We start from the raw sequence: 114914 nt of genomic DNA, 5'->3' as shown, positions 1-114914 counted from the left end.
GAAGTACGGCATCCGCGGCGCCAACGCCTACTTCGCCGGCACCGCCGACTCCGGCGCGATGGCGATCGGCCGGGGCATGCGCACCGTACGCCGCGGCGAGGCCGACCTCGTGCTCGCGGGCGGCTACGACGACGCCACCGGCTGGTGGGCGATGTCCAAGATGGACGGCCTGGGCGTCCTGAGCACCCGCACCGACCTGGGCGCCGAGGCCTTCAGGCCCTTCGACCGCGACCGCTCCGGCTCGGTCTTCGGCGAGGGCGCCGCCCTCCTGGTCCTGGAGGAACGCGAACACGCCCTGGCCCGCGGCGCCCGCTGCTACGCCGAGATCACCGGCTTCGGCGCCGGCAACGACTGCGTCCGCCCGCCCAGCCCCCAGCCCCGCGCCCGCGGCCTGGCCCGTGCCATCGGCCGCGCCCTCACCGATGCCGCACGGCCCTTCCCCGACGGCAGCTACATCGCCGCGCACGGCTGCGCCACCCTGCAGGGCGACGCCAGCGAGACCGTCGCCCTGCACGACGCCCTCGGCACGGCCGCCAAGTCCGCCCAGATCAGCAGCGTCAAACCGCAGACCGGACACCTCGTCGGCGGCGCCGGCGCACTGAACGCGGCCGTCGCCGCCCTCGCCCTGGACAGCGGCACCGTGCCCGCCACCCTCAACCTGCACCACCCCGCCGCCGAGTGCGACCTCGACTACGTCCCCCTCACCCCCCGCCACACCCGGCCCGACAGCGCCCTGGCCCTGGCCCGCGGCCTGGAGGGCCAGGCCGTCGCCCTCGCCCTGGGACGGACCTCATGACCGGCATACCCGCAACACCCGCCCTATCCGAAAGGAGTGCGGCCATGACCGACGTCCACGACCGCGCCGTACGGCCGGACACCGCGGCCCGGCCCCGGACCGTGGTGGTCTGCGGTGTCGGCGCCGTGACCGCCCAGGGCGAGGGCGCCGCCGCGCTGTGGGAGGGCATCCGGGCCGGGCATTCGGCCATCGGCCCGGTCACCGGCATGCCGATGGACGGCTACGGCACGGCCATCGGCGGCGAAGTGCCCCCCCTGCCCCGGCCCGCCTACGACTACCTGGCCGCCTTCGGCGGCAGCGAGCGGGAACCGGCCGCCGACTTCGCGCTGACCGCCGCCGCCGAAGCCCTCCATCAGGCGGGCCTCGCGGGCCTGCCCGCCGAACGCTGGGGGGTGGCGTTCGGCTCCTGCAACGGCGGCCTGCGCAGCGCCGAGAAACTCGCCCGCCGCAGCCGCGAGGGCACCACCCTGCCCGATGACGCCCTGCACTACCTGCTGGTCCCGCCGCAGGCCATCGCCGAGGCACTCAGCGCCGCCTTCGCCCTCAAGGGGCCCGCCCTGTCCGTCAACACCGCCTGCGCCTCGGGCGCGCACGCCATCGCGCACGCCGCCGAGGCGATCGCCGCGGGCCGCGCGGACGCGATGCTCGCCGGCGGCAGCGACGCCTTCACCGAGACCGCGTTCGCCGGCTTCACCAGCCTCCAGTCACTGTCCGCCAAACCCGCCGCCCCCTACTCCAAGGACCGCGACGGGCTGTCCCTGGGCGAGGGCGCGGGCATGCTGGTGCTGGCCGAGGAGTCGGTGGCCCGCGCCGCGGGCGCCCCCGTCCTGGCGGAGGTCCTCGGCTACGGCCTGTCCGCCGACGGCTACCACGCCACCGCCCCGCACCCCGAGGGCGAGGGCGCCGCCCGCGCCATCCGCGGCGCCCTGAAGGCCGCCGGCATCACCCCGGGGGACGTCGGCTACATCAACGGCCACGGCACCGGCACCCCCAAGAACGACTCCGCCGAGTCCAACGCGGTGCGCGCCGCGTTCGGCGAGGCCGCCCAGAAGACCGCCCTGAGCAGCTCCAAGTCGATGATCGGCCACCTGCTGGGCGCGGCCGGCGCGGTCGAGGCCATCGTCACCGTCAAGGCCCTGGTCGAACAGATCGCCCCGCCGACCGCCAACTTCACCGGCACCGACCCCAAGTGCGGCCTGGACGCGGTCCCCGACACCGGCCGCGAACTGGCCATGAACGCCGCCCTGTCCAACAACTTCGCCTTCGCCGGCGCGAATGCCTGCGTCGCCTTCGGCTGGCCCTCGGGACGGCGCTTCACCGTCCCCGCCCCGCCCGCCGCCGAGAAGGTCGTCATCACCGGGGGCGCCGCCCTGACCCCCGCCGGCGACGGCCTGAAGGCGCTGTGGGAGGCCTGGCGGCAGGGGCGGCGGCTGGGCACCGACGAGGACGGCCTGCGCGTGGCCCGCGCCGTCTTCGACCCCGCCGCCCACATCGGCGCCCGCGACCGGCGCCGCATGGACCGCCTCTCCCAGCTCGCCGTCGCCGCCTGCCGCGCCGCCCTCGCCCACGCCGGGCTGAAGGCCGACGAGCACACCGGGGTCGTCCTGGGCACCGGACTGGGCCCGATGCGCAGCATCGAGGACTTCCTGCTGCCGGTGCTGGGCGGCTGCCCCGCCCACGGCAGCCCCGCCGTCTTCCCCAACACCGTCTTCAACGCCGCCGCCGGCCAGGTCGCCATGCACGTCGGCGCCAAGGGCCCCACCTCCACCGTCACCACCGGACACGCCGCCGGCGCCTCCGCCCTGACCGTCGCCCACGACCTGCTGCTGCAGCACCGCGCCGAGGCGGTGCTGTGCCCGGCGGTCGAGGACCTCTCCCCGGGCGTGCTGGCCGCCTACCGCCAACTGCCGCTGTTCGGCGACGCCGGCTACACCCTGGCCGAGGCCGGCATCGCCCTCGTCCTGGAACGCGAATCCAGCGCCCGCGCCCGCGGCGCCCGCATCCTGGCCGAGTTCGCCGGCCATGGCGCCGCCGGCGACGCGGCCGGCATCGGCCGCTGGAATGCCCAGGGCGAGGGCGTCGAGCGCGCCATGCGCGCCGCCCTCACCCACGCCGGCCTCACCCCCGGCGAGCTGACCGGCATCTGGGCCAACGCCGCCGGCCTCACCCGCGCCGATGCCCCCGAGGCCCTTGCCACCGGCCGGCTGGCCGCCGAGGCCCGCTGCCCGGTGCACACCCCCAAACAGACCCTGGGCGAACCGGTCGGCGCGGGCGCCCAAATGGCCGCCCTCCTCGCCCTCACCGCCTGGACCACCCCGGAAAGCGGGGCGGCGGCGGGGCCGGTGCTCATCAACAGCTCCTCGCTCGGCGGCACCCACATCAGCCTCGTCCTGCGTCCCGCAACGGAGAACTGACCATGCCCCACACCACCGCCCCGCCCGCCGGACCCCCCGCACGCCATGTCTCGGTCCTGGCCACCGGCGCCCACCTGCCGGGCGAGGCCCTCGACAACGACACCCTGGCCCGCTTCTGCGGCCCGCTGCCCGCCGACGTCCTGGACGGCATCCAGGTCCAGCGCCGGCACTGGATGGTCGACCCGGCCACCGGCGCCCACACCACCAGCACCTCGCAGATGGCCACCGCCGCCGCCCGCCAGGCCCTGGAGCGGGCCGGCGTGGAGGCGGGCGAGATCGACCTGATCGTCCTGTCCACCGCCAGCCCCGACTACCTCCTGCCCGTCGCCGCCACCTACGTCCAGCAGCAGCTCGGCCTGGAGAACTGCGCGGTCATCGAGGTCCGCGCCGGCTGCGTGGGCGCCGTCCAGGCCCACGACATCGCCCGCCGCCTGCTCGCCGACGGCACCTACACCACCGCCCTGGTCATCGGCGCCGAGGCCGTCTCCCCGCTGCTGGCCCCCGTCTTTTTGGGCCGCGACCCCGAACGCGTACGGATGCGCGACCGGCTGACCGTCTACACCTTCGGCGACGGCGCCGGCGCCCTGGTGCTGCGCGCCGGCGAGGAGGGCTCCGCCCACGGCCGCCCGCGCCCCGTCTTCGCCACCCGCTCCCTGGGCGGCGCCCGCAAACCCGGCATGCTCATCGTCGGCGGCGGCACCGACGCCCCCCTCGCCGAACAGCAGCGCCGCCCCCGCCTGATGGACATCCGCCTCGACATCCCCGGCACCGCCCAGTTCGGCCCCCGCGTCTTCGTCGAGGGCATCCACGACCTGCTCACCCGCTCCCGCCTGGCCCTGGCCGACCTCGACGCGTGCGTGCTGCCCGAGGGCAACGCCGAGTACTTCGCGAGCGAGTACGCCGCCGCCGGGCTCTCGCCCGCCGACCAGGCCACCCTGAGCAAGACCATCGTGGAGAACCTCACCGACGTCGGCGCCACCGGCTCCGCCGCCGTCCCCCTCGCCCTCGACGCCGGCTGGCGCGAGGGCCGCATCCGCCCCGGCGACACGGTCCTGCTGCTGGCCATCGAGGCCAGCCGCTACCTGTACGCGGGCCTCACCCTCACCTGGGACGCCCCCTTCCCCGGCCACTGACCGCCCCGCGCCCCCCGCCCGGCCACTGACCGCCCCGGGCACCCGCCCGCCGCCCCTGTGACCCTGCGCCCCCGCACCCGCGGGGACGCCGACACCGAAGGACGAGAGGACGAGAGAACGTGTCGATACACGAGACGGAGCGCACCGCCCGCAGCGTGGAGGAACGCAACAAGCAGACCATCCGCCGGGTCTTCGACGCCTTCGTCAACCAGGGCGACTTCTCCGTCGTCGACGAGATCTACAGCCCCCACATGATCGACCACCAGCCGCTGCCCGGCGCCCCCGAAGGCCTCGAAGGCGTCCGCTACACCATCGCCGGCCTGCGCGAGGGCTTCCCCGACCTGCACGTGACCATCGAGGACATGAGCGCCCACGGCGACCACGTCGTCATCCACAACACCTGGCGCGGCACCCACCTCGGCGACTTCCTCGGCGCGCCGCCCACCGGACAGGCCATCGAGTTCACCGGCGTCGTGGTGTGGCGGCTGCTGGCCGACGGCCTGATCGCCGAACGCTGGGGCATCGGCGTGGAGTCCAACATGCTGGCCGTCCTCGGCCTGCGCCGGCTCGCCCCCGCCGCCCGCAACGGCGCCCGCACCGCGGCCCGCCGCACCGTCACGAGCGCCGGCGCCCTGCTGCCGCTGCCGCCCGGCGCCGCCGGCGCCTGGCACGCCCTCCAGACCGAGCTCGCCGGAGCGCGGCTGCGCGCCTACGAGGCCTCCCGGCGCCGCGCGGGCATCCTCCAGGAGTCCTTCGCCCTCCAGATGCTGGGCGGCCAGGACGTGCTGGTCCACCGGATCGAGGCCCGCGACCCGCAGGGCGCCGCCCGCCGCCTCGCGGCCTCCGCCGACCCCTTCGACGCCTGGCTGCGCCAGGAAGCGGCCGCGGTGCTGGGCACCGACCCGTGGACCCACCTGGCCGCCAGCGCCGCCCCGGCGGGCCACACCTGGATCTCCGTCACCAGCGAACTGACCACCGCCGGCTGACCACCGACTGATCACCGTCCGAGCACCGGGGGACCGCCGTCCGAGCACCGGGGGACCGCCGTCCGAGCACCGGGGGACCGGCACCCCACCACTTCTCTAGCAAAGACACCGACACTGTCACTGCTAGACGGCCACTGCTGGACAGCCACCGCTAGACGACAACCGCCCCGTGCACGGCTCAGGAAGGAACCGATGATGCGGCAACGAAAACTCGGCAGCCAGGGGCTGGAGGTCTCCGAGCAGGGACTCGGCTGCATGGGCATGACCTTCGCCTACGGGCCCGCCGACGACCAGGAAGCCCTGCGCACCGCGCACCGCGCCCTGGAACTGGGCGTGAACCTCCTGGACACCGCGGACTTCTACGGCCCGCACAGCAACGAGGAGTTCGTCGCCCGCGTCATCGCCGGCCGCCGCGACAGCATCACCGTCTCCTCCAAGGTCGGCAACGAGGTCACCGCCGACGGCACCATCACCGGCCGCCTCAACGGCCGCCCCGACTACATCCGCACCTCCATCGACGCCACCCTGCGCCGGCTGGGCACCGACCGCCTCGACCTGTACTACCTGCACCGCGTCGACCCCGCCGTCCCCGTCGAGGAATCCACCGGCGCACTCGCCGACCTCGTCACCGCCGGCAAGGTCCGCCACCTCGGCATCTGCGAGGCGTCCGCCGCCACCATCCGCCGCGCCCACGCCGTGCACCCGCTCACCGCCGTACAGACCGAGTACTCCCTGTCCACCCGCGACGTCGAGGCCAACGGCGTCCTTGCGGCCGTCCGCGAGCTGGGCATCGGCTTCGTCGGCTACAGCCCGCTGGGCCGCGGCCTGCTCACCGGAGCCATCCGCAGCCTCGACGCCCTCGCCGCACACGACTTCCGCCGTGTCGTGCCCCGCTTCCAGCAGGGCAACCTCGAGACGAACCTGCACGTCGTGGAGCGGCTGCAGGCGCTGGCCGCCGCCAAGAACATCACCGCCGGACAGCTCGCGCTGGCCTGGGTGCTCGCCCAGGGCGACGACGTCGTCGCCATCCCCGGCACCAAACGCGTCACCTACCTGGAGGAGAACCTCGCCGCCTGTGCCGTCGAGCTGAGCGCGGCCGACCTCGCCGCCCTCGACGAGATCGCCCCCCACGGCTCCACGGCGGGCGACCGCTACCCCGTCGGTGCCATGGCCACCCTCGACGGCTGACCCCCGACCCCGGCCCGCGGGCCTTCGAAGGCGAAGTGAGTGCGATAACCATGGCGAACATCACGATCATCGGCGGCGGACTGGCCGGCCTGACCGCGGCGATCTCCGCCGCCGAACAGGGCGCCCGCGTCACCGTCCACGAGGCCCACTCCCACACCGGCGGCCGCGCCCGCTCGGCCGCCGGCCCCTACGTCACCAACGACGGGCCGCACACCTTCTTCGACAACGGCGACGCCTGGCACTGGCTGCTGCAGCGCGGACTGGCCGGCCGCTACGTGCGGCTGTCCTTCCACGAGTGGACCCGGATGCGCTTCCGCCACCAGGGCCGGCTGCGGATGACCCTGCCGTCCGGCTACATGAAGATGACCTGGCGCCACCGCGGCATCGAGGTCCCCGTCGACCGCTCCTTCCAGGACTGGGCCAGCGAACGCTTCGCCCAGCAGACCGTGAACGAGGCCCTCGGCTTCCTCGGCCCGATCCTCTTCGACGGCGACCCCGGACGGCTGTCGGCGGCCTTCGTGTGGGAGCGGCTGCTGCGCGTGGGCACCCCCCGCTTCCCGCTGCCCAGCCGCTACTTCATCGGCGGCTGGGGCGCGCTGATCGCCCGCATGGAACGCGTCGCCCGCGCCCGCGGCGTGGTCATCGAGACCGGCTCACGGCTGAGCGAACTGCCCGCCGGCGGACCGGTGATCGTGGCGACCTCGCTGGCCTCCGCGCGCAGCCTGCTCGGCGACCCCGGCCTCGAGTGGCCCAGCGGCACCGCCGCCCTGCTGGACATGGCCGTCACCCACTCCAAGAAGGACGGCAACGTCTCCTTCGACATGGACGAGGGCGGCTTCACCTCCCAGTACTCCGACCACGACCCCTCCCTCGCCCCGCAGGGCCAGGCCCTGTTCCAGGGACAGATGCCGCTGCGGCCCGGCGAGTCGAAGGCCGACGCCCTGGCCCGGCTGGAGAAACTCTTCGACCTGACCACCCCCGGCTGGCGCACCCGCCTGCTGTGGCGCCGCGAAGGCGTCTCCCGCGGCCGCACCGGCGCCCTGGACCTGCCCGGCCTCAGCTGGCGGGACCGGCCCGCCGTCGACCGCGGGGACGGCGTGTTCCTGGCCGGCGACAGCGTCGCCGCCCCCGGCATCCTCGCCGAGACCTCCATCAACAGCGCCCTGCGGGCCGCCCGGCTCGCCGTCAACGCCCGCCCGGCGGCACACCGCTCCGCGGCGCTCGGGCGTTGAGCCCCCCTTCGCGTCCCACCCCACCCTGTCCCTGTTAGGGAGCGCAGCACACATGAGAATCACCCTGTCCGAGCGCGGCACCCCGGACTGGCAGACCGCCGCGGACCTGGCCCGGCTGGTGTTCGCCAAGCAGTACCAGGCGAGCATCTCGCCCGACCCGGACGGCTTCCTCGCCTTCTTCGAGACCGCCGCCGACGGCCAGGAGGAAGTCCTCGCCTGCGCGGGCCTGTCCTTCCCCGAGGAAGAGAGCATCCTGCTCGAGCGCTACCTCGACGCCCCCGTCGAAGACGTCATCACCCGGGCCGTGGGCGCCCCCGTCAAACGCTCCCAGGTCCTGCAGATCGGCTCCATCGCCTCGGTACGGCCCGCCGCCGGCGCCGAGATCATCAAGGCGATCCCGCTGATCATGGCCTGCCTGGGCCGCCCGTACGCGGTGATGACCATGACCGGCCGGCTCGCCGCCCTCATGCAGCGCCTGGGCTGCGTCTTCCACCCCCTCGCCGACGCCAGCGCGGAACGCCTGCCCGAAGGCGAACGGGCCGCCTGGGGCTCCTACTACGACACCCGGCCCGTCGTCGGCTACGCCGAGGCCGCCGAGCAGTCCACCCTGCTGCTGGCCGCCATCGGCCGCTACTGCTTCACCTCGGTCGACATGCGGCTGCTGAGCAACCGCCCGCAGCAGGGGGTGCTCACCCGTGCCGCCTGACACCCCCACCCGTCTTTCTCTTGCCCAGGGGCTCCTGGAGCGGGCCGGCAGCGACGCCGTCATGGTCCGCGTGCTGGCCGCCGACGGCTCGGCGCCCGCCGCCTGGAGCTACCGCGACCTGACCGGCGCCGCCCTCGCCCTGGCCGCCAGGCTTCAGGAACAGGCCCAGGCGCTGGGCCGGCCGGCCCGGGTGGGACTGCTCGCGGAGAACTCGCCCGAATGGGTCGTGGCCGACCTGGCCGCCCTGTTCGCCGGCGCCGTCGAGATCCCCGTCCCGACCGCCTTCACCGCCCAGCAGGCCGCCTCCCTCCTGCACAGCGCCGACCTGTGCCTCACCGACGCCGCGGGCGAAGCCGCCCTGGCCCGCTGGCACGCCGACACCCCCCAGCCCGTCCTGCCCGACGGCTGCCCCGCCCTGGCCCTCGACCTGCCCGCCCTGGCCCGTGCACCCCGCCCCGCCGCGCCCCCGCAGATCCCCGCACACGACCAGATCGTCAAGGTCATCCACACCTCCGGCACCACCTCCGCCCCCAAAGGCGTCCAGATCCGCCGGCACGGCCTGGACGAACTCCTCACCTCACTGCGCGCCCGCACCCGCCCGGAGATCTTCGAGCGCTATCTGTCCATCGTTCCGCTCAGCCTCCTCATCGAGCAGGTCGCCGGCCTCTACATGCCCTTCCTGGCAGGCGGTTCGGTGTCCTTCCTGCCGCCGGGCACCGCCCTGGTCGGCACCGCCGCCGACGCCGCCCCCCGCATGCTCACCCTGCTGCGGCAGGCCCGCCCCACCGCCCTGGTCGTGCCGCCCACCGTCGCCGGCCTCTTCCTTACCCTGTGCGACCAGCAGCCCGCCGAGAGCGTCGCCGAGCGCCACCGGCGGATCTTCGGACACGACGGGCCGGTCTTCATCGCCTGCGGCGGCGCCCCCGTCCCCCCGGAGATCCTCCAGCGCCTCGACGCCCACGGGCTGACCGTCCACGAGGGCTACGGGCTGAGCGAGAACTCCTCCGTGGTGTCCTGGAACTTCCCCGGCGCCGTCCGCTTCGGCACCGTCGGCCGCCCCCTGGACCACGTGCACGCCGAACTCGCCGAGGACGGCGAACTCCTCATCCGCAGCACCTCCCTGTTCGCCGGCTACACCCGCGAGGACCCCTCCAGCGTCGTCGTCGACGACCAGGGCCGCCTGCACACCGGCGACCTCGCCGAGATCGACGCCGACGGCTATCTGCGGATCACCGGACGCAAGAAGAGCCTCGTCATCACCGCGGGCGGCCGCAACGTGGCCCCCGAATGGGTCGAGGCCCGCTACCGCGAACTCGGCTTCGTCCGCGAGGCCGCCGTCGTCGCCGACGGCCTCGACCAGGTCCACGGCCTGTTCGTCATCGACGCCGGCCTCGACCCCGCCACGGCCCGCCGCGAGATCACCGACTTCGGCCGGCACAAACTCTCCGGCATCGAACGCGCCGCCGTCGTCCACCTCATGTCCGAGGACGACCCCGCCTACGCCACCTGCTTCACCGTCACCGGACGCCCCCGCCGCGACGTCGTGCGCGCGCACGTCCTCGACCAGCCCCCACCCCCACCCCCGCCGCGGCCCCTGAGACCAAGGAGAAAGCATGAGCACGGCTGTGAAGACCACCCCCTACGGCACCGGCAGCGGCCTGCTGGTCGAACCCGCAGGCCCCGGCGGCCTCGACGGCATCGACCCCAAGGAACTGCGCGACCTGCTCTCCCAGGCCGGCTTCCTGCTGCTGCGCGGCTTCGGCGCGGACATGGACGCCTTCACCGCCCTGGTGCAGCACACCTCCACCTCCACCACCCTCGACCCCGCCCGCGACTTCTACTCCGAGGTCGCCCAGAAGGTCGACGCCGGCTTCGACGAGGTGGGCCTGCACACCGAGAACGGCAACAGCCCCTTCCGCTCCCACCTCGCCTGGTTCTTCTGCGAGAAGGCCGCCTCCTCCGGCTCCCAGACCACCGTCTGCGACGGCTACCGCGTCTGGGACGCCCTCAGCCCCCAGGCCCGCACCGCGTTCGCGGCCCAGGACATCGTCTACAGCCGCTACGTCGCCGAGCCGCAGTGGCGGGCGATGGCCCACCACCTGCTGGGCCGCACCAAGCCCGCCCACGAGATCGGCGTCGAAGAACTCCTCGCGCTGGCCAGCCAGTTGCCGGGCACCGAGATCGTGCCGCAGGACGACGGCGGGGTGCGCTACTCCTTCACCACCCCCGCGGCCGGCACCACCGTGTTCGGGCCGCGCCCCTCCTTCGCCAACAGCATCCTGGGCCCCTCCTTCAACTACGAGAAGCCCACCATCACCTTCGCCGACGGCACCGCCCTGTCCCCGCAGCTGCTGGCCGAGGTCGAAGAGGTGACCGCCCGCCTCACCGAGAACCTGGACTGGCAGGACGGCGACGCCGCCGTCATCGACAACACCCGCGTCATGCACGGCCGGCGCGCCATCACCGACCCCCACCGCACCATCTACAACGCCCTCAGCTACATCGAGGCACCCGCCGCCTGACCGGGCCGCCCCCCTTGCCCCCCGGCGCAAGAAGCAGCAGCAGGAGGAGGGGCAAGAGGGGGGCGGGAGGCAGATCCATCCGAGAGGGAGCCATGACCACCGACCACACCGCCGCCCCCCGCGCGACGGACACCACACCCGCCGGCGCCGCAGCGGATCCCCGCCGCTGGCGCCTGCTCGTCTTCGTCGCCCTCGCCCAGTTCATGGTGCTCCTCGACACCACCGTGGTGAACCTCGCCCTGCCCGCCATCCAGACCGACCTCAAGGCCGGCGCCACCGCCGTCGAATGGGTGCTGACCGCCTACATCCTGTGCTTCGGCGGCCTCATGCTGCTCGGCGGCCGCACCGCCGACCGCTGGGGCAGGCGGCGCACCTTCCTGCTCGGCGCCCTGCTGTTCACCGCCGCCTCCCTGCTGTGCGGACTCGCCCAGGGCGCCGGCCTGCTGATCGCCGCCCGCGCCCTGCAGGGCTGCGGCGCCGCCTTCCTCTCACCGGCCGCGATGTCCCTGGTCACCACCACCTTCCCCAAGGGCCGCGAACGCACCACCGCGCTCGCCGTGTGGGCCGCACTGGCCGGCCTCGGCGGCACCCTCGGCGTCATCGCCGGCGGCCTGATCACCGACAGCCTCAGCTGGCGCTGGATCTTCTACATCAACCTGCCCTTCGGGATCGTCGCCGTCGCCGGCGTCCTGCTGCTGTCCCGGGGCCGCCCCGAGACCCGTATCCGCGGCTCGCGCCCCGACATCGCCGGCGCCGTCACCGTCACCGCGGGCCTGGCCGCCCTCGTCTACGCCATCGTCAACATCCAGGACCACGGCGCCGCCTCCACGCCCTACGTGCTGGCCCCGGCCGCCGCCTCCCTCGCCCTGCTGGCCGCGTTCGTCCTGGTCGAACGCCGCACCCCCGACCCGCTGATGCCGCTGCACCTGTTCGCCACCCGCTCCCTGGCCACCGCCGGCCTGGGCCGCGTCCTGACCAGCGGCGTGCAGGCGTCCGTGCTCTTCCTGTGCAGCTACTACCTGCAGCGCACCCTGGGCTACTCCACCCTCAGGTCCGGATTCGCGTTCCTGCCGCTGGGCGTCGTCGCCATCCTCGTCACCGCCCCCGCCACCCGCATCATGCACAAGGCCGGCCCCCGCCCCGTCTACCTCGCCGGCGCCGCCGGCTCCGTCCTCGGCCTGATCCTGCTCACCCAGGTCCCGCAGAACGGCACCTACCTGCTGCACCTGCTGCCCGCCCTGCTCATCCTCGGCGCGTCCATGCAGTGCTGCGGCATCCCCGTCAACGTGCACGGCGTCTCCGACATCCCCGCCCGCCAGCAGGGCATCGCCTCCGGCGTCCTGGTCGCCGCCTTCCAGGTCGGCGCCTCCCTCGGCGTGGCCACCGTCGCCACCAGCGCCCTGACCCGCACCACCCACGAACTCACCCACCACACCACCCCCGCCCTGGCCTGGCTGGACGGCCTCCACCTCGGCTTCTGGATCGCCACCGGCATCGGCGTCCTCAACCTGCTCACCGCCTACTTCGGACTGCCCCGCCACCAGCGCGCCCCCGCCCCGGCCGGCCCCCGCACCGCCTGACCACCCCCCAACCCCCCAACCCACACGGAGAGGCCCATGGCACGCCCCGGAGACACCCTCCACCTCGGCAAGGACAAGCTCACCTTCCTGACCACCGCCGCCGAAACCGACGGCGCCTTCGTCGAAGTCGAAGTCGAATACGCCCCCGCCGTCATCAAACCGCCCCAGCACTACCACCCCCGCCAGACCGAACACATGCGCCTCCAAAGCGGCCGCCTGAGCCTCCAGCTCGACGGCGTCCTGCACGAGTACGAACAAGGCGCCGACTTCTACATCCCGCCGGGCGCCGTCCACTCCATGTGGAACCCCGGCCCCGAACCCACCCGCGTCATCTGGCGCACCACCCCCGCCTACCGGACCGAAACCGTCTTCGAGACCCTCTGGGGCCTGACCAACGAAGGCCGGCTGCGCCCCGATGGCACCCCCCGCCTGCAGATGCCGCTGCTCGCCCTCGCCTTCCGCGACGAGTACCGCGTCGTCACCGGCCGCCCCTACCCCCTCGACACGGCCCTGTGCCTGCTGCTCTCCCCGCTCTCCCTGGCCTGCGGCTACCGCCCCACCTACCGCCCGCCCCAGAACACCGCGACCCTCCAGCCCACCGCCTGAACACAACGCCGCAGGCCCGGAGTTCGAGCCAGACACCAGGGCGCAGCGAGCCGTGCGCCCTAGCGTCGGCCCCAACCGACAGTCGGCCGATGCGTGGAGGAATGGTCATGGCCACCGAAGCACACGAATTCACCCTGCCCGGCGCGGATCTCCCGCAGCCCGACGCCGAACTGCGCAAGAAGCGCGAGGCGGTCGTCCTGCAGCACACGGTCGCCGAGATCGCCTGGGACATCGACGGCGTGCTGGCCACCTTCCCGCGCGGCGGTGTCTACCGCATCCAGGCCTTCGAAGAGGGCCCGCTGATCGGCGAAGAAGCCATCAAGAAGGGCTACTTCGCCGACCTCAAGGCCGCCTTCCCCGGCCTCGAGCACGAACTGCACCACGTGCACCACACACCCACCGCCGTGATCCTCGAGGCACAGGCCCGCGGCAGGCAGCAGGCCGACTGGCGCGGCATCCCCAACCGCGGCAAGTCCATCGACGCCCCCGTCGCCGTCTTCTTCCACTTCGACGGCGACGTCCTCATCGACGAGACCCTCTACTTCGACATCGCCACCTTCCAGCGCCAGCTCGCCTGACCCTCCCCCTTTTCACGGGCGCGGGCGCGGGCACGGCGGGGCCCGGATACCGGTGCGGCCGGTACCCGGGCCCCGCCATGCCCGCGCCCGGGTGCCGAGCGGGGCTCGAGGAGGACTTGAGCAGGCGTCCGTAGCGTCGACGGCGCCCTACCGGCCCGCGCGCGGGCGCGGGCACCAGGGCGCCGCGGGCCGGACCGGTCACGGCGATGAGCATCTCGCACGACCCGCCTCCAGAAAGGATGCTCGGATGAGCACCGTCAACCCCCCATCCCCGGGCGGTGACACCAGGAGGGTGGTCTTCTGGGCCATCCTCACCACCAGCCTCGCCTCGTTCATGGCGGGACTGGACAACCTCGTCATCATCACGGCGCTGCCCACCATCCGGGAGAAACTCGGCGGCAGCCTCACCGACCTGGAATGGACGGTCAACGCCTACACCCTGTCCTTCGCGGTCCTGATGATGTTCGGCGCCGCCCTCGGCGACCGTTTCGGCCGCCGCAAGGTCTTCAGCCTGGGCCTGCTGCTGTTCACCGCCGCCTCCGCGGCCGCCGCCCTCGCCCCCGGCATCAACGAACTCGTCGCCGCCCGCGCCGTCCAGGGCGTCGGCGCGGCCATCATCATGCCGCTGTCGGTGACCCTGCTGACCGCCGCCGTGCCCGCCGAGAAACGCGGCGCGGCCCTGGGCATCTGGGGCGCCGTCAACGGACTGTCCATCGCGGCCGGCCCGTTGGTGGGCGGCGCCATCGTCGAGCACCTGTCCTGGCAGTGGATCTTCTGGCTGAACGTGCCGATCGGCCTGGCGCTTGCCCCGCTGTCCTTCCGCAAGCTCGCCGAGAGCCGCATCGCCCACTCCCGCCTGGACGCCGTCGGCACCGCCCTGGCCAGCCTGGGCCTGTTCGGCATCGTGCTGGGCCTCATCAAGGGCCACGGAGACGGCTGGACATCCCCCCAGGTCCTGGGCGCACTGATCGGCGGCACCGCCGTGATGGCCCTGTTCGTGGTGTGGGAGAACCGCACCGAACACCCGATGGTGCCGATGCGGATGTTCCGCAACCGCGCCTTCACCGCGATCAACCTGGCCGGCGCCCTCATGTCGGTCGGCATGTTCGGCGCGATCTTCCTGATGACCCAGTTCCTGCAGAACATCCAGGGCTACACCGCCATGCAGGCCGGCGTACGGCTGCTGGCCTGGACCGCCATGCCGATGGTGGTCGCCCCCATCGGCGGCATGGTCTCCGACCGCATCGGCGGCAAACCCGTGGTCACCCTCGGCCTCGCCATGATGACCGCCGGCATGGTCTATTGGGCGTTCGTCCTCAAGCCGGACGTCTCCTACGCCGCCCAGCTGCCCTCCCTGATGATCTGCGGCGCCGGCATGGCCCTGTTCTACGCCCCGCTGATGAACCTCACCATGGGCTCGGTCGCCGAACACGAACAGGGCATCGCCTCCGGCGTCACCGCCGCCACCCGCGAGGTCGGCGCCGCCCTCGGCGTGGCCCTGCTCGCCTCCATCTTCAGTGCCAACGGCGGCTACGCCTCACCGCGCAACTTCGTCGACGGCCTGGTGCCCGCGATGTGGGTGGGCGCCGCCGCGGTGGCCCTCGCCACCTTCGCCATGCTGGGGGCGCCCTCCCGCCGGCGGGCCGCCGTGAGCGCCCCCGTCGCGCAGGCCGCCCCCGCGCAGGAGAGCGCACCGGCCCCCCTGCACTGACCTGGCGCCGGGCCGGCGCCACCCCACGGGTGGCGCCGGCCCGGCGCTATCCCGTGAACCGGCGCGCCAACGCCCCGACGAACCGAGGACGCGTGACTACTCCCCCTCGTGAACGAGGGGGCTTCTCATCAAGCTGGTTGGGCTTGACGACGGGCCAGCCCGGCCCGCAGTACGTTGGAAGCCCCTACGACGTCGGCGTGTGCGGTGTGGCCGCAGGCCTGGCAGTGGAACTTTTCCTGGGTAGGCCGGTTCTCCTTGGCGACGTGCCCGCAGTCGGGGCAGGTGCGGGAGGTGTTGCGGGGATCCACGGCGATCACTTCCCGTCCGGCACCTTCCGCCTTGGCGGCCAGGATCGCGAGGAACACCCCCCACCCGGCGTCGGCGATGCTTCGGTTGAGTCCGGCCTTCGCCGCGGCTCCGTTCGGGGCGTAGGTTCCGTCCCCGTTCGGGCGCGGCTCGGGGGCCTTGCTCATGTTGCGGATCTTGAGGTCTTCGTGCGCGATCAGATCGTTGTCGCGGACGAGACCGAGCGCGGTCTTGTGTGCGTGGTCGAGGCGTTGGCGGCGCACCTTGCGGTGCAGGGTGGCGACGCGTTCCACGGCCTTGCGTCGTCGCTTCGACCCGCGCTTGCTGCGGGCGAGGGCCTGTTGCGCTGCCTCCAGCTTTTTCGCGGCGTTGCGGCTGTGGCGCGGGTTGTCGACGTGCCGGCCGTCGGAGGTGGTCAGAAACGAGGCGATCCCCAGATCGATACCGACCACGGCTCCGGTCGCGGGGAGCGGTTCGGGCGGTGCCTGGTCGGCCGTGAGGATCACGTACCAGCGGCGCCCTTCACGCTTGACGGAAACGGTCTTGACCTTCCCGGCCACCGGCCGGTGCTGCTTGACCTTGACGTGCCCGACGCCCTGGAAGCGGACACGGGTCTGCGGATCGTGCGGCGTGGAGTCCCACCGGCAGCCGTCCCCGTCCTTGGGGAAGTCCACCGTGTCGAACCGGCGCACACCCCGGAACCTGGGGTAGCCGGGAGCCTCACCGGACTTGATGCGGCGGAAGAACGCGGTGAACGCCTTGTCCAGGCGGCGCAACGTCGTCTGCTGCGAGGAGAAAGACCACCGGCCCTGACGCTCCGGATCGAACGCCCGAATGTCCTTGAGCTGTCCGGACTGCTGGCCGTAGCGCACGGTCGTCCTCGACGCGTGCCGGTACGCGGACCGCCTCTCTTCAAGCGCCCCGTTGTAGAGGGAGCAGTGATCCCGCAGCATCTCGCCCAACGCCTGGGTCTGACGCATGGTCGGATACAGAAGGAACTTGTACGCGCGGATCAATGGAGTCACCCCCTCCAACTCGTGTGATCAACGTAGTGCACGCCACTGACAACGGCGGTCCGCCTAGCGGCGAATCGCCGCCCCTTGCCCCGCTCCGCGGGAGCTTCGTTTCACCCCCCGGCTGAAGCCGGGGGTACCCACGAAGGAGACAGGATGGCCATTGAGGAGATGAAGGTCCGCGACGCCTTCCGGATCACACCGTCGCAACTGCCGGACAACCGGGGCCTGTTCTTCGAGGCCTGGCGGCTGGGCGGCCTGACCGCGGCCGGCGGCCAGCCGTTCACCGTCCGGCAGGTCAACTTCTCCGTCTCCCGGCGCAACACACTGCGCGGCATCCACGGCACCACGCTGCCGCCGGGCCAGGCGAAGCTGGTGACCTGCGTGCGCGGCGCCGCCCTGGACGTGGTCGTCGACCTGCGCGTCGGCTCCCCGACGTTCGGCATGTTCGACACCACCCTGCAGGAAGCTCGCTCCGGCATCGGCGTCTACCTCGCCGACGGCCTCGGCCACGCCTTCCTCGCCCTGAGCGACGACACCTGCATGAACTACCTGTGCTCCGAGGAGTACGTGCCCGGCACCATGGTCGACATCCAGGCCCTCGACCCCGACATCGGCATCCCCTGGAACACCACCGGACAACTCATCCGCTCCGACAAGGACACCCACGCCCCCAGCCTCTCCGAGGCCGCCGCCCGCGGCCTGCTGCCCACCTACGAACAGGCCCTCGCCTCCTACCAGCCCGCGGCCCCCGCCGGCCCCCGCCCGTAACCTGACGGGTGACGCCGGCTGCGGGAGGTGCGGTGATCGAGTGTGTCCGGGCGGTACTGCTCACGCCCGCCGGCCGGCTGCTGCTGATCCGCCGCACCTGGCCGGGCGCCACGCCCTACCGGGTGTTTCCCGGCGGGCACGTCGAACCGGACGATCAGGGCCTGCGCGCGGCCCTGGTCCGTGAGATACGCGAAGAGACCGGCGCCGAGCCGCAGATCACGGGCCTGCTGCACGTACTGGCCGACGCACACCAGCGGCAGTATTTCTACCTGGCCCGCATCGGGTCCTGGTCCGAGGCGGACCGCACCGGTCCGGAGTTCGCCGACCCGGACCGCGGCGAGTACCGGCTCGAGGAAGTCCCGCTGAGCGTCCGGGCGCTCGACGCCCTCAGCCTGGAGCCGGAGGAGATCGCCGCACTGCTGCGCGCCGCGGTGACGGCCGGGACCGATCTGGCCGCCCTGGCGGATCCGGCACGGTGAATCCGGCGGCCGGCACCAGGAACCCCGCCGCCAGGAGCCTGGCCGCCGACGGCCGCCGGGGGTGAACCGGCCTGCCCTGTCCGCAGGTTGGAGCGAGCCCGGCGCAGGACTTCACGTGCTTTCTCTCGAGGCCTGGCGGATCTTTACTCACCCCGGAACCGGGGGGCGCGGAGAATCAGGTTGATCAGCATCCGGCCAGTCGATCAGGCGCGGACCCCGCACGCTGTGGCGGAGGCCATCGTTCCGCGGGCGGGAGGCGAGGGGGGCGTCAACTCCTGCCCGCCCGGGGAGTGCGGCCGTGCACGGGCACCCGCCACTTCTGTTGAAAGTGCGAACCGGTTTGCTCCGGTCGCCGATCTGGGGGCACCGACCTAACCTCGGTTGAGGCCGACAGTGACCAATGGGGCAGTTGTTCAAGATGGGAGAACATCGTGAATGACACATTCCGCAGCCACTGGGGGCGCACCTTCGCCGTAGGAACCCTGACAGCGGCCCTGCTGTCCGGGGGAGCAGCGGGCGGTATCGCGATAGCGGCCACCGGATCCCAGCATCCGGCCGCACCCGCGGCGACACCTTCGACATCGGCGCCGGAGACGTCGAAGACGACGACCACCGCGCCGTCGCCGACGACGACCGCCAAGCCGTCGCCCACGACGACCACCAAGCATTCGCCGAAACCGTCGCCGTCGAAGACGCACAAGTACACGCCGAAGCCGAAGCCGACTCCGTCGAAGACGCACAAGTACACGCCGAAGCCGAAGCCGACTCCGTCGAAGACGCACAAGTACACGCCGAAGCCGAAACCGTCGCCGACGAAGACGCACAAGTACACGCCGAAGCCGAAACCGTCGCCGACGAAGACCCACAAGTACACGCCGAAGCCGACGAAGACGGCGCACCCGACCATGACCGCCAAGCCGACCAAGACCTCCTAGCCCTGACCGCCGGGGCACGTGACACGCCCGCGCCCCTGAGGCGCGGGCGTGTCCGTCGGAGACTTCGCCCTCCCCTCCTCGCACAACCATCCGGCGTCCGGTACGTCTGATGCGGTATGAGGGCGTGGTGGGCGGACAGGAAGCGGCGGTATGCGGCCGTGGTGTGTGCAGTGGTACTGGCGGCGGCCGGGGCAGGCGCCGTCGCCCTGAAAACCCGTCACCCGGCGCAGGCGCCCGGGGCCGTGCTGACGTTCCGGTCCGTGCTGAACACGTTCTACCTGCCGCGCTACACCGCGCCCGGCCATGCCCCCTGGGCCCCCGAATACCGGATCCGCCTGGCCGCGGCCGCGGCCCCGTCCGGCGGGAGCCAGGGGTCCGCCAGGCAGGTCGAGGCGGATTTCGACCTGTCCGTCTTCAAGGGGAAGGCCGACATCTGGGGGGAGAACAAGGGCTACGGCTGCGCCCGGTCGGGCTTTCGCGTGACCTGCGCGCTGCCGGACATCAAGTACGGGGAGGGAGCTGATTTCCTTCCCTTCCAGGTGAAGCCGAAGCCCGGTACGGCCTTGGGCCCGGCCGGGTCCATCGTGGTGACCGTGCACAGCGCCGACGCGCCCACCATCCGGCACACCACCCGCGTGATGGTCGGCTCGCCGTATCTGACCACCCGGAACAGGAAACTGACGGGGGTGCGCCCCGGGGGCGAGGTGCGGCTGACACCCGCCTTCGGCAACCGGGGGGACACCGGTGTCGACGGCGGCATCACCGTCATGGTGGCGGCGGACGGCAGCACCCTGGTGCCCCGGTACGGCAACTGCCGCTACAACAAGGCGGCAGCGGCCACCGAGGCACAGTGCGACTTTCCCGGCCCGCTGCCCGCGGGGACGGCGTACGAGACGGACCATCCGGTCATCGCCGTGACCGGCCAGGACACGAGGAGCGGCAGCCTGCACTACAGCGTGTGGCCCACCGCCGATCTCGACGGTCCGTCACAACTTCCCGGGCGGGCTGTGCGCGGCACCGGTGAAGTGCTGCGGCTTCGCCCGGTGAACGGCGGCGCGTTCACCGGGAGCGAGTCGTACAGGAGCCGGGGAGCCGCCGGGGCACTGGACTTCGAGACCACGCGGGTCGACGACGTGGAGGCCGTCGGTTTCTCCATCCGGGGCAGGGTGGGCGAGGAGGTCCGGACCGAGGTGCCGTATCCGAGGGGCTACCGGGGCGACACGATGTGGGTGACGCTCCCCGACGGCGTCAGCCTCGTCACCCGGCCACCGCAAGACCTGCAGAGCGAGGACTCCTACTGCCGAAAGGGCTCGGCGAAGGGCGGTCCCGTCGCCTGCGGGCCGGGGGCCGAGCCCTACGCCGTCGTCCTGCTGGTGCGTATCGACAAGCGCGTCGAAGGGGCCCGCGGCAGCGTCACGGTCCCGCCCGGTCCCGCCGCCGACCCGGACCAGGACAACAACACAGCCCCGGTGACCGTGGAGTACGTCCCGTGACCGTCCCGTGCCGCAACGGGCGCCCGGTCAGCCGAACTGGCCGGGCTGGTAGTCGCCGGCGGGCTGCCGGACGAGGACGTTCACGCGGTTGTAGGCGTTGATGAGGGCGATGAGGGAGACCAGCGCGGCGAGCTGGTCCTCGTCGTAGTGCTTGGCGGCGTTCGCCCAGGCCTCGTCCGTGACCCCGCCGGCCGCGTCGGCGATGCGGGTGCCCTGCTCGGTCAGCTCCAGGGCGGCGCGCTCGGCGTCGGTGAAGACCGTGGCCTCCCGCCAGGCCGCGACCAGGTGGAGGCGTACCGCGGTCTCCCCGGCGTGCGCGGCGTCCTTGGTGTGCATGTCGGTGCAGAAACCGCAGCCGTTGATCTGGCTGGCGCGGATCTTCACCAGTTCCTCCGTCGCGGCCGGCAGCGCCGAGTCCGAGACCGCCTTGCCTGCCGAGTTGATGTGCCTGAGGACCTTGCCTGCGACCGGGTTGCCGAAGAGGTTCAAGCGGGCGTCCATGGTGAGCTCCTGTGCCGTTGCCGATGGTTACACCTTCCTGACGGATCAGCCCGGCAGGATGTGACAGCACCGGAAAAAAAGCGCGTCATCTCCACGCCCGGTCGCGCCCCCGGGAGCGCGCTCACCGGCTCACAGCGCGGCCTTGTGCTTCAGGGGCTCCCACCAGGCGCGGTGGTCGCGGTACCAGGCGAAGGTCTCGGCCAGGCCCTGGGCGAAGTCCTTGCGGGGGCGGTAGCCGAGCTCGCGGGAGATCTTCGTGCAGTCCACCGAGTAGCGCAGGTCGTGGCCGAGCCGGTCGGGCACGTGCTCGACGCTGTCCCAGGTCGCCCCGGCGAGGTCGAGCAGCAGGGTGGTCAGTTCCTTGTTGCTCAGCTCGGTGCCGCCGCCGATGTTGTACACCTCGCCCGGCCGGCCGCCGGTGCGCACCAGTTCCAGGCCCTGCACGTGGTCGTCGATGTGCAGCCAGTCCCGGACGTTGAGCCCCTGCCCGTACAGCGGGACGCGGTGTCCGTCGAGGAGGTTGGTGACGAACAGGGGGATGACCTTCTCGGGGAAGTGGTGGTGGCCGTAGTTGTTGGAGCAGCGGGTCACCCGGACGTCTAGGCCGTGGGTGCGGTGGTAGGAGAGGGCGACGAGGTCGGAGGAGGCCTTGGAGGCGGCATAGGGGGAGTTGGGGCGCAGCGGGTCGCTCTCGGGCCAGGAGCCCTCGGCCAGAGAGCCGTAGACCTCGTCGGTGGAGACGTGCAGGAAGCGGGCCGGGCCGCCGGGCCGGCGCAGCGCGGCGTCCAGCAGGGTCTGGGTGCCCAGCACGTTGGTGGTGATGAACTCGGCGGCGCCGAGGATGGAACGGTCGACGTGGGACTCCGCGGCGAAGTGCACGATCTGCTCGTGGCCGGCGACGAGACCGGCCACGAGGCGGGTGTCGCAGATGTCGCCGTGGACGAAGCGGAAGCCGGGGTGGGAGCGGACCGGGTCGAGGTTGGCGGGGTTGCCGGCGTAGGTGAGTTTGTCCAGGACGGTGATTTCGACGCCGCCGGGGCCTGCCGGGCCGAGCAGGGTGCGTACGTAGTGCGAGCCGATGAACCCCGCTCCGCCGGTGACGAGGATGCGTGTGGTGGTCATCTGATCCCTCCGTGGATACTCCGCTCTTCAGGGCGGAGAGGAAACGGACTCCTGCGGAGCCGGGCGAGGAGCGACGTGAACGCGGCAAAGAACCTTCTGGCTGCCGGGCCGGCAGTGTCCGGGTGCGGAGCTGGTGCAGGACCTCAACGGAGAACTCCGGGCGGGCAGTCGGCGGCGAAGCACGAACCCTCACGGCGTGAGCCGTTGGGATCCCCCTCGTTCACGAGGGGGAGAGGTCAAGATGAGATCTGCACCTTGCTGTGGTCGCCGAGGATGAGCCGGTGGGCGGCGGGGACCCGGGGTGCGGGGGTCACCTCCACATTGCGTCCGATGATCGAGGCCTCCACGCGGCGGGCGCCGCGCACCGAGGAGCCGTCCAGGACGATGGAGAACTCGATCTCGCTGTCGGTGATGCGGCAGTCGTGGGAGATGGAGGTGAACGGGCCGACGTAGGAGCCGGCGATCACGCTGCCGGTGCCGATGACGGCCGGCCCCACGATGCGCGAGCCGCTCACCCGGGCGCCCTCGTCGATCTGCACCCGCCCGATGATCTCACTGGTGTCGTCGACGTCGCCCTCGATGCGCGGCTCGGTCTGCTCCAGGACGGAGCGGTTGACCTCCAGCATGTCGCCGACGTTCCCGGTGTCCTTCCAGTAGCCGGAGATCGTCGTGGAGCGCACGTCGCACCGCTGGTCGATGAGCCACTGCAGGGCGTGGGTGATCTCCAGTTCGCCGCGCCAGGAGGGCGTGATGGCGCGGACGGCCTCGTGCACGGCCGGGGTGAACAGGTAGACGCCGACCAGCGCGAGGTCGCTCTTGGGGGCCTCGGGCTTCTCCTCCAGTCCTATGACCCGTCCGTCCGCGCCGAATTCGGCGACCCCGAACTGGCGCGGGTCGGGGACCTGGGTGAGCAGGATCTGGGCGGCGGGCCGCTGCGCGCGGAAGGCGTCGACGAGGGAGGAGATGCCGCCCACGATGAAGTTGTCGCCCAGGTACATGACGAAGTCGTCGTCGGCGAGGAAGTCCCGGGCGATGAGGACGGCGTGGGCCAGGCCCAGCGGCGCGTCCTGGGGGATGTAGGTGACGGTGAGGCCGAACTTGGAGCCGTCGCCGACGGCTTGCATGATCTCGTCGGCGGTGTCCCCGACGACGATCCCGACCTCGGTGATGCCCGCGTCCGCGATCGCTTCCAGGCCGTAGAAGAGCACCGGCTTGTTGGCCACGGGCACCAGCTGCTTGGCGGATGTGTGGGTAAGGGGGCGCAGGCGGGTTCCGGCCCCGCCGGAGAGTACGAGAGCCTTCATGAAGGTCAGGCTAGGAGCGGGCACTTGAGCCGGGATGGGGGATGAGCCGCGCCCACAGGCCCCCTCCAGGGCGGCTCGAGAGGCGGTGGGGATCCTCGGGTGACACGGCGGGGCGGGCGGCTGCGCCTGCCCGCTTCGGTGACGCGAGCCCAGGAAGGCTTGAGGCGTGACTACTCCCCCTCGTGATCGAGGGGGCTTCTCGTCAAGCTGGTTGGGCTTGACGACGGGCCAGCCCGGCCCGCAGTACGTTGGAAGCCCCTACGACGTCGGCGTGTGCGGTGTGGCCGCAGGCCTGGCAGTGGAACTTTTCCTGGGTAGGCCGGTTCTCCTTGGCGACGTGCCCGCAGTCGGGGCAGGTGCGGGAGGTGTTGCGGGGATCCACGGCGATCACTTCCCGTCCGGCACCTTCCGCCTTGGCGGCCAGGATCGCGAGGAACACCCCCCACCCGGCGTCGGCGATGCTTCGGTTGAGTCCGGCCTTCGCCGCGGCTCCGTTCGGGGCGTAGGTTCCGTCCCCGTTCGGGCGCGGCTCGGGGGCCTTGCTCATGTTGCGGATCTTGAGGTCTTCGTGCGCGATCAGATCGTTGTCGCGGACGAGACCGAGCGCGGTCTTGTGTGCGTGGTCGAGGCGTTGGCGGCGCACCTTGCGGTGCAGGGTGGCGACGCGTTCCACGGCCTTGCGTCGTCGCTTCGACCCGCGCTTGCTGCGGGCGAGGGCCTGTTGCGCTGCCTCCAGCTTTTTCGCGGCGTTGCGGCTGTGGCGCGGGTTGTCGACGTGCCGGCCGTCGGAGGTGGTCAGAAACGAGGCGATCCCCAGATCGATACCGACCACGGCTCCGGTCGCGGGGAGCGGTTCGGGCGGTGCCTGGTCGGCCGTGAGGATCACGTACCAGCGGCGCCCTTCACGCTTGACGGAAACGGTCTTGACCTTCCCGGCCACCGGCCGGTGCTGCTTGACCTTGACGTGCCCGACGCCCTGGAAGCGGACACGGGTCTGCGGATCGTGCGGCGTGGAGTCCCACCGGCAGCCGTCCCCGTCCTTGGGGAAGTCCACCGTGTCGAACCGGCGCACACCCCGGAACCTGGGGTAGCCGGGAGCCTCACCGGACTTGATGCGGCGGAAGAACGCGGTGAACGCCTTGTCCAGGCGGCGCAACGTCGTCTGCTGCGAGGAGAAAGACCACCGGCCCTGACGCTCCGGATCGAACGCCCGAATGTCCTTGAGCTGTCCGGACTGCTGGCCGTAGCGCACGGTCGTCCTCGACGCGTGCCGGTACGCGGACCGCCTCTCTTCAAGCGCCCCGTTGTAGAGGGAGCAGTGATCCCGCAGCATCTCGCCCAACGCCTGGGTCTGACGCATGGTCGGATACAGAAGGAACTTGTACGCGCGGATCAATGGAGTCACCCCCTCCAACTCGTGTGATCAACGTAGTGCACGCCACTGACAACGGCGGTCCGCCTAGCGGCGAATCGCCGCCCCTTGCCCCGCTCCGCGGGAGCTTCGTTTCACCCCCCGGCTGAAGCCGGGGGTACCCACGAAGGAGACAGGATGGCAGACAACCACCGTGAACTCGTCCAGCGCTTCGTCGACATGATCAACGCTCATGACGTGAGCACCATGAGCGAGCACACCGCACCCGGGCACATCGACCACAACCCGGTCGTGGAGGACGGCATCGAGGCGAACACGGCGTTCTGGGAGCAGATCTTCGCCGCGTTCCCCGATGTCAAGGTCGTCACCCACGACCTGGTCGTGGAGGGGGACCGCATCGCCGGGCGTTTCGAGTACTCGGGCACCCACCAGGGCACGTTCTTCGGCGTCGAGGCCACCGGGCGGCCGCTGAACTTCCAGTCGATCGACTTCTGGCGGGTCGAGGACGGGCTGCTGGCCGAGCACTGGGACCAGCTGGACATGGCGGGGCTGTTCCGCCAGCTCGGCGTCGACATCCACGCCGGCCAGGACGGCCGGTAGCCGTCCTCGGGCGCGGGCGGGCGGCCCGGCGCGCACCGTGTGCGCGCCGGGCCGCCCGTGCGTGTGCCCGTCCGTGAGCTGGTACGGGCCGGGGCGTGCGTGTGTTGTCTATACGGGGCCGGGGCGGGCCGCGGCCTGTTCGACGGCGTCGGTGAGCCGGGCGTGGGCGAGGAGGGCCTCGGTGTGCGGGGTGAAGTCCTCGCGGTCCAGGACGGCCCGGGCGAAGACGCCGGCGATGTTGGTGAAGTGGGCGTCCGGGGCGAGGCGGATCTCGCGGACGGCGCCGCCGCGCTCGACGTGCAGGACGGGGACGTGCTCGTCGGGGGTGCTGAAGGCGCGTTCCAGGCGCAGCCGTCCCTGGCTGCCCCACAGGTCGTAGCCGCTGCGGTAGGCGTGTTCGACGCCGTAGGCGAGCTGGGCGGTGGCCCCGCCGGCGGCGGTCAGCAGGGCGCCGCCGGCGGGCGCCGGCCCGTGTGCGGTGGCGGGGCTCACGTGGGCGCCGGCTACCCGCAGGTGCGGGCCGAGGAAGAGCTGGGCGGCGCGCAGCGGGTAGGCGGCGACCTCGGGCAGGGTGCTGGCCCGCCGCGGGGTGCCGTCGGCGTCGCGGCGCAGCGGGATGCCGAACTCGGAGCCGAACAGGCGCAGTTCGCCGATCAGCCCGTCGTCGAGCAGCTGCTGGATGCGGGCGTGCTGGGAGTGGTGGAGGAACATGAAGCTCTCCATCAGCAGCAGGCTGCGCTCGCGGGCGAGGGACACCGCCTTGTCCGCGTCCGTGAGGCGGGCGGCGAACGGCTTCTCGCACAGCACGTGCTTGCCGGCCTGAAGCGCCCGCAGGGTCCACTCCACGTGCAGTTCGGGCGGCAGCGGCAGGTAGACGGCGTCCACGTCGTCGCGCTCCAGCAGCCCGGCGTAGCCGGCCACCGGGGTGCCGCCGAACCGGCCGGTGAACGCCCGCGCTTTTGCGAGGCTGCGGCTGGCGATCGCGGTCACCTTGACGAGCGGCTGGCGGGCCATCGAGGGCAGCATGCGCCGCTCGGCGATGTCCGCGCAGCCCAGCACCCCGATCCGCAGTACCGGCCCGCCCGCTCCTCCTGTGCGCTCGGGCCCGTTCACCTGGCGTACGCCCCGCCGCGGGCCCAGGCTGCGCGCAGTGCGCTCAGCAGGGTCCGGGCCTCGATGTTGAGGTAGTTGCTGTGCCGCAGCAGGTCGGACAGCTGGCCGGCGGTCACCCACAGGAAGTCTCCGGGTACGTCGACGGGGAACTCGCCGCCCACTTCCATCAGGACGTAGCGGTTGCCGGCGTGGTGGAAGCGGCCGCCCTCCTCGGACTGCACGGTGTCGTACAGCAGCGTGCCGGGGTCGGCGCGCAGGACGAGGTCGAGGTAGCGGGGCCGGCGGGGGAGCGGCAGGGTCAGGGCGCGGCCGGGCTGGCACTGCACGGTGGGGCCGAGTTCGGCCACGTCCAGGACGCCGGCCTCGGAGCGGGCGTGGGCGAGCAGGTGCGGCACGCCGCCGATGCGGCGCACCAGGAACGCCGACAGGCCCTGTTCGGCTGGCGCGAGCAGGGGCTGGGTCCAGCGGGTGACCTCGCGGTTGGCGGCGGCCACGGACGCGGCGATGACGGTGAAGTGGTGGCCGCTGTCGTGGGCGATGGCGTCCTCGGTGCGCCGCCAGTTCTGCACGGCGGCCAGCGGCATGCTGGTCTGCACGAGCTCGCGGTGGGCCTTGATCTCGGTGAGCCGGTTGAGGAGGTGCTCCATGCTGTGCAGCGGGGGTCCTTCGTCGGCGTACGAGGGGATCAGCGACAGCACGGTGCGGGCGTCCATGTTGACCACGTTCGACTCGCGCAGCAGCTGGTGGATCTGGCCGAGGGTCAGCCAGACGAAGTCCTCGTGCGCGGGGACGGGGCCGAGGGCCTCGACCACCATGTTCCGGTTGCGTTTGCGCAGGAACCAGGAGCCCTGTTCGGACTGCAGGGAGTCGAACAGCACCCGGGAGCCGGTCCGCGGCGGGGCGAAGTACTCGATGTAGTTCACCCGGGCGCCCTGGTGCACGCCGGTGTAGTTGCTGCGGGTGGCCTGCACGGTGGGGGACAGCTGGACGGTCTCGAGGTTGCCGGGTTCCATCTTGGCCTGCATCAGGCAGTGCAGGACGCCGTCGAACTCCTTGACGACGATGCCCAGGATGCCGATCTCGGGCTGGTTGATGATCGGCTGCGACCAGGACGCGGCGTGCCCCTCCCACTCGGCGCGCACCTGCAGGCCCTCCACGGAGAAGAACCGGCCGCTGTCGTGCACGAGGTTGCCGGTGGAGTCCGAGAAGCGCCAGCCGACCAGGTCGCGGAAGGGGATGCGCCGCACCTCGTAGCGGTTGGTGCGGCGCTGTTCGGCGAACCATTCGCGGAAGACCGGATTGGGCGTCACCGGGCTGTCCAGGGTCTGGGCCGACAGCGTGAAGCGCCGCCCCGGAGGGGTGAGGGCGCCCGGGGGCACCGCCTGGGTGATGGTCATCTGGATTCCTCCGTGGATACCCCAGCCTTCGGGCTGGGGAGGAAACGGACTCCTGCGGAGCAGGGCAGGGGAAGACGATTCGCCGTCAGGGCGGATCGTCGTTCACCGGCAACTGCCCGCGGATGCAGTGGCGTTGCCGCGCCCGGCCGGTGACAGCCAAGCCGGCCGGGCCTACCGCCGGGCTGGCGGGATGTCAGGTCTGTGGAGCTGGCGTAAGACTGCTGGGCGTACCAGCGTCCCCCGCCGTTGATTGGGGGGCAGCTGCTGTCTGAGAAGCAGAAAGCTCAACCCGCGAGGGAAGAATCCCCCTGCTTCAGCTGGGGGAGATGTCAACAGTCGTGACTCCTTCGCCGTGTGCTGCGCGCCCGGGGCCAGGCGCCGTCCGCCGCGACGGCACGCACCGCGGGCCGCACGGCGGGTTCGGCCCGCCGCCACGACGATCCGCCAGGGCGATCGGCCGTGACTGGAGAGCGCCTCGAAACGCCCCGTACGCCCGCTCGAACCCCCGTGCCTGCCGGTGCTATGTCTCCTGTCACTGCTAGACAAAGGGTGGGGGCGTCCCTACCGTGGAGCGGTATGAGAATCCTCTTTGCCAGCGCGGGCAACTTCGGGCACGTGTATCCCCTGCTTCCCTTGGCGAAGGCCGCGCGCGCCGCGGGCCACGAGGTCGCTTTCGCCACCGGCGAGCAGCTGCACCCGGCCCTGCGGGCGGCCGGCCTTGAGCCGGTGGCGGCGGGCCGCTCGGTTCCCGAGGCGTTCATGGAAGCAGTACGCACCAGTGCCGGCCTCGAACACGGCGAGGGCGACGGCGACCTGGGCGCCCAGGACGTGCCGCCCGAGGTACTGGCCGACCTGCATGTGAAGGTGTTCGGCTCGGTGCTGCCCCGCTGGGTGGCCGCCGACCTCGCCCCCGTCCTGGCCGGCGGGAGCTTCGACCTCGTCGTCTACGAGGCGCTCAACCCCGGCGCCGCCTTCGCCGCGCACCTGGCGGGCGTGCCCGCCGTCGCGCACGGCGTGGGCGTGATGGCGATGGGCCCCGAGGAGGCCCGCATCCAGGAGGAACTGCTGGCCACCGCCGCCGACCTGGGCGTGCACGTGCCCGGCGGCCAGCTGCTGGCCCTGGCCCGCACCTACATCGACATCTGCCCGCCCTCCCTGCAGGACCGCGGCTTCCTGGCCGCCCCGCTGCCCCGTATCGAGCAGCGCCCCGTCGCCTACGGCGAGCCGGGCGAACTGCCCGCGGCCATCCGGGACGCGGACGGCCCCTTCGTCTACCTGACCCTGGGCACCGCACTGGGCTCGGTGGACGTCCTGCGCACGGTCATCGAGGGGCTGCTGCCGCTCGAGATGCCGGTCCTGGTGGCCACCGGCCCGGTGGTGGACGTCGCCGACCTGGGCGAACTGCCCGAGCGGGTGGTGGCGGCCGCGTGGGTGGCCCAGCCCGAGGCACTGAAGCGGGCGGCACTGGTCGTCCAGCACGGCGGCGCCGGCACCACCCTGGCTGCACTCGCGGCCGGACTGCCCCAGCTGATCCTCCCGCAGGGCGCCGACGGACCCGCCAACGCCGCCGCCGTACGCGACGCGGGCGCGGGCGAGCTGGTCCACGCCGCCGACCTGACGGCCGGCGCGGTCACCGCACAGGCCCGCCGCATCCTGGGCGACGAGACCTACCGCGACGCGGCCCGCAAGGTCGCCACCGAGATCGCCTCCATGCCCGCTCCCACCGAAACCGCCACCCGCCTCCCACAGTTCACACCCTGACACCGGCCACGGCCCCGGGCGCCGATCCCCGGCCCGGTGTGCCTGGCTCCGGCCTGCGGGCGTCCGGCCCCGGTCCCGGGTGCCGGATCCCCGGCCCGGTTGGGTGCCTGGTTCCCGTCCCCAGGGCGGGACTCGCCCCCGGCCGGGGCCTGCAGACCGGGCTCCCGGGAGTGGGAGGGGCAAGGTGCCCGGGGCTCCTGGCCCCGCCTCCGGGGCGCCCACCGACACCCCCCGGGGGTGTCCCGTCCGTAAAAGGAGTGACTCCCGCTCCGCCGCAGGACCGACTCCCGCACACCGGGAGGGACGGCTCCCGCTCCCGGGAGCCATCCCCGCCCCGGGACCCTGGTCCGCCCGGCCGAGTCCGCCTCGGATGCGTATCCCGCCCAACCCCCGGAGGGATACGCACCCCGCCCCCCGGGCGCCGGCCCGCCGGCCGCCCGGGCACCGGCTCCGGTGCGCGCGTGCATTCCCCCGGCACGCGCGCACCGGACGCCCCCGCCGCCGTACGGCACGACGGCGGCGGGTACGGGGGGCTAGGGCAGCGGCAGGGCAAGGCCGCGCGCGCCGGCCGGGGCGGGCAGCAGGTCCTCGACCGGGGTGTGCGGGGACGCCGCCGTCAGCGCGGCCAGCGTGGTGCGCAGCTCGCCGGCCAGCCGCACGGCCCGCGTGCGGGAGAGCACCGCGGGGGCGAACTCCAGGCGCAGCAGCGGGTCTTCGCGCCAGCGCAGCACGGTCAGGGCGGCGTCTGCGGTGACGGCGCCCGCGTGCCCGTGGTGGAAACGCGCGCTCAAGTCGCCCGCCCACGCGCGGGCGGGCAGCAGCTCGTCGCGGGCCGCGAACGTCACCGGTGTCAGGACGGGCCGGGAACGGTCCGGGCGCACCCCGAGCTCGCGCGCCAGCTCGGCGCTGTCGAGGTCCGCGCAGCCGAGGGCCTCGCTGAACGCGCAGGCGACCCCGCGCAGGAAGTAGTCGACGCCGCCCTCCAGTTCACAGCCCACCGGCACCGTCGCCGAGCACGGCGCGAGGGTGCCCAGCAGCGCCGCCGTGGCACGGCGCGGCACCTCGCAGCCCACCAGCAGCCGCTCCAGGCCCGCACGCCGGCCCACGGCCAGCGCCCACGCCGCCAGCAGCACCGTGCCGTGCGGCACCCCGGCCCGCCGGGCCGTCGCATCGGCCGCGTCCCGCAGCCGCACGTCGAGGCCGACGTGCAGCCGCTCGCCGCGGACATCGAACACGGCGGGCCGCGGCGCACCCTCCGCCAGGTCCACGGCGGCGGGAAAGCCGCGCAGCCGCTCGGCCCGCTCGGCCGCCGCCCGCAGCCCGCCCGGCCGGGCGGCCACCGTGGCGCGCCCCGCCGTATCCGGCCCGGGACGCAACCCCCGCACCAGCGGGCGCCGGTGCACGGCACGGTCGTAGTCGGCGAGCAGTTCCTGCCACAGCAGCGCCGCCGACCAGCTGTCGGCCACCGCGTCGTGGTACACGAACGACAGCAGATGCGCACCCCCGGCCAGACGGCTCAGGGCGAAGACGAGCGGCGGCCGGCCCGGCCGGCCGACCAACTGCCGTGCCCGCGCGGCCAGATACTCGTGCACCGCCGCCACCGGGTCCCCGCCCCCGCCCGCTCCCGCCGCCTCCAGAGTGACCAGCGGCGGGGTGCAGGCGGCGAGAACCCGCCGCACCGGGCCGTGCGGCGCATCCGCGAACACGGTCCGCAGGCCCTCGTGCCGCGCACCGAGAGCGGCGAGCACACGGCGCAGCGCGCCCGCGTCGAGCGGCCCGGCCAGCTCGGCACTGAGTACCCGGCACACCGCACCGGCCCCCGCCGCCCGCTCGGCGGCCAGCGCCGCCCGCTGCCCGGGCAGCAACGCCCGCACCGCGCCCGCGCCTGAGGGCGGTCCGGGCACCGCGGCCGGGACGGGCACGGCCCGCGCCAGTACGTCCGCCAGCGGGGCGGGACCCAGCAGCTGCGCCAGGTCCACGGCCAGGCCCAGCTGCCGGCCGGCACGCGCCTGCAGCCGCACGGCCTGCGCGAGGCCGCCGCCCAGCGTGATGAAGGGAGAACCCGCGGCCCCGGCCGGCAGGGTGCGCCGGTCGCGGCCGATGACGTCCGCGGCCAGGTCGAGCAGCTCCTCCAGGGGAGTCGGGCTCAGCATGGGGTGGCCCTCTCTGTGGGCAGTCGTGCCCCGATGCTGGCGCCCGTGCCTCGAAGACCGCTCGAACCCGCCCCGCACCGAGCCGCCGTTCCCGTACGACAGCAACCGATTTCAAAGGCAGGGACTCTATCACTGACAGCTGGATTTTCGCCGAAAGTGCTAAAGTTCAGTCCATGACGCCCCGAGAGCGACGCCTTCGCGAGCAGGCCCAGCGCCACCGGCTGATCCTCACCACAGCCCGCGAGATGGCCGAGTCCGAAGGCTGGGACTACGTCACCACGCGGCGCCTGGCGGACCGCATCGAATACAGCCAGCCGGTGCTCTACCAGCACTTCAAGAACAAGGACGCCATCGTCCACGCGGTCGCCCTGGAAGGCTTCGCCGAACTCGCCGCCGCACTGCGCACCGCCCGCGAGGAAGCCGGTGACCCGCAGGAGGCACTGGGCGCGGTCGCCCGCGCCTACGCCGACTTCGCCGAGCGCGGACCGGTCCTCTACGAGGCCATGCTCACCCTCGACCCGGGCGAGGACACCGGCGAGGACACCACCGGGGCGGCCGGCACGCCGGCGCCGCTCGCGGAGGTCCTCGCCGAGATCCAGCAGGCCGTCGAGCCCGTCGCGGCCGGCCGCGACAGCGGGCTGCTCGCGGAGGTCCTGTGGAGCGCCTGGCACGGCCAGGCCGCCCTCACCCGGGCGGGCCGCCTGCGCCCGGATCCGGCGCGGCAGCGGCTGGCCGCCCTGACCGACGCGCTGCTGGGCACGGCGGCCCAGCCCGTCTGACCCGGAGGGCCCAGCCCGTCCGGCCCGTCGGGACGGGCCGGACGGGCTGGGGCCGCAGCCGGTTTCGGACCGGACTCCCGGACCCGGACCGGGCTGTCATATGGGCTCTCGGAACTCTCGGGCCTGGCTGTCGGATGGGCCCTCGGACGGAACCCTCGGACGAGGCTCTCAGGCCGGGCTCTCAGACGGGGCTCTTGGCCGTCTCCTTCTCCTGCTCCGGCTCGGCAGGGCCCGCCCCGGCGGACTCGTTCAGCCGCTTGCCGAGCAGTACGAACAGCAGGATGAGTCCCACCGTGAGCAGGATGTGCCCGAGGCCCGCGGTCAGCGGTACCGCCTCGGGGACATGGTCGCCGAGCACGGTCTCGGTGCCGTGGACGAACATCATGGCGACGGTGATCGCGATGCCCGCGTTGTAGAACCAGAAGAAGTACGTGAACAGTTTCGTCCCGGACAGGGCGAACTGCTTGTCCAGGGCGAGGACGATGAGGAAACCCATCATGCCCAGCGCGAGCAGATGGGTGTGCATGAGCGCCAGCTGGGTGTCGCCGGTGAAATCGTTGGCTTTGGTGAACTCCCGGTAATACAGCCCGGAGACCACTCCCAGGATCATGTAGACGTGTGCCGCGTAGTACGACTTCCGCATCCCCGTGCTCGCTCCCTGCCGGTCAGTGCTGGTCAATTCAGGCTCTGCCGGGGGCCATTGAAGCACTCCGGAACGAACGCTTCGCCCGATTCGGGAGATCGTTCGAGCCCCTCTCGAGCAGGTCTCGAGGACCCCTGCGACGCCCCGGGCCAGGCTGGGGCGTCGAGGTTCGTCCACGCAAGGCCCACGCAGACGAAAGGCACCCCATGAGGCACTCCCGTACGGTCGCGGCCGTCGCCGCGGTCACCGGACTCTTCCTGGCCGCCGCGGGCGCGGCGAGCGCACAGGTCACACCCGGACCCGTCACCCCGCCGTCCCCCAAGGACCCGGAAGAGGCCGTATGACACCTCCGCAAGCGCCTGCGGCGGGCCGGCGTCCCGCTGCCGCCGGCGGCCCGGGGCCTGATCGTCGTCCTTCCCTCCCTGCCGTCGTGCTGAGGGAAGGTCACCGGGATTTCCGGAGGATGCCCTGGTCTTCAGGCCGGGGAGGAATCCGGTTTCCCGCGGAGCGGGGCAGGGGAAGCCGGATCGCCGCTGGGCGATCCGGCGTCCGGCCGGGGAGCGGTGAGGGCGGCCTCCAGGAGGTGCAGGATCTCGGAGTTGAGGGACCGCCGGTCCGCAGCGGCGCGGGCGGTCACCTGTTCGTGCAGGTCTGCCGGGATCCGGAGTGAGAAACGAATCATGACGCTACGGTGGCATTATGACGACGCCAAGGGAAGCCGACGGGGCCGGGCGCGCCCGGTACACCTACCGGCTTCGCGTGTCGTCGAGTGCCCGTACCGCGCTGGAGGCGGAGTGGGCACGGTGCCGGTGGATCTGGAACGAGTGCGTCGCCAAGTCCAAGGCGGTCCACCTGCACAACAGGACCACGGGAGAGAAGCGGACCTGTGGCCCGGCGCAGCTCGACAAGATGCTGACCGGGGCGCGGGAGCGTACGTCGTGGCTGCGTGAGGGCAGCTCGGTTCCTCAGCAGCAGCTGATCCGGGACTTCGGCAGGTCCCGCGCGAAGGCGCACAAGGACATCCGGGAACGCCTGCCTCAGCGGCAGCGGGCCGGTATGCCGGGGTGGAAGAAGAAGCGCGAGGCGTTGCCGACGCTGAACTACACCCGGCGCGGGTTCCGGCTGAAGGACGACCGCCTGCATGTGGCGGGTGGGATCGTGCTGAGGGTGGTGTGGTCGCGCAGCCTGCCGGGCGAACCCTCCTCGGTGCGCGTGTACCAAGACAGCGTCGGGCACTGGTACGCATCGTTCGTCGTCCGAGCCGAAGTGCAGCCGCTGCCGGAGACCGGCCGGGTGCTCGGCGTGGACTGGGGCGTGAAGGAGACCGCGACCACCACCTCCAACGCCCACGACCTGCCGCACGCCCAGCACGGCCGCAAGGCGCAGGCCCGGCTGACGCGTTACGACCGGATGATGGCCCGCCGCCGGCCGAAGAAGGGGCAGGCCGCCTCGAAGGGCTACCGCGAGGCGAAGAAGTGGCGGGCGAAGACCTACGCGAAGATCGCCCGGCAGCGGCAGGACACCGGCCGCAAGTGGGCGAAGAAGGTCGTGACCGACCACGACGCCATCGCCGTCGAGGACTTCAGGTCGAAGTTCCTCGCCAGGTCCTCGATGGCGCGCAAGGCGGCGGACGCCGCGATCGGCGCCACGAAGAAGGCCCTGATCGAGATGGGCCGCAAGCACGGACGGGACATCCGTCTCGTGCATCCCGCGCACACCACCATGGACTGCGCATCGTGCGGAGCGAGAACCAAGCACGCACTGCCGTTGTCCGAGCGCACCTACACCTGCACCGCATGCGGAGCCGTCTCCCCCAGAGACAAGAACTCCGCCCGCGTGATGCTCGTCCGGGCAGGTCTGGACCCGGCTGGTGCCGAGGGCGTAAGACCACCGGGAGCGCTGCTCCCAGAGGCAGCCTGAGCCAGGAATCCCCGCTCAGCCCTGGAGGAAGGAATCCCCTCCCTTCAGGGAGGGGAGCAGTCAACATGACGCACGCCGAGGGTCCGCTCCCGGACGGCGCCAGAGGGCAGGTGTGGGGTGCGATGCACAGCGCGCCGACCGCCGTTTCGGGCGAGGTGCCCGGTACGGCGCAAGGTGAGCGCGCGCGGCGGCCGAGGCTGACGATTCAGCCGGAGTACGGCGGCCGATCCGACTTCTACACCGGGCAGTTCAGCCTGCGATTCAGGCTGATGAGCCCACGGCTGCCGCAGGGCTGCACCATCGGCGCCGGTGCACCGGTCGACTTCCAGCTGAAGCGGTCGGGCCCTTCGCAGTGGATCTCCACGAACCCGCCGCTGATCAGGTTCTCGGCGTACGACGACACCTTCGCCGCTCCTGCCGCTGAAAACTGCGGGCCGATGACCGGACCGCTCAACCGGCGGCTCGGGCTCCCGGCGCCGAGCGGGAACCTGATGACTTACGACGCGACCTACACCTTCAGGACCTACGACCAGCTCCCCACGCGCTGACGGGCGGCACGAGACGCAGACGGTCGTCGAACACTCCGCCTGGGGACGTGCCGGAACGGCGGCCGGTGAGGCCGGCCGCCGTCTGGGCCGGGACGAGCGGCCGCCGGGGTGCGCGCCGCCCTGCGAGCCGGCTCCCTGCGTGCCCGAGAGGCGCGCGCAAAGGCGGGGAGTCACCCTGGAAACTATGGAAACCGAATCAGTTTCCCGAGTTTCCGGGACGGGCGGGCAGCGTGCCGACGTGATCGTGGAGGCGGCCGGCCGGCTGTTCCTCGCGCCGGGCTCCGCGCGGGCGAGCATGGACGATCTCGCCCGTGAGCTCGGGATGAGCAAGAAGACGATCTACCGCCATTTCCCGGACAAGCGCAGCCTGCTGGCCGCGGTGCTGGACCGGCAGTTCACGGCGGTGGAACGCACGCTGGCGGCGGCCCAGGACGCGCAAGGGCAGCCGTTCGGCGTGCGGGTCCAGCGGTTCCTGATCGCGGCGGGCAGCGAGCTCGGGCGGATCGGCGCGGTCCAGCTTGCGACGGGACGAGGCGATGCGGTGCTGCGCCAGTACGTGGAGCAGCGCGTGGACGCGGTGGTCTACCGGCGGCTGGACGAACTGCTGCGGGACGGGCACCGGCAGGGACTGCTGTCGGCACCGCCGGAGCTGCTGAGTGAGATCACCCGCGGCGCGCTGGAGCGGCTGCTCACCTCGCAGCTGCCGCGCGAACTCGACCGGACCGCGGCCGATCTGCTGCGGGCGGGCGTCGACACCGTGCTCTACGGGGCGATCCGCCCGGCACACCCCGGACACTCCGGCATCGGCGAGGAACAACTGCGCGCGGTCATGCCGAGAGCCCGCGACGAGGAGCAGGAGGTGGGCCCGTGACCGGGACAAACGGCAGGGTGGCCTTGGTGACAGGGGCCAGCAGCGGAATCGGCGCGGCCACCGCACGCCTTCTGGCCGCCCGGGGGATGCGCGTGGTGGTCAACTACCTCCGCAGCGGCACGGCGGCCGGGGAGATCGTGGCCGGCATCGAGGCCGCGGGCGGCCAGGCCATGGCCGTACAGGCCGACGTGCGCGAGGAGGCGGCCGTCGAGAACATGGTCGGGCAGGTCCAGGCGGCATGGGGCGGCGTCCACGTGCTCGTGCACAACGCGCTCATCCCGTATGCGGTCAAGTCGTTCCAGGACATGACGTGGGAAGAACTGGGCGGCAAGCTCGACGCCGAGATGCATGCGGCGTTCGCGGTCACCAAAGCCGTCCTGCCCGCCATGACCGAACAGGGCTGGGGACGCATCATCTACATCGGCACCGGCCTCAGCCGCCGGCCCCGGGAGCACATGATCGCGCTGGGCACCTCCAAGGCCGCACTGGAGCAGTTCGCCCGCTACCTCGCCCAGGAACTGGGCCCGCAGGGCATCACGGTCAACATCGTCGCGCCCGGCCCGGTGGAGGACACCCGCATGGCCCACATGACGGACGTGTTCGACAACGAGCACAAGCAGCGGCAGGTCGCCGCCACCCCCCTGGGCCGCCTGGCACACCCGGACGACGTCGCCCAGGCGGTCGCCTTCTACGCCGGCGAGGACAACGCCTTCATGACCGGCACCACGGCCGCGGTCAACGGCGGCATGTCCATGTACTGACGCCCCCTGTCCTGTGACACGACCAAGGGACACGTTCATGTACACGGTCGATCTCGCCTACGTCGGGCGGGGCCTGCACGAGGAACTGGTCGCCCACATCGCCGACCAGCAGGGCTACTACGCCGACGAGGGCGTCCACGTCGCACTGCGCGACGGCTGCTCCTGGGACGAGGAGCGGCTGCGCCACGGCGCCACCATCGGGCTCGGCCGGGCACTGCTGTCCCGGCTGACCGACGGCATCCCCTGGGTCGCACTCCACGTCAACACCACCCGCCCGCTGTTCTGGTTCCTAGCCCGCCCCGGCCCGGCCTCGCTGGCCGACCTGGCCGGCCGGCGGCTGGCGGTACACGCCCCCCGCACCGCACCCGGGTGCTTCACCCGGATCGTGCTGCGCCGGGCCGGCCTCGACCCGGACCGCGACATCCACACCGTCGTCCGCCCGCCCGGCGACTACGGCATGGACCTGCGCCGGCTGCACGACGGCAGCATCGACGCCGCTCTGGTGGGCAGCACCATGGCACCGGAGGCGATAGCCGCCGAGCACGGCTGGCAGGTACTGGCCTGGGTCGGCGACCACTTCCAGATCCCCACCGTGGGCGTGGCCGTCGACCCCACCTACATCCACCCGGACGACCCCGCGGTCCGGGCCGTCGTACGAGCCCACCGGCGCGCCCTGCGGGTGATCCACGGCGAACCCGACACCACGGTGCGGCACATGCAGACATTCCTCGGCCGGCACACCGCGGACGAGGTCCGGGCCCACTACGAGACGTTCGTCGCGCCGTATTTCACCGCCGGCGGCGAGGCCGACCTCGCCGTCGGGGCCGGCGCGATCACCGCGGTCGCCACCGAACTCGGCGTCCCCGCCACCATCACCGCGGCCGAGTTCTACCGCACCGCAGCCACCGCACCCGACTAGGAGCCCGGTGACGCCGGCGCTGCCCCGGCGCAGGGGATGCCCGGCAAGGCTTCTCGAGCCCGCCCCCCCGGAGGACCGGGGCCGGAGAGCCACCCGGGCTCACCCGGCCACCGGCACCGGCACCGCCGCGGGTGCGGGCCGGCGGGCGGGGGAGCGGGCGGCGTGTTCCCCGGTCCCGGCCGGGGCGAGCGGCGGCCTGGCCCCGCCGTTCAGCCGGCTCAGCGCGGCGGCGGGGGCGTCGAGGGCGGCCTCGAGCAGGGCGGCCAGCTGCCCGGTCAGGTGGGCGGCGGCCGTCTCGCCGACGGCGTCGTACTGGTAGGCGGCGGTGACGGCGATGCCCGCGGGCGCGCCGGCCGGCGTGTGCCGTTCGGTCAGGATCAGGCCGAGGGCCGCGGCCCGCAGCGGGAGCAGGGGCGGGGCCGCCCGCACGGTGAGCCCGGCCGCCTCGTACGCCTCGCCGCTGTCCGCCAGGACGCTCAGCGCGATGCCGCCGGGCCGGGCCAGCGCCGCGGTGCCGGCGCGGTAGGCGGCGAGGTCCGCGGCGCGTACCCGGCGCAGCAGCGCGGTGAAGGCCGGGTCGCCGGAGGTGTCCACGGACAGGGCCAGTACCCGCCCGTAGGGGCCCACGGCCCGGCGCAGGGCGGCACTGTCACGGGCCGGCACCGGCGCGGCCACGGTGATGGCGGGGCCCGCGCCGAGCCGGGTGAGCAGGGCCGCGAGCGCGGCGTGCACCACCATGAACAGGGTGGCGCCCTGCGCGGCGGCCAGCCGGGCCAGCCGCTGGTGCAGGCCGGCATCCCAGTCGAGGGCGAGGCGGCCGACGCGGGCGTCGGCCGGGGCGGGCCGGCTGCCCGGCGGCACGGTGGGCGCCAGGTCGCCGGCCCGCGCCCGGGGCGCCGCCTCGGGCACCGGGCCCTCCCAGCGCGGCGCCCGGCCCGCGGCCCGTGCCCGGTAGGCCAGGGCGAGTTCGGCGGCCAGCGGGGTGTGCGACCACAGGTCGACCAGGTCGGCCGGGAGGGTGAGCTCCAGCAGGTGGTCCCCGGCGGCCAGGGCGCGCAGCCGGGTGCCGGCCGAGCCCAGCCGGCTGTTGCGCAGCGCCCCGTGACGGTGCCCCACATCTCCCAGCGCCTCCTGCAGCGCCCCTGCGTTCAGTGCCCCGCGCAGCCGCAGCGGCAGGACCGCGCTGCCCTCCCCGTCGAATGCCCCGGCGGGCGCCCCGGCGGGCCCGGTGGCGGCGGCCGGCCGTTCGCCGGCCGCCGCGGCGAACCGGGCCGGGGTGGGCGCCTCGTGCAGGGTGCGGTCGTCCAGGCCGGCGCCCAGCACCCGGCGGGCCCGGGCCAGCAGCCGGGCCGCGGCCGCGGGGTGCCCGCCGAGGCGGAAGAAGTCGGAGTCGGCGTGGACGGTGCGCCGCGGCACGCCGATCGCCTCGGCGAACAGGTCGCGGACGATCTCCTGCAGGGGAGTGCCGGGCGGTTCGGCGCCGGACGCGGGCGGCACGGCGCGCTCGGCGCCGCCGTCGCCGCTGCCGCCCGCGCCCCGCGGCAGCGCCGTCGGTGCGGAGGGGACCAGGCGGCCGGGCGGCTTCTGACCGGAGAGTGACATCGCGGCTTGCTCCTTCGACAGCGGCTACAGAAGGAAGGCTTGGCAAAACCTTGCCAAGATCCTGGCAACGGGATCCTGAGGGGCCGTCTCGAACCACTGGAGCACCACTCGAGCTCCTGCCCCGGCGCCCCGACGACGCGACGAGGCCGTTGTTCCCCATGGGCGATGGGTCGATACCGGGCCCGGTGGAGCCGTATTGGCGTGAGGCGACAGGGCCGCAGCGGACGGAGCCGCATTTAGTTTCAAATGAGACCGTATCGAACGAATCGATGGCGTTAATGTGGCCCCATGAACGCCGACGTTCCCCACCGGACCACCCCCTCACGTGTGACCGACCGTCCCGGGGACGCCTCGCCCTTCGCTCTCGGCCTGCTGCTGCGCCGGGCGCACTGGCGCGCGGCCGCGGTGATGGAGGAGGCGCTTCGGCCGCTCGGCATCGAGCTGCGGCATTTCGCCGTGCTGATCGTGCTGGTCGACCGCGGACCCACGGTGCAGCGGGACCTGGCGGCGGCGACGGGGTCGGACAAGGCGGGAATCATGCGGGTCGTGGACGACCTGGAGCGCAGGGGACTGGCCGTGCGCAAGAACGTTCCGGGGGACCGGCGGGTGCGGGCGGTGGAGATCACGCCCGAGGGCGTGGAGCTCTTCGACGCAGCTCATGTGGCGGCGGCGCCGCTGGCCGAACATCTGGTCGCCGAACTGGGGCCCGGCGAGCCCGAGCAGCTGACGGATCTGCTGACCCGGTTTGCCCATCCCGCAGGCGGCGAGGCGTAAGCGCGCCCGCGCACCGGCCGCGTGGGCGCGTGTCGTCTCATGCGGCTGTCGCGGCGAACCCGGCCTTGAGGGCGGCAGCCGTCGTCACCGCCGGGCAGGGCGCAGGCGACGGGAACGCCGCGTGACGTACCGGGGTGAGGCGTCAGGCGGCGTCCATGGCCCGGGGGTTATGCGGCGAGGCGCTCAGCGAGTTGTCCGGCCTTGGGGCGAGGACGCCTCGCCGGGGAACACGGACGAGTCGATGTGCAGCAGCGTGGCCATGGGCTCTCTCCAGGAGCGGTGTCCGGAGCGGGGGACCAGGGGCAGAGGGTTTGTACGGGACAATCGTTAAACACGAGATGGTATCGGATGGTACTATATTGAATGAAACGAAAGTGCCTCGTCGCGCGGAGGGAGGTGGGCGACCGTGAACGTCTACGAGGCGGTCACGAGCCGGCGGGCGGTACGCGGATTCACCGACCGGCCCGTCCCGAGGGAGGTGCTGGAGCGGGTGCTGTCCGGCGCGGCCTGGACACCGTCCGGATCGAACCTCCAGCCGTGGCACACCTACGTGCTGACCGGCGGACCGCTGGCCGAACTCAAGAAGCGCGCCGGCGAGCGCCTGGCCGTGGGCGACCCCTGGGACGAGCCGGAGTACGAGCAGTACCCGCCCGCACTGAAGTCCCCGTACCGCGAACGCCGATCCGCCTTCGGCGAGCAGCGCTACGGCGCACTCGGCATTGCGCGCGAGGACATGGAGGCGCGCCAGAGGGCCGCTTCCGCGAACTGGGACTGTTTCGGCGCCCCCGCCGCCCTGTTCTGCTACATCGACCGCGACCTGGGCCCGGCCCAATGGTCCGACGTCGGCATGTATCTGCAGACCGTCATGCTGCTGCTGCGCGCCGAAGGGCTGCACAGCTGCGCGCAGATGGCATGGGCGAAGTACCGCAAGACCGTCGCGGAGGTCCTGTCACCCCCGGACGAGCTCGTCCTCTTCTGCGGCATGTCGATCGGGTTCGAGGACGTCACGGTGGGATACACCCGTACGGGCCGGGCGCCGCTCGACGAGACGGTCACGTTCGTCGGTGACTACTGACACCGCCCGTCCTCGGCCGGTCAAGGCGCCGTTTCCCGCCACGCGCACATAAGTGGTCCATATGCATCAAGGGGCCGGCATGCCGTCGGCGCTCAGGCCACGGCCCAGGGGCCCAGGTCGCGCGTGCGGCGTGCGGCCGCGGCGGGCCGGCTCTCGTCCCATGCCGGGGCCAGCGCGGCGGAGAGGATGCCCCAGAGCTGGCCGGCGCTCAGGGCGTGCACCGGGACGACGATCTGGCCGGCGAGGCTGACGCGGAACGCGGACTCCAGCGCGCTGACGATGCCGATGAGCGCCATGGAGTCCAGCCCGTAGGCCTCCATCGGGACGTCGGCGGCGGGCTCCTTGTCCTTGCCGAGCCCCGGCAGGCCCTGGCGCAGGACGTCCTCGAACTTCGCGTTCCACGGTGCGTGGGCCATTGGGCGACTTCCTTCCGGGACACGGGAGAGGCGAAGCGGTGCTCCGGGCAGCACCGTGCCGCGTCCCGCTCGAGTCGCCGTGGACGCCCGCTCAGGCCGCGGGCCCGCCCCGTGACATGACCGAAGCCCCCGCCACGGTGCTGCTGCCGGCGGGGGCCTCACGGGTTCGGCGGGTGGTCCGGTGGACGTCGTACGGGGGCGGCGGCGGGGAAGCGTTCCGCGCACGCGCGGGGACGGGGCGGCCGTGCGAGGGCGGGCGGCACCCTCAGACGGCCGCGCTGCCGCCCGCGACCGGCCAGCCGATGTCGTCGGTGGCGGAGGCGGTGGTGGCGGTGGTCTTGGGCCAGCCGATGTCGCCGTTCGCCGAGACGACGGTGACCTTGGGCCAGCCGATGTCGTCGGTGGCGGAGACGGTGGTGACGGTGCCCTTCGGCCAGCCGATGTCGTCCGTGGCCGCGGCGGTGGTGGCGGTGGTCTTGGGCCAGCCGATGTCGCCCTCCGCGGAGGCGGCGGAGACGGTGCCGGCCGTCCTCGGCCAGCCGATGGAGGAGGAGGCGGTCGTGGTGCTCGCCGCCTTGGGCCAGCCGATGCCGTCCGCGGCGGTGCTGATGCCGCCGGCGGTGAGTACGGCGGAGGCGACGGCGGCGGTGACGGCGAGGCGGGCGACGAGGTTCTTCATGACAGCTCCTCCGTGGCAATGAAGCGAATCTGCGTTGGTAACTTCTTGCCAAGAAGCTTGGCAATGCCTCCTCGGGATCTGCTCGGTATTCGCTGGAGATGGGCTGGAGGCCGGCGAGAGTCGCCGTACCGCCTGCGCGGATGCCTGGCAAAGTTTGTCAAACACCCCGCTCCGCGGGTCGCGCGGAGCCGAACCCGAGGGGGTTGAACTGCACTTTCGCGGCCCCTCCGCTAGAGCGCCGCCGGAGCCCCCGTTGCCATCACGGCCTCGCGCTTGGCAATGTATTGCCAAGCAAGTTGGCAATATTTGGCGACAGCGGGGGGAGGCCCCGGAAATGAACGCGACGCCGTCATCCACGGACCACAGGGACCACACGTACGGCACGGACCACGCGTACGGCACGGACGGCACGGACGGCACGGACCGCACGGAGCCCGCGGACCGGGAGGGCCGGACGGTCCACCTGGACACGGCGGGCTGGGGCACCATGCCCGCCGCCGTCCGCGCACTCGTCGCCGACTGCGCGAGCCGCGAGGACCGCTACGGCCCGCACGAGCTCGAGGAGGACCTCGAGGACGTCCTGCGCACCGAGGTCCACGAGCGCCTCGGCGCTCTGCTCGGCGTCCCGGCCGCCGACACCGCCGTCGTCACGGACGCCGCCGGCGCCTTCGACGCGCTGGTCTCCCGCCTCACCCCCGGCCGCGGCGAGCGCGTCTGGACGACCCCCTACGAGAGCGCCGCCCGCCTGACCGCCCTCTACGCCCTGCGCGACCGCACCCGCTGCACGGTGGAGGTCGTTCCGCTGCGCGAGGACGGGGACCTGGACCTGGAGTGGATGGCCCGGCACATCGACGACGACGTCGCCCTCGTCTCGGTCGTCCACGTCCCCTCCGGCTGCGGAATCGTCAACCCGGTCGAGGAGATCGGGCAGATCCTCGCCCCGTACCGGTGCGTGTACGCCGTCGACGCCTCCTACTCCGCCGGCCAGCTCCCCGTGGATGCCGGCCGCATCGGCTGCCAGCTGCTGACGGGGGACGGCTGGCGCTTCCTGCGCGGCCCGTACGCCGTCGGGTTCGCCTTCCTGGCGCCCCGGCTGCGTGCCGCGTTCGAGGACGCCGCCGCCCACCGCCCCCTGCCGCCGAACGCGGCCGTCGCGGGCCTGAACGCCGCCCTGGCCCACCACACCGCCACCACCGCCACCACCGCCACGGCCACCACCGACGGACCCGCCGGCCTGGCCGGGCAGGGGCTCCTGCCCGCCCTGCGCGCCGCCGTCGAGGAGTGCCCCGGCACCGAACTGATCGCCCCGGGCCGGGTCCAGTCCGCCATCCTCGCCTTCCGCCACCGCGACCTGCCCGCCGCGCTCGTCCGCCGCCGGCTGGCGGCCCGCGGTGTCGTCCTGTGGAAGACGGTCGCGCAGGAAACCCCGCTCCACCTGCCCCGTTCCGGCGCCACCACGGCCCTGCGCGCCTCCCTCGGCCCCGACACCACCCCCCAGGACATCGCCCGCTTCGGCCGCGCCCTGCGGGAAGTCGTCCGCGAGGAGACCGCCGGTGCGCAACGCCCCCGCCCCGCCCGCACCCTCCCTCCCACCCCCACCCCGACCCCCACTCCCGCCCTCGCCTCTGCCCCGGCCCCGGTCCCGCCCGCGGGGCCCCGGCCCCGGCCGTCCGCCCGCCGCCACCTGACCCTGTGCCCCACGCCCTGACCCCGCCCCCGAATCTGAAGGATGCGTCCGGGACGCCCGTCTGCGGACCGGCCGTGATCAAGCGCCCGGAGAAAGCGCTGGATAGAATTCGGGCATGGGTGAGCGGCCCGTTCACACGGCTGCGCCGGGACCCGCTCCGGGAGTCGGTTCCGGCGGCGCGGGGGGCTGTCCCGGGGCGCTCGCACGGTGGGCCGGCGGCGGTGTGTGATGGGCGCGGCGTCGGGGGGCATGGAGCTGTACTCCGGCCGGGCCTCGGGCCTGATCGGGGCCCAGATCGCGGGCTACCGGGTGGAGCGCGAGATCGGCCGCGGGGGCATGGCCGTCGTGTACTGCGCCAAGGACCTGCGTCTGGACCGTACGGTCGCGCTGAAACTGCTCGCCCCGGAACTGGCCCGCAACGACACCTTCCGGCGCCGCTTCACGCACGAGTCGCTGGTGGCCGCCGCCATCGACCACCCGCACATCGTGCCGGTCTTCGAGGCCGGTGAGACGGACGGTGTCCTGTACATCGCCATGCGGTACGTCTCGGGGCTGGATCTGCGGGCCCTGCTCGACCGGGACGGCCCGCTGCCGGTGACGACCGCGCTGCGGATCGCCGGGCAGGTGGCGTCGGCGCTGGACGCGGCCCATGAACACGACCTGGTGCACCGGGACGTCAAGCCCGGCAACATCCTGGTGGCCCGGGGCACGGACAGTGATCATCCCGAGTACGTCTACCTCACGGATTTCGGGCTGACGAAGAAGTCGCTGTCGCTGACCGGGTTCACGACCGTCGGCGAGTTCGTCGGCACGCTCGACTACGTGGCCCCGGAGCAGATCTCGGGCCGCCCGGTGGACGGCCGGTGCGATCTGTACGGCTTCGCCTGCGTCGTCTACGAAACCCTCGCGGGCGCCCCGCCCTTCCAGCGGGACGACGACATGGCGCTGCTGTGGGCGCACCAGTACGACCAGCCGCCGCCCCTGAGCGAGCAACGGCCGGGCATCCCGCCGGCGCTGGACGGCGTGCTGGCCAAGGCCCTGGCGAAGGTCCCCGAGGACCGTTACGACTCCTGCCTGGAGTTCGTGGCGGCACTGCGGGCCGCCGCGAGCGGCGCGGGCGCCGCCGCCGCTGCCGCGGTCGGCAAGGACGTGCACGCGCCGACCCAGGTGGTCCCCGCGGTCGCCGAAGCCCCGCGGGCACCCGAGCCGGTGCCGGAGCCGCCGGGGTGGGCCCGGCCGGTCTTCGGCCGTACCCCCGGATAGCCGCACGCCGTACGTCCGTCCGGCCGTGCGCCGCCCGCCCCGGTGCGGGCCCTGCCCGCTCCTGCCGGGTGTGGGCCGTCGGCTTGCGAGGTGTGCGGCACGGCCGCACACAATGGTGTGAAGAGGCACCGGCGGGCGGAGGGCGAGGGGGCGGGCGCGGGGCCGACGGCAGGAGGTTGTGTTGCGGGTTTCCTGAGGCTGTGCCGCTGGCCTGTGTGCCGCAGGCCCCGATGCCGGGAGTGGAGCTCGTGAGCATCGAACCGTCGTCGTCCCAACCGCCGTCCGGCCGTCCCAAAGGTCCTCCGTCGGGGCCGCTGGCGGGGCCTTCCCAGCCGGACCGGCCCACACCCCCGGACGCCGAAACCCGCCTCGGCGGCGGGCGGTCGGGACCGCCGGTCGGACCGCCCGGCGGATCCGGCGGCGGGGGCCCGGGCGGCGGCGAGGGCCCGCACCACCCGTGGTGGAAGTCCGCGCCCCGGGTGGCCGTGGTCGCCACCGCCATCGTGGCGGCGGTGGCCCTGATCCTCGTGTTCACCCGTTCCGACGACACCTCGAACCAGCAGCGGGGCGAGGTCTTCCTGCAGTCCGCCGGGAGCACGGGCGCGGACCCGTTCACGGAGTCGACCGCGAAGGAGAGCACCGCGCCGACGGCGACACCCTCGCTGCCCTCCACGGCCACGGGCACGGACAACGCGGTACAGAGCGTGAGCGGTGACGCCCCCGGCCTCTACGGCGGGACACGCAACGTCGCCAGCTGCGACGTGGAGAAGCAGATCACCGCCCTCAAGGCGGAACCGTCGAAGAACGCGGCCTTCGCCTCGGTGCTGGGCATCCAGCCCTCCGCCGTCCCCGGCTATCTGCGCACCCTCACCTCCGTACAGCTCCGGGCGGACACCCGGGTCACCAACCACGGCTACCGCAACGGTTCTGCCACCACCTATCAGGCCGTGCTGCAGGCGGGCACCGCCGTCCTGGTCGACGAGCGCGGGGTACCGCGGGTGCGCTGCGCCTGCGGGAACCCGCTGACACCGCCGGCCGCGCAGCAGAGTGCCGCCCCCAGGCCGGTGGGCCAGTCGTGGTCCGGCTACCGGCCCTCGCACGTGGTCGTCGTCGCGCCGGCGCCCCGCCCGGTGAAGAAGTTCGTCGTGGCGGGCCAGAAGAAGGGCGAATGGTTCACCCGGGACCAGGGAGACCACCGCGGCGAGTACGACAAGAAGACGACACCGCCACCGCCACCGCCTCCGCCGCCACCGAAGCCGTCCACGACGGGCAGGGAACAGACACCCTCGAACGGCGACACCTCGCAGGGACCGGGCAAGCCGTCCAAGCCGTCGGAGTCGGGCAAGTCGTCGAAGTCGTCGGAGTCGGGTAAGCCGTCGAAGCCGTCGAAGCCGTCGGAGTCGGACAAGTCGTCGAAGTCGTCGGAGTCGGGCAAGCCGTCGAAGCCGTCCGAGTCGGGTAAGCCGTCCGAGTCGGACAAGTCGTCGAAGTCCTCGGAGTCGGGCAAGTCGTCGGAGTCGGGCAAGCCCTCCAAGTCGTCCGAGTCAGGCAAGCCCTCCAAGTCCTCCGAGTCGTCGAAGTCCGGCAAGGAGTCGTCACCGTCGAAGGACAAGTCCTCGTCGGAGTCGGGCAAGCCGTCCTCTCCGTCGTCCGGGCCGTCCTCACCGGGCTCCTCCCAGCCGTCGTCATCGCCGCCGTCGCCGTCCGAGAAGTCCTCGAAGCCGCAGGCCCCGTCCTCCGAACCGCCCTCCTCGCAGCCCGAGCCAAAGACGTCCGCGCCCCAGACCTCCGAGCCTCCGCCCCTGTCCTCGGCACCCCTGTCCTCCGAGCCCCTGTCCTCCGCGCCCCAGAACACGGAGCCCCAGAATTCCGGCCCCCCGCCCGCCGACACAGAACAGCAGCAACAGCAGGAGCAGGAGCAGCAGCAACCGCCGGGCCCCGAGGGGTCCTAGCAGCGCTGGCGCACATACGCCGCAGGGTGTCCCAGGACCACCGTGCGGCATCTTTTTGCGCGCTTTACCCGACTCGTCCCGCTGGGTCAAGTCACGACTCCTCGGAACGTGACCGTGCGGTGCCCGTGGGGCCTACTTGAAGTGCGGGCCTCACCGGAAAGGAAATCCGGAAAATAGATGAGGCAGGACGGTAGGACGGAAATCTTCGGCAGAGGGTTTTCTCTTTCACCGAAACCGCGAATTGTCCCGGTGCGGCGGTCCCGGTAAAACGGTCCGCCGGCTGTCGTCCCGAATTTTCGGGACGGGCAGAAGAGTCCCCTGAATCGGTAGGAGAAAACCCATGACCCGTATTTTTCACACCCACAGCGACGTCCGCTCCAAGCGCCGGGGCTTCCGCCTCGCGACACTCGCCGCCTCGGCCGCGGTGATCACCGGAGGCATCGTCCTTCCGGCGTCCGCCGCGATGGCCGCCCCGATGCCCGCCGCGCATGTCGTGAGCTTCGTCCACGGCGGCGGCGCCGGCGGTGACGGCGGTGCCGGAGGCGACGGCTTCATCGGCGGCGGCGGGGGCTCCGGCGGCTCCGGCGGCGGCAGCGTCCTGGGCGTCGGCGGTGACGGAGGCAAGGGCGGCAACGGAGGCGACGGCATCCTGTCCGGCGGTGGTGGCGGTGGCGGTGGTGGCGGCGGCGACGGTGTCATCGGCGGCGACGGAGGCAGGGGCGGCGACGGCGGCACCGGCCTGTTCGGCGGCAGCGCCGGCTCCGGCGGCTCCGGCGGCGACGGTTTCATCGGCGGCAACGGAGGCAAGGGCGGCAACGGCGGCTTCGGTGTCTTCCAGGGCGGCGACGGAGGCAAGGGCGGCGCGGGCGGGCTCGGCGTCCTCTTCGGCGGCCTGGGCGGCGGCGGTGGCGCCGGCGGCGGCAGCATCTTCTGACCGTTCCGCCCCGGTGGGGCGAAGGCCCGCACGGCCTGCGCCCCACCGGACCCCTCACCCCCTCACCCCTTCCCCCCGCACCCCCATTGACCAGGACGCGGAGCCGGACGGCCGGCGCTGCGCCCCGCAGAACCACAACCTTGCTCAAGGAAAACGGAGAACCCCCATGTCCAGAACTCGCTGGCAGCGTCCGCTCGTCCTGGCGGTGGCCTCGGTGGCCCTCGCCACCGGCACCGCGTGCGCAGCCCAGGCGGCGCCGGGCGTCACCACAGGCATCAGCCAGATGGTCCCGGCCGACCCGTCCCACTGCGGCCATGGCGGGGAAGGCGGCAAGGGCGGGGAAGGCGGCAAGGGTGGTGAGCCCGGTCGGCCGGGGGAGCCCGGCGAGCCCGGCCGGCTCGGCTGCTTCAAGTTCGACGACCTGCCCGACAAGCCCAAGTCGGAGCTCACGGGCGTGGACAAGATACGGATCGTGCTGACCGTGGAGTCCGGGCAGGCGAAGAAGGCCGACGTCGCCAAGAAGTACAAGATCTCCGAGAAGGAGTTCGACACCTGGGACAAGCAGTTCCGCGACGGGGACTGGGCCGCGCTGATGGGTTTGAATTCCCTCTTCGGCTCCTGAGGGACTTCCTCCGACGCCCCGGCCCGGTGCGGGCCGGGGCGTTCCTGTCAAGCCCCGAATTCACGGGCCGTGACGGCGAGGTCCTTGGCCGGGTTTATTCGATACAGCGGAAACCGCGGTACGGAAAATAATTCTTTGGGAAGAGGAATGCCATGCGTATGCGTTCTTGGAAGGTCCGTCTCGGTCTCACGGTCTCGACCGCTCTGACCGCCGGTGTGGCGGCCGGCGCGCTGGCGCCGGCCGCGATGGCCGCGCCGGTGCCGCAGGGCCATACGGCCGTGGTGGCCGCCGCCCGGCAGCTCCCCGCCGACGGCGCCCAGCCGGGCGGCGGCAGCTGGCCGGGCGGCGGCCAGTTCGCCAGCGGTCAGTTCGTGAACGGCCAGTTCGGCAGTGGCCAGTTCGGCACCGTCAAGGTGGGCGACGGCAGCGTGCGGATCGGCGACCGGGTGTGTGCGGGCAACTGCAACGGGACCGTCAACGGGAGCAACGGCGGCCAGGGCGGGATCTGCGCCGGGCTGTGCAACGGCAGCGCCAACGGCGGCACCGGCACGACCGGCGCGCCGGGCCGCGAGGGCGGTATCGGTGGCCAGGGCGGGATCTGCGCCGGGATCTGCGGCGGCAGCGCCAACGGCGGCACCGGCGGCACGGGCGGAGCCGCGGTGGGCACCGGCGACGGCGGCCGCGGTGGCAAGGGCGGCACCGGCGGGATCTGCCTCGGGCTCGGCTGTGAGAGCGGCGGCATGGGCGGCCGCGGCGGCACCGGCGGCGCCGGCTGACGTCCGCCCGCCCCCGGGGGGCCCGGCCCGCGGTGCGGCGGGAGTGGTTGCGCCCGCGGGGTCAGGGCGCGGACAGGCCGAGCAGGTTCGCCGCGTTGGTGTCGAGGATCATCGTGGCTTCCTCCGGGGTGAGCCCCGAGTCGGCGATGTGGTCCACGGCCGCGCGAAACGACGGTCCAGATCGGCCGCGTCGCGTCGGCACCGGTCCCGCGCGGGGTACCCGTATCGAGCCCTGCGGTCCACAGGCGGGCGTGCACGTCGATACGCAAAGGAGCCGCCCTTCGATGGAACGCCCCGCCCAGCGGCGCGGTCCAGCCGGCGGCGGACTCGGGCCGGGGTTCCCGCAGCGCGGACGGCCCCGTGTCGTGGTCGAGTGGGTTCGTGGGCGGGGTGAGGACCGTGGCGTCGGGGCGGTAGGGAGCGAGTGCGGTGAGGGAGCGGATCGACTACCGGGCGCTGTTCGCCGCCACCCCCAGCCCGTACCTGGTGCTGGGCCGCGACCTGGTGATCGTGGACGTCAACCAGGCCTACCTCCTGGCGACCGCCCGCACCCGGACGGAACTGGTCGGGCGGTACCTGTTCGACGCCTTCCCCGACAATCCCGCGGACCCGGGCGCCGACGGGGTGCGGAATCTGAGCGCCTCCCTGCACTGGGTGCTGCGTTCGAAGGAACCGGACACCATGGCGGTGCAGAAGTACGACATCCCCGTCACCGGCCGTCCGGGCGAGTTCGAGGAGCGCTGGTGGTCGCCGGTCAACACCCCGGTGCTCGGGCCGGACGGACAGGTGGAGTGGATCATCCACCGGGTGGAGGACGTGACCGAGTTCGTCCTGTCCCGCCCCCGGCTCGCGCAGAGAATCAGCGTGCTGGGCGAGCGGGAGGCGATGGAGGCCGAGCTGTATGCGCGGGCGCGCGCACTGCAGCAGCTGAACGACGAACTGCGCAAGGCACACGCCCGGGAACGCCAGGTCGCCGTCACCCTGCAGGAGGCCATGCTGCACTCGCCCGACCTGGCGGGCCACCAGGACATCGCGGTGCGCTACATGCCCGCCGCCGGGTCCCTGAACGTGTGCGGCGACTGGTACGACGTGGTCGATCTGCCCGGCGGCTTCGCCGTGGCCGTCGGCGACGTCGTCGGGCACGGCCTGGAGGCCGCCGCGACGATGGGCATGCTCCGCAGCGCCCTGTCCGCGGCGGTCCGCGCCCTGCACGAGCCGGCCAGAGCGCTGGAGGTGCTGGGCCTGTATGCCCGCTCGGTGGAAGGGGCGCTGGCCACCACCGCGGCCGAGGCCGTCATCGACAACCGGGTCCACCGCATCCGCTACAGCAGCGCGGGCCATCTCCCGCCCGTCCTGGTGCATCCCGACGGCTCCTTCGGCCTGCTCGACCAGGCCACCGACCCCCCGCTGGGCGCCCGCCCCCGCCACGTGCCCCGCCCCCAGGCCGAGCTGCCCTACACCCCGGGAGACACCCTCGTGCTCTACACCGACGGGCTCATCGAACGCCGGGGAGAGGACATCGACGTCGGCCTGCGCCGGCTCACCGACACTCTCACCCGCCACACCCGTCTTGCTCCCGAACGCCTGGCCGACACGCTGCTTGCCCGCCTCGGTGTCAGCAGCGGCGGACGCGACGACGTCGCCCTGGTCGTCGTGCGCCTCTAGGCCCTGTCGTCACGTTCCCACAGGACCTGGCGGCCGCGGCCCCGTGCGGGCGGCGGTCAGCCGGGGGAGAGGGACTGCTCGGCCCAGACGGTCTTGCCGGTGAGGGCGTGCCGGGTGCCCCAGCGCCGGGCGAGCTGGCCGACCAGCAGCAGGCCCCGCCCGCCCTCGTCGAAGGTCCGGGCGCGCCGCATGTGCGGGGCGGTGCTGCTGGAGTCGAAGACCTCGCAGGTCAGCGTGGAGTCCTCGTGGATCAGCCGCAGCTGGATGGGCGGCCGGCCGTAGCGGATGGCGTTGGTGACCAGTTCACTGACCGTCAGTTCGGTGATGAAGGCGGCGTCGTCCAGCCCCCAGGCGGTCAGCTGCTCGGTGGCGTGCTTGCGGGCCCGGGCGACGACGGCCGGGTCGGAGGGCAGGTCCCAGGCGGCGACCCGGTCGGCGTGCAGGGCCCGGGTGCGGGCGACGAGCAGGGCGATGTCGTCGTCGGGACGGTGGGTCAGCATGGCGGTGAGGACTCTGTCGCAGACCGTGTCGAGGGTCTTCGCGGGGCGGGCGAGGGCGGCGAACATCTTGTCCAGCGCCTCGTCGATGTCGTGGTCGCGGGCGGCGAGCAGACCGTCGGTGTAGAGGGCCAGGAGGCTGCCCTCGGGCAGTTCGGTCTCGAAGGTCTCGAACGGCAGGCCGCCCAGGCCCAGCGGCGGGCCGGCCGGGACGTCGAGGAAGCGGACGGCGCCGTCCGGGGTGACCGCGGCGGGCGGCGGGTGGCCGGCCCGGGCGAGGGCGCAGCGGCGCGAGACCGGGTCGTAGACCGCGTACAGACAGGTGGTGCCGATGCCCCCGGCACTCTCTTCGGCGCCGTCCGTGCCGCCCTCGTCGGCGGACAGGTGCAGGACGAGGTCGTCGAGGTGGGTGAGCAGTTCGTCGGGCGGCAGGTCGACATCCGCCAGGGTGCGCACCGCGGTGCGCAGCCGGCCCATGGTGGCGGAGGCGCGGATGCCGTGGCCGACCACGTCGCCCACGACGAGCGCCACCCGCGCACCGGACAGCGGGATGACGTCGAACCAGTCGCCGCCCACGCCGGCCCGGGTGCCGGCGGGCAGATAGCGGGTGGCGATGTCCAGGGCTCCCTGGTCGGGCAGCGTCTGCGGGAGCAGGCTGCGCTGCAGGGTCATGGTGCTGGTGTGCTCGCGGCTGTCGCGGCGGGTGGTGTGGATACTGACGGCCGCCTTGGCGGTGAGTTCCTCGGCCAGCCACAGGTCGTCCGCCTCGAAGGGCTCCGCGCGCCGGTGCCGGCCGAAGAGGGCCACGCCGAGCGTGGCGCCGTGGGCCCGCATTGGCACCACCATCACCGAGTGCGTTCCGCTGCCCAGGAGCCGGGCGGCCCCCGGGTCCTGCCGCGCCCACCGCAGGAGGTCGGGGTCGGCCGCGTCGTACAGGGCGCCGTGGCCCTGGGCCAGGCACCGGGCCACCGGTGACAGGGCCGGGTAGAGGGTCTTTGTGCCCGCCGCGGAGGCGGCGGGCACGTCGTCGAGGACCGAGCGCACCGCGGTACGGGTCGTGGCGAGGGCCCTGGCCGGGGCGGCGGGGGAGGGCTCGCCGCCGTGCCGGGGGGCGTCCAGCAGATCGACGGCGGCGAAGTCCGCGAGCCGCGGGACGGCGATGTCGGCCAGTTCCTGCGCGGTGCGCCCGCTGTCTGCGGTGGTGCCGATGCGGGCCGAGGCCTCGCTCAGCAGGAGCATCCGCTGCCGGGCGAGATGCTCCTGGAGCCGCTGGTGCGCCGCCAGGCACACCGCGCGCACGCGCCCGGCGGGGTCCTTCAGCGGGACGAGGGAGGTCGACCAGCCGTCGTCCGCCCCGGTGCCCGCGGGGCCGGTGCCCGCCCGCAGATGCTGCGGGCCGCCGCCCTCCAGCACCCGGCGCATCTTCGCCTCGGTCTCGTCGCTCACCGGATGCGGCACGATCTCCGGCAGACGCCGCCCGCGCATCTGGTCCTCGGTGAGGGACAGCACCTGCTCCATACCGGCGTTGGCCCGCACCAGCCGCAGGTCCGCGTCGAAGACGGCCAGGACGCAGGGCGACTGGCGAAACGCCCATTCCCCCAGCCGACCGCTCCCGGCCGCCTCGCTCCCGTACGTCCCGCTCCCGGCTGCTTCTCCTTCGGGCGGGCCGGGGGGCGCTTGTCCCTCGGGTGTGCCGGTGACGGCGGACACCACGAGCCACTCGGTGACGGGGCCGTCCGCCGTACGGCGGTGCGCCAGCAGTTCCCGCCGCAGCCGGCGGCCGTCGCGGTGCCGCAGTGCCACGGTGCCGCTCCACCGCTCCCGTCCGGCCGCGTCCCGCAGCGCCGCCGCGTCGGCCGTGCCGGCGTCGTCGGCGAGCAGACGGGCGGCGGGCTGTCCCACGACCTCCGAGGGCAGGTAGCCGAGCAACTGCCGGGCCCCTTCGCTCCACTCCGTCACGATGCCCCGCGCGTCGACGGCGGCGGTGGCCGTGGGAGGGGGAGTGGGAGGGACCGTGCGGGCCGGACCGGGGGAGGCGTCCGACTCGTGTGGCCGCTCACCAGGATGGGTGGGAAGTCGCTCCATCGCCGCTCATCTCGCCCTTCGGGAACCTGCACGGCCGGGGGCTCTCCTGACAAGCATGATCCCGGGGGGCACGGAGCACCAACCCGGCGCCGTCACCGGGGGCGCGGCCCGCCGCCTCGTCCATGACCGCGCCGCTGCAAACCCGCGGGGATTGCCTGTGACAGGCCTGTGACAGCCGGCGGACACCGTCATGAAGTCCCCCGGCCACTCTTTATGTAAAGCGGACAAAAAGCCTTATTCGGTCATATGTCCCCTGCTTTCAAGGGTGTGAGCAGCGACGACCGAGCCGACACGTCGGAGGAAATCCCATGAGCCTCACACTCGCCACGCCGCACGCCGAAGCCCCCGTCCCCGCGCTGGCCCCCCGCGAGCAGGAGACGCTGCGACATATCGCCGCAGGGCGCACCTACCTGCAGACGGCCCGCCACATGGGGCTCTCCAAGCACACCGTCGACGCCTACCTCCGCCGTATCCGGGCCAAGCTCAACATCAACAGCACCGCCGAACTCACCCGGCTGGCCATCTCCCTGGGCCTGTGACCACCACGCTCCCGCGGCCGCGATGTGACCGCCGCGCCGCACCGCCGCTGCTCACCGGCCCGTGCCGAACTCCCCTCGGCCCGGCCCCGTCAGCAGCGGCACGCCGGCGCCGTTCCGGCACCGCCCCGGTGGCAGAAGGCCGTGCCCGGCCCGTCTCACATGCTTGGCCTGGCCCGGCCCGCTCGTGCGGCCTGGGACAGGGCGACCCCCGTAAACGCCACGAAGGCGACGCCGCACCCGAGCAGGCCGGTCCGCTCGGGTGCGAGGAGGTCGGCCTCGCTGTCGGAGTAGGTGCAGGTGAGGGAGGGCGGAAAGACCGTTCTTTCGATGTCCCGTACGTCGATCCGGATCAGCTTGGTGTCCGGGGGGATTGTCTTCGCGTGCAGGCACTCGTCGTAGAGCTCCGTCTGTGAGAGTTCCATCGAGGGGCCAATACCGGTCACCCAGATCATGACGGCCACCAACGGCGACCAGATCGCACCGGCCCGCACCCAGCGCGAGGCCCGCGACCTCCGCCCGATCAGGATGACGGAGAGGGCCACGACCAGAACCCCCGTGCCCGCCCACATGATCCACGTGCCCAGGACCGTGGGGTGCGACGGCCCATAAGCCCCCGAGTCGCTCCAGTAGCACGCGACGTCGGGCGGGAAGGCGTCCACGCGCACGCGCACCAGCGGGAAGTCGTTGTCGAGGGTCTTCTCGCCGCACACCTGCACGGGGTCGGTGAAGGCCAGCCCGTACACCACGGCACCCGCGTATCCGAGCACCGCCACACCCGCGCCGATGACGGCCCAGCGGACCTGCCGGGACGGACGGCGCAGGGCCGCCCACAGAAGGTACGCAACCGATCCGGCCGCGCACAGGAAGAGACTGATCAGCGGCACGGCGTAGAACAGCAGCATGCTCACGGCCTCCGCGCGCGCTCGTCCGCGGACCGGGCGGAGACGGACCGGGCGGACACGGCCAGGGCCACTGCGCTGACCGTGAGGCCGGCCAGCGCCGGGTTCACGTATCCGGGGACCTCCCGGTCGTAGGTGGTCCCGTCGCTTCGATGGCACACGAACCGGACCGGTACCCACCAGACGTGGTAGTCGTCGATCCAGTAGTCGCGTTCCTGCACGCCCGTGCGGCACGGCCGGATGGGCGAGGAATCCGCCCCGCCGTCGTCCGCCTCCAGCGCCGCGCCCGCGACGTACAGCATTCCCCAGGCGTACATCACGGCCGCGCCCGCCGCGACGACATACGCGAGACCGCGCAGCGAGCGCGCGAGCCCGCCTCTCCAGACGCGGGCCAGTCCCCGGCCCAGGAACACCACGCCGGAGACGACCGCGACCAGGACGACCAGCAGACAGAGCAGGAAACTCACGTCATCTCCCCCCGGCCCTCGTCCTCAAGACGTATGTGATCCCGCACCACACGATCCCCTCCCGTCACGGTTCCCCGGGGGCGGGGACGATCAAGGGAGGGCGGGCGGTTGCACGGGCCCGATCCGGTGGCCGGCAAGCGGCACCGTCCCGCACGCCGCGGGAGACCGCGGTCCCGTCCCGCCCGTTTTTCGTCCGACGCCGGGCCGGCGGCCGCGGCACACGGCCCGCCATGGCTGACGGCCCCTCACAAAGCCGTGCCCGCAGGCCGGTTGCCCGCACGCGCACGGTGGCCACCGGCGTCCTGCCCGACGGCACCACCCTGATCAGCCCGGCCACACAGAAACAGCGGCTGACCACGCCTCCCACCACGATTCCGGGCACCGGGTACGGCCTGGGCATCTTCGACGTCCAGGGCTGGATCGGGCACCACGGCTCCCTGCCCGGCTACGAATCCCTGACCGTCTACCTCCCCGCGGCGCAGGCGACCCTCGTCGTCCTGTTGAACATCGACATCGACCACAACGGCGCGGAGCCCAGCACCCTCTTCGGGGAGGCGATCACGAAGATCGTCTCCCCGGGCCACGTCTTCAACCTGCCCGCCCAGCCCGCGGCCCGCTGACCACCCCCGCGAGGCGGCACCGGCGCGCGGGGGAGAGGAACGCGTACCGCCGCAGCCCCCGCTCCGCAGGCCCACGGGCGCGACAACTCGCTAGGGCCTGTCCGGCGGATCATGCCGGAGACGCGGGGTCTGGCACGCCCTCCCCCAAGCTCTTCGAGCAGGGGGTACCCCCAGCGGCGTTGTCGTCGGTCGCCGACTCCCCCGAGCTCTCGGCTTCGCTCGAGCAGGGGGACCCCCATCGCGTCGACGCCCTTCCCTGCCTTGCAGCTGCACGCACCAGACCCCGCTCACCTGCACTTATGAGGCGCCGTTACTTTCCTCCGACCTGATCCGCCGGACAGGCCCTAGCCTGGACACCAGGGGGCGGCTCGGGCGAAGCCCAAGGAGGCTGACGTGGCTGAAGCGACTCCTGAGGCCGGAGCGAAGGACAGTGACCGGATATCCGCCGGCCCCCGCGGCACCGGCACCCCCGGCTACCTGCCCATCGCCGAGCACGGCCTGATCGGCGACCTGCGCAGCGCCGCCCTCGTCGGCACGAACGGCACCATCGACTGGTACTGCTGCCCCCGCTTCGACGCACCCAGCGTCTTCGCCTCGATCCTCGACGCCGAACGGGGCGGATCCTTCGAACTCGCCCCCGACGTCCCCACCCGCACCAAACAGTTCTACTTCCCCGACACCAACGTCCTGATCACCCGCTTCTTCGCGGACGACGGAGTCGGCGAGATCCAGGACTTCATGCCCGTCGTCGACGACTCACGCGAGGCCGACCGCCACCGCCTCATCCGCCGCGTGGTGTGCGTCCGCGGAGCACTCCCCTTCCGCGCCCGCGTCGCCCCCCGCTTCGAGTACGGCACCGCACCCCACACCGTGCACGCCGAGGCCGGCCAGGCGGTCTTCGCCTCCGCCTCGCTGCGCCTCGCCCTGACCTCCACCGTGCCCATCGAGGTCGACGGCCCGGACGTCTGGGCCCTGTTCAAACTGCACGAGGGCGAGGCGGCCGTCTTCACCATCGACAAGATCGGCGGCGACGTGGCACCCCGCTTCTGCGCCGTCGCCGAGGCGGAAAGAGAATTCAACGCGACCGTGTGCTACTGGCGCCGCTGGCTGTCCCAGTCCCGCTACCGCGGCCGCTGGCGGGAAATGGTCCACCGCTCCGCCCTCACCCTCAAACTCCTCACCTACGCCCCCACCGGCGCCATCGTCGCCGCGCCGACCACCAGCCTGCCCGAACAGATCGGCGGCGAACGCAACTGGGACTACCGCTACGTGTGGATCCGCGACGCCGCGTTCTGCGTGTACGCGATGCTCAGACTCGGCTTCACCGCCGAGGCCGAAGCCTTCATGGGCTTCGTCACCGAGCATGTCCAGCGCGCCCCCGACGGCCCGTGCGGACCCACCGGCCCCCTGCAGATCATGTACGGCATCGACGGATGCCGTGACCTGCCCGAACGCGAACTGCCCCACCTCGAGGGCTACCGCGGCTCAGCCCCCGTACGCGTCGGCAACGCCGCCGTCGACCAGCTCCAGCTCGACATCTACGGGGCACTCGTCGACTCCCTCTACCTCTACGACAAGTGGGGCAAGCCCATCTCCAGCGCCCACTGGGACAGCATCAGCGAGCTCGTCGACTGGGTGTGCGACCACTGGGACCAGCCCGACGAGGGAGTCTGGGAGACCCGCGGCGGCCGCAAGACGTTCCTCTACTCCCGCCTCATGTGCTGGGTGGCGATCGAACGCGCCATGCGGCTGGCCCGGCACCGCGGCCTGCCCGCCGACATGGTCCGCTGGGGCGCCGTCCGCGACACGATCTACCGGCGGATCATGAGCCACGGCTGGTCCGCCGAACGCCACGCCTTCACCCAGTACGAGGACAGCGACATCCTCGACGCCTCCCTGCTGATGATGCCGCTGGCGAAGTTCATCGCCCCGACCGACCCCAAATGGCTCGCCACCCTCGACGCCCTCGGCGAGGACCTGGTGTCCGACTCCCTGGTCTACCGCTACGACCCCCAGGCCAGCCCCGACGGCCTCCAGGGCGAGGAAGGCACCTTCTCGATCTGCTCCTTCTGGTACGTCGAGGCACTCACCCGCGCCGGCCGCCTGGACGAGGCCCGCCTCGCCTTCGAGAAGATGCTCACCTACGCCAACCACCTCGGCCTCTACGCGGAGGAGATCGGCCACACCGGCGAACAGCGCGGAAACTTCCCCCAGGCCTTCACCCACCTCGCCCTGATCAGCGCCGCCTTCAACCTCGACCGCATGCTCGGCTAGACGAATGAGTCCGATGCCGATGCCGGGGCCGGTGCGCGAGCGTAAGAGAGGACGCTCAAGACCATGTTGTGACGCAACCCGTCTGCCTTGCCCTGGCGCAAGCCCTGCCCCGCAGGCACAGGTCCGGGCACGCCGCTCGCGCAGCGCGACGGCGAGGTCTTCCAGGTACGTGCCCACGCCGTCCCGCCCGCCGGACTGCTCGGCATCGCCACGGCGGCCACCTGCTTCGGGGTTCTGCCCGGCAGGTTCAGGAGTAGAGGCCGGCCCGGAAGACGAACGAGACGAGTTGCGCTCGATCACGTGCGCCGACCTTCGTCATGGCCCGCACCGCATGCGTCTTCACGGTGAACGGCGACACGGACATCTGGGCCGCGATCTCGTCGTTGCCGAGACCGCTCGCGACGAGAACGACCACGTCCCGCTCCTTGGGTGTCAGAGCGTCGAAGCGTCGCAGCAGTTCCTGGTCGATCACCGGGGGCAGACTGCCGGTCATGTGACCGATGAGCGCGGCCGTCGCGGCGGCCGACAGCGCACCGCCACCGCCAACGACCTCGGTGATTCCGGCGACGAGTTCAGCGGGGCTCACGGTCTTGCTCAGGAAGCCGTTGGCGCCCGCGCGAAGGGCGGCGAGAACGATGTCGTCCTGGTCAAAGGTGGTCAGCACGATCACCCGCATCTTTTCGGGCGGGTGCTCTTTGCGGATCCGGCGGGTGGCTTCGACACCGTCGATGCCGGGCATCCGGATGTCCATCAGGACCAGGTCGACGGGGTGGTCCCGGAGGAAGGGGACGACCTGGAGCCCATCGGAGAGATCACCCGCAACAACGAGACTTGGGTCGAGCCGGAGCATCGCTTTGATGCCGGCCCTTATCTCGTCCTGGTCGTCGACGATCAGAATCCGCGTCATCGGACGACGGCTCCCAGGGGGCTGAACTCCGCATGGACCCGGAATCGCCCGTCGTCACTGTCGATCGTCAGCCGCCCGCTGGAGGACTCGACGCGTTCGCGCATCCCCACGAGCCCGAGTCCGCTGCCCGAGCCGGAGCCGCGCAGTGAGTGACCGACGCGGTTCTCCACGGTGACGCAGATCCTGCCGTCGCGCTGGCCCACATCCACCGTTGCCGCCCCCTCTCCATGCCGGTAAGCATTCGTGAGCGCTTCCTGAACGACCCGGTAGACCGTCACGCCGACGCTGGGCTCCACGAAACCGGCGGGGATGTCGATGGAGGGATGGACGTCGAGGCCGATGCTCTCGAAAGAGGCGACAAGGCCTTCCAGGCCGCTGAGCGCCGGGGTCGGCCGGAGCGCCTCGTCCTCGGAGATGTCGTCTGCGAGGCGGAGGAGCGCGAGAATCCGTTGCGTTTCGACGACGACGGCGCGGGCGCTGGACCTGGCTGAGACCAGGGCCTGCCGGGAGGACTCGGCGTCTGCAGGCAGCCCGATCTCCGCGGCACCGAGATGCAGGCTCAGCATCGCGACCTGGTGGCCGATGACGTCGTGGAGGTCCCGGGCGATGCGGAGCCGTTCCTCGGTCACCCGTCGGGTGGCTTCGATCTCGCGGGTGGCGATGGCGCTTTCGGCCCGTTCCTCCAGGGTGCGCCAGTGCTCTCGATGGATGCGCAGCGCGGCCCCTGTCGCACCTCCAGCTATGGCCGAGAAGAGTGCGGCGGCTCCCACGATCGCGCCGCCGCGGAATCCTCCCAGCGTCATGAACGCCCCCAGGAAGAACGCCGCCACGATGCCGGTTCCGGCCAGCGGCTGCTTTCCCCTGAGGGTGACCGAGAACAGCACGAGCACTGCCATCATCCACACCGACAGGGGGTCGTGGCCCACCGCTGTGACGGCGAAGGACGCCGCGCTCGTCACGACCAGTCCTGCCCACGGCCTCCACCACGAGAGGGCGACACCGCCACCGGCGAGGAGCACGGAGAGGGCCGTCGGCCAATCCGACCCTCGCAGGATCACTGCCGCGATCTGGCCGGTGAACACCAGCGCGGCCACCGAATAGGCGATGAGGTGCAGCGACTTGGGGCGGCGAACCCACAGGGGTGCCACGGGCCCGTCCTGATTGCTCTGCGCCTCGACCATGGTCCGATTCTCGTCCACGTGCGCTGCGGCCGTGTACTTCGAATGAAGTAGACGGCGAGCCCGGTCCGGGCGATGGGGACGGCAGAACTCATTCGATTCGAAGTGGATGGCAGAACTACTTCGTTCGAAGTACACGGCTCCTCCCGAGGCCGCTGAGACTCCTCACCGAGGCGACCGTCTCACACCATCACGATCACAAAACGGGACACCCGATGACTCAGACCACCATGACTTCGAGCACGCACACGACCACGACGACGTCCTCCGGGCTCCGATCGCTCTATCTGATCCGAGTCGCCTTCTCCCTGATCTGGGTGGCACTCGTCGCCGCGACCTCCACCTCGCTCGTGCCGGCGGACAAACCCACCGTGATCGCGGCCGTGCTGCTCGTCACCTACCCCCTGTGGGACGTCATCGCCACACTCCTCGAGCGCCGCATGGCTGGCACCGGCTCCACGGACCGCCTCGGTACCACCAACATGGCTCTCGGCCTCGCCACCACCGCCGGGATGACCGTTGCCGTCTTCTCCACCATCGGGACGGCCCTGCTCGTGTTCGGCATCTGGGCCCTCCTTTCCGGAGCGATCCAGCTCGTCGTGGCGATCCGGCGCCGACGCACCGTCGGCGCCCAGTGGCCCATGGTCATCAGCGGCGGACTGTCCGTCCTCGCCGGTGCCTCCTTCGCTGCCATGTCCGCCTCGGCGACGAGCAGCCTCTCCTCCGTCGCCGGATACTCAGCCTTCGGTGCCTTGTGGTTCCTTGTCTCCGTCATCGCCCTGAGCATCCGCAGCCGACGCGAAAAGCGTTGACCACCGCGGTCGGAGCCACCGCCTCTCCCGGGGCGCGGCGTCTTCCGGGGCGCGGCGTCTTCCGCAAACTCGGCGTCGAGCAGATCGACCTGCTGATCCTGCGGCCCGCGCCGGACCGCTTCGAGAAGACCATCGCCGCGTACAAGGCTCTCGAGGCGCTGCTTGCCATGGTGATCACTGGTCGTAGGCGATCAGGGATCGGTGACGCGCGTCTCCCTGCCGCAGCCCCCGCCCGCGCCGCCCCACCGCCCCGGCTGTGACGCAGCTCCTGTCGCCCCCGCGGGAGGCCGCCGTACCGTTGTCCGCCCCGCACCTCTCCGCCCGGGCGCGCCGTGCCCGCGACCGGATCACCCACACCGGAACACCCAGGACAGGCGGGCACACGCACAGGACGGTCCACCATGCTCACCGCTCTCTCGCCCGTCATCGCCGCCTCCGCACGCTGGCTGCTGGCGGCCTTCCCCCCGGCCACCGGCCCGCTGAACCAGGCCCTGGCCGAGGCCCAGGCAGGCCATGCGGCCACCATCGCCGCCGCCCTGCGCTACCCCACCGCGCTGGACGCCGAACTGCTGGACCTGCTCGGCCCCGGCGGCTCCGGCCGGCTGGACTTCGTCACCGGCGCCGACGCACCCCCGCTGACGGACGCCACCCACGCCTGGCGCACCCAGGTCGACGAGACCGTCGTCAGCTGGGCGGCCTGCCTGCTGGCCGACGCCGACCTCGCCGCCCTGGCCGCCGCCTGCCTGGCCGCCACCCACCACGGCCCCGACAGCGTGGGCGACGCGCGCCGGCTGACCATCCCCAGCCCGCGCGACCACCGCGCGGCCCCCCTGCTGCGCCACCCGGACTTCCTCGGCCCGATCGCGGACCTCCACCGCGAGACCCTCCTCAGCCTCCTCGGCGCCGCCCCGGCCGTCACCGCCCCCGAACCCAGGTGACCACCGAGCCCGTACGACCACAGGCAGCCGGCCACCGTCCGGCCGCCGCGGCCCGTCGCGCTCAGGGCGCCTTGAACAGAGCCGGGAAACGCGGAGCGAGCCAGGGCTTGCGCCCCCCGACCAGGATGCGGCCCTGAGCGAGGGGACCCCACTGGCCTTGGCGCCCGAGCGCCATCAGGAGAAACGTGACCGGCTCGATGAGGATGGTGCAGTCCGTACGCCCCGGCAGCCGCTCACCGACCGACACCGCACCGCCGGCCACCCGCACACCGAACCGGCCGCCACCCCACAGGCGGATCGCATAGCAGGCGCTCAGCCCGGCCGTGCGGGCCGTGTCGGTCACCCGTGGCATCACCGTCATCAAGAACGGCAGCGTCAGCCGTACCCGCTCCCGGTCGATCATGTGCGCACGCCCCAGCGCACGGGCGAGATCGTAACCGTGTCCCAGCATGTGCGTGAGCAGATACGACCCCAGCACATCCGGTCCCATCGGGCCCAGCGGAGTGACCACCGTCCCCTCCGCGCTCCGCTCCTCCAGCGCCTTCAGACACGCACCGGCCTGCTCCACGATCATCCCGGCCAGCGGCTCGGCCCCGCGCTCACCGAACGCGGCGAGCGCCTGCTCGTTGGCCGCGGCGAGACTCTGCGCCGTGCCGTCCCCGTAGCTGCGCGCACGGCCCGCCGCGATGTCCGCCATCAGCTCGTTGGCCAGTGCCAGATGCGCGGCCGCCTCCCCGACGCTCCACTGCGACTGCGGCACCCGGCGTTCCATGCCGGCGCCCGCCCGCAGCAGTGCGGCGATCTCCTCGGCCGTATCCCGTATCGCCGCACCGAGCCCCTCGGGCACCGCACCCCGTACGTCCGGTCCCGCCACTGGTTCCACGCCGCCTCATCCCCACTTTTCGTTCCCGTCCCGGTGCCCGGTGCCCGGTGCCCGGTGCCCGGTTCCGCCTGCAGCCGGCGGGCGAACACGCGTCACGGATCACCCGGCGTACAGAAGACCAGGTGACAGGGGCAGCGACAAGCCCCTGAACCACGCGGCCGGGACCAGACCCCGCCCGCTCCTGTCCAGCGCCTTTGCCCCCGCCAGGCCCGTCCGCCGGGCCCGTTTGCCAAGCAGGTTCGCCAAGTCCATGCGCCCCGGGCCGTGTTGAGGGGACGCCGGAGGCCGATGGCATAGTGCCCCGCATGCCGATACGGACCGCGCGCCCACAAAAGGGCAGGTGGCGGGGAGCCCTCGTCGCACTCCTCGCCGCACTTCTCCTCACGGCCGCCACACCCGCCGGGTTCGCCGTCGCCGCCGGGTCCGGTGAGACCGGGCTGCGGTTCGAGGCCCCCGGGACGTTCGTCATGTACAACGCCGACGAGGGCGCGAAGGCCGAGAACGGCGCCTTCGTCCTGCCGGTCGCCGTCGTGCCCGGGAACACCGGACCGCCCGCAACATCAAGGTCGTGTTGACATCCTCCCCCTCTTATTATTAAAAGAGGGGGATTCCAACCCGGGTGGGTTGAGGTTCACGGATGCTCGAACGGCTGGTGGCCGTTGTCATCCCTCCGGCACCGGCTGATCGCCGGGGGCGGGGAATCCCGCCCTGTCCTGCCGCGACGTTGGTTGCTGCGTTGGTATCTGCGTTGCAGGTGAAGCCGCAGAAGGAGCAGACGAACTCGGCTTGGCTCTTGCGCGAGTTCTTGTCGATCCATCCGCAGGCGGAGCAACGCAGGGAGGTGTAGGGGGCGGGGACGTCTTCGACCCGGCCGGGGGGCCTTGTGTTCGGTGCGCTGCCGCAGCAGGCCCCAGCCCTGCGCGAGGATCGCCCGGTTCAGTCCGGCTTTCTGCTTGACCTGCCTGCCGGGCTGCCCGGCGGTTCCCCTGGCCGAGCGGGTCATGTTCTTGATGTTCAGCTTCTCGAACCGCACCAGGCCGTAGGTGCGGGCCAGCATCGTGCTGGTCTTCTCGCACCAGTCCTTGCGCCGGCCGGCTTCACGGGCTTTGAGCCTGGCCACCTTGGCGTACTCGGCGGTCTTCTGCTCGCTTCCCTTCGGGGCGCGTGCGGCACGTCGCGGGTGTTTGCGGACCTGAGCGCGCTCCTTCACGGTGAGCTGCGGGCAGTTCAGCTTCCGCCCGTCCGAAAGGGCGGCCGTGATCTTCACGCCCCGGTCGATACCGATGACCTCGTCCGTACCGGGTGCCTCGGCCGGTGCGGGGATGACCGCGAACGCCACGTGCCACTGGCCGTTGCGCAAGGTGACACGGAAAGTCTTCGCCGCGGGCAGTTCGGACCGGGTGAGCCGGAAGCGGACCCAGCCGCAGCCGGGCACCTTGACCTGAGCCCACCGGCGGTTGAGCTTGTGCACCACCACGGACCGGCCCATGACCTGCCTGCCGGTCTTCGCGCTCAGCTTCGGGCCACCGTCAGTGGCGAACTCCGGGACCCGGTCGGTGCCGATGACGCGGAATCCCTCGTGCCGGTACTTCTTACGCCAGGTCGGCTCACCGAACCCGGAGGTGAACCTGGCGTTCTTGGCCTGGGCGAAGTCTTTCAGCGCTTGCTGCTGAACGTCCGCGTTCCCGCTGCCGAGCCACTCGTTGTCGCGCCGGGCTTCGGTGAGTTGCCTGCACTGCCCGGCGAAGCCCGGCGCGGCCTTGCGGCCCCGGTACCAGTGCGAGTGCTGTTCGACGGCGAGGTTCCACACGTACCGGGCATGCGCGCAGTGCAGGAGCATCTGCTGCTCCTGCTGCGGCGTCGGGTACATACGGAAACGTGACATGGGACCATTTTAGCTCAATAATGGTCCCATGAAGCATGTGAACCTGAGACTCCCTGACGATCTGCACGAGCAGGCCAAGGCCGCCGCCGACGCTGACGACCGCTCCCTGAACTCATGGCTTGTATCGCTCGTACGCCGCGCTGTCGCGGATGATGAACGCCCCTCCGCCCAGGGGGCGTAGCGACTGCCTCTGCCCCGATACGCGGGAGCGGGCATTCACCCCGGCCCTGAAAGACCGGGCGCCCCCACCCGGAACCCCTGCGGATGGCGAGCGTTCCGGCGGTTGACGGGCGGCCGGCGGAGAGGAGACGCGGGTCACATCGCGCCGCGTCACAGGAGGCCGGGCTACCTCGTCTCAGGGGATGTAGCCACGGACGGCCCCAGAGGAGCACAGCATGGACGCGCGACTGAACTACTTCGCCGACCCGACCGCCGGAAAGGCCCTCAAATACTTCATGTCGGCAGGCAAGGCGCTCAAGGACTCGCCGCTGCCGGCCGCGACGCAGGAGCTGGTGGCACTGCGCGTGAGCCAGATCAACGGATGCGCCGCCTGCATCGACATGCACACCAAGGAGGCCGCCGCTGCCGGCGAGACCTCGGTGCGCCTCAACCTGGTCGCGGTGTGGCGTGAGGCCACGGTCTTCACCGAGGCCGAGCGTGCCGCGCTGGAGCTGGCGGAGGAGGGGACCCGCATCGCGGACGCGGCCCGTGGGGTCGGCGACGAGGTGTGGGCGCATGCTGCCAAGCACTATGACGAGGACCAGCTCACCGCCCTGGTGGTCCTGGTCTCCTTCATGAACGCGGTGAACCGGCTGAACATCATCACCCGGCAGCCGGCCGGCAACTACGAGGCGGGGCAGTTCCATTGAGAGGTGGAGGGGAGATGTCGGGGGCGGGCGTTCGAGGGAAGGGGGCTCGGCGTGAGCAAGGTCGAGGAGTTCGAGGAGCTGCGGCCGCTGCTGTTTTCGATCGCCTACCGGATTCTGGGCAGCGTGGGCGAGGCCGAGGACGCGGTGCAGGAGACATGGCTGCGTTTTGACGGCTCGTCGACCCGGCCCACGTCGACCAAGGCTTTCCTGTCGGCCGCGGTGACACGGATCTCCATCGATGTGCTGCGTTCCGCACGGGTGCGGCGGGAGGAGTACGTGGGCCCGTGGTTTCCCGAGCCGCTGCTGAGCGATCCGTACCAGGATCCGGCACGGGCGGTGGAGCTGGCCGACTCGGTGTCGATGGCGGCGCTGTTGCTGCTGGAGCGGCTCAGCCCGCTGGAGCGGGCGGTGTTCGTGCTGCGGGAGGTCTTCGCCTTCGAGTTCGACGAGGTCGCCGCGGCGGTGGGGCGTTCGGCGGTGGCGTGCCGGCAGCTGCTGGTGCGGGCGCGGCGACACATGGAGGCCGGGCGGCCGCGGTTCGAAGCGGACCGGCAGGAGCGGCACGAGCTGGCGACGCGGTTCTTCGACGCGCTGAAGAGCGGCGATGTGGACGGGCTGCGGGATCTGCTGGCCGCCGACGTACAACTGGTCGGGGACGGTGGCGGCAAGGCCCCGCAGCTGGCCAAGGCCGTCATGGGCGCGCAGAACGTGGCCCGGGTGCTGGGCACGGTCTTCCCCTTGATGAGCCGGATCGACGTGACGTTCGAGCCGCACGAGGTCAACGGCCAGCCCGGCGCGATCTTCCGGGACCGGGACGGCAAGGTGCTCCACACCCTGGCCCTCGACGTGCTCGACGGGCAGATCCAGACCATCCGCACGGTGATCAATCCCGACAAGCTCGGCCACCTCGGGCCGGTCGCCGACGCCTGGGCCGTCGACCGCGAGGTGAAGCAGGCCCGCCGACAGATGAACTGACCCCGGTGCGTGGCGCGGACCGGCTCGTCCGCCGGCAGCTCATGTCAGCGGCCACAGGGCGGTCCCCGTCCGCCCTGTGCGGGCGCACGGCGGGAAGGTGACGGCAGGCCCTGGCCGATGCGGACGAACGTGATCGTGACGGGGGACCGCTCCAGGCCGGTGTTGCCGACGCTGAATCGGCGGCTGTTCCGCTTATCCGCCTAAAGCGGTCACCCGTGGCGTGCCCGGATCGACCCGAACCACGGCGCGCCTGCCCCCGCACGGCACACACACCCGCCATCACCCGCCCGCACGCGGCCACGCGGCCTGGTCATTTGAGAATGTTGACGGCCCGGGCGACCACCAGCACCACCGTCACCAAGGAGACCGAGGACTGCAGCATCATCAGCATCTTGGCCCACCGCGACAGCGGCATCACATCGGTCGGGCTGAAGGCGGTGGAGTTGGTGAACGACAGATACAGGTAGTCCAGAAACGCCGGCTCCCAGTCCGGCGGCGCGGTCTGCGGGCTCTGCATCTGTACGAAGAGGAAGTCGGCGTACTGACTCTGGCCGCGGACCCGCGCCATCGGCCCGCCGCGGTCCCACTCCCAGTACCACAGGGCGAACACGATGACGTTCGTCAGCCAGATACCGCCGCCGCTCAGCAGCAGCGGCCCGGCCTCCGTCGCCGCGGTGCCGTTGACCAGACCCGCCACCAGCCGGACCGCCGACCAGCCGTTGGCCAGACTGATCACACCGGTCAGAGCCAGCCCCCACCACCGCAGCCACCGGGTGCGGGGTTCGACCCGCCGGGGATTGGCCGCGATCAGACCGGCCAGCAGCACCAACTCCAGGGCCGGCAAAGCCCAGTACGGATGGAAGGCGAGCCGGTGCGGCAGCATCCACTGCAGAGCGACCGCCACCAGGATCACCGCGGTCACCGCCCAGCGCGGCTCACCCCGCGTCGCCCGCCGCCACGCGGGCACCACCTCACGCTCACCGCTCTCCAGCAGCCGCTCGATCCGCGCCAGGCGGCTCTCGGCATCACCCGTACCGTCACTCATGGCGACGATTGTCCTCGGCTCACCGAGTTGCTCCGAGGGTGCTCCGTCTTTTAGGGCGGGGAGGAATCGGGCTCCTGCGGGGCAGGGCAGAGGTGGCCGAATCGCCGGCAGGGCGATTCGGTGCCCACCCGCAACGGCGGTGAGGCTGTCCTCACCGGTCGGGAGCTCTCAACTGTCAGTCGTCCCGGATAGGTTGACGTCATGACGGCGATTACGCAGGAATCGGAAGGTGACGGGCACGCCCGCTCCACCTATCGCCTGCGTGTCTCTTCTGGCGCCCGCACGGCTCTGGAGGCGGAGTGGTCGCGCTGTAGGTGGTTGTGGAACGAATGCTCCGCCTGGTCGAAGAAAGCCCACCGGGACGGGGAGAAGTGCGGTCCGGCACGGCTGGACAAGATGCTGACGCAGGCCCGCACCGCAATGTTGTGGCTGCGTGAAGGCTCCTCGGTTCCTCAGCAGCAGTTGATACGCGACTTCGCGAAGTCCCGGGCCAAAGCACTCAAGGACATCAAGGCCCGGTTGCCGATGCGGCAGCGGGCCGGTATGCCCCGGTACAAGAAAAAGCACCAGGACGCCCCCAGCCTGAATTACACCCGGCGTGGCTTCCGTCTCAAAAACGGTCGTCTGCACCTGGCCGGGGGCATCGCGGTGACGGTGGTGTGGTCGCGGGACCTGCCCGAACCTCCGTCCAGCGTCCGCGTGTACCGCGAGGGCACCGGAGCGTGGTACGCGTCCTTTGTCGTCCCGGCCGTGACCGGGGCCCTGCCGGAGACCGGCGCAGTGATCGGTATCGACTGGGGTGTCAAGGAGACCGCGACCACCACCAGCGACGAGCACGACCTTCCCCACCCCCAGCACGGGAAGAACGCCGCCCAGCGCCTCGCCCGCTACCAGCGGATGATGTCCCGCCGTCGTCCCCCGGAGGGCAGGGCTGCCTCGAAGGGCTACCGCACCGCGCAGGCCCAGGCCGCGAAGCTGCACAAGAAGGTGGCACGGCAGCGTCAGGACGCTGCCCGCAAGTGGGCCAAGAAGGTCGTCCGCGACCATGACGCTGTGGCGGTCGAGGACTTCCGCCCCAAGTTCCTCGCGAAGTCGACCATGGCCCGCAAGGCCGCTGACGCCGCGATCGGAGCGACGAAGGCCGCGTTGGTCGAGATGGCCCGCAAGCACGGCCGGACCGTGCATCTGGTACACCCCGCGCGCACCACGATGGACTGTGCGCAGTGCGGAGCGAGAACCAAGCACGCACTGCCTCTTTCCGAAAGGACGTATACCTGCACCGCGTGCGGAGTCGTGAGCCCTCGGGACAAGAACTCCGCCCGCGTGATGCTGGTCCGGGCTGGTCTGCAACCCGGCTAGTGCTGATCGTGCAAGACCTGCACCCCCGCCGGGGGGCAGGCGACGTGAGCTAGGAATCCCCCTGCTTTAGCCGGGGGAGGCGTCAACACCATCGGCTTCGCAGCCTGACCCGCAGGTCCACAGGCCTGCCTGCCGGACGGGTGAAGTGCCAGGAGCGGTACCGCATTCCCGCACCGAAGGATAAGAAACCCATAAATTTCGGGTGCATGGCGGTGTGTTGCCGGGGAACTCGCTGCATCGGAGGTTGATAACTATGGTTCCCCTGCTTCTCGTTCTTCTGCTTGCGCTGGTTCTCTTCGGTGCCGGTTTCGCGCTGAAGGCTCTGTGGATCGTGGCCGTGATCGTGCTGGCCGTGTGGCTGCTCGGTTTCGTCATGCGTTCCGCCGGAACCGGCGGCGGCCGTGGCCGTTGGTACCGCTGGTAGCGAACAGCAATTCCACCCCCTGGTGCGGGGCGGCCCCGGACGTCAACGTCCGGGGCCGCCCCGCCCGCATGTGACTCTTGTGTAAAAATGCCGGCGCCGGTGCGCGGGTGGCGGGGAGCGGGGCAGGAGAACGGTGTGGCCGGGAGGCCCGCTGTGCGCGCCCGGAACCGCGCACCTCCAACACGGCGGACTTCCCGGGCACACTCGGCCGCATGCCTCGGGCAGAGCGTGGATCACCCCGGGCCGGGGCGTTCGAGGCGCTGAGGGCTCGACGCCGCCAGCTCGGCACACGGTGGCGCCGCCTTTCAGCGGACCGGCAGGGCCGTTGTCATGGTGTCGTTGAGAAGGTGTTTTCGGCCCAGTCGGCGAACGACGTCCAGCGCAGACGGGGAGGGGCGGCGTGCAGCGCCGGCAGGTCGACGCGGTAGCCGGGGCCACGCAGGAACGTCCACATCGCCCGCATGTCGTCGTTGCCGATCTCGTCGAGCTGTACTTCGTGGTGGCGGACGGTCGCACCGACTGCCGTGCTCAACGCGGCTGCCATGTCATCGGGCGTGGGGGCGTCGCCGGCCAGCTCGATGCGCTGCCCGGCGAACGCGTCGGGCGCGGCGAAGACGGCGGCAGCGAACTCGCCCAGATCGGGGCGTGCCAGTTGCTGCAGCGGACGGTCCGGTGGCAGGGGCAGATCGAGCACCCCCTGGCGGATCCGGTCCTCGCCGCCGAGGGCGTTGTCGAAGAAGTAGGTGGGCCCCAGGATCGTGTAGGGCACCTCGCCTGCGGCCAGTTCCCGCTCGATGACGGCCTTGGTCTCGAAGTGCGGTACGCCCGTGTCCTGGTCGGCACCTGCCACGGAACTGAAGACCAGGTGTGGCACACGAGCATGACGGGCGGCGGCGAGAATGGTCCGGCCCTGTGCGATCTCGGCGGCCGGTCCTGACTCGAAGGGCGTGGTCATCGCGAACACACCGGCTACGCCCCGCATGGCTGAGGCCAGGGACTCGCGGTCCATGAGATCCCCGCCCACCACCTCGACGCCGCGGGCGGCCAGGGCGCGGGCCGCAGTGGATCGAGGGTTGCGGACCAGGCCACGGACGGCGGCGCCGCGGGACAGCAACGCGCTGACGACGGCGCCGCCCTGTCCTCCGGTCGCTCCGAGAACCAGTACCGACTGGTCGACATTCATGGGGAAGGCTCCTTTCGGTCGGCCCCGGAGGGCCTCGCCGCGGGTGGGACTGAGCCGCTGGATCACTGCTTGCGATGCGGGCGCACGGCTGCTCGTGGAGCATGCAAGCGTCCCGGTCCGGTGGCCGGTGAGGCGCGCCGGGGGCCTGCCGGGTTGCCTGATTCCTCGGCTGAGGGCAGCGTGGTCGGTGTCGGCCGGTTGTCCCGGGAGGAGTGTGCTGTGGCCGTGATCTCCGATGGGGCGTCGCAGGCGACGTGGCCGCGGCTGCGCGTCGCCGACTGGACCGAGACCCGGGACACACTGCACATGTGGGCCCAGATCGTCGGCAAGATCCGGCTGGCCCACGCGCCCCTGGTCAATCACTGGTGGCAGGTCACCTTCTATGTCAGCCCGTGCGGCCTCACCACGTCGGCGATCCCCTACCGCTCAGGGGTCTTCGACATCGAGTTCGACTTCCTCGACCATCAGCTGCGTATCCGTGGCAGCGACGGCGCCCACCGCAGCGTGGCCCTGGAGCCGAGGCCGGTGGCCGACTTCTACCGCGAGACGATGCGGGCCCTGAGTGAGCTGGGAATCGAGACGAAGATCCAGGCGTCTCCCAACGAGGTGGAGCCGGCGATCCCCTTCGACGAGGACCAGCGGCACACTTCCTACGACCCGAGGGCCGCGCAGCTCTTCTGGCGGCAGTTGCTGCAGGCCAACCGGGCGCTGGGGGAGTTCCGCTCGTACTTCGTCGGCAAGGTGAGCCCGGTGCACTTCTTCTGGGGCGGCATGGACATGGCCTGCACGAGGTTCTCCGGACGGGTGGCGCCGCCGTATCCCGGCAGCGCCCCGAACTGCGGTGACTGGGTGATGGTGGAGGGCTACTCCCGCGAGTTGAGCAGCTGTGGTTTCTGGCCCGGCGGCGGTGAAGAGGGAGCCTTCTACTCGTACGCCTATCCCGAGCCGGGTGGCTTCGCCGGCCACCCGGTCACCCCGGCCGACGCGTTCTACAGCTCTGACTTCAGCCAGTTCCTTCTGCCGTACGAGGCGGTGCGCACCGCGGCCGACCCGGACCGGGCACTGGCCGGTTTCCTGCACACGACCTACGAGGCGGCCGCGGAGCACGGCGGCTGGGACCGGGCGGCCCTGGAAGAGGACCCGAACCGGTGGCGAAAGTACCGGTAGAGGGGCGGGCGTGTTGGGGGCGGGTGCGCTCTCGGTATGCGGCCGGACGGTTCGTGACGTACACGGACGGCAGCGTCATCGCCAGCAGGACCGTCCAGGGGACAGGACCGAGGGCGCCGCGCCGACCACCTCGAAGTGCCTGAGGGATGCCCGTCGCTGTCCCCCAGACGCGGGAGTTGCACCGCTACCTGCGCCGGCGCAGCCGGAATGCTCGGCACCCCGACGTCCCGGCCGCCCAGCGATGCGAGAGCGCCCGCGTCCGCGGCGAGGAATGCATCCGCTGGGGCGGACGACCACTCGCCGCCTGAACGTACGACCCGGTGTTCGCGCCCGATCACACCAGGAGCGCGGCAAGGTTGTGACGTGGTTCACAAAGAAAGGGTGACAGGGTGTTGTCGCGGGCGGCTGCGACTGTCGGCGGCATGACGATCACAGATGAGGACTGTCTCCCCGAGACCCTGGCGTTCAACGAGCACTTTGAGGCTGCCGCCGTGAGCCGTCCGGCTCGAGGGCAGGTGCCGAGCCCAGCCGTGCTGGCGCTCCTGCGGCGCAACCGGCTCGGCGGTGACACGCCACCGGTAAGACTGCCGCACGGGCGGGACCGCGTTGTTGAGGGCGGAGTGAAGGTACGGGTCTTCGTGCCGGACCATGCCGACGGCGTGTACCTGCACATCCACGGAGGCGGCTGGGCGTTCGGGTCCGCGGACGGACAGGACGAGCGGCTCTGGCGGCTCGCCGAGCAGGCGCGGCTGGCCGTGGTGAGCGTGGAGTACCGCCTCGCGCCGGAACACCCGTTCCCCGCCGGGCCCGACGACTGCGAAGCGGCTGCCCGATGGCTGGCGAAACACGCCGCGGCCGAGTTCGGTACCGAACGGCTGCTGATCGGCGGTGAATCGGCCGGTGCCCATCTCAGCGTCGTGACGCTGCTGCGCCTTCGTGACCGGTACGGCATCACCGGCGCGTTTCGGGCGGCCCACCTGCTCTTCGGCCCCTATGACCTGTCGATGACACCAAGCCAGCGGTCGTTTGGCTCCCGACAACTGCTGAGCAACACCGACGCGATCCGGGGCAGCTATGAGCTGTTCACGCCAGGGATGGGGCAGGAGCAGCGCCGCGCTCCCGAGGTGTCGCCCCTGTTCGCGAACCTGACCAGGTTGCCGCCTGCCCGGATCGTCGTCGGCACCGAGGATCCGCTGCTGGACGACTCGCTGTTCCTGGCCCAACGGTGGCAGGCGGCGGGCGCGCCTGTGCAGCTCGGCGTCGTCGCCGGCGCGATGCACGGCTTCACTCTGTTCCCCCTGACCATCACCGAGCGGGAACTGCGGCGCGAGCGGGATTTCCTGGCCGCTGCGTGACGGTAGCGTCGGCGGCATGAACCGAACTGCCCGGCTGTACGCGCTGGTGGAGGACTTGCGCGCGGTGGCGCCGCGGCCGCTGACGGTCGCGGTGCTCGCCACGCGGTTCGAGATCAGCACACGCACGGTGCAGCGTGACCTGCAATCCCTGTTGGAGACCGGTGTCCCGGTGCGCTCCATACCGGGGCGAGGCGGCGGTTGGTCGATCGACCCGGAGATGACCCTGCCCCCGGTCCGCCTCACCGCCGACGAAGCCGCGGCACTGATTACTGCGCTCGCCGCGGTTGACGCCTCCACCCCCTACGTCGGTGCGGCCCGCACGGCGGCCCAGAAGATTGCGGCCTCGATGACCGGCCCCGCCTCGGCGGCGGCGCAGGAACTCGCCGCACGGATCGTTACCCTGCCGACGCGCAGCGACTGCGCGGTCCGTACCGCGGTGGAGCAGGCCCTCGCCAACAACCTGGTGTTGCGGCTGTCCTATACCGACGCGGCCGGACACGAAAGCGACCGCGTCGTGGAACCGGCCGGATTGCTCACCGCCGACGGCCGCTGGTACCTCATCGCCTGGTGCCGTACACGCCGGGCGGGCCGGGGTTTCCGGCTGGACCGGATCGCAGCAGCGGCTCCGACCAGTGAACAGGCACAGCCGCATAGCCTGACCGAGCTACTGCTCGGCTCGGCCGCCGTCGGCGCAGTACAACCCACTGCACTGACCTCATTCAGACCTCCGTCATGAGAATCGATCAGTGGATCGTGATGCTGGCGAATGCTTCTAGCAGGGCTATGTCGACGCCGTCGGCTTTGGTGCGGGCGAGCACGGTGTCGAACGCGGCGGGAGTGTTGTCGACTAGTTTGCGTTGCAGCAAAAGGCCCTCGTGAACCGGGCAGAAGAAGTCGTTCCAGTGGGTGGGGATGACCATGGCAGGCTGAACGGTGCCGATGGTCGCGTCGAGGAAGTTCTTGCTGAAACTTTGTTCGGCGCGTCCGAGACCGCCGATGCCGAGGAACAGGGCGTCAGCGTGAACTCCGGCGAGCGCGCCGGGGATCCAGTTGGCTGAACCTTTGAACAGCATGCTCGTCTCTGGTGCCGCCACGAGGAAGTCGTAGGTGCCGCCCTCCTTGTATGCGCTGATGGGCGCGGGCTGCAGGAGGGGCTTGTCAATGGTCGCGCCCTCACCGCCCATCGGGTTGGGGGAGTGTTTGGAGGCGATGGTGCGCACCGTGAAGCTGCCCACCGTGACGGATTTCTCCGGGTCCAGAAGTGCCAAGCGGTCCTCGGGGACGTTGCCGCCCCTGGCGATGTTCAACGTGGACGGTGAGCCGTAGACGGTGGCTTCTGTGCGGTTGGCGATGTAGGCGACGTCCAGCGCGTGGTCGTGGTGGGAGTGAGAGATGAAGATGGCGCGTACGCGGTCCGCGCCCACCTTGTCGAGTGCGGTGTCCACTGCGTCGGGGTCGGTGGAGACCGGTCGGCCGAGCGCGGCATCGAGAAGGCCGGCCGGGGTGATGAAAGCGTCGATGAGGATCTGGGTGGTGCCGTCGTCGACGAGCATCATGGTGGTGCCGAATGAGGTCACCTTGACCGTGGCTCCACTTGGTCCGCCGGGGTCGTCCACGAGAAGGTCGCGGTAGTCGTTGAGGTCTCCGGAGTGGCGGATCTTGGTTTGCCACACAGCGCCCAGCGCCACGGCTGTTGTCAGTTTGAGTGCGAGGGCGATCGAGAGGATGGGGTGTTGCCGGACCGCTCCCGCCAGCCGTGCTCGTAGACCCGGGGCGAACCTGCTGGTGTCTGGCATGAAGTCTCCTCGCTCATTCTCGCAGCGCTGTTACTGACCTTGGCGTTATAGCGGCTGGGTCTTTGTCGGGCCTGGTGGCAGGGTCCGTCTTGGCTGGCAGCCCGGAAGTATGCGGTATCCGGAGGAGGGCGGCCTGACCGCCGGGCAGCGCAAGCGCCGCGAAGAGGTGTGTATGCGGGCCGCTGACCTCTTCGAGGAGGACGTAAAAGTCCCGTGCGTCGCCCGGGAGTTGCGGGTGGGCGAGAAGTCGGTCGACCAGTGGCGCCGCGCTTGGGCGTCCGGCGGGCGGGAAGCGCTGCGTTCCCAGGGGCCGGCTCCGTCGGCAGCGTCTGGGGTGCGCCCGGTGAGCGCAGCCAGGAACCGTCGCCGGTCGTCTCCGCCGCGGGAAGGCAGGGCGGGTTCAGGCGTCCGGGCGGGCCGGCTGGGTGCTGTTGTCGGCGGCGGCCTTGGCGGTGGGCCACTGCGCCAGCGAGAGCATCCCCATCACCCGGCGGATGAGGTAGAAGGCCAGCGGCAGTTCGACACACGCCGCGAGCACCGCCGACAGCCACACCCCCGAGGTGCCGAAAGCGAGCGACACGTCGAACCACGCGTCGCAGATCAACAGCACCGCCGTCGTGGTCGCCGACACGATCACAGCGCGGTGCCGCAGCCACCCGAGCAGCGCCGTGGCCGCCATCGCGACCATGAGCAGGGCGTCGAACCCGACCCATGTCACGCGCCACTGGCGGACCTCGTACACGGACGGCAGCGTCATCGCCAGCAGGACCGTCCAGGGGACAAGGCCGAGGGCGCAGACGGTGAGCAGCTCCAGCGTGTGGCGCCGGTGCCGGCGTATCCGCTCGGGCAGATCGGCCGCGGCCGCCGGTGCCGCGGCTTTTTCCTGGGTGCTGGCTTGGGCGTCGCTCACGCAGGCTGCTCCGTTCTCGTCCGTCCCGGGCGGACAGCGGCGGGGTGCTCCGCCGGCATCGGGCGGTCAGGTGCCGGTGATGATCCAGCCCGGATCTGCCAGGCTAACCCGCACCCGTCCCGCCCCGGCTCCGGGCCCCTTGATGTGCCGCTTGATGTGCCGCGCGTCCGCAGCAGAGCTGCCGTCGTCCGTCAAGTCCCGAGTTCTCCTGCCACGCATTCCAGGGGCATGACTCCTTTCGTCCGCCGGTGCCTAATGGAGATGCGGGCCCGTTCAACAGCAGCTGGCCCTCACCGAATGGCCGCGAATTTCCAGGACTGTTCGGAAACCCTGATTATTTCTCACGGAGGAGAATTCCCATGACCCGCACTTCCCGTACTCAGCGCCTTGTGATGCTTGCCGCCTCGACCGCCCTGGCGGCGGGAGGCGCGCTGGTACCCTCCAGCGCTTTCGCCGCCCCGGCGACGCCGCACACCGGGCCCGTGGCCGCGGTCACGGCAAGCCACCAGGGCCACCAGGCCGCCGAGATCACGGGGCTGGTCAAGAACAGTACGACCACCATCACCAAGACGACGGTCAAGAAGGAACTGACCACCAACGGCCTCAAGATCACCAAGATCACCAAGACGACCAAAATAACCAAGAATTCCAAGGGTGTCGTGATCAAGAAGGTCGTCACGACGACCAAGAATGTCAAGTTCATCAAAATCGCTGGAAACAACGGCAACAACAATAATGAATAGCAGCCGCTAGGACCGGGCTGAAGAACGTCGTCCGGGCGGTGCGGGGTGCGCGGTGAGAGCCGCGTACCCCGCACCGCTGTGCCGTTTTCAGACGCTGTTGCGGCCGATGCTCGCACCGCCGTCGACGCGCAGGATCTGGCCGGTGATGAAACCCGCCTTCTCGGAGAGCAGGAAGGCGATGGCGGCTGCGAGCTCGTCCGGGCGCCCGAACCTTCCCATGGGAACGGTCGCCAGGTAGCGGGCGGCTGAGGCCGACCCGGGCGGGTTGTTCTCCCGGAACAACTCGGTCTCGGTGGGGCCCGGGGCGACCGCGTTGACGGTGATCCCGTGTGCGGCAAGCTCTCCGGCCCAGCCTCGCGTCAAGAACTCCAGGGCGGCCTTGGCCGCACCGTAGGACGTTCGATCGGGCAGCCCCAGGGTGACCAGGCTGGTGACGTTCACCACGCGGCCCCAGGACCGCTCCAGCATGCCGGGCAGGACGGCCTGGACGATCTGGACCGCGGTGCGCACGTTCATGTCGAGAACCGCGTCGAGGTCGGACAGAGCGACCTCCCCGACGGGCGCGGGCCGCACCATCCCCACATTGTTGACCACGGCGTCGACCGGCCCCGCGCCCATCACTTCGCCCAGGACCTGATCGGTGGCCGCACGGTCGGCAAGGTCGGCTTCGTGGAACTCGCCGGGAAAGGACTGCGGTGCGCTGCGGGCGATGCCCACGAGGGTGTGGCCTTCTCCTGCCAGCTGCTCGGCGAGGGCGCGGCCGATGCCTTTGGACGCGCCCGTGACGAGTACTCGTCTGCGGATCACGGGTTCACTCCTTCGCTGCGCTGATCTGCGCATCGATCGTGTGTGGGGGGCGGGTGGGTTCGCCTCAGGCGGCCGATCGGAGGCCGGATGTGTGGGGGAGGTTCTGTTCGGCCCAGACGACCTTGCCGCCCGGTATCGGGCGGGAGCCCCACCTGCGGGACAGGTTGGTGACGAGGAAGAGGCCGCGGCCGTTCTCGTCCATGGTGCGTGCGCGACGCGGACGCGGGGTGCAGGGACCGGTGTCGGACACTTCGCAGGTCAGGACTTGGTGCCGGACGAGCCGTAGCTCGATCTGTCCGGTGCCGTGGCGGATGGCGTTGGTGACGAGTTCGCTGACGATCAGTTTCGTGGCGTCCTGAAGACCTTGCAGGCCCCATTCCGTCAGCTGTCGTGCGGCCAGGGTGCGGGCGCTGCTGACGGCGGACCGGTCACCGGGCAGTGTCCAGGAGGCGACCCGGGCCGGGCCGAGGGAGCGGGTGCGGACGAGCAGGAGTGTGACGTCGTCGCACGGTGCCTGGTCCGGAAGGGACTGCGTTGCGATGTCGCAGAGGTCTTCAAGAGACCGGCCCGGTTGTGCGAGGACGCTGCCCAGCCGGCGCATTCCCTCTTCGATGTCGTGGTCGCGGGTCTCGATCAGGCCGTCGGTGTACAGGGCGAGGATGCTTCCCTCGGCCAGTTCCAGTTCCACGGATTCGGGAGGGTCCCCCAGGCCGACACCCAGGGGGGCTCCGGGGGGAAGGCCGAGGTACGTGACCTGCCCCTGCGGGTCGATGATCGCGGGCGGGGGATGCCCGGCGCTCGCCATGGTGCACCGGCGGGTGGCCGGGTCGTAGACGGCGTACAGGCAGGTGGCGCCCACCACCGCGGGGGGCTGGTCCGGGGTGTCGGCGTCTTCCTCGCCCAGCCGTTGGACCGTGTCGTCGAGCTGGGCCAGCAGTTCGTCGGGAGGCAGCTCCATGGCGGCGAGGGTGTGGACGGCGGTGCGGAGCCTGCCCATGGTCGCGGCGGCGTGGAGGCCGTGTCCGATCACGTCGCCGACGACGAGCGCCACCCGTGCGCCGGACAGCGGGATCACGTCGAACCAGTCGCCGCCGACACCGTGGTCCAGGTCCGCGGGCAGGTAGCGCGACGCCGCCTCGACCGCTGTGCCGCCTGTCAACCGGCGGGGCAGCAGATGGCGTTGCAGCGTGAGGGCGGCGGTGTGTTTGCGGGCGTACTGACGGGCGTTGTGCAACGACTGCGCGGCGCGGCCGACGAGTTCTTCGGCCAGGAGGAGATCGACCTCATGGAACGGCACGGGATCCTTCGTGCGGACGAACAGCGCCACGCCCAGCAGGGAGCGCCGTACACGGATGGGTACGATCATGATCGAGTGCGCGCCGTGCTCACGGACGCTGCGCGCCAGTTCCGGCATCTCGTCGATCCATGCGCCCGAGGCGGTGTCCAGGACCGGCTCCAGGAAGGACTTCCCGGCACGCAGGACGTCGGTGAAGGGTGAGACCGGCGGCACGAACACCGGCTCGCCGCACGCCCAGGGGGATTCCGGGACCCCCTGGTGGATCGAGGCCAGACCGGCACGCCGGAGACCGGGGAGATGCTTGCCCGTCGCGCCGATGCGGACCGGGGGCCCCTCCCCGAACGAGATCGACTGCTCCAGGTCCACGGCGACGTGGTCGGCGAGCAACGGCACGGCCAGGTCGGCCAGTTCCTGGCTGGCCTGCGTCACATCCAGGGTGCTGCCCAGACGCGTACTGGCCTGGCTGAGGACGGCGAGGCGCTCACGCGTCCGCCGGCTCGCGGTGACGTCAGCGCCGATGATGCACACCCCCAGCGCTCGGCCGTCGGCGCCCTGGAGGCACTGGAACGAAACCGCGAACTGGTGCTCCGGGCCCTGACTCGTCGGCAGCCACGTCCGGTACTCGTGGATCTTGGTCGCACCGTTCTGGAGAACCTGCCGCATCACCGCCTCGATGGTTTCGGCATTGACACCGGGCAGTACCTCGGTGAATCGACGTCCGAGACGTCGGTCACGGGAAAGGCCGTCGTGGTTCTCGGCAACGTCGTTCACGTAGGTGGACCGCAGTTGCCGGTCGCGAATGCCGACACCGATCGGCGCGCGGGCGAGAAGCGGTCCCCGCACCGATCTGTCGATCGCGTCCCCGGACTGCGGGACGGCGTCGGTCACGGACGCGAGCCATCGCGCTGTCCCGTCCTGACCGTGCAGCATCGTGAGCCGTACGCTGGCGTCGAGTACGCGGCCGTCCCCGTGGCGCACTGCCGTCGCCCCTGACCACCCGTTCTCGGCACGGCACCGCTCGACAAACGCTGATGTCGTCGTCGCTTCCTTGAAAGACGGCAGCACGAGTGCGGCGGACCGGCCCACGACGTCCCCGGCACAGAATCCGACGAGCCGCTCGGCGGTGTGTGTCCATGCGGCGACCATCCCCTGCTCGTCGAGCAGCGCGATGGCCGTGTCGGATATGTCGGACGCGTTCAACTGCTTACCGAGTGTCACTGCGTCGAGGCTGGTCGTAGTCGTCAAGTGCTGTCCTCGGGAGTCTGGGAAAGCCGGCGGTGCGGGGCTCCAGCGATGTGCCCCTTTTCTCCCCTAATGACCGGATAGTGGTTGGTTTTGTGACAGCGCTGCAGCCGTGACTGGTACAGCTCCCGTCATCCAGGTCGGCGCAGGGCTGCGGAGGGCGCCGGTCCTGGGCTCAGGCCGGCCGGCCCAGCGCTGTTGCCAGCGGTTCCAGCACGGCGGCGGTGCAGGGCGGCGGCAGATAGACGATGGCAAGCTCCGCACCGGCCTCGCCGAGCTCGGCGGCGCTGGCCGCCGTCGCGGCCGGATCGCCGCTGAACCGCACCTGGCTCGACAGCAGGATCTCCGCCGGGCCCCGGCGGACGTCGGCGCAGTACTGGTGGAGTACGTCGCGCGCGGATGAACCGCCCGACCGTGCCGCTGTCGAAGTTCCAGTGCTGTGCGAAGCGGGCGGCGGTGCGCAGGGTGCGCTTCTCGCCGCTGCCGCCGATGCACAGCGACGGGTACGGCCGCTGCACGGGCTTGGGGTTGCAGCGGGCGCCGGTCAGCTCGTAGGAGCTGCCTTTGAACGTCGTGCTCTCCCGGCTGAGCAGACCGGTGATGACCTCGCACGCCTCCTCGAACCGGTCGCTGCGCTCTTTCGGGGTGCCCAGCTCGATGCCGTAGGCACTGGACTCCTCCTGGTTCCAGCCGGTCCCGAGGCCGAGCTCCAGCCGGCCGCCGGACACGATGTCGAGCGTTGCCGCCATGTGTCGTTGGCGGCCCGCCACACCTGGAGCATGGCGTCCCAAGTCGTACTCTGCGGTGACGTCTTGAAAGCAAAACGCATGCGGCCACGCTAGTGCGAGGCGCGTTCCTCCCCGGACCGGGGAGCGGTCCGGACCCCGGCTGTCGAGAGTGCTCATGCCGTCGGGCCGCCAGGACGTCCGGCACCCGTTCCCCGTTCCCCGGACGTCGCAGGGCGCCGCGAAGCGCTCGCCGCGACGGCCGTGCCGGTCAAGGCCGAAGCGGTCCGGCTGGTTCGGGAGTTCTGGCGCCTGCTGTCAGTCGCCGATGCGATGATCCCCGCACACGACAGCGAAGGAGGCCCCTCTTGGGCAGCGGGGACATCGGGCCCCTCGGCGACGACGTCAGGGCAATCGGGCTCGTGTGCAGACCGGGGCCGCCGCAATGAGCTACAACCTGAGCCTCTACCGGTTCTTGGACGGTGAGCCGGCCGAGCCGGACATGGACGTGGTCCGGGCGGTCCTTTCGCCCTGCGACGCCGCGCCCGAGAAGGCGGCCGAGGGCGATACGGAGTTCTGGATCCGTGCCGCCGACGGCAGCGAGGCCGAGGTGTTCGTCTTTGGCGGCGGCATCGGCGTCGAACGCCCGCAGACCGGCGACGTGTGGAAGATCATCATCGAGCTGGCGGACCGGCTCGGCGCGGGGATCCTCATTCCCGACGGCACGCTCTTGTGCCGTGAGGACATGCGGGGACACCTTCCCGAGGGCCTGGAGAGCGATGCTGTTTTCGTCCCGGAGATCACCCTCGAAGTCTTCGAGAGGGCCGCGGGGCCCTTCAGCCCTCCGCTGACCTGATGTTCGGCCCCGCGCAGGGAACTTCACCCCCTCCGCCGCAGCCCCGACCCGGCAGCGGGGTACAGACCGGATCGCCCCCGACTACAACTACTTCCTCTCCGACCAGGGCAGCGGGTGCGGGGGCGCGATCAGGATCACCGACATCTACGGAGAACCGCTGGTGCTCAACGGGATCGCCCTGCGGCCGGACGCCGTGCAGCCGACGCGCGTTCAGTTTGCCCAGCACTGACCCCCGCCGACCGAGCGGTCGAGCCCGGCCCCGGCCCGCGCGCCGTGACGCGGCCCGGAACGTCCTGTCAGGCGTTCTTGAACTGCGCGGTGACGGCGGCCACGCGCTTGCCCTGGTAGACGGCGGCGGCACGGGCGGTGTCGTCGACGGGGACCGCTCCCTGGCCGTTGACGTGGCTGGTGCCGTAGGGGTTGCCGTCGGCGAACTTCACGGGGTCGGTGTACCCGGGCGTGACGATGATGCCGCCGAAGTGGTGGACGGAGTTGTACAGGGCCAGCAGCGTGGACTCCTGCCCGCCGTGCGCGGTGGCGGTGGCGGTGAAGCCGCTGTAGATCTTGTCGGCCAGCTTGCCCTGGGCCCACAGGCCGCCGAGGGTGTCGATGAACTGCTTGAGCTGGCTGGCGATGTTGCCGAACCGGGTGGGGGAGCCGAAGATGACGGCGTCCGCCCACTCGATGTCGTCCGGGGTCGCCATGGGGATGTCCTCGGTGGCCACCATGTGCGCCGCCCAGGCCTCGTTGGTGGCGATGGCCTCCTTGGGGGCCAGTTCGGCGACGCGCAGAAGCCGTACCTCCGCGCCTTCCTTGCGGGCGCCCTCGGCCACCGACTCCGCCAGCTCGTGGACCGTCCCGGTGGAGGAGTAGTAGATCACTGCGACTTGGGAGACATCAGAAGGTCCCTTTCTTCTTCTGCCGGCGCGACGGCGCGAGTCGCCGTGCTGAGGGCCGGGCGCGTGGTCGCGTTCGTGATGGGGCCGGCGGTGGGACTGGTGGTGGGGTGAGCGGTGGCGGTCAGGGAGAGCCGCAGCCGGCGCGCCGCCATCCCGCGGGCGGCTGTCAGGCCGTGGCGGTGCCGGTCGACGGTCGCCGAGGCCGAGAGCCGCAGCGATCCGTCCCTGACGGTCAGTGAGTCGATCGTCAGCCGGAGGGGAGCCCGGTGCCCACGGACCGTGAGCGATCCCTCCACCGTCCAGATGCCGTCGTCGCCGCGGACCGCCCCGCTCGACTCGAAGCGGATGGCCGGGTGCCGGTCCGCGTCCAGGAACGCGGGCGAGCGCACGTGATCGTCGGCGAGCCGCACCGGTGTGGAAACTGCCCGCCGCGACGACCGCGTGCACGGCCGACCCGGGCACCGGCTCGGCGACGGAGATGCTCGCCGACTCCAGCGTGAAAGTGCCGTTCACCCTGCCGAGGCCGAACAGGTGCCGGGTGGTGAAGGTGATGGACGATCGCGCCGGATCGACCTGGTAGGTCCCGGCGGGCGGCAACTGGACACTCATGCCCTTCTGGCCTCTCACTCGTCGTCGCACACGGCGATCCCCGGCAGATTGTTCCTTGCGTAAGCAAGCATCTCTAGGGTGGTGATGCTTTGTCGAGCAAGTAAATTGAGGCTTGTCGGGCCAGTGCCCGCAGGCGTGCCATGGTCGACTGGATCCCGCGACCGCCAGCCCGTTCGCCGCGCAGGCGCAGGCGCAGGCGCAGGTGCGGTCGGCCGTCGGCCGGCCCTGTCGGCGCCGCAGGCTGCGCGGGGCCCGGGATCCGATCACCGCTTGAGCTTGCTTGCTTGAGCATGTAAGCTGCACGGATGAGTGACGTTGATCCGCTGGCCGCCGAGGAAGAGCGATTCTGGCGTGCCCTGATGCGCGTCATCATCGCGCTCCCGCGCTCGCTGGACGACGATCTGCTGCGGGCCACGGGTCTGACGCTCACCGAGTACGTCGTCCTCATGAGTCTCTCCGAAGCGGAGAACCAGGAGCTGCGGATGACGGATCTCGCCGCGGCCAGCGCCCTGTCGGCAAGCCGGATCACCCGGATCGTGGACACGCTCCAGGCCCGGGGCCAGGTGACCAAGCGGCGCCACGAAGGCGACGGGCGGGGCAATGTGGCCTCTTTGACCCCCGAGGGGCTGAAGCGTCTTCAGGCCGCCTACCCCGTTCATCTGGCGAGTGCCCGTAAGCGGGTCGTCGACCAGCTCGACGGACGCTCCCTGCCCGCTCTGGTGAGGCAGTTCGAGGCCGTTGTGAAAAAGCTGGACTGAACCAGGCCACGGACGGCCGTGTCCCGGTCCGGTCGGCCATCAGTCCGCGCTCGGCGAAGAGCCACCCGCCGTCCTGTTCGACAAATTTCGTCGCCGCCCGCGCGGTGGAGCCGACGCGGACCGCACCAGCGCCGGGCGGTCCGCGCCGCGCTCCCCGGCGCCGGGGGTTCCCCACGCCCCGTCAGGCCCGGTACACGCGACGTTCCGTCAGGCCCGGTACACGCGGCGGGCGATGTGCTCCGCGATCATGATGGTGGTCGCGTTGGTCACGGTGGACGGGACCTCCGGCATGATGGAGGCGTCCACGACGCGCAGCCGCTCGACCCCCTTGACCGCGCCCGACTCGTCGACCACGGACCATTCGTCCTCGGGCCCTCCCATGGGCACGGTCGAGGTGGGGTGACCGTAAGTGGAGATCCCGGCCTCGATCGTGTCCAGCAGTTCCTCGTCGCCCCGGACCGCGTCGCCGGGAACGAGTTCGCCGGCCAGTACCCGTGCGAACCGCGGCGTGCCCACGAGGCCGCGCACGAGCTTCACGCCCTCCAGCATGCGGCGGCGGTCCCTGGCGGTGGCGAGGTAGTTGTCGTCGATGACCGGAGCGGCGTAGGGGTCCCGGCCGGCCAGGCGGAGGGAGCCTCGTGACTCCGGCCGGGTGACGGCCGTCGCCAGGAGCAGGGCTCCGCCGGTCGGACTGAAGGAGCCGTCCAGCAGGTGCACGGCCACGATGCCGAGGTCCAGTTCGCCGGCCTGAGCCTCGGTCGAGGCGCACCACAGACCCGCCGAGAAGGCGTCCGTCATCGTCTGGTGCCCGGGCGCCAGGGCGAACAGCGAGTGGAAGAAGGGATGGTCCTGCAACCGCCGGCCGACCGGCAGGTCGGCGACCACACCGATGCCCAGTGCCCGCAGGTCCTTCGCCGGTCCGACGCCGGAGCGCAGCAGGATGGCCGGACTGCCGTAGCTGCCGGCGGCGAGTATCACCTCGGCGGCCCGGTACACGGTGCCGGAGGCACTCACCACGCCGCGCGCCGTGCCGTCCTTGATGAGTACGGTGTCGGCGGTGACCTCGCTCAGCACCCGGAGATTGGGGCGCTGGCGCACCGGTGGCGTCAGATAGGCCAGGGCGGTGTTCTGCCGCACCCCGCCGACGATGTTGACGGGATAGCCGCCGACGCCCTCCTGCTCGGCCCCGTTGAAGTCCTCGACACGCCGGAACCCGCGGTCCGCCGAGCCGTCGACGAACGCCCGCAGAGGCGACGTGAGTTGCTCGTAGGACCACTGGCGGACGGGGAAGGGGCCCAGGCGCCCGTGGTAGGCGTCGTCGCCGGCCGGTGTGTTCTCCATGCGCCTGAACGTGGGGAGGACGTCCTCGTAGGACCAGCCCTTGATGCCGTAACGGTCCGCCCAGGCGGCGAAGTCCCCGGGACGCGCCCGGATGGCCACCCCCGCGTTGACGGCGGAACTGCCCCCCATGGTCCGGCCGCGCGGAGCGGGGATGCCCGGGGCCCGGTCGGTGCCCCGCGCGGTGTAGCCCCAGTCGTGGTCCGGATCGGCCAGCAGATGCGGGGTCCGCAGCCCGTGGGGGAACTGCCCCGCGGGGTAGTCCGGGCCTGCCTCGATCAGCAGGACCTCGCGCTGCGGGTCCTCGCTGAGCCGGGCAGCGAGCACGGCGCCCGCGGATCCGCCTCCGACGACGATGACATCGGCGTCCTTGCCCGGCCGGTCGTTGCTGTCACTTCACGGACTTTCCTCCGAGGACTTGTCAGTGGATGCTCTTTGAATGCTTCTTCAAGCAAATTGATACTGCGGGGTTGGTCAGGTTCCTGCCACGTACTGAGGTCGGGGATGCGGTGCCTCAGAGGTGCGGTATCTCAGAAATGCGCTGCCTCGGGAACGACGCGTTCTCCGAGCAGCTGGAGGGCCGCCTGCTGGTCGGCTCCCCGTACCGGGCCGATGACGTGGTCGATGCCGATCCGGTGCAGCCGGCGCAGTTCGGCGAGCAGGCCCGGCACGTGCTTGCCCCGCGGCCCGGGGTCGAGGGGGAGGAGGACGGTCTTCTCGATCGTGTCGTAGTCCCGCCCGGCCCGGTCGCAGTGTCCGCGCAGCACGTCGAGTTTGTGCCGGAGGTCCGGTCCGTGGAAGAGGTTGCAGGCGTTGCCGTACTCCGCGACGAGCCGCAGCGTCTTCTGCTCGCCGGACCCGCCGATCAGGATCGGCGGGTGGGGGCGCCGTACCGTGGCGGGGGAGTTGAGGGTGCGCTCGAGCCGGTAGTGGCGGCCGTTGAAGGGCCCTTCGTCGTCGCTCCACATCTGCAGGCAGATCCGCAGCGTCTCCTCGAGGCGTTCGAACCGCTCGGCGACGGGCGGGAAGGGCAGGCCCAGTCCGCGCGCCTCGGCGACGTTGAACCCCGCGCCGACACCGATGCCCAGGGCCGCCCGGCCCTCGGACAGCACGTCGAGCGTGGTGACCATCTTGGCCAGCAGGCCGGGCTCGCGGTAGCCGGCCGAGGTCACCAGGGCGAGAAGCTCCACGCGTTCGGTGCTCGCCGCCAGGTAGCCCAGCGTGGTGTACGCCTCCAGCATTTCCTGTTCGGACGTCCCCACGATCCCGATCTGGAAGAGATGGTCCATGACGGCGATGCGTGTGAACCCGTACTCCTCCGCGGTGCGGGCGAGCCGGCCCACGTGACGTGCGATGCCTGCCGGGCCCTGGGGCTGGGTGAAGTCAGCGATGGCCATGCCGAGGTTCATGCGGGCTCCCGTGTGCCGGACCGACCGACCGAGTATGCTTAGGCATTCATCTGCTTTGTCAAGCAAGGAAATACCGGTGAGTGCCGCGCATATTGGTGCCAAGAAACCAATTTCCCGGCAAATGTGGTGTTCGTCGCCCAATGGCTCCATCCGTGCACGCTTCTAGCGTCGTCCTCACGGAAACGCTCCTTCCGGTCCCCGGACCGGAAGGACCGGAAGGACCGGAAGGACCGGTACATGAGCGCGGCAAAGGAGCGGTGCATGAACGCGGCAGACGGCACGGCGGCCGGCCCGTCGCGGGCCCCGGGACGGCGCCCGCCCGCGGCATGAGCGTGGCCCCGCGGAGCGCCGGGCTTCGGCCGGACGGAGGTCCGCTGCGGCGTCGCCCCGCCGGCCGTGGCGGCCGCCGGACGTGCCGTCACCGAACGGACCGCATTTCGCGACGAGGGCGCCGGTGTCGAGCAGGATCGGATCGGCGCTTGGTTCCGGCGTCCCACGACGCGAGGGAAGGCGCCCGGGCCTTCACCGAGAAGCGCGCACCCCACGGGCAGGGCCGCTGACCCGGCGCCCGGCTCCAGCACGAAAGTCGGTGGCAACAATGACCGAGCGATCCACCGTCCACAGCGTGACCTACGACCTGCTGCGGACCCTGAAACTCACCACGGTCTTCGGCAATCCCGGCTCGACCGAGCAGACCTTCCTGCAGGATTTCCCCGAGGACTTCACCTACGTCCTGGCGCTGCAGGAGGCGTCCGTCATCGCGATGGCCGACGCCTTCGCCCAGGTCACGCGCCGCCCGGCACTGGTCAACGTGCACTCCTCGGCCGGGGTGGGAAACGCGATGGGCAACCTGGTGGCGGCCTACCACGGAAACACGCCGCTGATCATCACCTCGGGACAGCAGCACCGTGAACTCGTGATCGGGGAGCCGTATCTCGGCAACCGCGAGGCCACCACGCTGCCGAAGCCGTGGGTGAAATGGTCCTACGAGCCGGCCCGCGCCGAAGACGTCCCCGAGGCTTTCATGCGGGCCTATGCGGAGGCACTGCAGCCGCCGGCGGGACCGGTCTACCTGTCGATTCCCATGGACGACTGGAAGCGGCCGCTGTCCGGATTCACCCGGGTCCGGACCGTCAGCGACCGGGTCGTCCCCGATGCGCAGCGCCTGCGGCTGTTCGCCGACCGCATCTCCGCAAGCCGCCGTCCCGCGCTGGTCTTCGGGCCGGAGGTGGACCGGGCCGGCGGCTGGGACGCGGCGGTGGCCCTGGCGGAGAAGCTGCGCGCTTCCGTCTACGGCGCCCCGCTGCTGGACCGCGCCTCCTTCCCCGAGGACCACCCCCTCTTCCGCGGCCCGCTCGGCATGTCGGTGAAGACCATCAGCGACCGGCTGGCCGGGCACGACCTGGTGGTCGTGATCGGCGCGGAGGCGTTCCGCTACTACCCCTACGTGCCCGGCGACTACCTCCCCGACGGCACCGAGCTCCTGCAGATCACCGGCAATCCGGGGGTTGCCGCGGCGGCGCGGGTGGGCGACAGCCTCCTGGGCGATCCCGCGACGGCGACCGAGCTGCTCCTGGACATGGTCGCCGAGGGGTCTGCGCGGACCGCTCCGGAGCCGATGGCGCGGCCCCGTGAGCTGCCGCAGGTGCCGGGCAGCCCGCTCACCCCGCCGGAGGTGTACGCCGCCCTGAGCAGGGTCCGGCCGCCGGACGCGGTCATCGTCAACGAATCGACCTCCACGATGGCGCAGCAGGTCGAGTGGCTTCCGACGGTCAGGAGCGGATCGTTCTTCGCCACGGCCAGCGGAGGGATCGGCTGGGCCACCCCGGCCGCGGTGGGCGTCGCGCTGGGCGACCGGGACCGGGGCGTCGACCGGCCGGTGGTCGGCCTGATCGGCGACGGTTCCTTCCAGTACTCCGTGCAGGCCATCTGGACGGCGGCCCGGCACAACCTCCCCATCGTGTATGTGGTCATGCGCAACCAGGAGTACTCCATCCTCAAGTCGTTCGCGGTACTGGAGGAGACGCCGGGCGTTCCGGGACTTGACCTGCCCGGGCTCGACATCGCCTCGGTGGCCCGCGGATTCGGATGCCGTGCGGTCGACGTGGAGACCACGGGGGACCTGGAGCGGGAGTTCAAGGCGGCCCTGAGCGCCGGCACCGCCACCGTCATCGTGGTGCCCACCCAGCCCCAGAAGGCGATGCTGTAGGCCGTGCGACCGGCACGGCGGGACAGGAGACAGCGGTCATGGACCTTGGACTGAAGGACCGGGTGTACATCGTCACCGGCGGCACCCGCGGTCTGGGCAGGGCCGCCGCGCGCGAACTGGTGGCGGACGGGGCGAGGGTGGTCGTCAGCGGCCGCGGCGAGAAGTCGGTGGCCGCCGCCGAGGCGGAGCTCGGCGGCCGGGGGCAGGCGGTCGGTGTCGTGGCCGACAACGCCGACCCCGCTGCCCCGGACCGGCTCATCGGCGCGGCACGCGATGCCTTCAAGCGGCTGGACGGGGTGCTCATCAGCGTCGGCGGCCCGCCGCCAGGTACGTCGGACACCATCGACGACGACCTGTGGCGCGCCGCCTTCGAGTCGGTCTTCCTCGGTGCGGTGCGGCTGTCGCGCGCCGTCGCGGCGGAGCTGGACGGGGGAGGGGTCATCGGCTTCGTCCTCTCCAGCTCCGTGTACGAGCCGATTCCCGGCCTCGCGCTCTCCAACGCCTTCCGGCCGGGCCTGGCCGGTTACGCGAAGAACCTGGCGAACGAGCTGGGTCCCCGGGGTATCCGCGTCGTCGGTCTCGTGCCCGCCCACATCGAGACCGACCGGGTCCGCGAACTCGACGCGCACACCGGCCACGCCGACGCCGCCCGCGCCCGTGCGACCGCCGGCGTCCCCCTGCGCCGCTACGGAACCCCCGAGGAGTTCGGCCGCAGCGCCGCCTTCCTGCTGTCGCCCGCCGCGTCCTACCTCACGGGCGTGATGCTGTCGGTCGACGGGGGTGTGCGCAGGAGCTTCTAGGGCCTGCCCGGCCGGTCATGCCGCAGACGCGGGGGCCCGGCACGCCCTCCCCCAAGCTCTTCGAGCAGGGGGTGCCCCCAGCGGTGCTGGGCCAGTCTCCTGGCGTACTCCGAGGCGACCGGGAGCCCCTCGACGTTGTCCAGCGGTATGTCGTTCTCGAAAATGTGCAGCAGCGTGGCGACGTTCTCCGCGACGCTCGCCTCGAGGATCTTGATGACGGTCCCGTCACCCCGGAGCTCCGGGATCTCCGCGAGCAGCTGCTCCCCGATGTCACGGCTGACGTCCGAAAGATGTGCCCCCACGCGCTCCGCGACCACGGACAGCTGCTTTGCGGCCTCGGGATACTCCGCAGCCATGCCCCGATCGTACAAAACGAGATCACCGGCTGCTCATCGGCGGACCGCGCGCGCGGGACGTGACCGGGGGCCGCGGCGGATCAATGTACGCCGGCCACAACCCCTTCAGCGCGGTCCGTACCGCTGTGGCCTGGCCGCCGTCCCGTCCCGGCCGCACGATGAAAAGCCACTGGCCCCCGATGGCCGGGGCAGGTGAGGCGAGGGCGGTGACCCCGCGGGTGAACCGGGAGCTCGACGGGCAGTTCGGTGACTACCAGAACGAGATCTACACCGGCGGGCTGTCCGGCGTGCTGCCCGCCCTGCCGATGGAGTTCCAGGAGCTGGAGGCGCGAGCGCGGGCGGCGCTGTCGCTGCTGTCGCTGCTGTCGTATGTCGCCGGTGGCGCAGGAGACGAGTCCACCCAGCGGGCCAACGTCTCGGCGTTCCTGCGGTGGGGGCTGGTGCCGCGGATGATGGCCGGTGCGGCCCGGCGCGACATGTCGGTGAACCTGTTCGGGACGCGTCTGCCGTCCCCGCTGTTCATGGCACCCGTCGGGGTGATCGGGCTGTGCGCGCAGGACGGCCGCGGCGACCTGGCCACGGCCCGCGCAGCCGCCCGTACGGGCGTGCCGATGATGGCCTCCACCCTCAGCGTCGATCCGCTGGAGGAGGTCGCGGCCGAGTTCGGGGACACCCCGGGATTCTTCTCGCTGTACACCCCCACCGACCGGGAGCTGGCCCAGAGCCTGGTGCGCCGGGCCGAAACGGCGGGCTTCAAGGGCATCGTGGTGACGCTGGACACCTGGATCACCGGATGGCGCCCCCGCGACCTGGCAACCGGCAACTTCCCGCAGCTGCGCGGCCACTGCCTTGCCGACTACACGTCCGACCCGGTCTTCAGGGCCCGGCTGGTCAAAGCCCCCGAGGAGGATGTGCGGGCCGCGGTAGGCCCGCCACGGAACAGGTGAGCTCCGTACGGGCAACCGGGCCTGTCCGACGGGCCGCTGACGGGACATCGGGTCCGCCTGCCCGGGGATCCACCTCTCCCGGTTCCCGTCCCTGGTCAGGGCGTCTTCGCCCTGCAATATGCTGACTCGGTGAGTAGCGAACCGGTACCGCCAGAGGGCACCGCCGTCGAGCTGATGCGGGCGATGACGCGGCTGCGCGCGCGGCTGCGCACCGAGGCGCCGATCGACGACCTGCCGTGGAACTGGTCGCATCTGACCACGCTGCACCGGATCGTCACGGACGGCCCGATGACCGTGAGCGAGCTCGCGCAGGCCGAGCACGTGCGGCGGCAGTCGATGGCGGAGACCGTGGCCGCGCTGCGCGCCGGCGAGCTGATCACCACCGCGAAGGACCCCAACGACGGGCGCAAGGTCCTGGTGAGTGCGACCCCGGCCGGGCGGACGCTGACCGAGCGGATCCCGGCGGCCCGTGAGGCGTGGCTGGCCGAGGTGATCGGGTCCGCGCTTCGAGCCCCCGAGCGTCGGACGCTCGACAAGGCCGCCGAGATCATGAATCGCCTGGCGGACTCCGAGACCGTCTAGGCCCGCGGGGAGGAGCGGACCGGATTTTGACGGTAGCGGTCAGCCGGTAGTGAGCTGCTTCACCCGCGCGTAGCCGATGTGGATCTCGGTGAAGGCCCTGAGGGGTGCTCAGGCAGGTCGGCAGCCGGCCTTCAGGAAACGATGGCTTGTTGAAGCCGATGTCTCTGCCGACGTGCGTCTGCAGGTGCCGGAACGAGGACTTGGCAGCCCACAGGCATCACCCGGGCATCACCGCAAGCCGGCGGGGCCGACCACGGACCGCCGGATTCTCCCGGCCTGATCTTGGAGCGCACACGGATTTCTTGCCCCAACGGGTTTGTGATGCAAAGCTGATGCCATGGCAGATGCATCGATGCCCTCTCCGGGCACTCCTCACGAAGTCCTCGCCGGCCTTGGTGACTTGACCCGCCGGGTCCGTGCCGCGCAGCGCGGCGCCTGGTTTCCCCTCCTGCTGCTGGGCGTGCTCACGCTGGGCGGGATCCTGGTCAGCCGCTTCACCTTCAAGGTCGAGACCGTGCCCTGCCCGGCGACCGCACCCGCGGCAGGCACCGGCTGCACCCAGGTCACGCAGGTCACGCAGGGCTCGCCGGTCTACTGGCCCATCGGGCTCGCCCTCGCCTACGCCGCGACGGCGTTCTTCTACATCCGCCGCTCCCGCAACCGCGGTGTCGGAACCCCGGTCCGGCCGTACATCCTCACCGGGACCGCCCTGGTCGGTCTGGTGACCGCCACCGAGATCTGGAGCATCCGTCAGGGGATGCCGCAGCCCGGCGCCCCGATCGACTTCTGGGGCCTGCACCTCGACCCCGCCTCCGGGGTGACGGCGTTCCTCCACCGACTCACCGGGAACGCCACAGCCGTCGGGCTGCCGCTGCTGGTGCTGGCCTGGGTGGAACGCAGCCGCACCCTACTGCTACTCACAGTGGTGTACCTGGCCATCGAGCTGGTGCCGCTCACCACCGGCTGGGCGGGGATCCCGTTCACCTCACCCTGGTCCGCCGTGCCCCGCTACGGCGTACCCGGTGTGCTGCTCCTGCTCGGCGCGCTCGGGTTCGCTCTGGCCGAGCTGTCCCGTCAGCGCGACGTCTCATGACCGATCAGCCCGCCCCGCACCCCGTCACCGGCCTGGACGACGTGGTCCACCAGCGTGTCCGCCTCGGCATCCTCACCGTCGCCCACCAGGCGCGCCGGGTCGAGTTCGGCTTCCTGCGCACGGCGCTCGGACTCACCGCCGGAAATCTCAGCCAGCACCTGGCCGTCCTGGAGAAGGCCGGACTGGTCGAGATCGAGAAGGGCTACGAGGGCAAACGTGCCCGCACCTGGCTCTCCCTCACCCCGGCCGGCTACCGCGCCCTGCAGGACGAGGTCACCCAGCTCAAGCGGCTCATCCATCAGATCGAGCAAGGCAGTTCAGCCCCGGAGTCCTGATCTGGGCTCCTGCAAGCCGTGGTGAGCCGTGAGCGGCTCCCGCCGACGTCCGGCGGACCCGGACAGCACGCCGAACACCGTCCAAGAAACCTGGGGAGGACACGTGAGCATCACATCGGTCACCAAGACGGACTTGACGCGCCGTCGCATGTTCGCAGCCGCGCTGGCGGCGGGGGTCGGGGCCGCCGTGCCGATCAGCGCAGCGCGCCAGGCGTGGGCAGCTCCCACCGCCCCCGGCTCGTCTCGACTCACGCTGCCCAGGCCCACCGGGCCGCACCCCGTGGGCACGGTGCCGCTCCACCTCGTCGACACCTCACGTCCCGATCCCGTGGCCGGCCCCGGGCATCACCGCGAGTTGATGGCCGGCGTCTGGTACCCCGCCCGCAGGGCGGAGGGCCTGCCGCGCGCCCCCTGGATGACCGAGGGCGCGTTGCGGGCGCTCCTCACGGACGCCGGCTTCTCCCTCGACCCCGCCCTCGGCCCGCTCACCGCCGCACACGTGGGCGCACCCGTGCACCATGCCGGCCACCGCCTGCCCGTCATCGTGTACTCGCACGGCTCGGGCAGCCACCGCGGCGACCACACCATCATGGTCCAGGAACTCGCCAGCCGCGGCTACGCCGTGGTCACCGTCGACCACACCCACGACACGTTCACCGAATTCCCCGACGGCCGGGTGCTCACCCCGGACGACGTCCCGATGTACCCGAGGGACTTCGCCGCAGACCTCCGGTTCCTGCTCGACTGCGTGGAGGGGCTCGCCGCCGGGCGCAACCCCGACGCCGACGGCAAGCCGCTGCCCCAGGGCCTTCTCGGCGCCCTCGACCCGAAGCGCATCGGCGCGTTCGGCTGGTCGAAGGGCGGCACCGCCACCGCGCTCACCATGCTCGCCGACCAGCGCGTCCGTGCCGGGCTCAGCCTCGACGGCCCGATGCAGCCGACCATCACCGCCGACCTGGACCGGCCGTTCATGATGATGACCGCCGTGTTCACCCGGGACGCCATGCCGGACGTCGCCGAGTTCTGGACACACCTTCGCGGCTGGCGGCTCGACATCCAGGCCGGCGGGGCCATCCACCCCTCATACGGCGACAACGTGACGCTGATCCCGCAAGCGGGCAAGATCCTCGGCATGACCGACCAGCAGATCCAGGACATGATCGGCACCCTCGATCCGGCCCGGGCGGTACGGATCCAACAGGCCTACCCGCTCGCGTTCTTCGACCTGCACCTGCGGCACCGCAGGGAGCGTCTGCTCGACGGCCCGAGTACGGCCTTCCCAGAGGTGAAGTTCATCCCGTGAAGCGTCGGACCGCGCGATGCGCGGTCATACCAGGGCCGCCAGAAAATGCCGTCGCCATCCGGCTGCGGCCTTCGCGAAGGCAGCCATCCGCACAGCCCTTCCCTCGCGTGATCGGCGCTCCTGCCGCTCGCCGCCGTCGACGCGGAATTGGGTACGCGTACTCATGCGTGTCAACACCAGGCTCGGCACCCTGCAGCCATGACGAATCCCCTTCCAGCGCCGAATCGCTGGCGCCCCTGGGCGCACCGAACACGCCGGGGCGCGGACCTTGCCCTCGCGGTACCGCTGTCCCTACTGGAGACCGCGTGGCTGGTGCTGGACTGGATGTTCGGCCTCGGCATGGAGGTATGGGCGGCGCAAGGCGACAAGGCGCAGGTCGACGCGGCAACCCTCGCGCACATCAATCGGGTGTGGGTGCTGTTGGTCGCCGTACTCATCGTGGCAGTACTCGCGGGACTGTTCCGTGCCCCCTGGACGGCGATCGCACACCTGCTGGTGGCTCTCCTGGCTGGCCTGATACTGGGGGCCACACAGCACCAGTGGGATACCGACCACGCCCCCTCGCCCGGGTGTATCCGCTACAGCGCCAACTGCTGAGACACCCGGGCGCGGCTCGAACCACACTGTTGCCCGATATCACTGACGGTGACAGCCGAGACTGAGCCCCGCAGAGATCTGGCGGCAGTTGAATACGAGACCCCACCAGTACCGAGGGCCGCCCGGCGTCGTGCCGGTTACGCCGCTGCCGTGCTCAGGGCGGCGAGGTCCGCGGTGCTGATGATCTCGGCCTGGTGGGGGAAGACCTTCTCCATGAGCACCCGGTGCACCTCCGGATCGGGGTCGGCGGTGGCGTCGGCCAGGAGGAACAGGCGGTAGTCCTCATCGGCCGCCTGCCGCAGGGTGGTCAGCACCACGCCGCTGGTGGACAGCCCGGCGAGGACCAGGGTGTCCACGCCGCGGGCGCGGAGTTCGGCGCGCAGGTCGGTGTCGCTGGCGAAGGCGCTGATGCGTGTCTTGCGCACGGTCAGATCGTCCTCCCCGGCCTTCAGGGACTCGTGCACGGCCGTCGCCGCGGTGCCGTCGGTGAGGTACCCGGCCGCGACGGCCTGGGAGAACGTCTTGTTGTGGGCGGGCACGGCGGCGGCGTCCTTCTCCGCGAGCGCGACGCGTACGAAGACGACGTGCGCCCCGTGGGCGCGGGCCCAGGCCAGTGCCTCGCCCGCGCGGGCGAGCACGCCCTGCGGGTCGGGCACGGCGCCGAGCACGACGGGCTGGAAGTCCATCAGCAGCAGCGCGGTGCGGGCCGGGTCGAGGGCGGGGGCGGTGTGCGTACCAGTGGTCATGTCGGCGGATCGGCTTTCTGTGCGAGGGGGTTCTGTGTGAGTGGGTTCTGTGCTGGGCGCGGGGCCCGGATTCCGGGCCCCGGCCGGGGGCTGGTTCGTGTGGTGCCGGTCGGCGCGGGCCAACTGCCGGTCGAGGACGGTCATGACGAGGACGAGAGCGGAGATCGCGACCAGCACCCACGCTATGGAGTGCAGGCCGCTGTCGCTCACGCCGCGGTGGAAGGCGGTGCCGGTGATCGCCGCCGAGGCGATGGACCCGATGTAGCCGAAGGTGCGCAGCAGTCCGGAAGCGGTGCCCAGCGCGGCGGCGGGGGCCTCCTGGTAGAGGACGGTCTGGTTGGCGACCGTCCCGGCGCCGGAGGTCAGGCCGAAGACCGCGGTGACACAGATGACCGCCGCGATCGGGGTGCCGCTGCCCACGAACAGCGTGGCCACCGCGCCGACGAGCAGCAGGACCGCGCAGGCGATCAGCGGCCACCGCACCACCGCCCGCCGCGACACCACCCGGGCGGCCAGGGCGGTCAGCACACCCATCGGCATCAGCATCAGCCCGGCCTGGTAGGCGGACAGGCCGCGGGCCACCTCCAGCCACTGGGTGAGCCCGTACAGGATCACGTAGGTGCCCATCAGGGTCAGGCCGTTGCGCAGGTAGGTGCGGGTCAGGGCGCCGTTGGCGACGAGCAGCCGTACGTCGAGGAAGGGCTGGGCGGCGCGCAGTTCCCAGCCGACCAGGGCGGCGGCGAGGACCAGGGCGGCGGCGAGCGCGGGCCACTCCAGGCGCGGCAGCGCGTCGAGGAAGACCATCAGCGCGGTGAGCGAGCCGCCGAAGCCCAGCATGCCGAGCAGGTCGATGCGGGAGGCGAGCGCGCGGGGCGAGCCGAAGCGCACCGGTTCGGGGTCCCGGGCGACCCCGGCCAGCGCCAGGACCAGGGCGACGGCGGCGACCGGGATGTTGATCCAGAAGGCGGCGCGCCAGCCCGCCCAGCCGATCAGCAGTCCGCCGATGGCGGGGCCGACGGCGACGGTGGCGGCACCGGTGATCGACAGACCGCCGAGCACCTCGCGCGGCGGGGCCGCGTGGCCGGCCTGTTCGGCGCGGCGGCGGATCAGCAGCATCGCCGCCGGGTAGCCCGCCGAGGTGCCCGCGCCGATCAGTACCCGCGCCACGATCAGTGCCGTCAGCGAGTGGGCCAGCGAGCCGACGATCCCGGCCGCGAGCACCAGCGTGATACCGGCCACGAAGATCCGCCGGGGCCCGAACTCCTCGGCGAGACGCCCGGCGGCGGGCTGGGCCAGCGCGCTGGTGAGATAGAGGCTGGAGATCAGGATCGCGGTGTCCCCGACGGGGATGTGCAGGGCCGCGGCGATGGCGACCAGCGCCGTCGCGATGATCGAGCTGTTGACCGGGTTGAGCGAGGCCCCCAGGTACAGCGGCGCCACAAAGCGCGCACCGAAGGGATTGCCACGGGGCGCTCCGGCCTCGGATATCCGCTCCGGAGTGCGGGTGTCACCGGCAGACGGCACGGCGCGGCTCCTTCCTCCGGGACCTTCCGCTACGGGGCAGGCCTGCTGGGGAGATCCCGGCGGAGATGAGCAGGCCACCTGACAAATATTAACAGGCAGCCTGCCTATCTCCACCGGGGCCGTCCACCCCGGCCGCAGAACGGTCCCGGCGCAGCCCGCCGGGCCCCGCACCCCGGACGGCGACGAACACGGCAACGCGACCGCTTCCTCTGCGCCCGCCCCCTCTGCGATCACCGCCGACGCGCACCACGGACGGCACGGCCCCACCACCACGCCCCTCACGCGGCGACGCCGGTGAACCGGGGGAGACGCAGCCCCGGCCAGAACCGGAGGACCAGAAGTCCCCGCACACGCGGGTCCCCGGACAGGCGACGACGGCCTCGCAGTTCACCCCCGGCCGGCCGAACTCCTCCACGTGCCTGTGTGTCCGTCCGGCATCGACGTGTCCGGCTCCACCCTCCGCCTGCTGACCCCCTGACGAACCACCGCTAGAGTCGCCCGGTGACCGCGGACGGCAGGGGCGTCGAGACGAGGAGCCCGGACGATGGACCTGGAGCTTCGGCATCTGCGGACCTTGTGTGCGATCGCCGACGCCGGGAGTCTGGGGCGCGCCGCGGCACTCCTGAAGTACTCGCAGCCGGCGATGAGCACCCAACTGCGCCGGATCGAGCGCCTCTTCGGCGAGGACTTGTTCGTGCGTACCGCGTCGGGAGTCGAACCGACCCAGTACGGCCTTGAGGTCCTGACCCAGGCGCGCGACATTCTGGCCCGTGCGGATGCCATCAGGCGCCGTCCGGCGGCGGGCGGCGTCAAAGCACCCCGGGTCCTGCGCCTTGCGGCGACCAACTCGCCCGTCCTGTCCGGCATGGTCGTCCGTATACGCAGCCGGAGGCCCGATCTCACGCTGACGGTGAGCAGCGTCTACCCGTCGTCGGAGATAGTCGAGCACTTGGAGAAGGGCGAGCTGGACGCCGCGATCGCCGCGGACTACCCCGGAATGGAGCTGCGGCACTCCGCGGCCGTGGCGCATCGCGAGATCGTCAACGAACCCGCCTTCGTAGCCCTGCCCGCCGGTCACCGGCTCAAGCACCGCATGGAGGTCCCCCTCGCCGAACTCGCCGACGAGGCCTGGTTCCTGACCCCCGACGACGGTGCCGGCTGGCCGGGCGTGTTCTACGCGGCCTGCGCGGCAGCCGGGTTCACGCCCGCGGCCGTCCACGAGTACCTCGGTGACCGGCTCCAGCTCCAGGACATGATCGCCGAGGGACTCGGCGTCTCCATCGTGCAGGCTACGACCCGGCCGGACCAGGGCGTGATCGTCAAACCGCTGACCGGCACACCGCTGTGGACCCGCTACCTGCTCGCATGGCGCCGCGACCAGGTCACGGAGGACATCACGGAGACACTGTTCAGCTCCGCGCACGCGTCCTACCGCGACCTCATCACGCGGTCGGCGCACTTCCAGGCGTGGGCGGCGCAGACGTTCCATCTGCCCTATTCCTAGGGCCGGTTACGGCGGCGCCCGCGCCCCGGGGCGCGGGGTCAGGCCAGGAGCTCGCCCATCCACGCCTCGATCGCCGACGCGGTGCGCGGCAGCGCCGACGACATGAGGCGGGCGCCGTCCTGGGTGACGACCAGATCGTCCTCGATGCGCACGCCGACGCCGCGCAGCTCCGGCGGCAGCGTCAGGTCGTCCGGCTGGAGATACAGGCCCGGCTCGACGGTCAGGACATGGCCCGCCTCCAGGACGCCGTCCAGGTACTGCTCGGCACGGGCCGCGGCGCAGTCGTGGACGTCCATGCCCAGCATGTGGCCGCTGCTGCACCACGTGTAGCGGCGGAACAGACCGCTCCCGGGCTCAAGGGCCTCGTCCGGCGTCACCGGGAGCAGGCCCCAGGAGTGCAGCCCCTCGGCGATGACCCGCATCGCGGCGAGGTGGAAGTCACGAAAACGCGCGCCCGGCCGGACCGCCGCGATACCGGCGTCCTGCGCGGCGAGCACGAGGTCGTAGAGGTCGCGCTGCGCGGCGGTGAAGGTGCCGCTCACCGGAAGGGTGCGCGTGATGTCGGCGGTGTAGAGCGTGTCCGACTCGACGCCGGCGTCGAGCAGCAGCAGGTCACCGGGACGGACCGGACCGTCGTTGGCGATCCAGTGCAGTACGCACGCGTGCACTCCGGCGGCGGCGATCGTCTCGTAGCCGAGGCCGTTGCCCTCGAGGCGGGCGCGCAGGCCGAAGACGCCCTCGACCCAGCGTTCGCCGCGCGGATGGCGGACGGCCTCGGGCAGTGCGCGCACGACGTCGGTGAATCCGGCCACCGTGGCGTCCACCGCGATCTGCAGCTGCTCGACCTCCCACTCGTCCTTGACCAGGCGCATCTCGGACAGGAACGAGGCGAATTCGAGGTCGGCCTCTTCGCGGCCGGTGCTGTCGAGGAGCGCGTCGATCTCCGGGTCGACGCCGCGCAGCAAGCGGGCCGGCCGCGCGCCCTTCAGCCGGGCGGGCACGTCGTCGAGACCCTGGGTCGCCACGCCGAGCAGTGCGGAGGCCTCGTCGAGGGTGGCGCGGCGGCCGACCCAGATCTCGCCGTAGCGGCGGTCGCGGTAGAACTCCCCGGTGTCGCGCGGGGATCGCGGACGGACGTGCAGCACCGCCTCGTGACCAGAGGCGGTCGGTTCGAGGATCAGGACGCTGCCCGGCTCGGTCCCACCCGTCAGGTACGAGAACGCGGTGTGCGGCCGGAACCGGTAGTCGCAGTCGTTGCTGCGCACCTTGAGGACGCCTGAGGGAACGACGAGCCGTTCGCCGGGGAAGCGCGCGGACAGCCGGTCGCGCCGCTTGGCCGCCCACGGTGCGATCGACTGCGGGGGCGGATCGGCTCGCGGCGAAGACTCCCAGTTCCCCATGAGGAACTCGGCGAGCGCTGAGGAGACCGGAAGGTCGTGCGAACCGGTGTGGAGCGGCTTCTTCGTCGTCATGCCGGGATCGTAGGGAGCAGGGGGCCGCCCCGCCCCATACCGTTTTCCCGCCGCACGCATAACACGGGGCGAAGACCTGCTCGGCGTCCCGCCTGGACCGTCAACTGCCTCTGCGGGCACGGATGTTATGGCCCGCCCCTCCATTGTCGTATCCCTCGGTCCGTTGTCATTGGCCACGGTGGGTGGGACGTTCCCCCCACGCCTCGCCGCTCGTGCTCGAAGCGACCCCCCACTCCCGAAGGAGCATTGATGCGTCGTCGACCTGCCCTGCCCCGATTCCATCCCGGAAGTCCGTCCAGATTCACGTCCAGATTCGCGCCCAGATTCCTGGCCGTCAGCCTGGCGGCCAGCGCCCTGATGGCAGGCCTGCCGGCCGCACCGGCCCTCGCAGCAGCCGGACCGAAGACCGCCGCGACAGCTGCTCCCACAACCCCCGCCGTGACCAGGCCCGAGCCGCGCGCGCTGTCGCCGCTCGGCGCGAACACCGCTGCGTCCGAGCAGGCAGACGTCCAGAGCGGGCGACTGGCCGCCGCCCATGTCCGGCCGCTCAGCCCGCAGTTGCCGCAGACCTCCTCATCCTCGAAGGCCGTACGGCCTCCCAAGGCCACGAAAGATGCGGCGGCCGCGTCGTGCACCCCGGCCGACTTCGGCACCCGCACCGGATCCGAACTGGTCGCATACATCAAGGACTCGACCACCGACTGCATCAATACGCTGTTCGGCATCACCGGCACCGACGCCCGCAACGTGTTCCGCGAGGCGCAGATGGTGACCGTCGCAGGCGCCTTCCAGGACGCGTCGCAGACGTACCCCGGCGACAACTCCACCCACGTGTGGCAGCTCGTGCTGTTCCTGCGCGCCGGCTACTACGTGCAGTACAACGACTCGGCCGACGTCGGCGACTACGGCCCGACCCTGGCCGCGGCCATCGAATGCGGACTGGACACGTTCACCGCCAACTCCCACTTCATGGACGTCAGTTCGGAACACGGCAACATCCTGGGCGACGTCATCATCCTGACGGACAGCGCCAACGAGCAGGCCCGCTACCTGGACACGTACCAGCGAGTGCTGAACGCCTACGACAGCTCCTACGACGCCTACTGGAGCATGGACACGGCCGTCAACGACGTCTTCACCCCGCTCTTCCGCGGCCACTTCAACCCCGCGTTCATCAGCGCGGTCACCGCCGACCCGAGCATCATCGACACGCTGAACTCGTTCACCCTGAACCACCTGTCGATGCTGAGCGGGACCTGGTACTTCATGGCCTCCAACGCCGGAACGGAGACGGCACGCTTCCTCGACACGGCCGGGCTCAAGGACAAGGTGCGGCCGATGGTGAAGGGCCTGCTCGGCGCCTCCTCGATCACCGGCCCGACCGCTGCGCTGTGGGTCGGCGCCGCCGAGATGACCTCCGCGCACGACGCGGCCCAATGCTCGTACTACGACACCTGCGACCTGACGTCCCAGCTCACCGCGGCGGCACTCCCCATCACCTACAGGTGCGATGACGGGCACACGTTCCTGGCCCAGTCCCTGACCGGCCCGGCGCTCGCCGAGGCCTGCAAGAGCGTGCAGGGACAGGACGCCTACTTCCACGGCATCGTCAAAGACAGCGGCCCGGTCGCCGACGACCGCAACACCACCATCCAGATCGTCGTCTTCGCGAGCCCCAGGGACTACCGGACCTACTCAGGCTGGATCTTCGGCAACAGCACCGACAACGGCGGCGAATACCTGGAGGGCAACCCCGCCGACCCCGACAACCAGGCCCGCTTCGTCGCCTACGTGAAGAGCGTGGGCGACGGCTTCCCGGCGGACATCTGGAACCTGAACCACGAGTACACCCACTACCTCGACGGCCGCTACGACACCTACGGCGACTTCTCCGCGGGCCAGACGGTCCCGGACATCTGGTGGATCGAGGGCTTCGCCGAGTACGTCTCGTACAGCTACCGGGGCATGCCCGACACCGAGGCGCTCTTCGATGCCGGGAAGCACACCTACGCCCTGAGCACCCTGTGGCAGAGCACGTACGCCAACTCCGACCTGACCCGCACCTACCCCTGGGGCTACCTGGCCGTCCGCTACATGCTTGAGAACCACCCGGACGACGTGCAGGCCATGCTCACCAAGTTCCGCACCGGCGACTACGCCGGAGCCTACGCGGTCTACAACACCGGCATCGGCACCCGTTACGACGCGGACTTCGACGCCTGGCTCGACACGTGCGCGGCCGGCGCCTGCCGGGGGAGCAGCAGCTGACCGAGCACTGACGGCCGAACCGGCCGCCGCCTGCCCCTGCCCGTGCCTCTCCCTGTCACCCCGCGGCCCGACAAGGCGGCGGGGTGAGACGGCAGCGTCGCCACGCACCCCTTCCCCGGCCCGTCCGTGATCGTTGCTACGGTTCACCGGTGTCTGACTCTTCACGCGATACCGCCGAAGGCGCCGGCTGGGGAACCCTGGAACACGGCGAGTACAAGCACCTCATGCCGCACCAGGTCGACAAGCTCTCATGGCTCAACCCGAAGACCCTGTGGGCCGCACGCAACGGCGTACTGGCCTCCTGGTTCGGGGATCCCACGGGCCGCACCCGCAGCCGCTGGGTGGCACAGCGGACGGCCGCCGGAGCACCCGCCACCAAGGTGATCCGGCGCGACGACCCGGACCACTTCTCCTTCATGGTCATCGGAGACACCGGCGAGGGCGACGATCCCCAATACGCCGTCGTCCCCGGCTTCCTGAAAGCCAGTCAGGAAACGAAATTCGCCGTCATCGCCAGCGACGTGATCTACCCCGTCGGCCGGACGGACGACTACGGCACGAAGTTCTTCCGCCCCTACCAGGACTACCAGGCACCCATATACGCGATACCCGGCAACCACGACTGGTACGAAGACCTCGGCGGCTTCATGCGCGTCTTCTGCGACGACGCCCCGCCACTCGCCCCACAGCCCGCGCCGCGCCCCCTCTCACGGGCCTGGCTGCGGTCACTGCTGTGGCACCGGCCGCACCCGGCCGACGGACAACACCTCACCGAAGCACGCAAGTTGCGCTCCTCACCGGCCCAACAGGCCGTCCAGCCGGGCCCGTACTGGGCCATCGACGCCGGTCCGGTGCGGATCATAGGCATCGACACGGGACTGCTGGGAACCATCGACGCCGAACAGGGCGCATGGCTGCGCGAGGTGTCCAAGGGCCCCCTCCCCAAGATCCTCGTCACCGGCTCGCCCCTGTACGTGGACGGCGAACACCACCCTTGCCCCATCGAAGGCGGCGGCACCGTCGACGACCTCGTCCGCGACCCGGACCACCGCTACCTCGCGGCCATAGGCGGCGACATCCACAACTACCAGCGCTACCCGGTGCAGGTCGACGGCCGCACCATCCAGTACGTGGTGTCGGGCGGCGGCGGAGCCTTCATGCACGCCACCCACACCATCCCCCGCGTCTGTGTCGCGAACGTCACCGAGCAGGAGTTCCGCTGCTACCCGCTGCGCGGCGACTCCCTCGCCTTCTACAGCAGGCTCTACGGACACCGGCTCCGCCTGCGCCGCCTGTTCACCCTCACCGAGGCCGAGGCGACAGCCGTCGTCGCCGAGCGCCTCGGCATCCCGCCGACCCGCACCCAGGGCCCGCCCGCCCGCGTCACCCGGCGCACCCGTCTCATCGCGAACCTGCTGGGCGCGGGCGGCCGCCCCGACCGCACCTCGCGCTTCCGCCTGCCCGTACGGAAGATCTACACCCAGCTCTTCTCACCGGGCTCGGCGACCTACAGCCCGCCCTTCTTCAAGTGCTTCCTGCGCCTGGACGTCACCCCGGAGGCGGTCCGGCTGCGCTGCTTCGCGGCCACCGGAAACCGCGCGCAGGAACTCGACCCACCGGTCGAGGACGAAGTCACCATTCCCCTGACCTGAACACCCGAGAACCCGGACGCTGCCCCGCCAGGCAGCCGGTCCGGTTCCTGCGCCGCCGTGTGATCCGGGACGCTGGGACTGCGCTATCATTGATCTTGAGCAAGCCGCCGAACTTCCGGCGGCCGGCCTCGCGTTGGTGGTCCAAGGAAAGACGCCCCGCTTCCTGCGGGGAGATGCAGGTGCAAGGCCTGCCCGGCGCTCCACACAGCCTCGCCTCCGGTCTCCCGGAGGCGGGGCTGCTTTTTTGAACGCCGGGGACCGCAGCGCCGCCAGGAGACCTCCCGGGCAGCCGGACGACAGCGTCGCCGACGAGTCGCCGAACCCCGGTGGCGGCACGGGCGCCCCCCCCGCTGGTCTGGTGCCAGGAACAGGACATTCGGCCGGGTCTCGTTCACCCCCTCGGCCCCGCCCCGCCCGCCTGCGCGCACCCCGGCTTCCGCGCCCGTCCGCACGGCGGGATCAACCGGGCGGCCCGGACGGAGGACCAGTGACGTTTCGCCGGTGAACTGCTTGCGCCATTGAGGTGAGCAAAGCCCTTCCAAGGAGAGAGTCCGTCGCTATAGGGATCCTCTTGTTCTGGCAAAGGGCAGTCGTGTTGCGACGGCCCTCTCCGCGCGACGTGTCCAACCCCACGAGAGGAACCGGACGTTGACCTACGGGAAGAAGCTGAGGGAACAGATCGCCGGGCCGGAGACCACTCCGCTGATCGGCGTGTATGACATGTACTCGGCGTCGAGCGCGGCCGAGCACTACGACGGGATGTTCGTCTCCGGCTTCGGTTTCGCGGCCTCGTACTACGGGCTGCCGGACATCGGCTTCATCGCCTGGCCGGACATGGTGGCGTTCGTCCAGCGGCTGCGGGGCGCATTCCCGCGCCACCACCTCCTGGTGGACATCGACGACCGATACGTCGACCCTGAGGTCGCCTGCCATGTCGTGGAGGGACTGGAGCGGATCGGGGCGTCGGGGGTGATCCTGGAGGACCAGAAGCGCCCGCGCCGGTGCGGGCACGCCGACGGCAAGCAGGTGCTGCCGCTGTCCGAGTACCTCGCCAAGCTGGAGATGGTACTGGCGACCCGGCAGGACCTGGTGGTGGCCCGTACGGACGCCACCGACGAGAACGACATCCTGCACCGGGCCGAGAAACTGGCCGCGACCGACGCGGTCGTGGTGCTGGTCGACGGAGTACGCAGCGTGGAGTGACTCCTCCCCGTCCTGAAGGACGGGGCTTCTCGCTATGCCGGGTTGGCGTTGCGACGGGCCAGCCCGGCCCGTAGAACGTTGGTGGCTGCCACTGTGTCGGCGTGCGCGTGGTGGCCGCAGGCGACGCAGTGGAATTTCTCCTGTGTGGGCCGGTTCTCCTTCGCGGTGTGCCCGCATGCGGGGCAGGTGCGGGAGGTGTTGCGGGGGTCCACGGCGATCACTTCCCGTCCGGCGCTTTCAGCCTAATTCCCGTGTAACCAGCTCACCGGCCCTCGCCGGTCGGTGAGGTGGTTCGAACGGGTTGTGACGCTTGCACCCCGCCGGGCCGCAGGTCTGCGACGAGCACGGCTGCGCAACCCAGCTGGCGGGTGGTGGTCTCGTGAGTGCCGGTGGATACCTCTCAACGTCACGGCCAAGATGCCTTCCCAGAGAGCGGCGCCATCCGGTGCTCTCGTGGCCGCCACCCACCCAGCACTGACGCTGCTGGCGGTTGTGTGGGCTCCGGACGCACGCCTTCTTTCAGCCCGGCCATCATGTCTCCGCCAAGATCGGCGGCGTTCGGCGCCTTCACGGCCACCAGCGGCGTCAACACTGTTTGCTTGATCACTCGTTGGAGTTGGTGGTGCGAGCCCGTCGCACGGTGATCTCTTGCATTCCCCGAGCCGTCTGAGCTCTGGGAACAGACCGGGGCCCGTGCGGTGAGCTGGTGCCACGAACGGCTTGTGAGGTGTCGGCCCGTTCCTTGATCGAGGCCTGGAATTAGGTCGCTGCGTGGCCCCGCATGCGCTCGTGACCAGCGCAAACACCCGCACTTCGAGGAGGGAAAGTTGATCTACTGCGGCATCGACTGGGCCGAGAAGACGCACGACGTCGCCCTGGTCGACGACGACGGCACGCTCCTGGCCAAGCGCCACATCACAGACGACGCGACCGGCTACAAGATCCTGCTGGATCTGCTCGCCGAGCACGGCGACACCGAGGACAACCCGATCCCGGTCGCCATCGAGACCTCCCGCGGTCTGCTCGTCGCGGTCCTGCGCACCGGGAAGCGCCAGGTCTACGCCATCAACCCGATGGCCGCCGCACGCTACCGCGACCGCCACGCGGTCACACGGAAGAAGTCCGACCCCGGCGACGCCCTCGTCCTGGCGAACATCCTCCGCACCGATATGCACGCCCACCGGCCATTGCCCCAGGACAGCGATCTCGCCCGCGCCATCGCCGTCCTCGCCCGCGCCCAGCAGGACGCCGTTTGGAACCGGCAGCAGCTCGCCAACCAGCTCCGCTCGCTCCTGCGCGAGTACTTCCCCGCCGCCCTCGACGCCTACCTGCACTGGCAGAACGGTCTCTGCCGCCCTGAGACCCGCGTCCTGCTGGAACTCGCCCCCACGCCCTCGCGGGCGGCCCGGCTGTCGCTCGCGCAACTGCGCTCGGCGCTCAAGCGCGCCGGCCGCCAGCGCCGGATCGATGCCGACGCCGAGCGCATCCGCGAGGTCCTGCGGGCCGAATACGCGCACCAGCCGCTACTGGTCGAGGACGCGCTCGGCAAGCAGATGCTCGCTCTGCTGCGGCAGCTCGAAGCCGCCTGCACGGCCGCCGACCAGCTCGCCGAGGCGGTTGAAGAGGTTTTCCCTCAGCATCCGGACGCCGAGATCATCCTGAGCCTCCCCGGGCTCGGCACCCAGCTCGGCGCCCGGATCCTCGCTGAGATCGGGGACGACCACGCCCGCTTCGCCACTGCCCGCGGAATGAAGGCCTACGCCGGTGCGTCCCCCATCACCAGGGCGTCCGGCAAGAAGTCCAGCATCACCAGACGCTGGGTGAAGAACGACCGGCTCAACCACACCGGCTACCTGTGGGCCTTCGCCTCACTGACCCACTCACCGGGCGCAAAGGCCCACTACGACCGCCGCCGCGAGGCCGGGGACTGGCACGCCGCCGCTCAGAGAAACCTCTTCAACAAGATGATCGGCCAGCTCTACCACTGCCTCCAGAAGCACATCCTGTTCGACGAGAACCTCGCCTTCCCCACACAACTTCTCGAAGCTGCTTGACGACTTAGCTCCGTGAGGTGTCTTGGCGTGCAGGATCGTCAGGAACACCCCCCATCCGGCATCGTTGATCGACGTGTTGAGCCCGGCCTTCGCGGCGGCCCCGTTGGGCAGGAAGGTGCCCGGCCGGCCGGGGTCGGGCTTCGGTGCGGGGGCCCTGCTCATGTTGCGGATCTTGAGGTCTTCGTGCGCGATGACGTCATGTGCGCGGACCAGACCGAGCGCGGTCTTGTGTGCGTGGTCGAGCCGCTGGCGGCGCACCTTGCCGTGGAGCCGGGCGACCTTCTCCACCGCGCGCTGGTGGTTGGCGGTGCGGTCCTTCGCCTTGCGGCGCGGGAACCGGGACAGTTCCTGCTGCGCTGCCTGGAGCTTCTGGGCTGCTCGGCGGCCGTGGCGCGGGTTGGGCACGAACCCGCCGTTCGAGTCGGCGAGGAAGTTCGCGATGCCCAGGTCGATGCCGACCACGCTGCCGGTCGCGGGCAGCGGTTCGGGCTGGTCCTGCTCGGTGGTGAGCACGACGAACCACTTACGGCCCTCCCGCTTGACCGACACGGTCTTGACCCGCCCGGCCACGGCGCGGTGCTGGTGGACCCTGACGTGGCCGACGCCCTGGAAGCGGACGCGGGTAACGGGGTCGTGCGGGGTGGAGTCCCACCGGCAGCCGTCCCCGTCCTTGGGGAACTCCACCGTGTCGAACCAGGTCACCCCGCGGAAACGCGGATAGCCGGGCGTCTCACCGGACTTGACCCGGCGGAAAAACGCCTGCATCGCCTTGTCGAGGCGGCGCAAGGTGGCCTGCTGGGAGGAGAACGACCAGCGGCCCTGACGCTCCGGGTCGAACGCCCGGATGTCCTTGAGCTGCGCGGACTGCATCCCGTATCTGACGCTCGTCTTCGAGACATGCCGGTAGGCGTCACGGCGTTCCTGCAACGCCCCGTTGTAGAGGGAGCAGTGATCCCGCAGCATCTCGGACAGCGCCTGACCCTGCCGGACGGTGGGCCGCATGAGGAACTTGTACGCACGTATCACCCCAACACCCGCCCCCTCCCGTCGATTTCACCCAATCCTAATACATTTGCACATTTGGCGTATGTCATCACGCTGGGAACCAGATCCCGATATCCGTCGGGGAAACCAGGTCATCCACAACCTCCATGCACACTTGGTGGTTCGTCACCAAGTACCGGCGTGAGATCTCCAACAGCGAGATGCTGACGCGCTGCGAGACGATCACGCGGGACGTGTGCGAGAGCTTCGGCGCACAGCTGCGGGAGTTCAACGGCGAAGGCGACCACGTCCACCTGCTCGTCCACTACCCGCCGAAAATCGCCCTGTCCAAACTCGTCAACTCCCTCAAGGGCGTCAGCTCCCGCTACCTGCGCGCGGAGTACACCGGCCGGATGAACCGAATCGGCACGGGCTCGGTGTTCTGGTCCCCGTCCTACTTCGCGGGCTCCTGCGGCGGCGCACCACTGAGCATCGTCAAGGACTACATCGACAGCCAGAAGCGGCCAGCCTGACCGTCACCACACAGACGCAGAGAACCCCGGCACTTCGCGCCTCCAGACCGAGGACCGCATTCCCGCCCGGCCTCAAGGCCGGGATTCCCTGCGAAGAGCAAGGGATGGCCAAGCCGTAGGGATTCCGCCCGCCTGGGACGGAGCGCATACAGAACATGCGTTGCCGGCCCCGGGACGCGAAAGCGGAGGACCAATGCGCCCAAGGACCGTTCGGGGCGTACCGGCGAGCCGGGACTCACTCCTGCTCACTGCCCAGGAACGGTGTGCTTGCGTGGCGGTCGGCTGGTGGGTTCGGGGAAGTCGTTGGCCAGACCCCGGTGGCCCTCGTCGACCATCACAGTGACCTGCGGAGGTGTCCGCAGCTGCTCGGCGATGCCTTCGGTGCGCAGCGCGGCCTGGTCGTGCATCCGGCCGGGCCGGTCGGCCCCGGGCCACAGCAGGCGCCCCGAACCGTCACTGACGGTGGTGGTCTTGGCGGTGTGCTGCTTCTTCTTGCCGGAGACGAACACCTTGCGGCCGGGTCGGTCGGCCTTGGGACGTCGGACCTGCGTCTGGGTGCCGTCGATACGAAGCTCGACGCCTTCGGCCCGGGCGGAGGCGAGGACGTAGTGGGCCGGCGTGTGCAGCCGGATGCCGGGCCGACCGGGGGGCAGCGAAGCCGCGGGCGGCCAGTAGCGGCCGATCTCGTGGATGGCGCGGGTGACGGTGGGCCGGGTGACCCCGTACAACTCGGTCAGTGCTGCGTGTGGCAGCTGTAGTGAAGACCAGCTTGTGGTTCGGCCCGGCTCCGGCGGCCCGCTTGCGTTCTCCGCCGCGACGCTCGCGCAGCTCGGACTCGCACCGGGCCATCCACGCGCTGGTCAACTCATCGATCTAAACGCCGAGATGTGCACGGTCAAGGCCGCAGGAGGCGCGATGGGACAAGGCCGCACGGGCCCGGTAATGCGTCACAACATCACCAACCCGTCGCGGCCACCGTCATGTCACGGTCCAGCCGCCGCTACCGCGTGCTGACTCGTTACTCGGCGGCGCCGTCGTCGCGGGTGCGCTGGTAGTGGCGCCTGGCCTTCATCCTGTTGCCGCAGACGGCCATCGAGCACCAGCGGGCCTTGTTGGCCTTGCTGCGGTCGAGGAGGAACCGCCGGCATTCCGGGTTGGCACACGGCCGCAGGCGGCCGGGCATCGTCTCCTGCAGTGTGCTCCAGGCCAGGACGGCCTCCACCGCCATCCGGCGCTCTTGCGGGGCGTCGATCTCCCAGGACACCCCGGTGGGGGAGAGGTGCGGGTGGGAGGTGACGTCCTTGAGGAGCGGGGCGAGCGACGCGGCCGGCCGGGTAGCGCGCACACCACGCTCTGCAGGGCATCGCGCGCCTGCAGGAGGTGTCGGTGCTCGTCCGGGGTGCCGCTGCCGCCGTGAACCCGCTGCCAGGGCCTGGCCGATTCCGGATCTGCCAGCTGGTCCTGGACGACCCCGCCCACCACCGGCGTGGTGTTGAGGAGCCCGCATCCGCACTGACTGCCCGTCCCGCCGGAGTGGTGCGACGTTTCGAACCCCGGATACACCGCGGCGTCGTCGCGACGACGTCGACACCCTCCGACGCCCTGGTCTCCCAGTTCCTGGCAGATCTCCGGCGCCGTGGTCTGCCAGTCGTCCATACGGCGGCCTGACGGGCCGGCCGCCTATGACGCCGGGCATGGCTGAACGAGGGGCTGCCCGCCGTCAACAGGAAGGGTGACACCGGTCATGAAGGTGTTGGTCAGGGCGAGGACGACGGCCTGGGCGACGTCCTCGGGAGTTCCGATGCGCCCTCAAGGCAGAACCCCGGAAGCCGGATGCGCCGCGAGCCAGTGCTGTAGTTCGGCGTGCCGGAACTGGTAGGCGGGACCGGAGTAGCGCATGAGGCCCGCGGAACAGGCCCAGTCCAAGAAGCGGCCCAGCCGGAAGGGCAGCCGCCGGCGCGAGCACAGCAGAAAAACCAGGTAGCGGCGCGCGGCGCTGAGGCCCGAGGCCTGGCCGGAGGCGACCGCGGTGGCCGCCCCGATGACCAGACCCGTGCTCGGATCCAGGAGCAGGGCCACCGTGCCGCCGACCGCCAGCCCGCCGAACAGTCCGGTGGAAACCGCGTAGATGAGCCCGTACACGGTGTCGTCGCGCAGCGCGATGGGAGGGCTGACGGCGGTCGTGGGCGCCCCGCGCAGGCCGGCCGCCATGCTGAACCGGAAGCCGGCGCCCAGCCCGGCCACCCAGCTCACGACCGTCCCGGCGGCAAGCGCGGCCGAGGCATGTCCTGCCGCCACAAGGGCCGCGCCGAGCGCCAGCCCGGTGGCGATGCCGACGACGGTGGCGAGGACAGGGTTGACGACGAGACCCACCACGAAGCGGCCCCGCAGGCCGGGAACGTGCCGCTTTTGCCAGTCCAGTCTGCTGGGGCTGGGGGCGAGAGCGGCGGCCAGGCTGGACGCCCCGGCCAAGGCCAGCACGCTGGACGCCACCTCGCCGACCAGAGGGGTGAGCCAGGCGCCGGGCAGGACGGCGCTGATCAGGCAGAACGTCAGCAGCGCGTCCGCCACGCGCACCGTGCGGGGCCCGGCCAGCGGCCACAGGCCGTGCACAGTGATGTCGGTGGTCGGGTACGCGGTGGCGCCGGTTCCCGCCAGGTGCCCGGCGAGGTGATGCAGCCACCGGTGGACCTGTGCCGGCCGGTAGCGGGGCGGGCCCGGGGCGCCGGCCGCCGGTTCCACGGCGGCCGGAATGTAGCGGGCCAGCAGGTGCCGGTCGAGCGCGTCGATGTCGTGCAGCACAAGCAGGTCCGCCGGGTCGCCGTGGTAGCGGTAGACGGTGGCGGTCAGCCCGAGCCGCCAGGGGGTCGACAACGCCTGGGCGTGCACGCCGAAGGGGTGGGCGGCGAGGTGGTCCAGCAGGGTCCGCCAGCGGGCCGGGTCGTGGCAGCGGTCGCGCAGATAGGTCAGCGCGGGTGCGGACGCCACGGGCGAGATGACTACCAGCGCGGAGTCGATCAGCGGCTCGTGCGCGAGGAGCGCGTCGTAGTTCGCGATCCGGCTGGTGAGGACGAGCGGGCCTGCGTTCAGGCCCTGCTGGTGGGCGTTGAGGTGCTGTACGGCGGCTCGTGCCCGGCGGGCGTCCGGGTCCGGTGAGCCGTCGGCTCGCGGCGGATCCATCTCGTCCAGGCCGTCGAGGACCGGCAGCACCATGCCGTGGGCCACCAGCCCCTCCGCCATCTCCCGGGGCCAGTCGAGGGCCTGGGTGAGGTGGTCCACCAGCAGTTCGGGCAGCGTGTGGGCCGTGTCCCACTGAGCCATGGGGATACGCACGGGCACCGGGTCGCCGTCGGCCCGGTCGGAAGCCAGGGCCAGCACGAGCTCCAGGGCCAGCACCGTCTTGCCGGAGCCGGGTACTCCCGCGATGACCAGTCGCCGGGGCCGGGTGGTCTGGAAGAACCCGGCGATGTCGGGGGCCGGGTCACAGTCCGGGCCGGGGGCGCCGATGCCGCGGAAGGTGCGTCCCGCCACGGGGGCCTCGGCCGCGCGCCCCGGCACCGCGCGCAGGGTGTAGCGCAGGTCGATGCGCCGGGTGTCGCCGCCGAGCAACTGGTGCCGCAGTTTGCGCTCGCTCTCCTGCACCTGGACGGCCAGCGTCGCCGCCCACTGCCGTACCAGTTCGGCGTCCGTGCCCTGCCAGGGGCGCCGCAGCGCAGCCACCGCGGCCACCAGTCCGGCCGCCCCGAGCGGCAGCCCCAGCAGCCCGGCGGTGTCAGCCGGACCGAGCCCACCGCGCACCAACTGGGACACCGCGTATCCGGCACTGGCCATCAGCAGGAGCGCAGCGAGCGCGACCCCCACCCGGCGCCGCTCCCGTTCCCGTCGTCCCCCGAATCCCGCCATGCCTTGCTGCATACCCGCCGGGCACGCCGAACTCCCGCCGCGGCAGCGGAGATCGAAGGCCCGTGGGCCGAAGGACGGAGGCCTGCGTGTGCCGGCGGGGCCCCAGGCAGCCGGGGCGAGACACGTTCCCCCATCGACGATGCCGGCTCACGCCGCTGCCTCGGGGCACGGCGGGGCGGACGCGGCACATTGATCGAGTGCCTGCGTGGCCACGCACAGTTGGTGCACACTTTCGGGGTGGGTCTCCAAGGGGGAGGGGGTGGCGGACCTGCCCAGCGGTGAGCGGCTGCGCGTCATCTTCGTTCACGGGACCGGAGTACGCCGGGAGCGGTTCGCGCGTCTGTCGGACTTGGTCCTCGACAACCTGGGGTCGCGCCTTCCCCAGGCCGAGGTGTCCGCCGTCTACTGGGGTGACGCGCACGGCGCTTCCCTCGGAGCGGGCGGCGTCTCGATCCCCCGCAGGGGCCGGGCCCGTGGCCCGTCGGACGCCACCCCCTTGGACGAGGAGGCCGCGGTATGGGGGCTTCTGCTCGTCGATCCGCTCTGCGAACTGCGGGTGTTGGCCGAGTGCGGCTTACAGGACGACGACATCGGGGCACCCGGCGTACTCGCCGAGGGGCGCCAAGTCGCCCGCGCCCTGGAGGCCTTACCGGCGGCTTTGTCCGCCGACCCGCCCGCGAGCGGGATCGCGCAGGCGGCGGGAGGAATGGCGAACGTCCTCGCGGCAGCGCAAGCAGTGGCGTCCGCTCCGGAGTTCGGTGACGCCTGCGATACCGCCGTGGACGCGCCGGCCGTGCGGGAACTGGTGACCTCGACGGCACGAGCGGTCGTCGCGCATGCACTGGCCGCCGTCGGCGACGAGGTGGTCTGCACGGGGGACGAACGAGACCGCCTCGTCGACCTCGTCTCCGCCCGTCTCGGCGGCACGGGACGGTTCCCGGGCGAGCGGGTCGGAGCCGTGCTGGGCACCCTGGCGCTGCGCCTGACGACACAGCCCGTGCTGGACCGCTGGCGCACGCCGCTGACCACCGGCGCGGTCCCCGCACTCGGCGACATCCTGCGCTACCAGGCCAGGGGCGGGCCGCTGCGCGACCGCCTGGAGCAGACGATCGTCTCCCAGGACGGGCCGACAGTCGTCATCGGCCACAGTCTCGGGGGCATCGCACTGGTGGACTCGTGCGCACTGGCCGCGATCGGACAGACGGCTCTGCCACAGCCCCAGTTGCTGGTCACCGTGGGCTCTCAGGCACCGTTCCTGCACGAACTCGGCGCGCTCACCGGTCTGCCGCCGTCGGCCGGTCTGCCCCCGGGGTTCCCGCGCTGGCTCAACGTCTACGACCGCAGGGACCTGCTGGCCTACCGGGCGGAACCGGTATTCACCGACGACTCCCGGGTGACCGACCACGAGGTGAGCAGCCGCCAACCGTTTCCGCTCAGCCAC

The 114914-nt window shown here is 71.5% G+C and carries 96 protein-coding genes and 13 pseudogenes (2 of these 109 only partly in view); 68 read left to right on the top strand and 41 right to left on the bottom strand.

Translation table 11 applies throughout. The annotated features are described in order from the left end of the window. From OG798_RS01445 to OG798_RS01385, 13 genes and pseudogenes are all read left to right on the top strand, one after another. A protein-coding gene (locus OG798_RS01445) for a beta-ketoacyl-[acyl-carrier-protein] synthase family protein (RefSeq protein WP_267059998.1) crosses the window boundary here: on the top strand, window positions 1-796 show its 3' portion. 494 nt of this gene lie to the left of the window's left edge; 796 of the gene's 1290 nt are visible here — the last part of the coding sequence; its start codon lies beyond the left edge, outside the window; its stop codon occupies window positions 794-796. Between the two features lie 44 nt (window positions 797-840). Continuing rightward, a complete protein-coding gene (locus OG798_RS01440; RefSeq protein ID WP_097228329.1) occupies window positions 841-3210 on the top strand; it encodes a beta-ketoacyl-[acyl-carrier-protein] synthase family protein in 2370 nt (789 codons plus the stop codon). A gap of 2 nt (window positions 3211-3212) precedes the next feature. Further along, complete coding sequence (locus OG798_RS01435) at window positions 3213-4343, top strand: 3-oxoacyl-ACP synthase III family protein (RefSeq protein ID WP_095849919.1); 1131 nt, start codon at window positions 3213-3215, stop codon at window positions 4341-4343. Window positions 4344-4462: 119 nt separating this feature from the next. Next, window positions 4463-5329: an ester cyclase gene (locus tag OG798_RS01430; protein WP_328755954.1), complete on the top strand. Its 867-nt coding sequence runs from the start codon at window positions 4463-4465 to the stop codon at window positions 5327-5329. A gap of 195 nt (window positions 5330-5524) precedes the next feature. After that, window positions 5525-6517, top strand: a complete 993-nt coding sequence (locus OG798_RS01425) for an aldo/keto reductase (protein WP_267063701.1) — start codon at window positions 5525-5527, stop codon at window positions 6515-6517. Window positions 6518-6552: 35 nt separating this feature from the next. Then, the gene (locus OG798_RS01420; RefSeq protein ID WP_443053688.1) at window positions 6553-7749 is read left to right on the top strand and encodes an FAD-dependent oxidoreductase; all 1197 of its coding nucleotides are present in this window, start codon (window positions 6553-6555) and stop codon (window positions 7747-7749) included. A gap of 52 nt (window positions 7750-7801) precedes the next feature. Further along, on the top strand, window positions 7802-8455 hold the full coding sequence (locus OG798_RS01415) for a thermostable hemolysin (protein WP_054229514.1): 654 nt from the start codon (window positions 7802-7804) through the stop codon (window positions 8453-8455). 61 nt (window positions 8456-8516) lie between these two features. Next, window positions 8517-9530 (top strand): annotated as a pseudogene (locus OG798_RS01410) (AMP-binding protein); the annotation flags it as partial. A 538-nt stretch (window positions 9531-10068) separates the two neighbouring features. Then, window positions 10069-10977, top strand: coding sequence for a TauD/TfdA family dioxygenase (locus OG798_RS01405; protein WP_328759951.1), 909 nt, complete (start codon window positions 10069-10071; stop codon window positions 10975-10977). 92 nt (window positions 10978-11069) lie between these two features. Beyond that, window positions 11070-12557, top strand: a complete 1488-nt coding sequence (locus OG798_RS01400) for an MFS transporter (protein WP_121413247.1) — start codon at window positions 11070-11072, stop codon at window positions 12555-12557. Between the two features lie 36 nt (window positions 12558-12593). Continuing rightward, entirely contained in the window at window positions 12594-13163 is a 570-nt protein-coding gene (locus tag OG798_RS01395; RefSeq protein ID WP_054231421.1) for a cupin domain-containing protein, read from the top strand. A gap of 107 nt (window positions 13164-13270) precedes the next feature. Next, a complete protein-coding gene (locus tag OG798_RS01390; RefSeq protein WP_267059989.1) occupies window positions 13271-13741 on the top strand; it encodes a nuclear transport factor 2 family protein in 471 nt (156 codons plus the stop codon). 247 nt (window positions 13742-13988) lie between these two features. Beyond that, a complete protein-coding gene (locus OG798_RS01385; RefSeq protein WP_328755953.1) occupies window positions 13989-15452 on the top strand; it encodes a DHA2 family efflux MFS transporter permease subunit in 1464 nt (487 codons plus the stop codon). A gap of 128 nt (window positions 15453-15580) precedes the next feature. On the opposite strand, the gene OG798_RS01380 is transcribed toward OG798_RS01385, so the two are convergent. Next, window positions 15581-16774, bottom strand: coding sequence for an RNA-guided endonuclease InsQ/TnpB family protein (locus tag OG798_RS01380; RefSeq protein WP_267063700.1), 1194 nt, complete (start codon window positions 16772-16774; stop codon window positions 15581-15583). Window positions 16775-16927: 153 nt separating this feature from the next. Between OG798_RS01380 and OG798_RS01375 the strand changes: the two genes are divergently transcribed. Further along, window positions 16928-17542 (top strand): dTDP-4-dehydrorhamnose 3,5-epimerase family protein, encoded by a 615-nt coding sequence (locus tag OG798_RS01375; RefSeq protein WP_097228325.1) that lies wholly within the window; start codon window positions 16928-16930, stop codon window positions 17540-17542. A gap of 32 nt (window positions 17543-17574) precedes the next feature. Next, entirely contained in the window at window positions 17575-18021 is a 447-nt protein-coding gene (locus OG798_RS01370; RefSeq protein ID WP_267059984.1) for an NUDIX domain-containing protein, read from the top strand. A 268-nt stretch (window positions 18022-18289) separates the two neighbouring features. Here OG798_RS01370 and OG798_RS01365 read toward each other — a convergent pair whose 3' ends face one another. Further along, window positions 18290-18937 (bottom strand): hypothetical protein, encoded by a 648-nt coding sequence (locus OG798_RS01365; protein WP_328755951.1) that lies wholly within the window; start codon window positions 18935-18937, stop codon window positions 18290-18292. Window positions 18938-19114: 177 nt separating this feature from the next. Between OG798_RS01365 and OG798_RS01360 the strand changes: the two genes are divergently transcribed. After that, window positions 19115-20449: a hypothetical protein gene (locus tag OG798_RS01360; RefSeq protein ID WP_328755950.1), complete on the top strand. Its 1335-nt coding sequence runs from the start codon at window positions 19115-19117 to the stop codon at window positions 20447-20449. A gap of 27 nt (window positions 20450-20476) precedes the next feature. Here OG798_RS01360 and OG798_RS01355 read toward each other — a convergent pair whose 3' ends face one another. The 4 genes from OG798_RS01355 to OG798_RS01335 all read right to left on the bottom strand — a co-directional run bounded on the left by OG798_RS01355 (window position 20477) and on the right by OG798_RS01335 (window position 24772). Next, window positions 20477-20950: a carboxymuconolactone decarboxylase family protein gene (locus tag OG798_RS01355; protein ID WP_121413242.1), complete on the bottom strand. Its 474-nt coding sequence runs from the start codon at window positions 20948-20950 to the stop codon at window positions 20477-20479. 129 nt (window positions 20951-21079) lie between these two features. Beyond that, window positions 21080-22072, bottom strand: coding sequence for a dTDP-glucose 4,6-dehydratase (gene rfbB, locus OG798_RS01350; RefSeq protein WP_328755947.1), 993 nt, complete (start codon window positions 22070-22072; stop codon window positions 21080-21082). A 236-nt stretch (window positions 22073-22308) separates the two neighbouring features. Beyond that, entirely contained in the window at window positions 22309-23376 is a 1068-nt protein-coding gene (locus tag OG798_RS01340; RefSeq protein WP_121413240.1) for a glucose-1-phosphate thymidylyltransferase, read from the bottom strand. A gap of 202 nt (window positions 23377-23578) precedes the next feature. Then, the gene (locus OG798_RS01335) at window positions 23579-24772 is read right to left on the bottom strand and encodes an RNA-guided endonuclease InsQ/TnpB family protein (RefSeq protein ID WP_267063700.1); all 1194 of its coding nucleotides are present in this window, start codon (window positions 24770-24772) and stop codon (window positions 23579-23581) included. A gap of 153 nt (window positions 24773-24925) precedes the next feature. On the opposite strand from OG798_RS01335, the gene OG798_RS01330 reads away from it, so the two are divergent. After that, on the top strand, window positions 24926-25348 hold the full coding sequence (locus tag OG798_RS01330) for an ester cyclase (RefSeq protein ID WP_067383410.1): 423 nt from the start codon (window positions 24926-24928) through the stop codon (window positions 25346-25348). Between the two features lie 108 nt (window positions 25349-25456). Here the strand turns inward: OG798_RS01330 and OG798_RS01325 are convergent, their stop codons facing one another. Together OG798_RS01325 and OG798_RS01320 are read right to left on the bottom strand one after the other, a co-directional pair. Further along, a complete protein-coding gene (locus OG798_RS01325; RefSeq protein ID WP_267059976.1) occupies window positions 25457-26461 on the bottom strand; it encodes a Gfo/Idh/MocA family protein in 1005 nt (334 codons plus the stop codon). Further along, window positions 26458-27858 (bottom strand): NDP-hexose 2,3-dehydratase family protein, encoded by a 1401-nt coding sequence (locus OG798_RS01320; protein WP_267059974.1) that lies wholly within the window; start codon window positions 27856-27858, stop codon window positions 26458-26460. The genes OG798_RS01325 and OG798_RS01320 overlap by 4 nt, the downstream gene beginning before the upstream one ends. A 576-nt stretch (window positions 27859-28434) precedes the next feature. On the opposite strand from OG798_RS01320, the gene OG798_RS01315 reads away from it, so the two are divergent. Further along, a complete protein-coding gene (locus tag OG798_RS01315) occupies window positions 28435-29619 on the top strand; it encodes a glycosyltransferase (protein WP_267059972.1) in 1185 nt (394 codons plus the stop codon). 533 nt (window positions 29620-30152) lie between these two features. Here OG798_RS01315 and OG798_RS01310 read toward each other — a convergent pair. After that, complete coding sequence (locus OG798_RS01310; RefSeq protein WP_328755940.1) at window positions 30153-31772, bottom strand: condensation domain-containing protein; 1620 nt, start codon at window positions 31770-31772, stop codon at window positions 30153-30155. A gap of 173 nt (window positions 31773-31945) precedes the next feature. On the opposite strand from OG798_RS01310, the gene OG798_RS01305 reads away from it, so the two are divergent. Further along, a complete protein-coding gene (locus OG798_RS01305; RefSeq protein ID WP_328755938.1) occupies window positions 31946-32551 on the top strand; it encodes a TetR/AcrR family transcriptional regulator in 606 nt (201 codons plus the stop codon). 181 nt (window positions 32552-32732) lie between these two features. Here the strand turns inward: OG798_RS01305 and OG798_RS01300 are convergent, their stop codons facing one another. After that, window positions 32733-33194 (bottom strand): DUF2871 domain-containing protein, encoded by a 462-nt coding sequence (locus tag OG798_RS01300; protein WP_097228313.1) that lies wholly within the window; start codon window positions 33192-33194, stop codon window positions 32733-32735. A gap of 206 nt (window positions 33195-33400) precedes the next feature. Between OG798_RS01300 and OG798_RS01295 the strand changes: the two genes are divergently transcribed. Next, complete coding sequence (locus OG798_RS01295) at window positions 33401-33538, top strand: hypothetical protein (protein ID WP_159055364.1); 138 nt, start codon at window positions 33401-33403, stop codon at window positions 33536-33538. 131 nt (window positions 33539-33669) lie between these two features. On the opposite strand, the gene OG798_RS01290 is transcribed toward OG798_RS01295, so the two are convergent. Beyond that, window positions 33670-33876, bottom strand: a complete 207-nt coding sequence (locus tag OG798_RS01290) for an Arc family DNA-binding protein (protein WP_328755932.1) — start codon at window positions 33874-33876, stop codon at window positions 33670-33672. Between the two features lie 17 nt (window positions 33877-33893). Here OG798_RS01290 and OG798_RS01285 point away from each other — a divergent pair, with 17 nt between their 5' ends. The 5 genes from OG798_RS01285 (at window position 33894) to OG798_RS01265 (ending at window position 38213) form a co-directional block, all read left to right on the top strand. Beyond that, a complete protein-coding gene (locus OG798_RS01285; RefSeq protein ID WP_328755930.1) occupies window positions 33894-35114 on the top strand; it encodes an RNA-guided endonuclease InsQ/TnpB family protein in 1221 nt (406 codons plus the stop codon). Window positions 35115-35179: 65 nt separating this feature from the next. After that, window positions 35180-35662 carry a hypothetical protein gene (locus OG798_RS01280; protein ID WP_328755928.1) on the top strand — a complete coding sequence of 161 codons (483 nt, stop codon included), beginning with the start codon at window positions 35180-35182 and terminating at the stop codon, window positions 35660-35662. Window positions 35663-35846: 184 nt separating this feature from the next. Beyond that, a complete protein-coding gene (locus tag OG798_RS01275) occupies window positions 35847-36533 on the top strand; it encodes a TetR/AcrR family transcriptional regulator (protein ID WP_328755927.1) in 687 nt (228 codons plus the stop codon). Then, window positions 36530-37294: an SDR family NAD(P)-dependent oxidoreductase gene (locus tag OG798_RS01270; protein ID WP_328755926.1), complete on the top strand. Its 765-nt coding sequence runs from the start codon at window positions 36530-36532 to the stop codon at window positions 37292-37294. Before OG798_RS01275 ends, OG798_RS01270 begins: the two co-directional genes overlap by 4 nt. A 37-nt stretch (window positions 37295-37331) precedes the next feature. Then, window positions 37332-38213 carry an ABC transporter substrate-binding protein gene (locus OG798_RS01265; protein WP_328755925.1) on the top strand — a complete coding sequence of 294 codons (882 nt, stop codon included), beginning with the start codon at window positions 37332-37334 and terminating at the stop codon, window positions 38211-38213. 99 nt (window positions 38214-38312) lie between these two features. Here the strand turns inward: OG798_RS01265 and OG798_RS01260 are convergent, their stop codons facing one another. Further along, window positions 38313-39815, bottom strand: a complete 1503-nt coding sequence (locus OG798_RS01260; RefSeq protein ID WP_121413231.1) for a condensation domain-containing protein — start codon at window positions 39813-39815, stop codon at window positions 38313-38315. 288 nt (window positions 39816-40103) lie between these two features. Here OG798_RS01260 and OG798_RS01255 point away from each other — a divergent pair, with 288 nt between their 5' ends. Both OG798_RS01255 and OG798_RS01250 read left to right on the top strand, forming a co-directional pair. Beyond that, window positions 40104-40589, top strand: a complete 486-nt coding sequence (locus OG798_RS01255; protein WP_121413230.1) for a MarR family winged helix-turn-helix transcriptional regulator — start codon at window positions 40104-40106, stop codon at window positions 40587-40589. A 406-nt stretch (window positions 40590-40995) separates the two neighbouring features. Continuing rightward, complete coding sequence (locus OG798_RS01250; protein WP_121413229.1) at window positions 40996-41664, top strand: nitroreductase; 669 nt, start codon at window positions 40996-40998, stop codon at window positions 41662-41664. Window positions 41665-41756: 92 nt separating this feature from the next. Here the strand turns inward: OG798_RS01250 and OG798_RS01245 are convergent, their stop codons facing one another. Together OG798_RS01245 and OG798_RS01240 are read right to left on the bottom strand one after the other, a co-directional pair. Continuing rightward, window positions 41757-42080 (bottom strand): acyl carrier protein, encoded by a 324-nt coding sequence (locus OG798_RS01245; RefSeq protein ID WP_267059947.1) that lies wholly within the window; start codon window positions 42078-42080, stop codon window positions 41757-41759. A gap of 265 nt (window positions 42081-42345) precedes the next feature. Next, on the bottom strand, window positions 42346-42759 hold the full coding sequence (locus OG798_RS01240) for a hypothetical protein (protein ID WP_328755923.1): 414 nt from the start codon (window positions 42757-42759) through the stop codon (window positions 42346-42348). A 334-nt stretch (window positions 42760-43093) separates the two neighbouring features. Here OG798_RS01240 and OG798_RS01235 point away from each other — a divergent pair, with 334 nt between their 5' ends. The 7 genes and pseudogenes from OG798_RS01235 (at window position 43094) to OG798_RS01205 (ending at window position 51658) form a co-directional block, all read left to right on the top strand. Further along, entirely contained in the window at window positions 43094-44467 is a 1374-nt protein-coding gene (locus OG798_RS01235; protein WP_328755922.1) for an aminotransferase class V-fold PLP-dependent enzyme, read from the top strand. 228 nt (window positions 44468-44695) lie between these two features. Further along, window positions 44696-45709 carry a serine/threonine-protein kinase gene (locus OG798_RS01230; RefSeq protein ID WP_328755921.1) on the top strand — a complete coding sequence of 338 codons (1014 nt, stop codon included), beginning with the start codon at window positions 44696-44698 and terminating at the stop codon, window positions 45707-45709. Window positions 45710-45957: 248 nt separating this feature from the next. Beyond that, window positions 45958-47229 (top strand): annotated as a pseudogene (locus OG798_RS01225) (DUF6777 domain-containing protein); the annotation flags it as partial. Between the two features lie 772 nt (window positions 47230-48001). Beyond that, the gene (locus tag OG798_RS01220) at window positions 48002-48595 is read left to right on the top strand and encodes a hypothetical protein (protein ID WP_328755920.1); all 594 of its coding nucleotides are present in this window, start codon (window positions 48002-48004) and stop codon (window positions 48593-48595) included. A gap of 166 nt (window positions 48596-48761) precedes the next feature. Continuing rightward, on the top strand, window positions 48762-49217 hold the full coding sequence (locus OG798_RS01215; RefSeq protein ID WP_328755919.1) for a DUF1153 domain-containing protein: 456 nt from the start codon (window positions 48762-48764) through the stop codon (window positions 49215-49217). A 152-nt stretch (window positions 49218-49369) separates the two neighbouring features. Next, window positions 49370-49993 carry a hypothetical protein gene (locus OG798_RS01210; RefSeq protein ID WP_328755918.1) on the top strand — a complete coding sequence of 208 codons (624 nt, stop codon included), beginning with the start codon at window positions 49370-49372 and terminating at the stop codon, window positions 49991-49993. Window positions 49994-50422: 429 nt separating this feature from the next. Next, window positions 50423-51658: a PP2C family protein-serine/threonine phosphatase gene (locus OG798_RS01205; RefSeq protein ID WP_121413223.1), complete on the top strand. Its 1236-nt coding sequence runs from the start codon at window positions 50423-50425 to the stop codon at window positions 51656-51658. 56 nt (window positions 51659-51714) lie between these two features. Here OG798_RS01205 and OG798_RS01200 read toward each other — a convergent pair whose 3' ends face one another. Next, the gene (locus OG798_RS01200) at window positions 51715-54240 is read right to left on the bottom strand and encodes a SpoIIE family protein phosphatase (protein WP_328755917.1); all 2526 of its coding nucleotides are present in this window, start codon (window positions 54238-54240) and stop codon (window positions 51715-51717) included. 308 nt (window positions 54241-54548) lie between these two features. Between OG798_RS01200 and OG798_RS01195 the strand changes: the two genes are divergently transcribed. After that, window positions 54549-54779, top strand: coding sequence for a response regulator transcription factor (locus OG798_RS01195; RefSeq protein WP_060900198.1), 231 nt, complete (start codon window positions 54549-54551; stop codon window positions 54777-54779). Between the two features lie 155 nt (window positions 54780-54934). Here OG798_RS01195 and OG798_RS01190 read toward each other — a convergent pair whose 3' ends face one another. Then, window positions 54935-55681, bottom strand: coding sequence for a hypothetical protein (locus OG798_RS01190; protein WP_328759964.1), 747 nt, complete (start codon window positions 55679-55681; stop codon window positions 54935-54937). A 2-nt stretch (window positions 55682-55683) separates the two neighbouring features. After that, a complete protein-coding gene (locus OG798_RS01185) occupies window positions 55684-56145 on the bottom strand; it encodes a hypothetical protein (protein ID WP_328755914.1) in 462 nt (153 codons plus the stop codon). A gap of 281 nt (window positions 56146-56426) precedes the next feature. Between OG798_RS01185 and OG798_RS01180 the strand changes: the two are divergent. Both OG798_RS01180 and OG798_RS01175 read left to right on the top strand, forming a co-directional pair. Then, window positions 56427-56765, top strand: a pseudogene (locus tag OG798_RS01180) (serine hydrolase); the annotation flags it as partial. A gap of 438 nt (window positions 56766-57203) precedes the next feature. Further along, window positions 57204-59039, top strand: a complete 1836-nt coding sequence (locus OG798_RS01175; RefSeq protein WP_328759963.1) for a glycoside hydrolase family 15 protein — start codon at window positions 57204-57206, stop codon at window positions 59037-59039. A gap of 247 nt (window positions 59040-59286) precedes the next feature. Here OG798_RS01175 and OG798_RS01170 read toward each other — a convergent pair whose 3' ends face one another. After that, on the bottom strand, window positions 59287-59946 hold the full coding sequence (locus tag OG798_RS01170) for a response regulator transcription factor (protein WP_328755912.1): 660 nt from the start codon (window positions 59944-59946) through the stop codon (window positions 59287-59289). Then, on the bottom strand, window positions 59943-61127 hold the full coding sequence (locus OG798_RS01165; protein ID WP_328755910.1) for a sensor histidine kinase: 1185 nt from the start codon (window positions 61125-61127) through the stop codon (window positions 59943-59945). The genes OG798_RS01170 and OG798_RS01165 overlap by 4 nt, the downstream gene beginning before the upstream one ends. Before the next feature lie 212 nt (window positions 61128-61339). On the opposite strand from OG798_RS01165, the gene OG798_RS01160 reads away from it, so the two are divergent. From OG798_RS01160 to OG798_RS01150, 3 genes are all read left to right on the top strand, one after another. Continuing rightward, a complete protein-coding gene (locus OG798_RS01160) occupies window positions 61340-61936 on the top strand; it encodes a DUF308 domain-containing protein (RefSeq protein WP_328755909.1) in 597 nt (198 codons plus the stop codon). Next, window positions 61933-62196, top strand: a complete 264-nt coding sequence (locus OG798_RS01155; protein ID WP_328755908.1) for a hypothetical protein — start codon at window positions 61933-61935, stop codon at window positions 62194-62196. Before OG798_RS01160 ends, OG798_RS01155 begins: the two co-directional genes overlap by 4 nt. A gap of 141 nt (window positions 62197-62337) precedes the next feature. After that, the gene (locus OG798_RS01150; protein WP_121413810.1) at window positions 62338-62874 is read left to right on the top strand and encodes a hypothetical protein; all 537 of its coding nucleotides are present in this window, start codon (window positions 62338-62340) and stop codon (window positions 62872-62874) included. A gap of 61 nt (window positions 62875-62935) precedes the next feature. Here OG798_RS01150 and OG798_RS01145 read toward each other — a convergent pair whose 3' ends face one another. After that, entirely contained in the window at window positions 62936-63757 is an 822-nt protein-coding gene (locus OG798_RS01145; protein WP_443053687.1) for a maleylpyruvate isomerase family mycothiol-dependent enzyme, read from the bottom strand. Between the two features lie 305 nt (window positions 63758-64062). Here OG798_RS01145 and OG798_RS01140 point away from each other — a divergent pair, with 305 nt between their 5' ends. Beyond that, window positions 64063-64332: a hypothetical protein gene (locus tag OG798_RS01140; RefSeq protein WP_328755906.1), complete on the top strand. Its 270-nt coding sequence runs from the start codon at window positions 64063-64065 to the stop codon at window positions 64330-64332. A 19-nt stretch (window positions 64333-64351) separates the two neighbouring features. Here OG798_RS01140 and OG798_RS01135 read toward each other — a convergent pair whose 3' ends face one another. Beyond that, the gene (locus OG798_RS01135) at window positions 64352-64570 is read right to left on the bottom strand and encodes a zinc ribbon domain-containing protein (protein ID WP_328759961.1); all 219 of its coding nucleotides are present in this window, start codon (window positions 64568-64570) and stop codon (window positions 64352-64354) included. A 112-nt stretch (window positions 64571-64682) separates the two neighbouring features. After that, window positions 64683-65597, bottom strand: a pseudogene (locus tag OG798_RS01130) (RNA-guided endonuclease InsQ/TnpB family protein); the annotation flags it as partial. 73 nt (window positions 65598-65670) lie between these two features. On the opposite strand from OG798_RS01130, the gene OG798_RS01125 reads away from it, so the two are divergent. From OG798_RS01125 to OG798_RS01115, 3 genes are all read left to right on the top strand, one after another. Beyond that, window positions 65671-65823 carry a YlcI/YnfO family protein gene (locus OG798_RS01125; RefSeq protein WP_121413806.1) on the top strand — a complete coding sequence of 51 codons (153 nt, stop codon included), beginning with the start codon at window positions 65671-65673 and terminating at the stop codon, window positions 65821-65823. Between the two features lie 214 nt (window positions 65824-66037). After that, a complete protein-coding gene (locus OG798_RS01120; RefSeq protein ID WP_121413805.1) occupies window positions 66038-66511 on the top strand; it encodes a carboxymuconolactone decarboxylase family protein in 474 nt (157 codons plus the stop codon). A 51-nt stretch (window positions 66512-66562) separates the two neighbouring features. Next, window positions 66563-67486, top strand: a complete 924-nt coding sequence (locus tag OG798_RS01115; RefSeq protein WP_121413804.1) for an RNA polymerase sigma-70 factor — start codon at window positions 66563-66565, stop codon at window positions 67484-67486. Between the two features lie 310 nt (window positions 67487-67796). On the opposite strand, the gene OG798_RS01110 is transcribed toward OG798_RS01115, so the two are convergent. Further along, window positions 67797-68531, bottom strand: a complete 735-nt coding sequence (locus OG798_RS01110; protein WP_328755902.1) for a hypothetical protein — start codon at window positions 68529-68531, stop codon at window positions 67797-67799. 201 nt (window positions 68532-68732) lie between these two features. Here OG798_RS01110 and OG798_RS01105 point away from each other — a divergent pair. Next, window positions 68733-69960, top strand: a pseudogene (locus tag OG798_RS01105) (RNA-guided endonuclease InsQ/TnpB family protein). Between the two features lie 183 nt (window positions 69961-70143). Next, window positions 70144-70314 (top strand): hypothetical protein, encoded by a 171-nt coding sequence (locus OG798_RS01100; protein WP_037652668.1) that lies wholly within the window; start codon window positions 70144-70146, stop codon window positions 70312-70314. 328 nt (window positions 70315-70642) lie between these two features. Here the strand turns inward: OG798_RS01100 and OG798_RS01095 are convergent, their stop codons facing one another. Beyond that, complete coding sequence (locus tag OG798_RS01095; protein ID WP_328755901.1) at window positions 70643-71497, bottom strand: NmrA/HSCARG family protein; 855 nt, start codon at window positions 71495-71497, stop codon at window positions 70643-70645. 225 nt (window positions 71498-71722) lie between these two features. Between OG798_RS01095 and OG798_RS01090 the strand changes: the two genes are divergently transcribed. The 3 genes from OG798_RS01090 to OG798_RS01075 all read left to right on the top strand — a co-directional run bounded on the left by OG798_RS01090 (window position 71723) and on the right by OG798_RS01075 (window position 74755). Continuing rightward, complete coding sequence (locus OG798_RS01090; RefSeq protein ID WP_220788987.1) at window positions 71723-72664, top strand: DUF5996 family protein; 942 nt, start codon at window positions 71723-71725, stop codon at window positions 72662-72664. A gap of 389 nt (window positions 72665-73053) precedes the next feature. Continuing rightward, on the top strand, window positions 73054-74019 hold the full coding sequence (locus OG798_RS01080; protein ID WP_328755899.1) for an alpha/beta hydrolase: 966 nt from the start codon (window positions 73054-73056) through the stop codon (window positions 74017-74019). Between the two features lie 16 nt (window positions 74020-74035). Then, window positions 74036-74755, top strand: coding sequence for a helix-turn-helix transcriptional regulator (locus OG798_RS01075; protein WP_328755897.1), 720 nt, complete (start codon window positions 74036-74038; stop codon window positions 74753-74755). Window positions 74756-74762: 7 nt separating this feature from the next. On the opposite strand, the gene OG798_RS01070 is transcribed toward OG798_RS01075, so the two are convergent. Further along, window positions 74763-75815 carry an MBL fold metallo-hydrolase gene (locus tag OG798_RS01070; RefSeq protein WP_328755896.1) on the bottom strand — a complete coding sequence of 351 codons (1053 nt, stop codon included), beginning with the start codon at window positions 75813-75815 and terminating at the stop codon, window positions 74763-74765. 109 nt (window positions 75816-75924) lie between these two features. Between OG798_RS01070 and OG798_RS56345 the strand changes: the two are divergent. Continuing rightward, a pseudogene (locus OG798_RS56345) lies at window positions 75925-76128 on the top strand (helix-turn-helix domain-containing protein); the annotation flags it as partial. An 87-nt stretch (window positions 76129-76215) separates the two neighbouring features. Here OG798_RS56345 and OG798_RS01065 read toward each other — a convergent pair. Next, window positions 76216-76725, bottom strand: coding sequence for a hypothetical protein (locus tag OG798_RS01065; protein WP_267059887.1), 510 nt, complete (start codon window positions 76723-76725; stop codon window positions 76216-76218). A gap of 359 nt (window positions 76726-77084) precedes the next feature. Between OG798_RS01065 and OG798_RS01060 the strand changes: the two genes are divergently transcribed. Beyond that, the gene (locus OG798_RS01060) at window positions 77085-77468 is read left to right on the top strand and encodes a hypothetical protein (protein WP_097228284.1); all 384 of its coding nucleotides are present in this window, start codon (window positions 77085-77087) and stop codon (window positions 77466-77468) included. Window positions 77469-77555: 87 nt separating this feature from the next. Here the strand turns inward: OG798_RS01060 and OG798_RS01055 are convergent, their stop codons facing one another. The 3 genes from OG798_RS01055 to OG798_RS01045 all read right to left on the bottom strand — a co-directional run bounded on the left by OG798_RS01055 (window position 77556) and on the right by OG798_RS01045 (window position 81563). Then, a complete protein-coding gene (locus OG798_RS01055) occupies window positions 77556-78275 on the bottom strand; it encodes an SDR family oxidoreductase (RefSeq protein ID WP_328755895.1) in 720 nt (239 codons plus the stop codon). A gap of 64 nt (window positions 78276-78339) precedes the next feature. Then, a complete protein-coding gene (locus OG798_RS01050) occupies window positions 78340-80817 on the bottom strand; it encodes a SpoIIE family protein phosphatase (protein WP_328755894.1) in 2478 nt (825 codons plus the stop codon). A 128-nt stretch (window positions 80818-80945) separates the two neighbouring features. Then, a complete protein-coding gene (locus tag OG798_RS01045; protein WP_328755893.1) occupies window positions 80946-81563 on the bottom strand; it encodes an LLM class flavin-dependent oxidoreductase in 618 nt (205 codons plus the stop codon). 421 nt (window positions 81564-81984) lie between these two features. Between OG798_RS01045 and OG798_RS01040 the strand changes: the two genes are divergently transcribed. Then, a complete protein-coding gene (locus OG798_RS01040; protein WP_095857395.1) occupies window positions 81985-82395 on the top strand; it encodes a hypothetical protein in 411 nt (136 codons plus the stop codon). Window positions 82396-82691: 296 nt separating this feature from the next. Here the strand turns inward: OG798_RS01040 and wrbA are convergent, their stop codons facing one another. Next, window positions 82692-83276 carry an NAD(P)H:quinone oxidoreductase gene (wrbA, locus tag OG798_RS01035; protein WP_120984875.1) on the bottom strand — a complete coding sequence of 195 codons (585 nt, stop codon included), beginning with the start codon at window positions 83274-83276 and terminating at the stop codon, window positions 82692-82694. Beyond that, a pseudogene (locus tag OG798_RS01030) lies at window positions 83273-83903 on the bottom strand (YceI family protein). Before OG798_RS01030 ends, wrbA begins: the two are co-directional and overlap by 4 nt. Before the next feature lie 305 nt (window positions 83904-84208). On the opposite strand from OG798_RS01030, the gene OG798_RS01025 reads away from it, so the two are divergent. After that, window positions 84209-84661 (top strand): MarR family winged helix-turn-helix transcriptional regulator, encoded by a 453-nt coding sequence (locus OG798_RS01025; RefSeq protein ID WP_097228467.1) that lies wholly within the window; start codon window positions 84209-84211, stop codon window positions 84659-84661. Window positions 84662-84868: 207 nt separating this feature from the next. Here OG798_RS01025 and OG798_RS01020 read toward each other — a convergent pair whose 3' ends face one another. Beyond that, window positions 84869-86356 carry a GMC family oxidoreductase gene (locus tag OG798_RS01020; RefSeq protein WP_328759960.1) on the bottom strand — a complete coding sequence of 496 codons (1488 nt, stop codon included), beginning with the start codon at window positions 86354-86356 and terminating at the stop codon, window positions 84869-84871. A 173-nt stretch (window positions 86357-86529) separates the two neighbouring features. Beyond that, entirely contained in the window at window positions 86530-87408 is an 879-nt protein-coding gene (locus OG798_RS01015; RefSeq protein WP_328755892.1) for an LLM class F420-dependent oxidoreductase, read from the bottom strand. A 598-nt stretch (window positions 87409-88006) separates the two neighbouring features. Here OG798_RS01015 and mdlC point away from each other — a divergent pair. Continuing rightward, window positions 88007-89617, top strand: coding sequence for a benzoylformate decarboxylase (gene mdlC, locus OG798_RS01010; protein ID WP_328755891.1), 1611 nt, complete (start codon window positions 88007-88009; stop codon window positions 89615-89617). Between the two features lie 38 nt (window positions 89618-89655). Next, complete coding sequence (locus OG798_RS01005) at window positions 89656-90417, top strand: SDR family oxidoreductase (protein WP_328755890.1); 762 nt, start codon at window positions 89656-89658, stop codon at window positions 90415-90417. Here OG798_RS01005 and OG798_RS01000 read toward each other — a convergent pair. Next, window positions 90414-90773: a hypothetical protein gene (locus tag OG798_RS01000; RefSeq protein WP_328755889.1), complete on the bottom strand. Its 360-nt coding sequence runs from the start codon at window positions 90771-90773 to the stop codon at window positions 90414-90416. The two genes, OG798_RS01005 and OG798_RS01000, sit on opposite strands and share 4 nt — an antisense overlap. Window positions 90774-90952: 179 nt before the next feature. On the opposite strand from OG798_RS01000, the pseudogene OG798_RS00995 reads away from it, so the two are divergent. From OG798_RS00995 to OG798_RS00970, 6 genes and pseudogenes are all read left to right on the top strand, one after another. Continuing rightward, window positions 90953-91699: pseudogene (locus OG798_RS00995) on the top strand (alpha-hydroxy-acid oxidizing protein); the annotation flags it as partial. 150 nt (window positions 91700-91849) lie between these two features. After that, entirely contained in the window at window positions 91850-92302 is a 453-nt protein-coding gene (locus OG798_RS00990; RefSeq protein ID WP_121413793.1) for a MarR family winged helix-turn-helix transcriptional regulator, read from the top strand. A gap of 337 nt (window positions 92303-92639) precedes the next feature. Beyond that, window positions 92640-93395, top strand: a complete 756-nt coding sequence (locus tag OG798_RS00985; protein WP_143670898.1) for a hypothetical protein — start codon at window positions 92640-92642, stop codon at window positions 93393-93395. Continuing rightward, window positions 93392-93730: a winged helix-turn-helix domain-containing protein gene (locus OG798_RS00980; RefSeq protein ID WP_097228266.1), complete on the top strand. Its 339-nt coding sequence runs from the start codon at window positions 93392-93394 to the stop codon at window positions 93728-93730. The genes OG798_RS00985 and OG798_RS00980 overlap by 4 nt, the downstream gene beginning before the upstream one ends. A 103-nt stretch (window positions 93731-93833) precedes the next feature. Continuing rightward, on the top strand, window positions 93834-95033 hold the full coding sequence (locus OG798_RS00975; RefSeq protein WP_257039828.1) for an alpha/beta hydrolase family protein: 1200 nt from the start codon (window positions 93834-93836) through the stop codon (window positions 95031-95033). A gap of 198 nt (window positions 95034-95231) precedes the next feature. Further along, on the top strand, window positions 95232-95630 hold the full coding sequence (locus OG798_RS00970; protein ID WP_220788774.1) for a DUF6234 family protein: 399 nt from the start codon (window positions 95232-95234) through the stop codon (window positions 95628-95630). A gap of 137 nt (window positions 95631-95767) precedes the next feature. Here OG798_RS00970 and OG798_RS00965 read toward each other — a convergent pair whose 3' ends face one another. Beyond that, window positions 95768-97900 carry an MFS transporter gene (locus OG798_RS00965; protein WP_328755886.1) on the bottom strand — a complete coding sequence of 711 codons (2133 nt, stop codon included), beginning with the start codon at window positions 97898-97900 and terminating at the stop codon, window positions 95768-95770. A gap of 544 nt (window positions 97901-98444) precedes the next feature. Here OG798_RS00965 and OG798_RS00960 point away from each other — a divergent pair. After that, entirely contained in the window at window positions 98445-99404 is a 960-nt protein-coding gene (locus tag OG798_RS00960; RefSeq protein ID WP_328755884.1) for a LysR family transcriptional regulator, read from the top strand. A gap of 38 nt (window positions 99405-99442) precedes the next feature. Here the strand turns inward: OG798_RS00960 and OG798_RS00955 are convergent, their stop codons facing one another. Beyond that, on the bottom strand, window positions 99443-100876 hold the full coding sequence (locus tag OG798_RS00955) for an aminopeptidase P family protein (RefSeq protein ID WP_328755883.1): 1434 nt from the start codon (window positions 100874-100876) through the stop codon (window positions 99443-99445). Between the two features lie 438 nt (window positions 100877-101314). On the opposite strand from OG798_RS00955, the gene OG798_RS00950 reads away from it, so the two are divergent. The 3 genes and pseudogenes from OG798_RS00950 to OG798_RS00940 all read left to right on the top strand — a co-directional run. Further along, on the top strand, window positions 101315-103144 hold the full coding sequence (locus OG798_RS00950; RefSeq protein WP_328755882.1) for a collagenase: 1830 nt from the start codon (window positions 101315-101317) through the stop codon (window positions 103142-103144). 149 nt (window positions 103145-103293) lie between these two features. Beyond that, window positions 103294-104796 carry a metallophosphoesterase family protein gene (locus OG798_RS00945; RefSeq protein ID WP_121413789.1) on the top strand — a complete coding sequence of 501 codons (1503 nt, stop codon included), beginning with the start codon at window positions 103294-103296 and terminating at the stop codon, window positions 104794-104796. Between the two features lie 648 nt (window positions 104797-105444). Then, window positions 105445-105996: pseudogene (locus OG798_RS00940) on the top strand (isocitrate lyase/phosphoenolpyruvate mutase family protein); the annotation flags it as partial. Between the two features lie 35 nt (window positions 105997-106031). Here OG798_RS00940 and OG798_RS00935 read toward each other — a convergent pair. Continuing rightward, a pseudogene (locus OG798_RS00935) lies at window positions 106032-106241 on the bottom strand (zinc ribbon domain-containing protein); the annotation flags it as partial. Between the two features lie 585 nt (window positions 106242-106826). On the opposite strand from OG798_RS00935, the gene OG798_RS00930 reads away from it, so the two are divergent. After that, entirely contained in the window at window positions 106827-108053 is a 1227-nt protein-coding gene (locus tag OG798_RS00930; protein ID WP_328755881.1) for an IS110 family transposase, read from the top strand. Between the two features lie 33 nt (window positions 108054-108086). On the opposite strand, the pseudogene OG798_RS00925 reads toward OG798_RS00930, so the two are convergent. After that, window positions 108087-109055: pseudogene (locus tag OG798_RS00925) on the bottom strand (RNA-guided endonuclease InsQ/TnpB family protein); the annotation flags it as partial. An 85-nt stretch (window positions 109056-109140) separates the two neighbouring features. Here OG798_RS00925 and tnpA point away from each other — a divergent pair. Continuing rightward, window positions 109141-109570 (top strand): annotated as a pseudogene (gene tnpA / locus OG798_RS00920) (IS200/IS605 family transposase). A gap of 245 nt (window positions 109571-109815) precedes the next feature. On the opposite strand, the gene OG798_RS00915 reads toward tnpA, so the two are convergent. From OG798_RS00915 to OG798_RS00905, 3 genes and pseudogenes are all read right to left on the bottom strand, one after another. Continuing rightward, on the bottom strand, window positions 109816-110298 hold the full coding sequence (locus OG798_RS00915) for a transposase family protein (RefSeq protein WP_328755879.1): 483 nt from the start codon (window positions 110296-110298) through the stop codon (window positions 109816-109818). A gap of 290 nt (window positions 110299-110588) precedes the next feature. Next, window positions 110589-111052, bottom strand: a pseudogene (locus OG798_RS00910) (CGNR zinc finger domain-containing protein). Window positions 111053-111379: 327 nt separating this feature from the next. Beyond that, entirely contained in the window at window positions 111380-113473 is a 2094-nt protein-coding gene (locus tag OG798_RS00905) for an NACHT domain-containing protein (protein WP_328755877.1), read from the bottom strand. Window positions 113474-113732: 259 nt separating this feature from the next. Here OG798_RS00905 and OG798_RS00900 point away from each other — a divergent pair, with 259 nt between their 5' ends. After that, a protein-coding gene (locus OG798_RS00900) for a hypothetical protein (RefSeq protein WP_328755876.1) crosses the window boundary here: on the top strand, window positions 113733-114914 show its 5' portion. 66 nt of this gene lie beyond the right edge of the window; only the first 1182 of its 1248 coding nucleotides appear in the window; it begins with the start codon at window positions 113733-113735; the stop codon falls past the right edge of the window.

Source organism: Streptomyces sp. NBC_00271 (assembly GCF_036178845.1).
GTDB lineage: Bacteria > Actinomycetota > Actinomycetes > Streptomycetales > Streptomycetaceae > Streptomyces.
The sequence above is the reverse complement of the archived record's forward strand: the minus strand, read 5'-3'. Positions and strand labels throughout refer to the sequence as shown.

Excerpts from the sequence above, each read along its gene's own strand:
- OG798_RS01160 (WP_328755909.1), top strand. The coding sequence starts at position 61,340 with ATGACTCAGACCACCATGACTTCGAGCACGCACACGACCACGACGACG.
- OG798_RS01395 (WP_054231421.1), top strand. The coding sequence starts at position 12,594 with ATGGCACGCCCCGGAGACACCCTCCACCTCGGCAAGGACAAGCTCACC.
- OG798_RS01435 (WP_095849919.1), top strand. The coding sequence starts at position 3,213 with ATGCCCCACACCACCGCCCCGCCCGCCGGACCCCCCGCACGCCATGTC.
- OG798_RS01320 (WP_267059974.1), bottom strand. The coding sequence starts at position 27,858 with ATGACCATCACCCAGGCGGTGCCCCCGGGCGCCCTCACCCCTCCGGGG.
- OG798_RS01095 (WP_328755901.1), bottom strand. The coding sequence starts at position 71,497 with ATGAATGTCGACCAGTCGGTACTGGTTCTCGGAGCGACCGGAGGACAG.
- OG798_RS01170 (WP_328755912.1), bottom strand. The coding sequence starts at position 59,946 with ATGACGCGGATTCTGATCGTCGACGACCAGGACGAGATAAGGGCCGGC.
- OG798_RS01280 (WP_328755928.1), top strand. The coding sequence starts at position 35,180 with ATGACGCACGCCGAGGGTCCGCTCCCGGACGGCGCCAGAGGGCAGGTG.
- OG798_RS01125 (WP_121413806.1), top strand. The coding sequence starts at position 65,671 with ATGAAGCATGTGAACCTGAGACTCCCTGACGATCTGCACGAGCAGGCC.
- OG798_RS01235 (WP_328755922.1), top strand. The coding sequence starts at position 43,094 with ATGAACGCGACGCCGTCATCCACGGACCACAGGGACCACACGTACGGC.
- OG798_RS01315 (WP_267059972.1), top strand. The coding sequence starts at position 28,435 with ATGAGAATCCTCTTTGCCAGCGCGGGCAACTTCGGGCACGTGTATCCC.
- OG798_RS01245 (WP_267059947.1), bottom strand. The coding sequence starts at position 42,080 with ATGGCCCACGCACCGTGGAACGCGAAGTTCGAGGACGTCCTGCGCCAG.
- OG798_RS01400 (WP_121413247.1), top strand. The coding sequence starts at position 11,070 with ATGACCACCGACCACACCGCCGCCCCCCGCGCGACGGACACCACACCC.
- OG798_RS01100 (WP_037652668.1), top strand. The coding sequence starts at position 70,144 with ATGGTTCCCCTGCTTCTCGTTCTTCTGCTTGCGCTGGTTCTCTTCGGT.
- OG798_RS01190 (WP_328759964.1), bottom strand. The coding sequence starts at position 55,681 with ATGCTGCTGTTCTACGCCGTGCCGCTGATCAGTCTCTTCCTGTGCGCG.
- OG798_RS01150 (WP_121413810.1), top strand. The coding sequence starts at position 62,338 with ATGCTCACCGCTCTCTCGCCCGTCATCGCCGCCTCCGCACGCTGGCTG.
- OG798_RS01390 (WP_267059989.1), top strand. The coding sequence starts at position 13,271 with ATGGCCACCGAAGCACACGAATTCACCCTGCCCGGCGCGGATCTCCCG.
- OG798_RS01220 (WP_328755920.1), top strand. The coding sequence starts at position 48,002 with ATGACCCGTATTTTTCACACCCACAGCGACGTCCGCTCCAAGCGCCGG.
- OG798_RS00960 (WP_328755884.1), top strand. The coding sequence starts at position 98,445 with ATGGACCTGGAGCTTCGGCATCTGCGGACCTTGTGTGCGATCGCCGAC.
- OG798_RS01295 (WP_159055364.1), top strand. The coding sequence starts at position 33,401 with ATGAGGCACTCCCGTACGGTCGCGGCCGTCGCCGCGGTCACCGGACTC.
- OG798_RS01355 (WP_121413242.1), bottom strand. The coding sequence starts at position 20,950 with ATGGACGCCCGCTTGAACCTCTTCGGCAACCCGGTCGCAGGCAAGGTC.
- OG798_RS01045 (WP_328755893.1), bottom strand. The coding sequence starts at position 81,563 with ATGGCGGCAACGCTCGACATCGTGTCCGGCGGCCGGCTGGAGCTCGGC.
- OG798_RS01300 (WP_097228313.1), bottom strand. The coding sequence starts at position 33,194 with ATGCGGAAGTCGTACTACGCGGCACACGTCTACATGATCCTGGGAGTG.
- OG798_RS00980 (WP_097228266.1), top strand. The coding sequence starts at position 93,392 with ATGACCGATCAGCCCGCCCCGCACCCCGTCACCGGCCTGGACGACGTG.
- OG798_RS01120 (WP_121413805.1), top strand. The coding sequence starts at position 66,038 with ATGGACGCGCGACTGAACTACTTCGCCGACCCGACCGCCGGAAAGGCC.
- OG798_RS01265 (WP_328755925.1), top strand. The coding sequence starts at position 37,332 with ATGTACACGGTCGATCTCGCCTACGTCGGGCGGGGCCTGCACGAGGAA.
- OG798_RS01165 (WP_328755910.1), bottom strand. The coding sequence starts at position 61,127 with ATGGTCGAGGCGCAGAGCAATCAGGACGGGCCCGTGGCACCCCTGTGG.
- OG798_RS00985 (WP_143670898.1), top strand. The coding sequence starts at position 92,640 with ATGGCAGATGCATCGATGCCCTCTCCGGGCACTCCTCACGAAGTCCTC.
- OG798_RS01275 (WP_328755927.1), top strand. The coding sequence starts at position 35,847 with ATGGAAACCGAATCAGTTTCCCGAGTTTCCGGGACGGGCGGGCAGCGT.
- OG798_RS00955 (WP_328755883.1), bottom strand. The coding sequence starts at position 100,876 with ATGACGACGAAGAAGCCGCTCCACACCGGTTCGCACGACCTTCCGGTC.
- OG798_RS01310 (WP_328755940.1), bottom strand. The coding sequence starts at position 31,772 with ATGCTGAGCCCGACTCCCCTGGAGGAGCTGCTCGACCTGGCCGCGGAC.
- OG798_RS01015 (WP_328755892.1), bottom strand. The coding sequence starts at position 87,408 with ATGAACCTCGGCATGGCCATCGCTGACTTCACCCAGCCCCAGGGCCCG.
- OG798_RS01340 (WP_121413240.1), bottom strand. The coding sequence starts at position 23,376 with ATGAAGGCTCTCGTACTCTCCGGCGGGGCCGGAACCCGCCTGCGCCCC.
- OG798_RS01405 (WP_328759951.1), top strand. The coding sequence starts at position 10,069 with ATGAGCACGGCTGTGAAGACCACCCCCTACGGCACCGGCAGCGGCCTG.
- OG798_RS01260 (WP_121413231.1), bottom strand. The coding sequence starts at position 39,815 with ATGTCACTCTCCGGTCAGAAGCCGCCCGGCCGCCTGGTCCCCTCCGCA.
- OG798_RS01075 (WP_328755897.1), top strand. The coding sequence starts at position 74,036 with ATGAACCGAACTGCCCGGCTGTACGCGCTGGTGGAGGACTTGCGCGCG.
- OG798_RS01195 (WP_060900198.1), top strand. The coding sequence starts at position 54,549 with ATGAGCCTCACACTCGCCACGCCGCACGCCGAAGCCCCCGTCCCCGCG.
- OG798_RS01200 (WP_328755917.1), bottom strand. The coding sequence starts at position 54,240 with ATGGAGCGACTTCCCACCCATCCTGGTGAGCGGCCACACGAGTCGGAC.
- OG798_RS01425 (WP_267063701.1), top strand. The coding sequence starts at position 5,525 with ATGCGGCAACGAAAACTCGGCAGCCAGGGGCTGGAGGTCTCCGAGCAG.
- OG798_RS01005 (WP_328755890.1), top strand. The coding sequence starts at position 89,656 with ATGGACCTTGGACTGAAGGACCGGGTGTACATCGTCACCGGCGGCACC.
- OG798_RS01110 (WP_328755902.1), bottom strand. The coding sequence starts at position 68,531 with ATGAGTGACGGTACGGGTGATGCCGAGAGCCGCCTGGCGCGGATCGAG.
- OG798_RS01070 (WP_328755896.1), bottom strand. The coding sequence starts at position 75,815 with ATGCCAGACACCAGCAGGTTCGCCCCGGGTCTACGAGCACGGCTGGCG.
- OG798_RS00905 (WP_328755877.1), bottom strand. The coding sequence starts at position 113,473 with ATGGCGGGATTCGGGGGACGACGGGAACGGGAGCGGCGCCGGGTGGGG.
- OG798_RS01255 (WP_121413230.1), top strand. The coding sequence starts at position 40,104 with ATGAACGCCGACGTTCCCCACCGGACCACCCCCTCACGTGTGACCGAC.
- rfbB (WP_328755947.1), bottom strand. The coding sequence starts at position 22,072 with ATGACCACCACACGCATCCTCGTCACCGGCGGAGCGGGGTTCATCGGC.
- OG798_RS01415 (WP_054229514.1), top strand. The coding sequence starts at position 7,802 with ATGAGAATCACCCTGTCCGAGCGCGGCACCCCGGACTGGCAGACCGCC.
- OG798_RS01285 (WP_328755930.1), top strand. The coding sequence starts at position 33,894 with ATGACGACGCCAAGGGAAGCCGACGGGGCCGGGCGCGCCCGGTACACC.
- OG798_RS01025 (WP_097228467.1), top strand. The coding sequence starts at position 84,209 with ATGAGTGACGTTGATCCGCTGGCCGCCGAGGAAGAGCGATTCTGGCGT.
- OG798_RS01290 (WP_328755932.1), bottom strand. The coding sequence starts at position 33,876 with ATGATTCGTTTCTCACTCCGGATCCCGGCAGACCTGCACGAACAGGTG.
- OG798_RS01305 (WP_328755938.1), top strand. The coding sequence starts at position 31,946 with ATGACGCCCCGAGAGCGACGCCTTCGCGAGCAGGCCCAGCGCCACCGG.
- OG798_RS01000 (WP_328755889.1), bottom strand. The coding sequence starts at position 90,773 with ATGGCTGCGGAGTATCCCGAGGCCGCAAAGCAGCTGTCCGTGGTCGCG.
- OG798_RS01330 (WP_067383410.1), top strand. The coding sequence starts at position 24,926 with ATGGCAGACAACCACCGTGAACTCGTCCAGCGCTTCGTCGACATGATC.
- OG798_RS01440 (WP_097228329.1), top strand. The coding sequence starts at position 841 with ATGACCGACGTCCACGACCGCGCCGTACGGCCGGACACCGCGGCCCGG.
- OG798_RS01040 (WP_095857395.1), top strand. The coding sequence starts at position 81,985 with ATGAGCTACAACCTGAGCCTCTACCGGTTCTTGGACGGTGAGCCGGCC.
- OG798_RS01375 (WP_097228325.1), top strand. The coding sequence starts at position 16,928 with ATGGCCATTGAGGAGATGAAGGTCCGCGACGCCTTCCGGATCACACCG.
- OG798_RS01240 (WP_328755923.1), bottom strand. The coding sequence starts at position 42,759 with ATGAAGAACCTCGTCGCCCGCCTCGCCGTCACCGCCGCCGTCGCCTCC.
- OG798_RS00970 (WP_220788774.1), top strand. The coding sequence starts at position 95,232 with ATGACGAATCCCCTTCCAGCGCCGAATCGCTGGCGCCCCTGGGCGCAC.
- OG798_RS01060 (WP_097228284.1), top strand. The coding sequence starts at position 77,085 with ATGACCCGCACTTCCCGTACTCAGCGCCTTGTGATGCTTGCCGCCTCG.
- OG798_RS01215 (WP_328755919.1), top strand. The coding sequence starts at position 48,762 with ATGTCCAGAACTCGCTGGCAGCGTCCGCTCGTCCTGGCGGTGGCCTCG.
- OG798_RS01140 (WP_328755906.1), top strand. The coding sequence starts at position 64,063 with ATGCCGATACGGACCGCGCGCCCACAAAAGGGCAGGTGGCGGGGAGCC.
- OG798_RS01385 (WP_328755953.1), top strand. The coding sequence starts at position 13,989 with ATGAGCACCGTCAACCCCCCATCCCCGGGCGGTGACACCAGGAGGGTG.
- mdlC (WP_328755891.1), top strand. The coding sequence starts at position 88,007 with ATGACCGAGCGATCCACCGTCCACAGCGTGACCTACGACCTGCTGCGG.
- OG798_RS01210 (WP_328755918.1), top strand. The coding sequence starts at position 49,370 with ATGCGTATGCGTTCTTGGAAGGTCCGTCTCGGTCTCACGGTCTCGACC.
- OG798_RS01230 (WP_328755921.1), top strand. The coding sequence starts at position 44,696 with ATGGAGCTGTACTCCGGCCGGGCCTCGGGCCTGATCGGGGCCCAGATC.